Source organism: Pseudomonas sp. H3_E04, from assembly GCF_054668915.1.
Genome location: NZ_CP162797.1, coordinates 5,245,172 through 5,360,514, shown reverse-complemented (window position 1 = coordinate 5,360,514; position 115,343 = coordinate 5,245,172). Strand labels below are relative to the sequence as shown.

Sequence of the window (115,343 nt, the reverse complement as noted above, 5' to 3'; positions counted from 1 at the left end):
TTTTTTCTCCGGGGTCACGCTGAGCCACGCCCAACCGCTGCCGAAACGGGTCAGCGCGGCTTTGGTGAACGCTTCCTTGAAACTGTCGAGTCCGCCCAGTTGCTCGTCGATAGCCTTGGCCAGCGCGCCGTCGGGCTTGCCGCCACCGTTGGGCACCATCACTTCCCAGAACAGCGAATGATTGGCGTGCCCGCCGCCCTGATTGATCACCGCCGCGCGAAGTTTTTCCGGCAGTTGCTGGACGCTGGCAACGAGTTTTTCCACCGGCCATTCGGCAAACTCGGTGCCTTCTACGGCGGCGTTGAGGTTATTGATGTAGGTCTGGTGATGCTTGGTGTAATGGATCTCCATGGTCTGCGCATCGATGTGCGGCTCGAGGGCATCGTAGGCGTAAGGCAAGGCAGGCAAGGTAAAAGCCATTTCAGTGGACTCCATACTGATGAGAAGTTGAGGCGCGGCGGGCATTGCCGGTGTCCGGATGCAGCAGGCGCTGGGTGCGCGGGTACTCGCCGTGCTCGCTGATGAAATTCAACAGTTCGACATAGGTCTTGCTGCTCTGGCGCAACGCCGCTTCACGCAGGGCCGGACGCAAGCGCTCGTCCTGCATGGTCTGCAACAAGCGCTGGTGGATGGCGCAGAGATACTCGGCGCTCTCCTCCGGTTGATTCAGGCGCAGATGCAGGTCGGCGAGGTTGTGATGAGAGACGACGCAGGCCGCCACCGCTTCGTCGGCATCCGCCCAGCGTTCGAACAACACTTGCGCCAGGGCCAGCGCTTGCAGGTACGCCTCGCGGGCGTCGATCAATTCGCCCAGCATGAAGCAGCGATTGGCCCGTTCGATCGTGCGTTTCCAGTGCTCCATGGTGAGCCTCCAAAGCGGTTGCGGGGTTTACACGCCGCCGGCGGTGAGTTTCTCGGGGTTGAGCAACTCTTCCAGCTGGCTACGCGACAGATCGGTGTGTTCCAGGGCGACGTCGATCACCGGGCGGCCTTCCTTGTAAGCCTGCTTGGCGATTTCGGCGGCTTTCTGGTAACCGATGATGGGGTTGAGCGCGGTGACCAGAATCGGGTTGCGCGACAACGCTTCTTGCAAGCGCGATTCGTTGACCTTGAAAGTAGCGATTGCCTTGTCACCGAGCAGGCGACTGGAGTTGGCCAGCAGTTCGATGCTGCTCAGCAGGTTATGCGCGATGATCGGCAACATCACGTTCAGTTCGAAATTGCCGGATTGCCCGGCGACGGTGATCACCGAGTCGTTGCCGATCACTTGCGCAGCGACCATGGCGGTGGCTTCCGGAATCACCGGGTTGACCTTGCCGGGCATGATCGATGAACCCGGTTGCAGCGCTTGCAGTTCAATTTCGCCGAGGCCGGCCAGGGGACCTGAGTTCATCCAGCGCAGGTCATTGGCGATTTTCATCAGCGACACCGCAGTAGCTTTGAGCTGGCCGGAGACGGCGACGGCGGTGTCCTGCGAGCCGATCAGCGCAAACAAGTCCTTGCCCGGGGCGAATTGCACATCGGTCAGTTGGCTCAGGTGCCGACTGAATCGCGCGGCGAACTCCGGATGCGCATTGATCCCGGTACCGACCGCGGTGCCGCCCTGCGCCAGCGCTTGCAGGCTTGGCAGCAAATCCTGCAGATGCGCGATGTTGGCCTTGAGTTGCTGCGCCCAGCCGTTAAGCACTTGGCTCATGCGCACCGGCATCGCGTCCATCAGATGGGTGCGGCCGGTTTTGACGTGATGATGCACTTGCTCGGCCTTGCGCTCGATGACCTGGACCAGATGCAACAGCGCCGGCAGCAGTTGTTCATGCAGCACCAGCGCGGCACTGACGTGGATGGTGGTCGGGATGATGTCGTTGCTGCTTTGCCCGCAATTGACGTGATCGTTGGCGTTGACCGGCTCGCCGAGCATTCGGCTGGCCAGCGTGGCGATCACTTCGTTGGCGTTCATGTTCGAGCTGGTGCCGGACCCGGTCTGGAAGATATCTACCGGAAAATGCTGCATGAAGTCGCCTTCGAGTAGGCCTTGGGCGGCATCGCTGATGGCTTTGCCCTGAGCCGCGCTGATCTGGTTCAACTCGACGTTGGCCCGGGCAGCGGCGGCTTTGGCGAGGATCAGCGCGCGGATGAACTGCGTCGGCATCGGTTTGCCGCTGATCGGGAAGTTATCCACTGCGCGCTGGGTTTGCGCGCCGTAGAGAGCGTCCACCGGCACCTGCAGTTCGCCCATGCCGTCGCGCTCAATACGTGTCTTGGTCATTGGGGTGTCCTTGCAGCAAATCAGTGAGGGGAATAGAGGGTTGCAACTCGCAGGTGGCGAGCTGCCAGGTGTAGCGTTGCCAGCGCTGCAAGCGGCACTGACACAGCGACAGGCGCTCCATTTCACGCAAGGGCCGCCAGGCTTGATCGACACAGAGGCTGCGCCAGTGCCACGGCAACGCCACATCGGTGGCAGTGTCGAGCAGCAGACGGAAAGACGTTTCGGCGACGGTCCAGGGCGAAGTGGCTGTGCAACAGGACAGGTAGCGCCCTTCTGCAAGGTAATGTTCGATCAGGCGCGGTTCGTCGGGATTCAGCGCGCAACGGATCTGGCGACTCATCCAGCGCCAGCTTCCGAGGTAGGGCTGCTCGTGCAAGGCAGAACTCATGATCCGGGACTCGTTCGGAGATGAGATTTATTATTAGATGACAATGAGAACCAACACAAGCACTCGGGTTTGCTCTGTTCACTTGTGGGAGCGAGCCTGCTCGCGAATGCGCGGTGTCAGTCAGCACATTCACAACTGATCCACCGCTTTCGCGAGCAGGCTCGCTCCCACAGGGAAATCGCAGTGAAACCAACAAAAAAGGCGCGCCATCCAGAACGGATGGCGCGCCTTTTCGGCTTTACGAAATCGGAAGCTTAGCTGCCGGCGACAGTCATCCGCTCAATCAATACAGAACCGGTGCGGATGTTGCTGCGCAGTTCCAGGTCGTTACCCACCGCGACAATCTGCTTGAACATGTCGCGCATGTTGCCGGCGATGGTCACTTCCTGCACAGCGAACTGGATCTCGCCGTTCTCGACCCAGAAACCCGCCGCGCCGCGCGAATAGTCGCCGGTGACCATGTTCAGGCCGTGCCCCATCAACTCGGTGACCAGCAGACCTCGGCCCATGCGCTTCAACAGCGCTGCCTGATCCTCGTCGCCATGGGTGACGAACAGGTTGTGCACCCCGCCCGCGTTGGCGGTGCTCGGCATGCCCAGCTTGCGCCCGGAGTAGGTGCCGAGGATGTAGGAGACCAGTTCGCCATTTTCGACGAACGGTTTGGCGTAAGTGGCCAGGCCATCACCGTCGTAGGAAGCACTGCCCATGGCACGCATCAGATGCGGACGCTCATCGATGGTCAGCCATTCCGGGAACAGCTTCTGCCCCAGGGTGCCTTCGAGAAATGACGATTTGCGATACAGGCTGCCGCCCGACACGGCCGAGAGGAAGCTGCCGAACAGGCCACCCGCCAGCTCAGCGGAAAACAGCACCGGCACCTCGCATGTCGGCACCGGACGCGCGCCCAGACGGCTGGCTGCTCGTTGCGCAGCACGCTGGCCGATGCTCACCGGATCGGCGAGCAGACTGCCCTGACGATTGACGTCGTACCAGTAATCGCGCTGCATCTGGCCATCGGCTTCGGCGATCATTACGCAACTCAGGCTGTGCCGGGTCGACGCGTAACCGCCGATGAAACCATGGCTATTGCCATAAACCCGGCAGCCCTGATGGGTGCTGAGGGTGGTGCCGTCGGCGTTCTTGATCCGCGCATCGGCGTCGAATGCCGCTGCCTCGCAGAGCAAAGCCTTCTCGATGGCCTGCTCCGGGGTAATGTCCCACTCGTGGAACAGGTCGAAATCCTGCACATCCCTGGCCATCAGAGCCGCATCGGCGAGGCCTGAGGCTTCGTCCTCGGAAGTGTGTTTGGCGATAGCCAGCGCCGCTGCGACCGTTTCACGAATCGCCTCTGGCCCGGTGGCCGAGGTGCTGGCCGAGCCCTTGCGCTGGCCAACATACAAGGTGATGCCAAAACCCTGATCACGGTTGAATTCAACGGTTTCGACCTCGCGCTGACGCACCGAGGTCGACAGGCCCTGCTCCAGCGACACCGCGACTTCACAGGCGCTGGCGCCCTGGCGCTTGGCTTCGGCGATGATCTGCTCGACCTGTTCTTGCAGTGCCGGCAATGCCTGCGGGCCGACGCTTTGAACTGCACTCATGCTCATCTCCACTCAAATTCTGCTTTCGGCTGGGGTCATCGAGCGACCGGGCCGGACAAGCGGCCCCCGACTGGTTATCATGGCGGCGTTTCTTTGCGGACTGCCACCATGGTTGATTCTTACGACGACTCCCTCGATACGGGAGAAAAAAGCAAATCTCAGGTCAAACGCGAGTTGCATGCGCTGGTTGACCTCGGCGAGCGCCTGACCACACTCAAGCCTGATCTGGTCGCCAAACTGCCATTGACCGACGCTTTGCGCCGGGCACTGGCCGATGCGCCCAAGCACACCGCGAACATCGCGCGTAAACGGCATTTGCAGTTCATCGGCAAACTGATGCGCGACCAGGACACGGACGCGATTCTGACTCTGCTCGATCAACTCGATGCCTCCACTCGCCAGTACAACGAGCGCTTCCATAATCTGGAACGCTGGCGTGACCGCCTGATCGCGGGCGATGACGCCGTACTGGAGAAATTCGTCATCGAGTACCCGGACGCCGATCGCCAGCAATTGCGTTCCCTGATCCGTCAGGCCCAGCACGAGGTTGCGCAAAACAAACCTCCGGCTTCGAGCCGCAAGATCTTCAAATACATTCGGGAGCTGGACGAGACTCAACGCGGCCTGCGTTGAAAATCGTCACCGGGTGGCCGTCCTGCGCGCCACCCGAAAGCCCCACCTTTCTTATGCGCCCGTGCCACCCACGGTAATCGCATCGATTTTCAGCGTTGGCTGGCCGACACCTACCGGCACCGACTGCCCATCCTTGCCGCACGTACCCACACCGCTGTCCAGCGCCAGATCGTTACCGACCATCGACACCCGGCTCATCGCCTCGGGACCGTTGCCGATCAACGTCGCGCCTTTGACCGGCGCGGTGATCTTGCCATCCTCGATCAGATAGGCCTCGCTGGTGGAAAACACGAACTTGCCGCTGGTGATGTCGACCTGACCGCCGCCGAGGTTGGCGCAGTAGATACCTTTCTTTACCGAGGCGATGATTTCCGCCGGATCGCTTTCGCCGCCGAGCATGTAGGTGTTGGTCATCCGTGGCATCGGCAGATGCGCGTAGGATTCGCGGCGACCGTTACCGGTGCGTGCCACGCCCATCAGGCGCGCATTGAGCTTGTCTTGCATGTAGCCCTTGAGTACGCCGTTTTCGATCAGCGTGGTGCACTCGGTCGGTGTGCCTTCATCATCGACGCTGAGCGAACCGCGACGGCCGCTCAAGGTGCCGTCATCGACGATGGTACAAAGCTTGGAGGCAACCATTTCGCCCATACGCCCGCTATAGGCCGAGCTGCCCTTGCGGTTGAAATCGCCTTCCAGACCGTGGCCGACCGCTTCGTGCAACAAAACGCCGGACCAGCCGGAACCGAGCACTACCGGCAAAGTACCGGCCGGCGCCGGAATCGCTTCAAGATTGACCAGTGCCTGGCGCAACGCTTCACGGGCGTAACCCATGGCGCGGTCCTCAGCAAGGAAGTAGCGGTAATCGGTACGCCCGCCGCCGCCATGCCCGCCGCGTTCGCGCCGGCCATTCTGTTCGACGATGACGCTGACATTGAAGCGCACCAGTGGGCGCACGTCGGCGGCCAGGCCACCATCAGTGGACGCGACCAGAATTCGCTCCCAGACCCCGGCCATGCTCACGCTGACCTGCTGAATGCGTGGATCGAGTGCGCGGGTGGCGACGTCGATGCGTTTGAGTAACTCGACTTTTTCCGCGCGGCTGAGCACTTCCAGCGGGTTATCCGGCGCGTAAAGTTGCGCGACGTCCTGGCTGGTGAAAGCCTGCACGGTGCCGTTCTGCCCGGCGCGGGAGATCGAGCGCGCGGCACGGGCCGCTGCGCCGAGGGCTTCGAGGGTAATCGCGTTGCTGTAGGCAAAACCGGTTTTTTCACCGGACTGCGCCCGCACGCCGACACCCTGATCGAGGTTGAAGCTGCCTTCCTTGACGATGCCGTCTTCCAGCGCCCATGACTCGGAAATCTGGCCCTGGAAATACAGGTCGGCGGCATCGATGCCCGGCCCGGCCAGATCGCCGAGCACGCCTTGCAGGCTCTCGATCGTGACACCGCCGGGTGCCAACAGGTGATCACTGACTGAGGACAACAACTCGCTCATAGGTTTACGCCTTAAATTCGTGTTCTGAAGCAGGCCGCTGGGCGCCCTGCGAGAAAAACCGCCGATGACGCGTCACCGGCATGCGCGCCCGGATGGACGCTTGTTCATCGCTGTCGCGGGCGGCCAGCAACACCGCCTCGCCTTGATCCTGCTGGGCCAGCACACGCCCCCACGGGTCGACAATCGCCGCATGCCCGAAGGTCTCGCGTGGCCCCGGATGGCTGCCGCCCTGTGCGGCTGCCAGCATATAACACTGTGTTTCGATGGCCCGCGCGCGGATCAGGACATCCCAATGCGCGGCGCCAGTCACGGCAGTAAAGGCCGACGGTGCGGTAATCAACTCGGCGCCGGCGGCGCGCAATTCGCTGTACAGCTCCGGGAAGCGCAAGTCGTAACACACGCTCAAACCGACGCGACCCACCGGCGTGTCCGCCACCACTACATTACCGCCATAAGCATAGTCATCTGATTCACGGTACCGGCCGCGATTGTCGGCGACATCGACATCGAACAGATGCAGCTTGTCATAGCGCGCGACGATCTCGCCGTGTTCGTTGATCAGCAGCGAGCAGGCATTGGCTTTGCCCGTGGGTTGATCCAACGGTGGCAACGGCAATGTACCGGCAACTATCCATAAGGTGAGGTCGCGGGCGGTCTGTTTCAACCAGGGCAGGATAGGGCCTTCGCCCAAGGCCTCGGCGCGGCCGATATCAGCAACGTCGCGACGGCCCATGGCGGCGAAATTTTCCGGCAGCACCGCGAGCTTCGCCCCGCCAGCGGCTGCCTGTTCAAGCAGGCGTCGGGCCTGGGCCAGATTGGCCAGCACGTCGCTCTGGCTGACCATTTGAATCACCGCTAGAGACATGGCCGCTCCTCGGAATTTACGCAGAACTGTGTAGGAGCTGCCGAAGGCTGCGATCTCTTGATCTTGATCTTGATCTTCAAAAACAAGATCAAAAGATCGCAGCCTTCGGCAGCTCCTACGGGGCTAGTGTCTGCTAGTTAAAAAGGCTTGTCGAAGGTGATTTTCGGCTCTTTCCATGGGCCTTTGACGGTGTACTTGACGCTGGCGAAGCGCGCGACGCGGTCGCCGATCAGCTTGTCGATGAGGAACAGCGCGCCACCGACCGCCGGTGCGCCGACAAGCAGCGCGGCGATCGGCAGGTTGTTGGTGACCGGCAGGGTCACCAACAATTTCGCATCGACCTTGTCGTCGACCAGATCCAGCGTGCCGTCCAGCTCAAGATTGCTCGAAGGCCCGGTCAGGCGAATCGGCTCGCGGGTAACGTAGACACCATTGTTCGCCACCAGCAGGCCTTTGACCCGATCGTAGCTCAAGCCCTTGCCGAACAGGTCGGAGAAGTCCAGACGCAGGCGCCGGCCGATCGAGTTGAAATTGAGCAGGCCGAACACCCGCAGCGCCTGAGCGCCGCCCTCCACTTCGACAAACTGCCCCTTGTTCAGCGAGGCATCAAGGGTGCCGGAAAAGCGCTTGGTCGCCAGCCACGCCGGCGAGCCCGGCCAGCGGCCATCGACATCCATGTGGAATTCTTCACTGGTGACGCTTGGTGCGAAGCCCCAACCCTTGAGTACGTCAGCCAGATTCTTGCCACCGATCCGCCCCTTGTACCAACTGCTGGTCGCACCCGGCGTGCCTTCCCAGCCGCCGTTGCCTTGCAGGAGGATGCCCTTGAGGCCCATGTCGAGATTGTTCAGGGCAATGCCTTTGGGGGTCGGTCGCACTTTCAGCGACCAGCCACCGACCAGATCGGGACCAAGGAACAACTGGTTGAGGGTGATATCCAGCGCCGGGATTTTCGTCGGGTCGACCGACGCCAATGGATCCGGCGCATTCTCGTCGGCCTGCACCGCCGGGTCCGGTGCCGGCAGCTTCACGTATTGCAGATTCACCGCGATCGGCACGCCCTTGGCGTCCGGCAGGCTGGCGCTGCCCTTGGCCTGCTGGCTGTCGAGAGCGAGATTCCACGCGCCTGGCTTGCGATTGATCTGCACCGAGGCCTGATCCAGGGTGGTGCCGAGCGCGGTCAGTTTGCCGACCTTGATGTCCGCGCTGCTGAGCAATTGTTTGGCGCTGCCACCCGGGTCCTGCCCGGCGTATTTATTCGCCAGATCCTGCCACGGCGCGACGTCCAGTTCCGACAACACCCCGCGAATGCGCAGGCCTTTGGCACCCGGCAGCACCGCTTCGCCAGTGCCGAGAAACAGCTCGCCACGCCCATCGGCAAAATTGCTCGGCGGCGCGGCAAAGGTGAAATTGGCCAGTTGATCGTAGTTGACCCAATAACGCCGCTCCTGCCCTTGCAAGGTCATGCGGAACACCGTGTCCCGCCCGACATCGGCGGCCATGCCGAATGGCGCCGGCAGATCAACTGCCACGCCTTTGAGGCTGGAGCTGACCATCAACTGGCTGTCGGCCCCGGAAAGATTCAGCTGCAACTGATACGGAATCGTCCCGGTCACCGGCAACGGTTGCGTCACGCCCAGCCAGTCAGTGAGTTTTTTCACTTCGACCTGCCCCGACGCCGCAACCCGGGTCTTGATCTGGTTGGGGCTGCCATCCGCGAAGATCTGCGCAGTCACCGGTTTGTCGAAGGCCCGTGCAGAGATGTTCTGACCGCTGAGGCCTTTGTTACTGTCGAAGCGAAAATCGCCCTTGAGCTGGCTCAGTTCCAGTTTCGGTTCGGCCAGTTTCAATCGCGCATTGGCGGTCTTGAAATCGACGAGGATTTTCGGCTGTTCGCCTTTGGCCAGCGGAATATCCAGCTTGAGCTTGCCGTTGAGATCACCCGCGCCCTCCCAACCGGCAAAGGTCTCGCCGGTGCCGATCGGCGCGTCCTGAAGAATCTTCAAGCCGTCGCCCAGGCCACCAGCAAATGCGCCATCAAGTAACAAATGCGAGTTCTGCCCGGCCGGTACGTGAGGAATATTGACGAAGACATCGCTGACTTGCGTATCGAGCAACTGGCCTTTGCTGGCCCAGATGCGCACGCCGCTGTCTTCGATGAACACGTCACCGCTGACCTTGCTCACGTGCGGCCAGCCCGGCTGAAACGCCAGTTCGGCATCATGGACCTTGAAGAACAGGCTGATGCTGCGATCGGCCTCGCCGGCGTTTTTGCTCAGCGAGCCCTGATACTGGAAGAAACCCTGATCCACCGCGCCTTTTAGAATCGCCGTGCGCAGCCACTCATCGAGCGCCGGGCTCAACACGGCCGGCAGGTATTTCGCAGTGTAGCGACCGTCGCCGTCGACCAGACCGACGCGCAGGTCCATGTAGTCTTCCTGGCTATGGTCGAAGTGCAGGCGGATGAGGAAGTCGCCGGCAATCTTGCCCTCCTCGCCCAGCACCTTCAGGTACGGCGCAATGAGCGTGAAGCCATCCTTGTCGAGTTTCCAGGTCAGCCGCGCATTGGCCTGCAGGTACTGCCATGGCTTGGCGAAGATCGGATCGAGGTGCAGGACGAAGTCCTTGCTGTCGAGGCGCAACTCACCGCCGTCCAGATTGCCACTGAGGCTGCCACTGACATTTCGCGCCGCCGGAGCGCCGTGATAGGCATCGAAACCGACGTTGTCGAGGTTGGCGGCAAAGCCGAATTTGTTGCCATCGGTGGCGGTTGGACGGAAGTCCAGCAGGACATTGCGCAGGCCGCCGGTCACCTTCAAACGCTCGACCACCGTGGCGAAACTCTGCGGCAGCGGCCCCAGCGCATTGAGCAGCGGCGTGATCGGGGTCAGATCGAGGCGATCGGCCTGCAAATGCCAGAGCTCTTCAGCCTCGGCGCTGGCGCGCGTCTGCTGTATCTGCAGGCGGGATTCCCAGCGGGTTTCGCCAAAGCTCATGGCCAGCGAATCGAGGGTGACGTTAACTCCCTCGGCTGTGTTGCGGTAATAGGCGTTGAGCGCCAGATTGTTGATCTGGATCGGCTTGCGCTCGGCGTAGGCGCCCGTGACGTGCGGTGCATTCAGGCGCAACGCGGCACTCTGCAACGCGCCTTCGGCCCAATCGACCCAGAGTTCGCCGCCGGCCTTGATCTCGGAAAAATTCCATTGCTGGGTCAGTCGCTCGGGCAGCCATTTCGACCAGTCGCTCTGCGGCAGGCTGGCATAACCCTCGATGGTACTGTTCTGCCACTGATCAGGACGCAATTGGGTACGCAGGCTCAGCGCCACAGGCTGGCCGTCGGGCAGCGTCAGCCGCGCGTCGAGCCGCTGACGACTGGCGCCGGTGCGCAGATTGAGGCCGACATAGGTGAGTGTCATGGGCGGGTGATCGAGCGGTTGCAGCGTCACCTGGCTGTCGAGCACCGACAATTGCTTGATCATCTGCGAGCGCTGGAACAGTTGCGCCGCATCGAACGGCTGATCCTTCTGCACCGGCAGGCCTTCCAGCGCCCAGGTACCGTCTTGGGCTTCCTTGAGGCTGATCTTCAAACCGTTGAGTTCGATATGCGCGAGGCGCACTTCGCGGGCGAGCACGCTGCCCCACATATCCGGCACCACCCGCACGCGGTCGAGGCGCAGAGCGTTGGCGCCGTCGCCGACCATCACGTCATGGGCCAGCAGGATCGGCGCGAAACCGCTCCAGTTGCCTTCCAGCTCCCCAATCTGCAAAGGCATGCCAAGGGCGGCACTGGCCTTGTCTTCGATGTCGGCGCGGTATTCGGCCACCAGCGGCGTCAGCTCGCGGCCGAGGCTGACGTACAACGCCATCAACACCAGAACCAACGCGCACAGGCCCAGCCCCCAACGGGTGAGTGCGGCCAAAATGCGTGTCAGACGCTCCATGTCAGTTGGCTCCCATGGCAAAAATACTGCGAAAAGCTGAGGCCAGCCGCTTTGAATGAGTGGTGATGCAGGGCTTCAGAGCAGCACCACGTCATATTGTTCCTGGGAATACATGGTTTCCACCTGGAAGCGTATGGTGCGGCCGATAAAGCCTTCAAGCTCGGCGACGTTACCGGATTCTTCGTCAAGCAGGCGATCGACCACTTTCTGGTTGGCCAGTACACGGTAGCCCTCGGCCTGGTAGGCCCGGGCCTCGCGCAGAATCTCGCGGAAGATCTCGTAACAGATGGTTTCGGCGGTCTTCAGTTTGCCGCGTCCCTGGCAACTGCTGCACGGTTCGCACAGCACCTGCTCAAGGCTTTCGCGGGTGCGCTTGCGGGTCATCTGCACCAGGCCCAACTCGGTGATGCCGATGATGTTGGTCTTGGCGTGATCGCGCTCCAGCTGTTTCTCCAAAGTGCGCAGGACCTGACGCTGGTGCTCTTCATCTTCCATGTCGATGAAGTCGATGATGATGATCCCGCCGAGATTGCGCAGGCGCATCTGCCGGGCAATCGCCGTGGCCGCTTCGAGATTGGTCTTGAAAATGGTTTCTTCGAGATTGCGGTGACCGACGAACGCCCCGGTGTTGACGTCAATGGTGGTCATGGCTTCAGCCGGATCGATCACCAGATAACCACCGGACTTCAGCGGCACCTTACGCTCCAGCGCGCGCTGAATTTCGTCTTCAACACCATACAGGTCGAAGATCGGCCGCTCGCCCGGATAGTGTTCCAGACGATCGGCGATTTCCGGCATCAGTTCGGCGACGAACTGTGTGGTTTTCTGAAAGGTTTCCCGCGAGTCGATGCGGATCTTCTCGATCTTCGGATTGACCAGATCACGCAGGGTGCGCAGGGCCAGTCCGAGGTCCTCGTAGATCACACTCGGCGCGGCGATAGTCTTGATCTGTTCGTTGATCTGGTCCCACAGGCGGCGCAGGTAACGGATGTCCATGAGGATTTCATCAGCGCCCGCGCCTTCAGCAGCCGTGCGCAGGATGAAGCCGCCGGCCTCCTTGATACCTTCCTTGGCTACGCAATCGCTGACCACCTGCTTGAGACGCTCGCGCTCGGCTTCGTCTTCGATCTTCAGGGAAATCCCGACGTGGGCGGTGCGCGGCATGTACACCAGATAACGCGAAGGGATCGACAGTTGCGTGGTCAGGCGTGCGCCTTTGGAGCCGATCGGATCTTTGGTGACTTGTACCACCAGGCTCTGGCCCTCGTGTACCAGCGAACTGATGCTTTCCACGGCCGGGCCTTCTCGCAGAGAGATTTCGGCGGCGTGAATGAAAGCCGCGCGATCGAGGCCGATGTCGACGAATGCCGCCTGCATGCCCGGCAGGACGCGAACGATCTTGCCTTTATAGATGTTGCCGACGATCCCGCGTTTCTGCGTGCGCTCGACGTGGACTTCTTGCAGCACACCGTTTTCGACCACCGCCACGCGCGACTCCATCGGCGTGATGTTGATCAGAATCTCTTCACTCATGGCAGGATCTCGTTCAGGCATGTTCACGATAGTGGCCGCATCTGGATTCGTACGACGCTCAGGGCGTGTTCAGGTTTTGCCAACAGGGTATGCCGAAATGGCCCAACACCTCGCAGGTTTCGCAAAGCGGCAGGCCAACCACCGCCGAATAGCTGCCTTCGAGCCCGGCGACAAACACCGCGCCCAGGCCCTGAATGCCGTAGCCGCCGGCCTTGTCGCGCGGTTCGCCACTGGCCCAGTAAGCGCTGGCCTCTTCGCGGCTGATCGTGCGGAAACGCACGCGACTGCGCACCACCCGCGACTCGCAGCGCTCGCCTTCAAGCACGGCGATGGCGGTCAGCACTTCGTGTTCGTTGCCGGACAACATCATCAGCATGGCGCATGCGTCGGCTTCGTCCACCGGTTTGCCAAGAATTTTGCCGTCGAGCACCACTGCGGTGTCGGCGCCAAGCACGCAGAACGGCTGGTCAGAGACGACCGAGCGGCGCCCGGCCTCAGCCTTGCCACGCGCGAGGCGTTCGACATAGGCCGAAGGGGATTCATCAGAAAGCGGGGTTTCGTCGATATCCGCGCTGATGGCGGCGAAGTGCACGCCGATCTGCGTGAGCAATTCACGGCGACGCGGTGAGCCGGAGGCGAGGTAAAGCAGTTTCATCAAAACATCTCCCTGTTCAGTGCCCTGCTTCACCGGCTCAATAGATTCTGTAGCGTCGGCACATCCCGCGAAGGGCGAAGCTGACCCACGGCCAGAGCAAGGCACTGACCAGCGCCGGCAAGACCAACGCCAGGGTTGGCTGGCGGTTGCCGGTCAGAGCGCTGAGCCACAGTTGCGCCAATTGTGCGAGGCCGAAGATCACCAGGATCACCAGGCATTGCTGCCACATCGGGAACATGCGCAGGCGCTGCTGCAACGACAACACGAGGAAAGTAATCAGAGTCAGGATCAGCGCGTTCTGCCCGAGCAGGTCGCCCTGCAGAACATCTTCGGCCAGCCCCAGACAGAACGCCGTGACCATGCCGACCGTGTGCGGCATGTACAGCGCCCAAAACGTCACGAGCAAGGCCAGCCACAGCGGGCGAAGGATTTCCATGAAGATCGGCAACGGTGAAACGCTGAGCAGGATGCCGACGAAGAACGTCAGCCAGATCATCCAGCCGTTTGCGGATTTTTTCGCGCCGACCATTATTCTCGTCCCCCGGTAGTCGCTGGCGGTTTCGCCGGTGGTTTGCTCGCGGCCGGCGGTTTGGCAGCGGCCGGAGCGGCAGCGGGCGGTTTGCTCGCGGCGGGCTTGGCAGGCGTGGCGGCAGGCGCTGATGCTTCAGCGGCCGGCGCTGCGGTAGCGGTCGACGGCGTGGCAGGCATGATCAACGGTTTCGGCACGCTGGCCGGCAACATCGGGCCACCGCCGTGGGCGTCGAGCTGTTCCTGCGCCTGGGCCGCGTCATTGGCGCGTTCCTCGGCGGTGCGGCTGTCGCTGAACACCAGCAGCAGATAGCGACTGCGGTTCAGGGCGGCGGTGGGCACGGCGCGGACGATAGCGAACGGTTGGCCGGAATCGTGGATGACTTCCTTGACCGTCGCCACCGGATAACCGGCCGGGAAACGCTGGCCAAGGCCGGAACTGACCAGCAGATCGCCTTCCTTGATGTCCGCCGTGTCGGCGACATGACGCAACTCCAGGCGCTCCGGGTTGCCGGTGCCACTGGCAATCGCGCGCAGACCGTTACGGTTCACCTGTACGGGAATGCTGTGGGTGGTGTCGGTCAGCAGCAGGACACGCGAGGTGTACGGCATCAATTCAACCACCTGGCCCATCAGCCCGCGTGCATCGAGCACCGGTTGGCCGAGCACCACGCCGTCGCGCTCACCTTTGTTGATGATGATGCGATGGGTGAAGGGGTTGGGATCCATGCCGATCAACTCGGCGACTTCGACCTTTTCATTGACCAGTGCGGAGGAATTGAGCAACTCGCGCAGCCGCACGTTCTGCTCGGTCAGGGCCGCGAGCTTTTGCATGCGCCCCTGCAACAGCAGGTTTTCGGTCTTGAGTTTTTCGTTTTCGGCGACGAGCTCGGTGCGGCTGCCGAACTGACTGGCGACCCCTTCCCACAAGCGGCCGGGCAGGTCCGTGATCCAGTAGGCATCCATGAGCACCAGCGACGCTTGCTTGCGCGCGGGCTTGAGCAGGTCGAAACGTGCATCGACCACCATCAGTGCGACCGCGAGCACGGCCAGCACCAACAGGCGCACGCCCAACGAAGGGCCTTTGGTGAAAAGCGGTTTAATAAGCCGCTCCTCCCAGGCAAATGTTCTGTTTATTCATACGGCATCAAACCGGCCTGGATGAAGACTGACAGAAGATAAACGCCAACAGGCAGCACTGCAAAGTGCTGCCTGTGCGTTCACCCACGTATTGCATACGAAGCTTATTCGCTCGAAAGCAGATCCATGGTGTGCTTATCCATCATTTCCAGCGCACGGCCACCGCCGCGAGCAACGCAAGTCAGCGGATCTTCGGCAACGATCACCGGCAGACCGGTTTCCTGGGCCAGCAACTTGTCGAGGTCACGCAGCAGCGCGCCACCACCGGTCAGTACCAGGCCACGCTCGGCGATGTCGGAAGCCAGTTCCGGCGGCGATTGCTCCAGCGCGCTTTTCACGGCCTGAACGATGGTTGCCAGCGACTCTTGCAGAGCCTCGAGCACTTCGTTGGAGTTCAGGGTGAATGCGCGTGGAACGCCTTCGGCCAGGTTGCGACCGCGAACATCGACTTCGCGTACTTCGCCGCCCGGGTAGGCGGTACCGATTTCCTGCTTGATGCGCTCGGCGGTGGATTCACCGATCAGGCTGCCGTAGTTGCGGCGCACGTAGGTGATGATCGCTTCGTCGAAACGGTCGCCGCCGACACGTACGGATTCGGCGTAAACCACACCGTTCAGGGAGATCAGGGCGATTTCAGTGGTACCACCACCGATATCCACGACCATCGAACCGCGCGCTTCTTCAACCGGCAGACCGGCGCCGATCGCAGCAGCCATCGGCTCTTCGATCAGGAACACTTCACGGGCACCGGCACCAAGGGCCGATTCACGGATGGCGCGACGCTCAACCTGGGTGGACTTGCATGGAACGCAGATCAGCACACGAGGGCTGGGCTGCAGGAAACTGTTTTCGTGAACCTTGTTGATAAAGTACTGCAGCATCTTTTCGCAGACGCTGAAGTCGGCGATCACGCCGTCCTTCATCGGACGAATGGCAGCAATGTTGCCCGGCGTACGGCCGAGCATGCGCTTGGCCTCGGTGCCGACAGCGACGACACTTTTCTGGTTACCGTGTGTCCGAATGGCCACAACCGATGGCTCATTCAGGACGATACCGCGCTCGCGCACGTAAATAAGGGTGTTGGCAGTGCCCAGGTCAATGGAAAGATCGCTGGAAAACATGCCACGCAGTTTCTTGAACATGGGAAAGGGACCCTAGGCAACGCGTGGGTAAAAAAGTGCGGCAAACTCTAACAACGACAGGGATTTTGGGCAAGGCGCCAATATGTTAAATTGGCCGCTTTTCTGTGCACCAAGCCCCACAATCGCGGCCTTATGACCGTAGAAGTGCGGTAGTGTTCCGACAATCTAACACACGGACGCCGTCCGTTCTGTTTTCCACTGGAGAATCCCGATGGCGCTAGAACGCTCCGACGTGGAAAAAATCGCGCATCTGGCCTGCCTTGGCCTCAACGATGCCGATCTTCCGCACATTACTTCCGCCCTCAACAGCATTCTCGGGCTGGTCGACGAAATGCAGGCCGTTGATACCGACGGTATCGAGCCGCTGGCCCACCCTTTGGAAGCCAGTCAGCGCCTGCGCGCCGACGTGGTGACCGAGACGAATAATCGCGAGGCCTACCAGTCCATCGCACCAGCGGTCGAAAACGGCCTGTATCTGGTTCCGAAAGTCATCGACTAAAGGGAAAGAGCCTGCAATGCATCAAATGACTCTGGCCGAGATCGCCCGCGGTCTCGCCGATAAAAAGTTTTCCTCCGAAGAGCTGACCAAAGTCCTGCTGGCGCGTATTACCCAGCTCGATCCGCAGCTCAACAGTTTCATCAGCCTCACCGAGGATCTGGCCATCGAGCAGGCGAAAGCCGCCGATGCACGCCGGGCCAATGGTGAGAGCGGCGCCCTGCTCGGCGCGCCGATCGCTCACAAGGATCTGTTCTGCACCCAGGGCATCCGCACCAGCTGCGGCTCGAAGATGCTCGACAACTTCAAGGCTCCGTACGACGCCACCGTAGTCGCGAAACTGGCAGCTGCCGGCGCCGTGACTCTGGGCAAGACCAACATGGACGAATTCGCCATGGGTTCGGCCAACGAGTCGAGCTGGTACGGCGCAGTGAAAAACCCTTGGAACCTGGAACACGTGCCGGGCGGTTCGTCCGGTGGCTCGGCGGCGGCAGTTGCCGCTCGTTTGTTGCCAGCCGCCACGGCCACTGACACCGGCGGTTCGATTCGTCAGCCGGCGGCGTTCACCAACCTCACTGGCCTGAAGCCGACCTACGGTCGCGTTTCGCGGTGGGGCATGATTGCCTATGCTTCCAGCCTCGATCAGGGTGGCCCGTTGGCGCGCACCGCCGAAGACTGCGCGATTCTGCTGCAAGGCATGGCCGGCTTCGACCCGAACGACTCCACCAGCATTGATGAGCCAGTGCCGGATTACTCCGCCAGCCTCGGCGAGTCGCTGCAAGGCCTGCGCATCGGCGTGCCGAAGGAATACTTCAGCGCCGGTCTCGACCCGCGCATTGCCGAGCTGATCCAGAACAGCATCCAGCAGTTGCAGAAGCTCGGTGCCGTGATCAAGGAAATCAGCCTGCCGAACATGCAGCACGCAATCCCGGCTTATTACGTGATCGCCCCGGCAGAGGCCTCCTCGAACCTGTCGCGTTTCGACGGCGTGCGTTTCGGCCATCGCTGCGAGAACCCGGAAAACCTCATCGACCTGTACAAGCGCTCCCGTGGCGAAGGCTTCGGCGCGGAAGTGCAGCGCCGGATCATGGTCGGTGCCTACGCGCTGTCCGCCGGTTACTACGACGCCTACTACCTGAAAGCACAGAAGATCCGGCGTCTGGTGAAGAACGATTTCATGGCTGCGTTCAATGAAGTCGACATCATCCTCGGCCCGACCACGCCGAATCCGGCCTGGAAGCTTGGCGCGAAGAACAGCGACCCGGTCGCGGCCTATCTGGAAGACGTCTACACCATCACCGCCAACCTCGCCGGCCTGCCGGGCCTGTCGATGCCGGCCGGTTTTGTCGACGGTCTGCCGGTGGGCGTGCAGTTGCTCGCGCCGTACTTCCAGGAAGGCCGCCTGTTGAACGTTGCCCACCAGTATCAGCTCAACACTGACTGGCACACCCGCACCCCAACCGGCTTCTGAGGAGACACACATGCAATGGGAAGTCGTGATCGGGCTGGAGATTCACACTCAGCTCACCACCCGGTCGAAAATCTTTTCCGGTAGTTCCACCACGTTTGGTTCCGAGCCAAATACCCAGGCCAGTCTGATCGACCTGGGCATGCCCGGCGTGCTGCCGGTGCTCAACCAGGAAGCGGTGCGCATGGCGGTGATGTTCGGTCTGGCGATTGACGCCGAGATCGGTCAGCACAACGTGTTCGCCCGCAAGAACTACTTCTATCCGGACCTGCCCAAGGGCTACCAGATCAGCCAGATGGAACTGCCCATCGTTGGCAAAGGCCACCTGGACATCGCCCTGGAAGACGGCACGGTCAAACGCGTCGGCATCACCCGCGCGCATCTGGAAGAAGATGCCGGCAAGAGCCTGCACGAAGAATTCAACGGTGCCACCGGCATCGACCTGAACCGTGCCGGCACGCCGCTGCTGGAAATCGTTTCCGAGCCGGACATGCGCAGCGCCAAGGAAGCCGTGGCTTACGTCAAGGCGATCCATGCGCTGGTGCGCTACCTGGGCATCTGCGACGGCAACATGGCCGAAGGCTCGCTGCGTTGCGACTGCAACGTCTCGGTACGCCCGAAAGGCCAGGTCGAGTTCGGCACTCGCTGCGAGATCAAGAACGTCAACTCGTTCCGTTTCATCGAGAAGGCGATCAACTCGGAAATCCAGCGTCAGATCGAGCTGATCGAAGACGGCGGCAAGGTCATCCAGCAGACCCGTCTGTACGATCCGAACAAGGACGAGACCCGTCCGATGCGTTCGAAAGAGGAAGCCAACGACTACCGTTACTTCCCCGATCCGGACCTGCTGCCGGTGGTCATCGAAGAGTCGTTCCTCGGTGAAGTGCGGGCGACCCTGCCGGAACTGCCACCGCAAAAGCGCGAACGCTTCCAGAGCCAGTTCGGTCTGTCGGCTTATGACGCCAACGTGCTGGCTACCAGCCGTGAACAAGCAGACTACTTCGAGAAAGTCGCGGCCATCGGTGGCGACGCGAAACTGGCGGCGAACTGGGTGATGGTCGAGTTGGGCAGCCTGCTCAACAAGCAGGGCCTGGACATCGAGGATTCGCCGGTGTCCGCCGAGCAACTGGGCGGCATGCTGCAGCGCATCAAGGACAACACCATCTCCGGCAAGATCGCCAAGGTGGTGTTCGAAGCGATGGCCAACGGCGAAGGCAGTGCTGACGAGATCATCGAGAAGCGCGGCCTCAAGCAAGTCACCGACACCGGCGCGATCTCGGCCGTGCTCGACGAAATGCTCGCGGCCAACGCCGAACAGGTCGAACAGTACCGCGCGGCAGACGAAGCCAAACGCGGCAAGATGTTCGGCTTCTTCGTCGGCCAGGCCATGAAAGCCTCGAAAGGCAAGGCCAACCCGCAGCAGGTGAACGAACTGCTGAAAAGCAAGCTCGAAGGCTGACCACGGTGGAGCCAGATCCAAAGCCTGGCTCCATCCCCTGTGGGAGCGAGCCTGCTCGCGAAAGCGCCATGACATCCGACACGGATGTTGCGACTGACGGCCTCTTCGCGAGCAGGCTCGCTCCCACATTTGTATCCGGGAAACCTTGAATGAAGCGTCTGTTGCTGAGCAGCGCCCTGCTCTCCCTGCTGGCCGGTTGCGCCAGTACCGACACCATCGACCCGCACGGTTACGACCAGACCGGCGTCGCCTCCTACTATGGAGCCAAACATCACGGTAAGCGCACCGCCAGCGGCGAAGCGTTCAACCAGCATTCCCTGACCGCCGCCCACCGCCAGTTGCCGTTCGGCACGCGGGTGAAAGTCACCAATCTGAAAAACGATGAATCAGTCGTGGTCCGCATCAATGACCGTGGCCCGCACACCCGTGGCCGACTGATCGATCTGTCACGCGAGGCCGCCGATGAAATCGGCATGCTGCGCAGTGGCACCGCACGGGTTCGCGTGCAGGCCCTCGACTGATGGAGCGCCGACCATTTTCGGACTAGCCGATCTGCCGCTGATCAACGTCATCGAACTGTTCAGTGGCCTGTGTCTTCTGATCATCGGCGCTGAGCTGATGGTGCGCGCCGCCGTACGTCTGGCCGAGCGTCTGCATGTGCGCCCGCTGATCATCGGCCTGACCATCGTCGCCCTCGGCAGCAGCGCGCCGCAGATGACCGTCAGCCTGCAAGCGGCGCTGACCGATAACCCCGACATCGCCGTCGGCAGCGTGGTCGGCAGCGGCATCTTCAACATCCTCGTAACCCTTGGCCTCTCGGCACTGATCATCCCGCTGCGCGTGTCGCGGCAACTGGTGCGTCTGGATATACCGCTGATGATCGGCGCCAGTCTGCTGGTGTTCATCCTCGCCTGGAACAAGGACCTCGGGCGTTTCGACGGCATCCTGCTGCTCGGCGCTCTGGCGTTGTACCTCGGCTTGCTGTTTCGCCAGTCGCGCCACTCGACGCGACCTCATACAGAACGCCCAACCGAGACGCAGCAATCCTGGCTGATCAGCGGGCTGATGATTCTCGCTGGCCTGACCATGCTGGTGTTCGCCGGCCGTTTGCTGCTCGGCGCCGCCGTGGTCGTGGCCACCGATCTTGGCCTGTCGGAACGGGTCATCGGCCTGACAGTCGTCGCGGTCGGCACCTCGCTGCCGGAACTGGCGACTTCGCTGATCGCGGCGTTGCGCGGGCAGCGCGACATTGCCGTGGGCAACGTGATCGGCGCCAATCTGTTCAACCTGCTCGGGGTGCTCGGCCTGACCGCGCTGCTCGCACCGACGCCGCTTTCGGTATCGCCCAATGCGCTGGATTTCGACTTGCCGGTAATGCTCGGCGTCGCTGCGCTGTGCCTGCCGGTGTTCTATTCCGGCTACCGCGTGACCCGGGCCGAAGGCTTGCTGCTGCTCGGTTTGTATCTGGTTTACGGGCTGCATGTGGTGTCGTTCACCACCGGCATGCCGCTGGCCGGCAGACTCGAGCGCTTGATGCTGTTTTATGTCCTGCCGGCGCTGCTGACGTTTCTGCTGTTCACGTCGATCCGCGCCTGGCGTCGCCAACACCACAAGAGAGATGTGCCATGAGCGAGTCGAAGCAGTCCGGGGTTGAAATCCGTCGTCAGGTCATGGGCGATGCGTTCGTTGATCGCGTCTTGGGCAATGCCACCGAGTTCACCCAGCCGTTGCAGGATTTCGTCAATGAACACGCGTGGGGCGGGGTGTGGAATCGCGAAGGTCTGTCGCTGAAAACCCGCAGCCTGATTACCCTCGCCGCGCTGACCGCGTTGAAGTGTCCGCAGGAGTTGAAGGGCCACGTACGCGGCGCGTTGAACAACGGCTGCACGGTGGAGGAGATTCGCGAGGCGCTGCTGCATTGCGCGGTGTATGCCGGCGTACCGGCGGCGATTGATGCGTTTCGCGCGGCGCAGGAAGTGATCGATACCTACCAGAAACCTGAGTGATTCAGTGCTGCTGAACTAGCTTTCGCGAGCAGGCTCGCTCCCACATTTGGAATGCATTTCAAATGCGGGAGCGAGCCTGCTCGCGAAGAGGCCCTGCCAGACACCGCACATCCTTGATCAGATCCACCCACCCCACTGCAACACAAAGATCCCGACATTGGTGGTAATCGCCGCCATCAACGTGGTCAGCACAATGATCGCCGCCGCCAGCTCATGATTGCCCTGCGCCGCCCGGGCCATGACGAAACTTGCCGCCGCCGTCGGGCTGCCAAAGTAGAGAAACAGAATCCCCAGCTCTGCCCCGCGAAAGCCCCACAGCCACGCGCCGAACGTTGCCAATAACGGCAGACCGACCATCTTCACCAGGCTGGAGCTGAGCGCCATGTTGCCACTCTTGCGCAACGCCGCCAGTGACAGCGTGCCGCCGATACAGATCAGCGCCAGCGGCAGCGTGGTCTGCGCCAGATACTGACCGGAGGTTTCCAGCCAGCCCGGCAAACCGATCTTGAAATAAGCGAACGGCGCCGCCGAAATCACGCTGATGATCAGCGGGTTGCTGAACACGCTTTTGCAGATGCTCCACGGATCGGACTTGATCACCGGGCTGTACACCGCCAGCACGATGGTCGACAGCGTGTTGTAGAACAGGATCACCAGCGCCGCGAGAATCGCCCCGAGGGAAATACCGTAATCACCGTACATGCTCGCGGCGAGCGCCAGACCGATCACGCCGTTGTTGCCGCGAAACGCGCCCTGGGTGTAGATGCCGCGATCTTCACGCGGACACTTGAAAATCGCCCAGCCCCAGGCCACCGCGAAACTCACCAGCGTTGCGAGGGAAAAGTAAATGAGCAGCGAAGGTTGCAGCGCGGCGTGCAGGTCAGCGTGGAGAATGCCGAGAAACAGCAGAGCCGGCATCGTGACGTTGAACACCAGCGATGAGGCGGTGTGGATGAAGTTGTCGTTGATCCAGTCGATGCGCTTGAGCAGCACACCGAGAAACAGCATGGCAAACACCGGCGCGGTGATGTTCAGGGTTTCAAGAAAGATTGCCAGCATGCCGGATAGCCTTGGATGAGCGTCGATAGGGGGCTAATGATAAGCCACAAGTCCTTCGGCGTCTGGCAGATCGCTTTCGCGAGCAGGCTCGCTCCCACATTTGCAATGCATTTCCCTGTGGGAGCGAGCCTGCTCGCGAAGAACGATGACGCGGTCTCAGGTAATCGGCGCCGGGTTGAACAAGGTAATGTCGTTATGCAGCTTGTGCTTCTCCGCCCAGGTCTGTTGCTTGCCACTGGCAACGTCCAGGTAATAGTGAAACAGCTCCCAGCCGAGCTCTTCGATGGTCGCACGCCCGGTGGCGATGCGTCCGGCATCGATATCGATCAGGTCCGGCCAGCGCTGCGCCAGTTCAGTCCGCGTCGAAACCTTGACCACCGGCGCCATGGCCAGCCCATAAGGCGTGCCGCGACCGGTGGTGAACACGTGCAGGTTCATACCCGCCGCCAGTTGCAACGTACCGCAAACAAAATCGCTCGCCGGCGTCGCGCAGAAAATCAGGCCCTTGTGCTTGAAGCGCTCGCCCGGGCCGAGCACGCCGTTGATCGCGCTGCTGCCAGACTTGACGATCGAGCCCAGCGACTTCTCGACAATGTTCGACAACCCGCCCTTCTTGTTGCCCGGCGTGGTGTTGGCGCTGCGATCAGCCTCGCCCTTGGCCAGATAACGGTCGTACCAGTCCATCTCGCGCACCAGCTCTTCGGCGACGGTTTGCGTCTGCGCCCGTGAGGTCAGCAGATAGATCGCATCGCGCACTTCGGTGACTTCGGAAAACATCACCGTAGCCCCCGCACGCAATAGCAAGTCCGAGGCATAACCCAGCGCCGGGTTGGCGGTGATGCCGGAGAACGCATCGCTGCCGCCGCACTGCATACCGAGAATCAGCTCGGAGGCCGGCACGGTTTCGCGGCGGCGCTGGTCGAGTTTCTTCAAACGAACTTCAGCCAGCTCCATGATCTGCTCGATCATTTCGGTGAAGCCGTGACTGGAATCCTGCAAGCGGTACAACCACGGATCGCTGAGATCCACCGAGGCATCGTCCTCGTGCATCACCTGCCCGGCCTGCAATTTCTCGCAGCCCAGACCGATCACCAGCGCTTCGCCACCCAGGTTCGGGTTGCGCGCCAGATTGCGCACGGTACGAATCGGGATGTAGGCGTCGGTGGCGGTAATCGCCACACCGCAGCCATAACTGTGGGTCAGTGCCACCACGTCATCGACGTGCGGGTACTTCGGCAGTAGCTCTTCCTTGATGCGCTTGACCGCGTGATCGAGCACGCCGGTGACGCACTGCACGGTGGTAGTGATGCCGAGAATGTTGCGCGTGCCGACGGTGCCGTCGGCATTGCGATAACCCTCGAACGTGAAGCCTTCCAGCGGTGCCTGGGCATCCGGCACATCGGTGGACAGCGGCAAGCTGTCCAGCGGCGGCGCGGTCGGCATGCGCAGTTGATCTTCCTTGACCCAACTGCCACGGCGGATTGGCTGCAACGCGTAGCCGATGATCTGCCCGTAACGAATCACCGGGCCGCCTTCGGGAATATCCTCCAGGGTGACCTTGTGGCTCTGCGGCACGAAATCCAGCGTGACGAGGCCATCGGCGAACTCGGTACCGGCCGGTACGCCCTGATCATTGACCACCACTACAACGTTGTCCCGCTCGTGCAGGCGGATGTAGCGCGGCGAGTCGGAATGTTCAATCAACTGCATGACGCCGCTCCTCAGGAATGCGCTTGAGACAAATTGCCGGTGGCTTCATTGCCGCCCTTGGCTGGCGGCTCTTTCAAGACCACACGCTTGATCGGGCCGACGATCACCAGATAGCTGAACACCGCGACCAGTGCGTTGGCACCGACAAACACCAGCGCCCACTTGAACGAACCGGTGGAGCTGATGATGTAGCCGATGACGATCGGCGTGGTGATCGAAGCGATGTTGCCGAAGGTGTTGAACAGGCCACCGCTCAGACCGGCGATCTGTTTCGGCGAAGTGTCGGAAACCACCGCCCAGCCCAGTGCGCCAACGCCTTTGCCGAAGAATGCCAGAGCCATGAAGCCGACGACCATCCATTCCACTTCAACATAGTTGCACGCGACGATGCTGCTCGATACCAGCAGACCGGCGATGATCGGCGCCTTGCGGGCGAAGGTCAGCGAATGGCCCTTGCGCAGCAGGTAGTCGGAAATCACCCCGCCGAGCACGCCGCCGATAAAGCCGCAGATCGCCGGCAACGAAGCGATGAAACCGGCCTTGAGAATGGTCATGCCACGCTCTTGCACCAGATACACCGGGAACCAGGTCAGGAAGAAATAGGTGATGCCGTTGATGCAGTACTGGCCCAGATACACGCCAAGCATCATGCGATTGGTCAGCAGCTGACGGATGTAATCCCACTTCGGACCGTCGGACTTCTTGCCCTTCTGATCCATATCGACCATGCCGCCGTTGTCAGCGATGTGCTTGAACTCGGCCTCGTTGACGCGTGGGTGTTCGCGCGGGCTGTAGATGACTTTCAGCCACACCAGCGAGAACACGATACCGAGGATACCCATGACGATGAACACGTGCTCCCAGCCGAAGCTGTAGACGATCCAGCCCATCAACGGCGCGAACAGCACGGTGGCAAAGTATTGCGCCGAGTTGAAGATCGCCGAAGCGGTGCCGCGTTCAGCAGTCGGGAACCACGCCGCCACGATGCGCGCGTTGCCAGGGAACGATGGCGCTTCCGCCAGGCCCACCAGGAAACGCAGCATGAACAGCGCAACCACCGCCGTGGACATACCGAATTCACCGACGAAGCCTTGCAGCACGGTGAACAGCGACCAGGTGAAAATGCTCAGGGCATAGACTTTTTTCGAGCCGAAGCGATCGAGCAGCCAGCCACCGGGAATTTGCCCGGCGACGTAGGCCCAACCGAATGCGGAGAAGATGTAGCCGAGGGTGACGGCGTCAATGCCAAGGTCCTTTTGCAGGCTGGAGCCGGCAATGGCGATCGTGGCACGGTCGGCGTAGTTGATCGTGGTCACCAGAAACAGCATGAGCAGGATCAAATAGCGGACGTGAGTCGGCTTGGAGGATTGCATGCAGATGTACTCCCACTGATTATTTTTATGCGGGGTGAAGCTTCTTTGGTCTTGCATTTATTCCCTGTAGGAGCTGCCGAAGGCTGCGATCTTTTGATCTTGATCTTGAAAAAAAAGATCAAAAGATCGCAGCCTTCGGCAGCTCCTACAGGGGTATTGCGTGTATCAGGAGCCTACATAGGCGGTTTTCACCACGGTGTAGAACTCTTGCGCATAGCGGCCCTGCTCGCGGGAGCCGTAGGACGAGCCTTTACGCCCGCCGAACGGTACGTGGTAATCCACGCCGGCAGTCGGCAGGTTGACCATCACCATCCCGGCCTGGGAGTGGCGCTTGAAGTGGTTGGCGTACTTCAGCGATGTGGTGGCGATGCCGGCCGAGAGGCCGAATTCGGTGTCGTTGGCCATTGCCAGCGCGGCCTCGTAATCGGCCACGCGAACGATGTTGGCCACCGGGCCGAAAATTTCTTCGCGGCTGATGCGCATCGACGCTTCGCTATCGGCGAACAGCGTTGGCGCGAGGAAGTAGCCCTCGGTGTCGCAAGTCACCACACCGCCGCCGCTGACCAGACGTGCGCCTTCGGACTGGCCGATGTCGATGTACTTCATGTCCTGTTCAAGCTGCGCCTGGGAAACCACCGGACCGATGTCGGTGCCGGCCTTCAGCGCGTGGCCGACCTTGATCGACTTCATGCGCTCGGCCATCGCTTCAACGAACTTGTCGTGAATGCCGGCGGTTACGATCAGACGGCTCGACGCCGTGCAACGCTGGCCGGTGGAGTAGAACGCGCTCTGTACCGACAGCTCGACCGCTTGCTTGAGGTCGGCGTCGTCGAGAATGATCTGCGGGTTCTTGCCGCCCATTTCCAGTTGCACTTTGGCCTGGCGCGAAACGCAGTTGACGGCGATCTGACGACCAACACCCACCGAACCAGTGAAGCTGATGCCGTCGACTTTCGGGCTGTTGACCAACGCCTCGCCAACCACGCGACCGCTGCCCATCACCAGGTTGAACACACCGACCGGGAAGCCCGCGCGGGAGATGATTTCCGCCAGCGCCCAGGCGCAGCCCGGCACCAGATCGGCAGGCTTGAGCACGACGCAGTTGCCGTAGGCCAGGGCCGGAGCGATTTTCCACGCCGGGATGGCGATCGGGAAGTTCCACGGAGTGATCAGACCGACCACGCCCAGCGCTTCGCGAGTGACTTCTACGTTGACGCCCGGGCGTACCGACGGCACGTAGTCACCGGACAGGCGCAGGCATTCACCGGCGAAGAACTTGAAAATGTTGCCGGCGCGGGTCACTTCACCGATCGCCTCCGGCAGGGTCTTGCCTTCTTCACGGGCCAGCAGCGTGCCGAGCTCTTCGCGACGGGCGAGGATTTCGGCGCCGACTTTATCCAGCGAATCGTGACGAGCCTGGATGCCCGAAGTGGAGTACGCCGGGAACGCAGCGCGGGCAGCGTCGATGGCGGCGTTGACCTGAGTCAGGTCAGCCTTGGCGTAATCGCCGATGGTGTCGCTGAGTTCGGACGGGTTGATGTTGGCCGAGTAATCGGCACCGGCGACCCATTCGCCATTGATGTAGTTGTCGTAGCGTTTTGCAGTTGTCACAGGGCAGCCCTCAACTCTGAAGCCTTCACGCAAAAAGCCGCTGATTGCTCAGCGGCCTCGCTTTTTCTCGTTTATTGCGCGCCTTGCTTGTCGATCAGCGCGGCGAGCATTTCGTACTCTTCGCCGGTCAGGTCGGTCAGCGGCGCACGCACCGGACCTGCGTCATAGCCGGCGATTTTTGCACCTGCCTTGACGATGCTCACGGCATAACCGGCCTTGCGGTTGCGGATGTCCAGGTACGGCAGGAAGAAGTCGTCGATGATCTTGCCGACGGTGGCGTGATCTTCGCGAGCGATCGCGTGGTAGAAGTCCATCGCGGTTTTCGGGATGAAGTTGAACACCGCCGAGGAGTAGACCGGCACGCCCAAAGCCTTATAGGCAGCGGCGTAGACTTCAGCGGTCGGCAGACCACCCAGGTAGCTGAAGCGATCACCGAGGCGGCGACGGATCGACACCATCAACTCGATATCGCCCAGGCCATCCTTGTAGCCGATCAGGTTCGGGCAGCGCTCGGCCAGACGTTCCAGCAGCGGCGCGGTGAGGCGGCAAACGTTGCGGTTGTAGACGACCACGCCGATCTTCACCGATTTGCACACGGCTTCAACGTGGGCGGCAACACCGTCCTGGCTCGCTTCGGTCAGGTAGTGCGGCAGCAGCAGCAGGCCTTTGGCGCCCAGACGCTCGGCTTCCTGAGCGTATTCGATGGCCTGGCGGGTCGAACCACCGACGCCGGCGAGGATCGGCACGCTGGTTGCGCAGGTGTCGACGGCAGTCTTGATGATTTCCGAATATTCGCTGGCGGCGAGGGAGAAGAACTCACCGGTGCCGCCGGCAGCGAACAGAGCCGAAGCGCCATACGGAGCCAGCCATTCCAGACGCTTGATGTAGCCCGCGCGGTTGAAATCGCCTTGCGCGTTGAAATCGGTCACCGGGAAAGACAGCAGGCCGGCAGAGAGGATGGACTTCAGTTCTTGTGGATTCATTATTCGAACACCCTGGTAGCAACGTTTTATTGTGAGTGGACCGTTCAGCCTTCGCCGAAGTTGTAGGTCATCGTACAACTTAAAAAATAACCGTCAACTGCATTTCATCGTTGGCAGCGCTTTTTTGTCGGACAAGATTGGCTTTCGCACTTCCTGAAATCGCTGGGAGGCCCATTTCAGAAGCATTTGTCGGCTGAAATATCTGGTCCGGATTCGTTTAATTGCGAAGGGACGAGCGGCTCGTAAAGTACGTCGACTGCCACGAAGGATCGTGGCGGACCACTCAAAGGAAGCCGTTATGTCGATGCATTTTGCCGCCCCCACCCTCACCCACACCGCTCCTGCGCAGGACGACCGCGTCACTGTTCAGCTCTCGCAAATGCCGGAGATCCTCACCGTGCAGGTTCCGGATTCCAGCGATTTCGCGGCGAACTGGAGCGTTTACGCGATCCTCGGCAGCGATGCTGAAGAACCTGAATGGGAAGGTGATGAAGTCGACACCGGCGCTTGGGACGACGCCGAGGATGAAATGGAAAAGCTGTTCGACATCGAGGTGCAGTTGCCCAAAGAGGCGCTGCAACCGTACCTGGGCCGCGAGGTGGAGCTGCGCTACAAGTTTCGCGATGAGTCGAGTATGGAGCCGTATTCGCAGGCGCTGAGGATGCGCATAGAGGCGTAAGAGTCAGCTTCGCTGCGCCTGTGCCTCTTCATGGGCCTGGCGCAGTCTTTCGCGGCTGTTGGTCAGGTGCAGACGCATCGCAGCACGCGCAGCATCGGAATCCTGGCGGGCGATCGCGTCGTAGATTTCTTCGTGCTCACGGCTCAGACGGCCCATGTAATGTTGCTGATCATCATGGGCCAGTCGCGCCGAGTTCAGCCGGGTACGTGGAATGATGCTGGTGCCCAGGTGCGTCATGATGTCGGTGAAGTAGCGGTTGCCGGTGGACAGGGCAATTTCCAGGTGGAAAGCGAAGTCTGACGACACCGCATCGCTGGCATGGGAGGCGCTTTCGTTCAAGGCGTCGAGGGCGGCGCGCATGGTCGCCAGTTGCTCGGGACTGCGGCGTTGCGCGGCAAGGCCAGCGGACTCGACTTCGAGGCTGATGCGCAATTCGAGAATCGCCAGCACGTCACGCAGGGTGACGACGGTGGCCGGATCAATGCGGAAACCGCTCGGGCTCGGCGTATCGAGAACAAAGGTCCCGATGCCGTGGCGGGTTTCTACCTGGCCGGCGGCCTGCAGGCGGGAAATCGCCTCGCGGACCACGGTGCGGCTGACGCCATGGGCTTCCATGATCGCCGACTCGGTGGGCAACTTGTCGCCACGCTTGAGCAGGCCATCGCGGATCTGCTCGCTCAACACCGTCACCAGTTCCTGGGCGAGGCTGCGGCGCTTGCGGGGGAGGCGCGGGGTGTCGATCAGCTTTTCCATGATTTGTATCTTGTCTCGAAAGTTCGGCTTGGCGCCATCATAGCTCAAGCGAGTTGTACGATCACCGGGCAGATCACATTACCCCACTGTGGGAGCGAGCCTGCTCGCGAAAGCGGTGGTTCAGACGACAGATTCGTCGACCGATATGGCCCCTTCGCGAGCAGGCTCGCTCCCACAGGTGAGTGTTCAGACAGTTATGGCCTGTTCGACCAGACGACCGCTGTCGATCCGCACATGCCGTGGATGGAATCGTTTCAAACTGCTTCGGTGACCGACGCTGACAATGCTCAAGCCCGGAATCTCATCGATCAACGCCTGATACAACGTTGCCTCGTCTTCTTCATCCATTGCCGAAGTGGCTTCGTCCATGTAAAGCCATTGCGGTGCATAGAGAAGCGCACGGGCGAAGGCCAAGCGTTGCTGCTCGCCCGGAGAGAGCATGCGCTGCCAGTGATTGGCCTCATCCAGCCGCCCAACCAAGTGAGGCAAACGGCAGGTTTCCAAGACCTGTGCATAACGCTCCGGCGCGTAGGTGTCACCCGGCTGTGGATAACTCAGCGCTTCACGCAATGTACCGATGGGCAGATAAGGCTTCTGCGGCAGGAACAGATAGCGCGCCGCCGGCAAACGAATATTGCCGTGACCCGCCGGCCACAAATGCCCCATCGCCCGCAGCAATGTCGACTTGCCGCTGCCGGAACGGCCGCTGAGCATCACGCGCTCACCCGGCTCCACGGTCATATCAGCGTTGGTCAGCAAATGACGTCCATCGGCCAGATCCAGGCCAAGGTCGTGCACCTGCAATTCGCTGCCCCGATTCTGCACATCGATGGCGGGCACCCGCTCCTCGTTGTTGCTCATGGCATTGCGGAAACTCAGCAGACGATCGCAAGTGGCGCGCCACTCCGCCAGATCCTGGTAAGCACTGATGAACCAACTGAAATTCTCCTGCACATTGCCGAACGCCGAGTTGATTTGCATCAGCTCACCCAGCTCGATCTTGCCGCTGAAATACCGTGGCGCCGCAACAATGAACGGGAAAATGATCGCGATCTGCCCATAGCCCGAAGTGAAGAACGTCAGGCGCTTGGACACGCGCATGATGTCCCAGAAGTTATGCCAGACCAGCCCGAAACGATTGCTCAAGCGCCGGTTTTCATTCGGCTCGCCGTTGTACAAAGCGATGCTTTCAGCGTTCTCGCGCACCCGCACCATCGAAAAACGCAAGTCGGCTTCGAAACGCTGCTGGTTGTTGTTCAAGCCGATCAGGCGTCGGCCGATCAAATGCGTCAGCCAACTACCGACCGCCGCGTAGACCAGTGCACACCAGAACATGTAGCCGGGAATGGTAAAACCGAACACTTCAATGCTGCCGGAGACGCCCCACAGGATGATCGAGAACGACACCAGACTGACGACCGTGCGGATCAGGCCCAAGCCAAGCGCCAGCGTGTTCGCCGTGAATTTATTAAGGTCTTCGGAGATTCGCTGGTCCGGGTTATCGGTATAACCGCCCTGCTCCAGTTGGTAGTAATTCTTGTGTTCAAGCCAACGGGTGAAATGCTTTTCGGTCAGCCACGCCCGCCAGCGAATGGTCAGCATCTGCGTCAGATACTGGCGATACACCGCCGCGAGAATCGCCACAGCGGCAATACCGCAGAAGTACAGGATCAACTGCCAGAACGCTGCTTCATCCTTTTTCTGCAGGGCGTTATAGAAATCCTTGTACCAACTGTTCAACCACACCGCGATCCATACGCTGAACAGCGTCAGCGCGATCACGGCAATCAGCAACGTCCAGGCCTTGCCCTTCTCTTCGCTGCGCCAGTAAGGCGTGGTCATCGCCCAGACTTTGCGAAAAAACTGCCCGCGCACAGCATCGTTGACCGCGGAATATTCAGCGTTCTGATTCATGGATAAGGCTCGATAGTAAAAAGAACGGACACGCGCCGATCATAGATGATCGGCGCGATTTATCGCGAGGGCTGGCGATAGTCGTTCAGCGCAGGTTCAGCGACGAACCGGACGCTTCTGCAGTTTGCGTTGCAGGGTGCGGCGGTGCATGCCCAGCGCGCGGGCCGTGGCGGAAATGTTGCCTTCGTGCTCGGTGAGCACACGCTGGATGTGCTCCCATTGCAGGCGATCGACCGACATCGGGTTTTCCGGCACGAGACTGTCGAGGTCGGCGTGCTCGGACAGCAGCGCAGCCAGCACGTCGTCGGCATCGGCAGGTTTGCACAGGTAGTTGCAGGCGCCACGCTTGATCGCCTCCACCGCTGTGGCAATGCTCGAATAACCGGTGAGAATCACCACGCGCATTTCCGGATCGAGTTCCAGCAGCTTGGGCAGCAGGACCAGACCGGAGTCGCCGTCCATTTTCAGATCCAGCGCGGCGTAATCCGGCAGATCGGCCTGGGCGATGGTCAGGCCTTCTTCAGCGGACCCGGCGGTGCTGACGCGAAAGCCACGGCGCGCCATGGCGCGGGCCATGACGCGGGTGAAGGTCGCGTCGTCGTCGACCAGCAGCAGATGCGGCAGTTCTTCGCCTTCGACTTGAATTTCGTCACTCATGTTGGTCTCCTCGGGCGCCGTGGGGCAGGCGCAGCTCGGTGAGCGTGCCGCCTTCCTCATGACTATAGAGTTTCACTGAGCCGCCGGCGCGTGTCACGCTGGCCTTGCTCAAAAACAGGCCCAGGCCGAAACCTTTGCCCTTGGTGGTAAAAAACGGTTTGCCGATCTGCTCGGCGATGGCCAGCGGCACACCGGCGCCGTGATCGCGAATGCTGATCGTCAAAGTCTCTGCGTCCCAATCGAGCGTGACCTGGAGGTTTTCAGGGCAGGCGTCAGCGGCATTGTTCAGCAAATTAAGCAGCGCCTGAGTCAGATCCGGCGGCGGCGCCATGCGCGGCACCGTGCCCTGGCCGAGACGCTGGAAGCGATAACTGGCCTCCGGCCGCATCAGGTGCCAACGGTTCAACGCCTCGTCGAGCCAATCGGTAACGTCCTGCATCTCCACCGCCAGACGCCGGTTGGCCTCGGCGGCGCGGACCAATTGCTGCAAGGTTTCCTTGCACAATTTGACTTGGTCCTGCAGCACCTTCAGATCGTCCTGCAACATTGGGTCGGGGTGGTCCTGCTGCATTTCCTTGAGCAACACACTCATGGTCGCCAGTGGCGTACCCAACTCATGCGCCGCCCCGGCGGCCTGGGTCGCAACGGCGAGCAACTGCTGATCGCGCAGACCTTCTTCGCGGCGGATCGCGCGCAACTCTTCCTGCCTGCGCAGCTCTTCAGCCATGCGCGCAGCGAAGAAGGTGATCACCGCAGCAGCCAGGGCGAAGCTCAGCCACATGCCGTAGATCTGCAGATTCTCACGGGCGACCGGCAAGGTTTCCAGCGGATAGAAACGCGTCAACATCAGCGTATACAGCGCCAGCGCGATGCCCGACAGAATCACCGAATAACGCCACGGCAACGTCACCGCCGCGATGGTCAGCGGCACCAGATAATAGGAAACAAAAGGGTTCGTCGAGCCGCCGGAGAAATACAGCAGCGCACTGTGAATCACCAGATCGCAGGCCAGTTGCAGCGCGTATTCGAGCTCGGTCACCGGCCACGATGTGCGCAGGCGCACGGCAGTGAACACGCAGAGCAGAATCGAGCAGCCCAAGGTCATCGCCAATTGCACCCACGGCAACGGCAACAATTGCAGCCAGTACGCCAGGCCCACGGACCCGGCCTGCGCGGCGAGCACCAGGGTGCGGATGAAAGTCAGCCGCCAGAGGTTCTGGCGAGTGGCGGAAGTCAGTTGTACGGGGGCGAGCATGAGCTCTCCTGATGAGCGCTCCAGGCGGATCGCACGGAGTATAACCAAGGCGCGGGGTTCAGAGGCGAAAGTGCGGCAAACGACCACACCGCAAAAGCTGCAAGTTTCGAGCTGCAAGCTGCAAGTAAAAGCTTTTGGCTTGCGGCTTGCGGCTTGCGGCTTGCAACTTGCCGCTGCTTTCTGGAGTCTGATGGTTCACGCAGGCCGCGACCCATCACCTGCGCCTCATTCAAGGAGCCTTCATGCACACATTTCGCCGCAGCGCCGCCCTCCTCGCCCTGATCGTCGGCAGCGTCGCCAGCCTCCCGGCACTGGCCGCCGATGAGCTGCACTACAACCAGATTTCCCTGCGCGCCGAAGTCAGCCAGGAAGTGGCCCGCGACCAGATGATCGTGACGCTCTACACCGAAGAGCAGAACACCGACCCGGCCAAACTCGCCGCCGCCATCAGCACCACCATGAACAAGGCCACCGCCCAGGCCAAGCAAGTCAAAGACATCACCCTGCGCACGGGCAGCCGCAACAGCTATCCGATCTACGACACCAAAGGCCAGAAGATCACCGGCTGGCGCGAACGCGCCGAACTGCGCCTGGAAAGCACCGACTTCGCTGCCCTGTCGAAACTCACCGGCGAACTGCTGACCGAGCTGAAAATGGGTGGCATGGACTTCGCCATCGCTGACCCGACCCGCAAGGCCAGCGAAGACCAGTTGCTCAAAGAAGCCGTCACCGCCTTCAAGACCCGCGCACAACTGGCCACCGATGCACTGGGCGGCAAGGGCTACAAAATCGTCAACCTGAACCTCAACAGCAACGGTTACCCACAACCGTACCTGCGCGCACCGATGATGATGAAAGCTGCAGCCATGGATTCCGCGCCGGTGACGCCCGAAGTCGAAGCCGGCACCAGCCAGGTCAGCATGACCGCTGATGGCTCGATTGAAGTGTTGATGCAGTGATTTGAGCTTGGCGGAATGAAGAACCGGCAATCACTAAATGGTTGCCGGTTTTTTTGCGTCCGGGTTTTGTAGTGAATGATCCACCGCTTCGCGAGCAGGCTCGCTCCCACAGGTTGAACGCATTTGAATGTGGGAGCGAGCCTGCTCGCGAAGAACGATGACGCGATCTCAAGCGTGCGGATCAACCCGATCCAGCGCCCGATTCACCGCCAGCTCCGCCAGCATGATGATCTGCTGAATCGCCAGCGCCGTATTGCGCTGCGGCCTACCAAGCTGATCGGCGAAATCGCCGGCCAGGGTGTTGGCTGAGGCGAGGGATTCGCAGGCATGGGCGAGCAGGCTTTCGGTGTCGATGTCGGGCTGGACCAGAAACATCGTGCTGGGTAGATGCGGTTTGCTGGGTGGAGGGCAGAGATAGAAATCGAGGGCACGCTTGATGGCTTCGCGGTTTTTTGCGAGATCGTCAGCACGCAGCGCGGCTTCGAGGGGGGTTGGGGTTTCTTCGGGTGGGTCGGGGACTGGTTTAGACATTGGAGCGATCTCTTGGTTGAAGCCAACACTTGTCGTTTCTCACGCGACGAAGAGGTGGCAGCTGTATGCGGAGTGAGAAACCGGTGAGATCAACCCGGCCGAACCGAAGTCCGCCCGCACACAGCCGCCATAAAACTACGCAGCAGCAAATTAACTGGCGCGGATTATGGTTGTACTCGTGTTGGATTAAAACATCTCAACGGATTCTCACATCCGATCGCTGAACCTTCAGCGACAGATTAAGCCTAGTGATCACACGTCCGACGGACAACCTGAAAACCTTGTGGGAAGGTTCGGGTTATTGAAAATCTGAATTAAACAAACTCAAGCCCTCGGGGACCTTGAGGTGCCTCATCGCGAGCAGGCTCGCTCCCATAGAAAAGCAAAAGCAAAAGATCGCAGCCTTCGGCAGCTCCTACACAATGAGCGTTAGCTCGAGTGATCTTGATCTTGATCCACCGGCGACGTCGGAAGGCTGAGTGGAGGGATTGATCCGGGCGTGGGAGCGCAGCGACCGTACGACGCAGTCGTACACAGCGCAAGGAGGTGCAGCGAAGCAAACCGTAGCCGCTGCGCCCGGATCAGTCCCGCAGCGAAGGAACCCGAGCCTGCGAGGGCCGAACGCAGGAGCAAGCCTTTTCGGTTACCTTTTTGCTGGGCCGGCACTCCGGCGTTTGAAAAAGGTGACCCGCCGTAAGGGCGGAACCGCAATCCGCAACACCCGCAGAAACGGATATTCACCCAAACCAACCAACACCCTGGTCGGCCCAAAGGCCGCCAAGGTGCCACCAATCGAAACACCCAGTTGCACCAAGTAAAACTCCCCAATCCCCGCCCCAATCCACCCCACCCAACCCCACCCCCAAAACCCCCTCAACCCCGCCCATCCCCAAGGGTATAAATAAGTAACACCAAGCCCCACCCAAGCGCACACAACATGACTGACGCACCATTTCAGTGCCCCGAATGCACCTTAAAAACCACTCGCAAACGGTCAAATGCGTCAAAAGTTATACGGATGCGACATTAAGGTACGTTCGTGCCACCGTTTAACGCCGCCGACCGCTCTGGATCTTGCATTGGGTATGGGGCCTGCATAAGTATCCGCAGGCACGACTCACGAGGTCGTACCTCACAACTAAAAAATGACAACAAATCATGAGGCCAACATGCTTAAACACGCGGTCATTCCGTTTCTAGTCGGCGCAGGCTTGTTAGCCTCCGCACCTTTCGCCACCGCTGCGACTAACCTGGTGTTCTGCTCCGAAGGGAGCCCGGCCGGTTTTGATCCAGGCCAGTACACCACCGGAACCGACTTCGACGCCTCAGCCGAAACCATGTTCAACCGCCTGACCCAGTTCGAGCGCGGCGGTACCGCCGTGATTCCTGGTCTGGCGACCAAATGGGACATTTCCGACGATGGCCTGACTTACACCTTCCACCTGCGTGAAGGCGTCAAGTTCCACACCACCCCGTATTTCAAGCCGACTCGTGAATTCAACGCCGACGACGTGCTGTTTACTTTCAACCGCATGATCAACAAGGACGATCCGTTCCGTAAGGCGTACCCGACCGAATTCCCGTACTTCACCGACATGGGGATGGACACCAACATCACCAAGATCGATAAAGTCGACGACCACACCGTCAAGTTCACCCTGAAAGAAGTCGACGCCGCGTTCATCCAGAACATGGCCATGAGCTTCGCTTCCGTGCAATCCGCCGAATACGCGGCCCAATTGCTCAAGGATGGCAAACCCGCCGACATCAACCAGAAGCCGATCGGCACTGGCCCGTTCGTGTTCAAGAGCTACCAGAAAGACTCGAACATCCGTTACACCGGCAACAAGGATTACTGGAAGCCTGAAGACGTGAAGATCGACAACCTGATCTTCGCCATCACCACCGACCCGTCGGTGCGTATCCAGAAGCTGAAAAAGAACGAGTGCCAGGTCACCCTGTTCCCGCGTCCGGCCGATCTGAAAGCGCTGAAAGAAGACAAGTCGCTGAAGATGCCGGATCAGGCCGGCTTCAACCTGGGCTACATCGCCTACAACGTGATGGACAAGGTCAAGGGCAGCAACGAGGCCAACCCGCTGGCTGACCTGCGCGTGCGTCAGGCGCTGGACATGGCCGTGAACAAGCCGCAGATCATCGATTCGGTTTACCAGGGCGCGGGCCAACTGGCCGTTAACGCCATGCCGCCGACCCAGTGGTCCTACGACACCACCATCAAGGATGCCAAGTACGACCCTGAGAAAGCCAAACAGCTGCTCAAGGAAGCCGGCGTCAAGGAAGGTACCGAGATCGTCCTGTGGGCGATGCCGGTGCAGCGTCCGTACAACCCGAATGCCAAACTGATGGCGGAAATGCTCCAGTCCGACTGGGCCAAGATCGGCTTGAAAGTGAAGATCACCAGCTACGAGTGGGGCGAGTACATCAAGCGCTCCAAAGGTGGCGAGAACCAGGCCATGATCATTGGCTGGAGCGGTGACAATGGTGATCCGGACAACTGGCTCAACGTTCTGTTCGGCTGCGACTCGCTGAGCGGCAACAACTTCTCCAAGTGGTGCGACAAGAAGTTCGACGGCCTGGTGAAAGAAGCCAAACGCACTACCGACCAGGGCAAGCGCACCGAGCTGTACAAACAGGCGCAACACGTCCTCAAAGATGCAGTTCCAATGACACCTATCGCTCACTCGACGGTGTATCAACCCATGCGCGCCAACGTGCAGGATTTCAAGATCAGCCCATTTGGCCTGAATTCCTTCTACGGCGTCAGCGTCAGCAAGTAAGACATTGCAACGGCGGCGTTTCTGACGTCGCCGTTGCTTTATCTACCGGGAAAAAAGGAAAAGGCCTACACCCAAATCCGCCGCAGATGATTGCTTCGGTATAGGCGCGTCGACTTTTCCTACGAGCATTAAGGCAATTACGTATTTACTGCCAGAGGCACGGTGCCTACCGTCGCGTACTGACCAGTGTCTGCGTGGGCCACCGGTTTTGCTTTACGTATTGGATTGAGCTCAATGCGCCCCATAAGCCCCGGGATAGGGGCTCAGGCGCATTGCACAACACTAAAAAAGAGGGAGCGTCATGCGCCATACCTTGGTTTTTTCCGCACTGTTGGGCGCCGGCCTGTTGGCCGCCACGTCTGCAAGCTATGCCGCCAGCGACAGCCTGGTGTTTTGCTCGGAAGGCAGCCCGGCGGGTTTCGATACCGCGCAATACACAACGGCCACCGATAACGACGCCGCCGAGCCGCTGTACAACCGCCTGGTCGAGTTCGAAAAAGGCGCGACCAATGTCGTACCGGGCCTGGCGACCAAATGGGACATTTCCGAAGATGGCCTGAAATACACCTTTCACCTGCGTGAAGGCGTGAAATTTCACACAACCTCTTACTTCAAGCCGAGCCGCGATTTCAACGCGGACGACGTGTTGTTCACGTTCAATCGCATGCTCGATGCACAACAGCCGTTCCGCAAGGCCTACCCCACCGAGTTTCCGTACTTCAACGGGATGAGCCTGAACAAGAACATCGCCAAGGTCGAGAAGACCGGGCCGCTGACCGTGGAGTTCACGCTCAACAGCGTCGACGCCGCGTTCATCCAGAACATCGCCATGAGCTTCGCTTCGATTCTGTCGGCCGAATACGCCGACAAGCTGCTGGCCGACGGCAAGCCGAGCGACATCAACCAGAAGCCGATCGGCACTGGGCCGTTCGTATTCAAGAGCTATCAGAAAGACTCGAACATCCGCTATACCGGCAACCCGCAGTACTGGGATCCGAGCCGGGTCAAGCTGAAGAACCTGATTTTTGCGATCAATACCGACGCTTCGGTACGCGTGCAGAAGCTCAAGGCTGGCGAATGTCAGATCACCCTGCACCCGCGTCCTGCCGATGTTGAAGCGCTGAAGGCCGACCCGAAACTGCAACTGATTTCCAAGCCGGGCTTCAACCTCGGCTACATCGCCTACAACGTGCGCCACAAGCCGTTCGATCAACTGGAAGTGCGTCAGGCGCTGGACATGGCGGTGAATAAACAGGGGATTCTGAACGCTGTTTATCAAGGCGCCGGCCAACTGGCCGTCAACGCCATGCCACCGACCCAGTGGTCCTACGACGACACCATCAAGGACGCCGCCTACAACCCGGAAAAAGCCAAGGAACTGCTCAAGGCTGCCGGCGTGAAAGAAGGCACCGAGATCACCCTGTGGGCAATGCCGGTGCAGCGTCCTTACAACCCGAACGCCAAACTGATGGCCGAAATGCTCCAGTCCGACTGGGCCAAGATCGGCCTGAAAGTGAAGATCGTCAGCTACGAATGGGGCGAGTACATCAAGCGCACCAAGAACGGCGAGCACGACGTCAGCCTGATCGGCTGGACCGGCGACAATGGGGACCCGGACAACTGGCTGGGCACGCTGTACAGCTGCGACGCCATCGGCGGCAACAACTACTCCATGTGGTGCGACCCGGCTTACGACAAGCTGATCAAACAGGCCAAGGTCGTCACCGACCGCGACCAGCGCACCGTGCTTTATAAACAGGCCCAGCAATTGCTTAAACAGCAAGTGCCGATCACGCCTGTCGCCCACTCGACGGTCAACCAGCCGTTAAGCACCCGGGTCGAAGGGTTCAAAGTCAGCCCGTTCGGCCGCAACGTGTTCTCGGGTGTCAGTATCGATTAAACCAACCGATTAGCCGCAATGCTGAGGGGAGTCGTCTACTCCCCTCACGCAAGCGCTTTGCCGAAATTCGCCAATCCGGCTTTTTGCAAACGTTTGCGATGTGTGAACGAGTTCTAAACCAATAACCGGCATACCAAAAAAAGCCGGGATAAAAAGAAAGTAAAGGAGCTTCACCCATGAAACTGAGCAGCACCGCGATACTGGCCCTGGCCATCAGCAGCATCACCGCCACGGCTTATGCGGAAACCCAAAGCCAGGCGTTCACTCCGGTGACCGTCAACACCAAAAGCGCCCAGGCTGAGGCCACCGGCTTTCTGGAAGGTCAATCGATTACTGGATCGACGCGTAACTGGTACGCCAACGAAGAACTCAAGCGTGGCGCCAAATTCCGCTATAAACACAACGACACGCTGCAAACCACTGACCGCCGCATCAACTGGGTACAGGGGACCATCGTCAAGTACAACTCCGGGTTCACCGAAGGTACTGTCGGTATCAGCACCGAAGTTGCGCTGTACAACGCCATTGCGCTGGAGCGTGATCGCAAAAACCTTGCATCCGGCAACGGCGGCGCTCCGGAAGCCGGTCTCGAGCGCCCAGGCAACAACCGTACACTGACCCGTAACGGCGGTGACGCTGAAGGCCAATGGAGCAAACTGGGCCTGGCTAACGTCAAAGCTCGGGTTTCCAATACCACCCTGACCGCTGGCCGCCAGAACTTCAGCAGCCCGATGGTTGACGTGATCGGCAACCGTCCCCTGCCTTCGAGCTTTCAAGGCGTCAGCCTGCACAGTGAAGAGCTGGAAAACCTGACCTTCGACATCGCGACGTTCGATCAGAACTCGCCGCGTACAGAAGAAAGCCAGCGCAAGTTCCGTTCCGAATACGCTGATTCGATCATTGAAATTGATCACGTCAACACCGCTGGTATTTCGTATCAGCCGTTTGCCAGCCTGAAAACCAGCTTGTGGGCCACTCAAGCTGAAGACATGTGGAAACAGTACTACTTCGGCGCCACCCACGAACTGGGCGACAGCCAGATTCTGAGCCTGACCACCGGCCTGAACTACTACAAGACCGTGGATGAAGGTAAAGCCAAGCTGGGTGACATCGACAACGATACGTACTCGCTGTCCCTGGGTCTGACTCACCAGGCCCATAGCCTGACGTTCTCGTACCAGGAAATTAACGGTAACGAGTACTTCGACTACCTGCACGAAACCAACGGTATTTACCTGGCCAACTCCCTGCTCTCGGACTTCAACGGCCCGAACGAGAAATCCTTCCAGGTCGCTTACGGTCTGAACATGGCTGAATATGGCGTGCCTGGCTTGAAGTTCAACGTCTACAGCGCTCGTGGCTGGGGCATCGACGGTACCCACTATAAAGGCGGCGCTTATGACAGCGTGCTGGCGATGGACGGCGAACACCACTACGAATACGGAATCGGTGCTGCTTACGCGGTTCAAAGTGGTCCGCTCAAAGCCACGGCCATCCGCGCCACCTACACTGCGCACCGTGCCAGTGATAATCAGCTGGACGGCAGCATCAACGAGTTCCGTCTCGTAACCACCATCCCGTTCAACATTCTGTAAAAACGCCAACCGACGGCTGACTCATGATGAGTCGGCCGTTCGGTTTTCTGTCTTCAACCGATTGCAGAGGGTTATCGATGAAAATGCTTCCCCTACGTGCAGCCATCGCGGCTGCGTTGCTGAGTGTCGCTGTCGGCGCCTCGGCCAAACCCTTGGTGGTCTGCACCGAAGCCAGCCCGGAAGGCTTCGATATGGTCCAGTACACAACTGCAGTCACGGCGGACGCTGTGGCCGAAACCATCTTCAACCGCCTGGCCGATTTCAAGCCCGGCACCACCGAAGTGATCCCGGCACTCGCCGAGTCCTGGGACATCAGCGAAGACGGCCTGACCTACACGTTCCACCTGCGCAAAGGCGTCAAGTTCCACACCACCGAATACTTCAAGCCGACCCGCGACATGAACGCCGACGACGTGGTCTGGAGTTTCCAGCGCCAGCTGGACCCGAATCACCCGTGGCACAAACTGTCGAGCGTGGGCTTCCCGTACTTTGAAAGTATGGGCTTCAAGGAACTGCTCAAAAGCGTCGAGAAAGTCGACGACAACACGGTCAAGTTCACCCTGACCCGCCGCGAAGCACCGTTCCTCGCCGACCTCGCCATGGCCTTCTCGTCGATCTACCCGGCCGAATACGCCGACCAGTTGCTCAAGGCCAACAAGGCCGGCGATCTGAACAACAAGCCGATCGGCACCGGCCCGTTCATCTTCCAGCGCTACGCCAAGGATGCGCAGGTGCGCTTCAAGGCCAACCCGGATTATTTCCGTGGCAAGCCGCCGGCCGACGCGTTGATTCTGGCGATCGCCACCGACAACAACGTGCGTCTGCAAAAGCTCAAGGCCAACGAGTGCCAGGTCGCGCTGTATCCAAAACCGGATGACATCCCGAGCATCAAGAAAGACAGCAAGCTGAAAGTCGACGAGCTGGACGCGATGACCGTCTCGTACGTCGCGATGAACACCCAGCACAAGTACATGAGCGATGTGCGTGTGCGCAAAGCCATCGACATCGCGTTCGACAAGGAAGCCTACGTCAACGCGCTGTTCGGCAAGGGCAACGCCTCAGTGGCGGTCAACCCGTACCCGCCAACCCTGCTCGGCTACAACCATGATCTGAAAAACCCGCCACGGGACCTCGACAAGGCACGCGCCCTGCTCAAGGAAGCCGGGGTGCCGGAAGGCACCACGTTCACCCTGTTCACCCGTAACGGCGGCGGTCCGACCAACCCCAACCCGATGCTCGGCGCGCAAATGATGCAGGCTGACCTGGCGAAAGTCGGGATCAAGATCGACATCCGCGTGATGGAATGGGGCGAGATGCTCAAGCGCGCCAAGGCCGGCGAGCACGATATGGTTTCGGCCGGATGGGCGGGCGACAACGGCGACCCGGATAACTTCCTGACGCCTATGCTCAGTTGCGAGGCCGCCAAGAACGGCGAAAACTACGCACGCTGGTGCAACGAGAAATTCCAGGCACTGCTGGATGAAGCGCGGGCTAAAGTAGATCCGGCCGAACGCGCCGCGCTCTACGAACAGGCCCAAGTGCTGTTTAATCAGGACCAGCCATGGATCAGCATGGCCCATACTCGGATGTTCACTGCAATGCGCAACAATGTAGAGGGCTACCACATCAGCCCTCTCACCACTAATAACTTCGCCACCACCCAGGTGAAGTAGATAAGAAACGCCCGGCGTCCCTGACCTGAGGGACGCCGGACACGCCTAACCGGCTGATGAGGTACCACACAAGATGTTTAGTTTTATTGCCCGCCGACTGGGGTTGTTGATCCCCACGTTTTTCGGCATCACCTTGCTGACTTTCGCGTTGATTCGCATGATTCCGGGCGACCCCGTGGAAGTGATGATGGGCGAACGTCGGGTCGACCCCGAAATGCACGCTCAGGCAATGGAACGCCTGGGGCTGAACAAGCCGCTGTATGCCCAGTATCTGGACTACATCGGCAAACTGGCCCAGGGCGATCTCGGTGAGTCGTTGCGTACCCGTGAAAGCGTGTGGACCGAGTTCACCTCTCTTTTCCCGGCGACCCTGGAACTGTCCATGGCCGCCCTGCTGTTCGCTGGCATCCTCGGGCTTCTGGCCGGGGTGATCGCGGCACTCAAACGAGGATCGCTGTTCGACCACGGGGTGATGGGCATCTCCCTCGCGGGCTACTCGATGCCGATCTTCTGGTGGGGCCTGATCCTGATCATGTTCTTCTCGGTGAGCCTGGGCTGGACTCCGGTTTCCGGGCGCATCGACCTGTTGTATGACATCGAGCCGAAGACCGGTTTCATGCTGATCGACACGCTGCTGGCCGATGACGTCGGCGCGTTCTTCGACGCCCTGCATCACCTGATCCTGCCGGCCATCGTGCTCGGCACCATTCCGCTGGCGGTGATCGCGCGGATGACCCGTTCGTCGATGCTCGAAGTGCTGCGCGAAGACTACATCCGCACCGCCAAGGCCAAAGGCCTGTCGCCGTCGCGCGTGGTGTTCGTGCACGGTCTGCGCAACGCACTGATTCCGGTGCTGACCGTGGTCGGCCTGCAGGTCGGCACGCTGCTGGCCGGTGCGGTCCTGACCGAAACCATCTTCTCCTGGCCCGGCATCGGTAAATGGCTGATCGAAGCCATCGGCGCCCGGGACTATCCGGTGGTGCAAAACGGCATCCTGTTAATCGCCTGCCTGGTGATTCTGGTCAACTTCGTGGTGGACATCCTCTACGGCTTTGCCAACCCACGCATCCGTCATCAGCGCTGAGGTCAATACCCATGAGCACTCCAACATCCTCAGTAGCCACCGCCACGTCCGCCGTGGATCAAAGCCTGCTGTACCCGTCGCCGTACAAAGAATTCTGGCAAGCGTTCTCCAAGAACAAGGGCGCCGTTGCCGGCCTGCTGTTCATGCTGCTGATCATCTTCTGCGCGATTTTCGCGCCGTGGGTCGCGCCGCATAACCCGAGCGAGCAATACCGTGACTTCCTGCTGACGCCGCCGGCGTGGCTCGAAGGCGGGCAGATGCAGTTCCTGCTCGGCACCGATGAACTTGGCCGTGACCTGCTGTCGCGTCTGATCCAGGGTTCGCGCCTGTCGCTGCTGATCGGCTTGTCGTCGGTGGTGATGTCGTTGATTCCGGGGATCCTGCTGGGTCTGTTCGCCGGTTTCTTCCCGAAAGTGGTCGGCCCGACCATCATGCGTCTGATGGACATCATGCTGGCCCTGCCGTCGCTGCTGCTGGCCGTGGCGATCGTCGCCATCCTCGGCCCTGGCCTGATCAACACCGTGATCGCCATTGCTGTGGTTTCCCTGCCGTCCTACGTGCGTCTGACCCGTGCTGCCGTGATGGGCGAACTGAACCGCGACTACGTCACCGCCGCGCGTCTGGCCGGTGCCGGTCTGCCGCGCCTGATGTTCATCACCGTGCTGCCCAACTGCATGGCGCCGCTGATCGTACAGGCGACCCTGAGCTTTTCCTCGGCGATTCTCGATGCCGCCGCACTGGGCTTCCTCGGCCTCGGCGTACAACCGCCAACCCCTGAGTGGGGCACCATGCTGGCCTCGGCCCGCGACTACATCGAACGCGCCTGGTGGGTGGTAAGCCTGCCTGGTCTGACCATTTTGCTCAGCGTGCTGGCAATCAACTTGATGGGCGACGGCCTGCGCGATGCGCTGGACCCGAAACTCAAGAACGCCGCCTGAGGAGATTCAAATGTCACTGCTAGAAATCAAGAATCTCAACGTCCGCTTCGGCGACAAGACCGCGACCCCGGTGGTCGACGGCCTCGACCTGAAAGTCGACAAAGGCGAAGTGCTGGCCATCGTTGGCGAGTCGGGTTCGGGTAAATCCGTGACCATGATGGCGCTGATGGGCCTGATCGAGCATCCCGGCATCGTCACCGCTGACTCGCTCAGCTTCGACGGCAAGGACATGCTCAAGCTGAGCAATCGTCAGCGTCGGCAGATCGTCGGCAAAGACCTGTCGATGGTCTTCCAGGACCCGATGACCGCACTGAACCCGAGCTACACCGTCGGTTTCCAGATCGAAGAAGTGCTGCGCCTGCACCTGAAAATGTCCGGCAAGCAAGCGCGCAAGCGTGCCATCGAACTGCTGGAAAAAGTCGAAATTCCGGGCGCCGCCAGTCGCATGGATGCCTACCCGCATCAACTGTCTGGCGGTATGAGCCAGCGTGTCGCGATCGCCATGGCGATTGCCGGCGAGCCGAAACTGCTGATCGCTGACGAGCCGACCACCGCACTCGACGTAACCATTCAGGCGCAGATCATGGATCTGCTGCTGGCGTTGCAGAAAGAACAGAACATGGGCCTGGTGCTGATCACCCACGACCTCGCCGTCGTGGCGGAAACCGCCCAGCGCGTCTGCGTGATGTACGCCGGCCAGGCCGTGGAAGTCGGCCAGGTGCCGCAGCTGTTCGACATCCCGGCGCACCCGTACAGTGAAGCGCTGCTCAAGGCGATTCCCGAGCACAGCCTCGGCGCCTCACGCCTGTCGACCTTGCCGGGCATCGTCCCGGGCCGCTACGACCGTCCGCAGGGTTGCCTGCTGTCGCCGCGCTGCCCGTACGTGCAGGACAACTGCCGCACCCAGCGTCCGGGCCTTGATCCGAAAGCCAACAGCCTCGCCCGCTGCTTCTACCCGCTGAACCAGGAGGTGGCGTAATGGCCGTCGTACTTACCGCCCGCGACCTGACCCGTCACTACGAAGTCTCCCGTGGCCTGTTCAAGGGCCACGCCACCGTGCGCGCGCTCAACGGCGTGTCGTTCGAACTGGAAGCCGGCAAGACCCTCGCCGTGGTGGGTGAGTCGGGCTGTGGCAAATCCACCCTCGCCCGCGCCCTGACGCTGATCGAAGAACCGTCATCGGGCTCGCTGCAGATCGCCGGCCAGGAAGTTGCCGGCGCCGACAAGGCCGAGCGCAAGCAACTGCGCAAAGACGTGCAGATGGTGTTTCAGAGCCCGTACGCATCGTTGAATCCACGGCAGAAAATCGGTGACCAACTGGCCGAGCCGCTGCTGATCAACACCAAGCTGTCGGCCAGCGAACGTCGCGAGAAAGTCCAGGCGATGATGAAGCAGGTCGGCTTGCGTCCCGAGCATTACCAGCGCTATCCGCACATGTTCTCCGGTGGTCAGCGCCAGCGTATCGCCCTGGCGCGGGCGATGATGCTGCAACCGAAAGTGCTGGTGGCGGACGAACCGACTTCGGCGCTGGACGTGTCGATTCAGGCCCAGGTGCTCAACCTGTTCATGGATCTGCAGCAGGAGTTCAATACCGCCTACGTGTTCATCTCGCACAACCTCGCGGTGGTGCAGCACGTAGCCGATGACGTGATGGTGATGTACCTCGGTCGCCCGGTGGAACTGGGTCCGAAGAACGACATCTACGAACGCCCGCTGCATCCGTACACCCAAGCGCTGCTGTCGGCGACCCCGACGATTCACCCGGACCCGAACAAGCCGAAAATCAAGATCGTCGGCGAACTGCCCAACCCGCTCAACCCGCCACCGGGCTGTGCTTTCCACAAACGCTGCCCGTACGCGACCGAGCGTTGCACCACGGAAGAGCCGCTGTTGCGTGAACTGGATAATCGGCAGGTGGCCTGCCACTACGCTGAGCAGTTTCTCGACGGCGCGGCATAAGGCCAATGCTGAGACCTGCATAAAACCTGCAGGAGCTGACGAGTGCAACGAGGCGGCGATCTTTTGATTTTCAGAAGCAAGATCAAAAGATCGCAGCGTTCCGCAGCTCCTACAGGGGATTTGCGGTGAACCAGAGCTAACCAAACCCCTTTCACCTCGATTGCGCATCAGTCGAGGCCGAAGGGGTTTTTCTTTGATCGACTATCTACGTCTGGCTGTCGCCCTCGTCATCCGGATCATCGGTGTCCGGCTCGTCTGTGGTCGAGTCGTCATCATCGGCGCTGCCGCCCTGATTCATATCCCCCGGCTCCGACTCGGACTTGGCCAGCATCAGCCCGCTATGCCCGACCTGTCCGTTGAACGCCTGCGAATCATGATCCTCACACTCGGCCCACGCCGTCGCCGCGCCGAGGGACAGCATCACCATCACTTTCAACAACATCAAAATACGTAGCAATCTGCTTTTCATGGCCGACTCCATCCTGTTGCGCTAAGACATACTTGCCGGACTGGCTCCGTGTGAAATCTAGTTGCGATCCGACCGGTTCACCACTTAGGACGCAGCCGAGCGGGCAGAAATGCCCTCGGTGCACAGATTGCTTTCGAATAACAGCAATAACAGAAACAGCTAAGGCCCGCGCCTGGACTGGATGGGTTTCAAGCGACGTATAGCTTTCACCCGGCGCACACTCACCTCACTGGAATCGCATGCAGTCTGCTAGATGTCGACCGGCTGTCAGCCGCCTTCGCGAGCAGGCTCGCTCCCACAGAACAGCAAAAGCAAAAGCAAAAGATCGCAGCCTCCGGCAGCTCCTACACCCGATGAGCGTTAGCTCGAGTAAAGCTTTTGATCTTGATCCACCGGCGACGTCGGAAGGCTGAGTGGAGGGATTGATCCGGACGTAGGAGCAAGCCTTTTTGGGTACTTTTTCGGCGTTTGGAAAAAGTGCCTCGCCGTACGGGCGAAACCGTAATCAGCAACACCCGCAGAAACGGATATACCCCCAAAACAAAAAGCAAAAAACCCCCAAGGCCTACACCTTGGGGGCTTCGAACAAACCAGCTCAGCGCTTAATGATGCTCACGCGTCGCGCGGAATTTCACATCCGGCCAACGCTCCTCCATCAACGCCAGGTTAACCCGCGTCGGCGCCAGATAGGTCAGATGCCCACCGCCATCCAGCGCGAGGTTCTCCACCGCTTTGTTGGAGAATTCCTCAAGCTTCTTCTTGTCGTCACATTCGATCCAGCGCGCCGAATACACAGTAATCGGCTCATACGAGCACTCGACCTTGTATTCCTCTTTCAAACGGCTGGCGACCACATCGAACTGCAGCACCCCGACGGCGCCGAGAATGATGTCGTTGCTGCGCTCCGGGAAGAACACCTGGGTCGCGCCCTCTTCGGCCAATTGCTGCAAGCCCTGACGCAATTGCTTGGACTTCAGCGGATCACGCAGACGCACACGACGGAACAGTTCCGGGGCGAAGTGCGGGATACCGGTGAAACCCAGCACTTCGCCTTCGCTGAAGGTGTCGCCGATCTGGATCGTGCCGTGGTTGTGCAGACCGATGATGTCGCCGGCGTAGGCTTCTTCGAGCTGTTCCCGCTCGGAGGAGAAGAACGTCAGGGCGTCGCCGATGCGGACGTCCTTGCCGGTGCGTACGTGGCGCATCTTCATGCCTTTCTCGTACTTGCCGGAGCAGATACGCATGAAGGCGATGCGGTCGCGGTGCTTCGGGTCCATGTTCGCCTGGATCTTGAAAATGAAGCCCGAGAACTTCTCTTCCACCGGCTCGACGGTGCGCTCATTGGCCACGCGCGCCAGCGGACGCGGCGCCCAATCGACGACAGCATCGAGCACGTGGTCGACACCGAAATTGCCCAGCGCCGTACCGAAGAACACCGGGGTCAGTTGGCCGTCGAGGAATTCCTGCTGGTTGAATTCGTGACAGGCGCCCTGCACCAGTTCCAGCTGTTCGATGAAGCGCTCGTACTCATCGCCCAAGTGCGCGCGCGCCTCGTCGGAGTCGAGTTTTTCGATGATCTTGGTATCGGTGCGCTCGTGACCGTGACCGGCGGTGTAGACGATGATGTAGTCGTCGGCCAGGTGATACACGCCCTTGAAATCACGGTAGCAACCGATCGGCCAGGTGATCGGCGCAGCCTTGATCTTCAGGACCGCTTCGATTTCGTCGAGCAGTTCGATCGGGTCGCGAATGTCACGGTCGAGTTTGTTGATGAAGCTGACGATCGGCGTGTCACGCAGACGGCAGACGTCCATCAGCGCAATGGTCCGTGGCTCTACACCCTTACCGCCGTCGAGCACCATCAGTGCCGAGTCCACCGCTGTCAGGGTGCGGTAGGTGTCTTCGGAGAAGTCTTCGTGGCCCGGGGTGTCGAGCAGGTTGATCATGTGTTCGCGATAGGGAAACTGCATGACCGACGTGGTAATGGAAATACCCCGCTGCTTCTCCATCTCCATCCAGTCGGATGTCGCATGGCGATCGGATTTACGGGATTTCACCGTACCGGCCACTGCAATCGCCTTGCCCATCAACAGGAGCTTTTCGGTGATCGTGGTTTTACCGGCATCGGGGTGGGAAATAATGGCGAAAGTGCGGCGTTTCGCGACTTCGGCGGCCTGTTGGGTCATGGGAAATCGCCTGGCGGTGATTCAAAAAAGGGCGGCGAGTATAGCTTAAAAAGTGGTCGCCAAACCACCGTCCCTCGGCCGCGCAAAACCCCGTAGGAGCTGCCGCAGGCTGCGATCTTTTGACCTGTTTTCTAGAAGCCAGATCAAAAGATCGCAGCCTGCGGCAGCTCCTACAGGTGGCCAGATGGCATCCAATGTGGGAACCTTTTAAAGCACGGAGACGTCCATCCCCTGTTACGAACTTTCGTCAGGGGCTGAAAAATCAGCAAGTTAGCCTGACGAGGCTGCGCTCATGGCTCGCTTTCGCACCGCTTGGCCGGTGCTGGAAAACGGCTACTTTTCGCGAACGCTGACTCCGGCAGCCAGGAATGGCTTGCCACGCGGAGCAGCGCTCGCCGACTACAAAAAAAGGAGTCCGCCTGTGGCTATCCGCTATGGCAAAGGGCTGATGGGAGGTGCGGTGGTGATCGCACTCCTGGCCCTGCTGGTCCACTGGATCGGCATCAACACGATCGAACACTACCGTGACGATTTGTTGTTTTACTTGCAAGCTCATCTGATTCTCGTCCTCGCTTCCATGCTGGCCGCCCTTGTCGTGGGCATCCCCGCCGGTATCTTCCTCAGCCGCCCGAGCATGGTCGGCCGCGCCGAACGCTTCATGCAGATTTTCAATATCGGCAACACCGTGCCACCGCTGGCCGTGCTCGCGATTGCGCTGGGCATCCTCGGCATCGGCAGTGGCCCGGCGATCTTCGCGCTGTTCCTCGCCTCGCTGTTGCCGATTGTGCGCAACACCTATGAAGGCCTGAAAAATGTGCAGGGCTCGCTGAAGGAAGCCGCTGTCGGCATCGGCATGACGCCGCGCCAAGTGTTGTGGAAAGTCGAATTGCCGAACGCCGTGCCAATCATCGTCGGTGGCGTGCGTGTCGCCCTGGCCATCAACGTCGGCACCGCGCCGCTGGCGTTCCTGATCGGCGCCAACAGCCTCGGCAGCCTGATCTTCCCCGGCATCGCCCTGAACAATCAGCCGCAACTGCTGCTCGGCGCCGCGTGCACCGCGCTGTTGGCGCTGCTGCTCGATGGCGTGGTCACCCTCGCCAGCCGTCTCTGGCTGGAACGCGGTTTGCGCCCGTCTTAAGGCTTTGCGAAGGAATACCTATGAAACGATTGAGCTTGATTCTGGGCTGTATCCTGCTGTTCGCAGGCGTCGCCCAAGCCGCCGAAAAACCGGTTATCCGCCTCGGCGCACGAGTATTTACCGAGCAGACTCTGCTCGCGGAAATCACCGCGCAATACCTGCGCAGCAAAGGCTACGACGCGCAGATCACCGGTGGTCTAGGCAGCAACCTGGCCCGCAGCGCCCACGAAAGTGGCCAGTTGGACCTGCTCTGGGAATACACCGGCGTGTCGCTGGTGGCCTATAACCATGTCACCGAGAAACTCGACAGCGCGCAGTCCTACGCACGGGTCAAAGAGCTCGACGCGAAAAAAGGCCTGGTCTGGCTGACGCCGTCGAAGTTCAGCAACACCTACGCCCTCGCCCTGCCGAAAAAGGTCGCCGAGCAATACCCGCAGATCGGCAATATCAGCCAGCTCAACGAAGTGCTGCGCGCCGAGGCCAAGACCAATCATCTGGTGGCGCTGGACACCGAGTTCGCCAACCGCTCCGACGGTCTCAACGGCATGGTCAAGCTCTACGACATGAACCTGACCCGCAAGAACATCCGGCAGATGGATGCCGGCCTGGTCTACACCGCACTGCGTAACGGTCAGGTGTTTGCCGGTCTGGTCTACACCACCGACGGCCGGCTCAATGCCTTCGGCCTGAAATTGCTGGAAGACGACAAGCATTACTTCCCCGACTACACCGCCGCTCCCGTGGTGCGTCAGGCCACGCTGGACGCCAACCCGAAACTGGCCGAACAACTCAAGCCGCTGGCCGAACTGTTCGACGATGAAACCATGCGCCAGCTCAACGCGCGGGTCGACGTCGACCACGAAAGCCCATCGTCCGTTGCCGCCGATTTCCTGCGCCAGCACCCACTGAATTAAGAGAGGAGAAGTCATGGAATTTCTGAACGCCTTTTCCCATCTCGACTGGCAGCAGGTGATGCACCTGACCTGGCAGCACATCACTCTGGTCGGCATCGCCGTGACCCTGGCGATCGTCATCGGCGTGCCGCTGGGCATCCTGATGACGCGCTTCCCCACCCTCGCTGGCCCATTACAAGCCAGCGCCACGGTGCTGCTGACCGTGCCGTCGATTGCCCTGTTCGGCCTGCTGCTGCCGTTCTACTCCAAGTTCGGCCAAGGCCTGGGGCCACTGCCAGCGATCACCGCCGTGTTCCTCTACTCGTTGCTGCCGATCATGCGCAACACCTACCTCGCCCTCACCGGTGTCGAGCCGGGCATCCGTGAAGCCGCGCGCGGCATCGGCATGACCTTCGGCCAGCGCCTGCGCATGGTCGAGTTGCCGATTGCGGTACCGGTGATCCTCGCCGGCGTACGCACCGCCGTGGTGATGAACATCGGCGTGATGACCATCGCCGCGACCATCGGTGCTGGCGGCCTCGGTGTGTTGATCCTCGCCTCCATCAGCCGCAGTGACATGTCGATGCTGATCGTCGGCGCGCTGCTGGTCAGTCTTCTGGCGATTTTCGCCGACCTCGTTTTGCAGTGGCTGCAACGCTCGCTGACTCCAAAAGGACTCCTCAAATGATCGAACTTCAAAACCTCAGCAAAAGTTTCCAAAGCAACGGCAAAGACGTCAAAGCCGTGGACTCGGTGAGCCTGACCGTCAATGAAGGCGAGATCTGCGTGTTCCTCGGGCCATCGGGTTGCGGCAAAAGCACCACGCTGAAAATGATCAACCGCCTGATCAAACCGACCTCGGGCAAGATCCTCATCAACGGCGAAGACACCACCGATCTCGACGAAGTGACCCTGCGCCGCAACATCGGCTACGTGATCCAGCAGATCGGTCTGTTCCCGAACATGACCATCGAAGAGAACATCGTCGTCGTACCGAAACTGCTCGGCTGGGACAAACAGAAATGCCACGACCGCGCCCGCGAACTGATGAGCATGATCAAGCTCGAGCCCAAGCAGTATCTGCATCGGTATCCGCGTGAATTGTCCGGTGGCCAGCAACAGCGTATCGGCGTGATCCGCGCCTTGGCCGCTGATGCGCCGCTGCTGTTGATGGACGAGCCATTCGGCGCGGTCGATCCGATCAACCGCGAGATGATCCAGAACGAGTTCTTCGAGATGCAACGCGCGCTGAACAAGACCGTGATCATGGTCAGCCACGACATCGACGAAGCGATCAAACTCGGCGACAAGATCGCCATTTTCCGCGCCGGCAAACTGCTGCAGATCGATCACCCGGACACGCTGCTCGCACACCCTGCAGACGACTTTGTGAGCAACTTCGTCGGCCAGGACAGCACCCTCAAGCGCCTGTTGTTGGTGAAGGCAGAAGACGCGGCGGACAACGCGCCGTCGGTCAGCCCGGAAACCCCGGTGGCCGATGCGCTGGAATTGATGGACGAGCACGACCGCCGTTATGTCGTGGTGACTTGCGCCGAGAACAAGGCACTGGGTTACGTGCGCCGTCGCGACCTGCATCGCCAGACCGGCACCTGCGCGCAATTCCTTCGTGAGTTCAACGCCACCGCAGCGTATGACGAGCACCTGCGCATCCTGTTGTCACGCATGTACGAGTTCAACCGCGCCTGGCTGCCGGTGATGGATGCCGAACGAGTGTTTCTCGGTGAGGTAACGCAGGAATCGATCGCGGCGTACCTGAGCTCGGGTCGTTCGCGGGGGATGAAGACCAGTATCGTCTCGCCGGCTGAGACGGTGGTCGCATAATCCGTCCGCGTGGTTGAAACCCGATCCCTGTGGGAGCGAGCCTGCTCGCGAAGCGTAATATCAGTCGACGCTAAATGGCGGCTGTGAAAATGCCTTCGCGAGCAGGCTCGCTCCCACAGGATCTACGTAATTTTGTTGATCTTCACAAGGTGACAAAGAATCTCAACAGCCTCTCCTGCAAGCGCGTCGTCAATTCAGCTTCTTCGAGGTCCAAATCCCCCTTCAAAACCCTCTCTCGCCGCTAACGTCGCCGATGTTGTCGCCATCACACTTACCTGCGATCTAGCTGACAAAAGCCACGAACGTGCAGATATGTTTAACACTCGAAAATTCGCCGGGAACATCTCCCCGTCATCTCGGTCGGGTAGAAGGAGTGATGAACGCGACGCACGTCAGAAGCGTGCAAAAACGCGACATTTTTAGTTGATCTCGCGCCCCTCACGCCCTAAAGTTCGCGCCGAACGTCCATGCTGGAAACGATCCATCCGGCTCAAGTACTGACGACGAGACAGCAAGGCCAAGGGATAGCTGCACATCTCTGGGCCTTTTTGCTTTCGGCGACATGCCTTGGGAAGTAGGCGAACCAAAGTGGGGATACGGAGGGCGTTCATGCACCCATTGATTAACTTAGTTTGCCAGCAGGAGTTCCCAGCATGTCGATCCAGGTCGAAGACTATTTCGCGCGCGCTACATTCGACAAAATGAAGGCGTTCGCCGACAAACAGGAAACCCCGTTCGTGGTGATCGACACCGCGATGATCGCCCAGGCCTACGATGACCTGCGCGCCGGTTTCGAATTCGCCAAGGTCTACTACGCGGTCAAGGCCAACCCGGCCGTCGAGATCATCGACCTGCTCAAAGAAAAAGGTTCGAGCTTCGACATCGCCTCGATCTACGAGCTGGACAAGGTGATGGATCGCGGCGTCAGCGCCGACCGTATCAGCTACGGCAACACCATCAAGAAATCCAAGGACATTCGCTACTTCTACGACAAGGGCGTGCGTCTGTTCTCCACCGACTCCGAGGCCGACCTGCGCAACATCGCCAAGGCTGCACCGGGCTCGAAAGTCTATGTGCGCATCCTAACTGAAGGCTCGACCACCGCTGACTGGCCGCTGTCGCGCAAGTTCGGCTGCCAGACCGACATGGCCATGGACCTGCTGATCCTCGCCCGCGACCTCGGTCTGGTGCCATACGGCATTTCGTTCCACGTCGGTTCGCAACAGCGCGACATCAGCGTCTGGGACGCGGCGATCGCCAAGGTCAAAGTGATCTTCGAACGCCTGAAAGAAGAAGACGGCATCCACCTCAAGCTGATCAACATGGGCGGCGGCTTCCCGGCCAACTACATCACCCGCACCAACAGCCTGGAAACCTACGCCGAAGAAATCATTCGCTTCCTGAAAGAAGACTTCGGTGATGACCTGCCGGAAATCATCCTCGAGCCGGGCCGTTCGCTGATTGCCAACGCCGGTATTCTGGTCAGCGAAGTGGTACTGGTTGCACGCAAGTCGCGCACTGCCGTCGAGCGTTGGGTGTATACCGATGTGGGCAAGTTCTCCGGCCTGATCGAAACCATGGACGAAGCGATCAAGTTCCCGATCTGGACCGAGAAGAAAGGCGAGATGGAAGAAGTCGTGATCGCCGGCCCGACCTGCGACAGCGCCGACATCATGTACGAGAACTACAAGTATGGCTTGCCGCTGAACCTGGCAATTGGTGATCGTCTGTACTGGTTGTCGACCGGTGCGTACACCACCAGCTACAGCGCGGTCGAGTTCAATGGCTTCCCGCCGCTGAAGTCGTTTTACGTTTAAGGAGCAGCTGCAAGAGAAAAGCCCATGACGTGTCATGGGCTTTTTTGTGTCCGCAAATCCCATGTAGGAGCTGCCGCAGGCTGCGATCTTTTGATCTGGCTTTTAAAAAATCAAAGGCAAAAGATCGCAGCCTGCGGCAGCTCCTACAGGGATTGCGCGTAGCGTTGGGAATATTGATTGGCCATGGCCTGGATTCTGGGATCCGTAGCGCTCGCCAGCGTCTGGCTCGCTACCCGCAGGAAATTCAGATTGCCGGCGGCCAAGGCCTTCTCAAGCCATATGACTGCATCATCGATCCGCCCTTCACCCGCCAACACCGCCGCATAACTGAACTGCCCACGAAAATCCCCTGCCTCGGCAGAACGCCGATACCAGTCACGCGCCGCCAGCGGATCCGCCGGACACACCTGCCCTTCCTCCAGATAACGCCCAAGCAGGTTCATCGATTTCGCATGGCCCAACTCAGCCGCGCGCCGATACAGCGCCAGCGCCTGCTGATGATCAACCGTCACCCCGCGCCCGGTCGCCAGCAGGTTGGCGAGGTTGTACATCGCCCAGTCCAGCCCCGCCTCGGCGGCGATCCGATAATGCTGCGCCGCCACCGAGGCATCCGCCGCACAACCCCAACCATGCTCATGACAACGCCCGAGCATGTTGCGCGCCATCAGATGCCCGCGCCCGGCGGCAATAGCGAACCAGCGCAGCGCAAGCGGTTGATCCTGCGCGATGCCCTGCCCGTCCAGCAGGATCTGCCCCAGCAGCGCCTGCGCTTCAACCTCGCCCTCGCCCGCCGCGAGCAAGATCGCCTGCGCAGCGCGGGCAGGACTTTCGGCGAGCATTGCGCGCAACTGTTCACCGTCCAGGGCTTCCTCGCGACGCAACTGGAAACTCATACCTCGACCCAACGCCGCAGCAAGTTGTGATAAGTGCCGGTGAGGCGGATCAGCGAAGGGTGATCGGGAACATCGTGCGTCAGTTGCTGAATCGCCCCGTCCATTTCGAACAGCAAGGCGCGCTGACTGTCTTCGCGCACCAGGCTCTGTGTCCAGAAAAATGACGCATAACGCGCGCCACGGGTGACCGCGTTGACCTTGTGCAAACTGGTGCCCGGATACAACACCATGTCGCCAGCCGGCAGCTTCACTCGCTGGGTGCCGTAGGTGTCCTGAATCTCCAGTTCGCCGCCGTCGTAATCTTCCGGCTCGCTGAAAAACAGCGTCGCCGACAAATCGGTGCGCACCCGCTCGATGCTGCCCTTGGGCTGGCGCACGGCGTTGTCGATGTGAAAATCGAAACTGCCGCCGGCCGTGTAACAGTTCACCAACGGTGGGAAGACCTTGTGCGGCAATGCAGCAGACATGAACAGCGGATTCTTCCACAGCCGCTCGAGCATCGCCGCGCCGATTTCCTTGGCCAGCGGATGGCCTTCGGGCAGTTGCAGATTGTGCTTGGCCTTGGCCGACTGGAAGCCGGCGGTGATCTTGCCGTCGGCCCAATCCGCCTGCTCCAGGGCTTGGCGGATGCGCTGCACTTCGTCTTTTGCGAACAGCCCGGGAATGTGCAGCAGCATGGCGATGTCACCTGATGGCAAGAAGGCGGCAATGGTATTGATTCTTATTGACCGTGTAAAACCCGTAAGACGAATGAACGGGCAGAAACCGTAAGGGCAAATTGTAAAGAATGTAAATTCAATGCGAATAACAATGTTTCGCAATTGATACGAATACCTGTTTACCCTATATTCCGCCGCCTCAAATCCTTGGGGAGGGGAATAAAAATGGCACGTCAACACGCACAATTACCGGTCAGTTCACCACGTCTGCTCGCCTCGGCAATCGGTGTCGCAATCACCGCCGGCTCCGCTGGGCAGATGGTCTTCGCGGCGGAAAAAACCGACAGCAAAGCGTCCGGCAACGCCATCGCCCTGGACGCCACCGCCATCACCGGCGAAGCCCAGGACTCGACTTCCTATCAGGTCGAAAAAGCCTCCTCGCCCAAGTACACCGCGCCGCTGGTCGACACGCCGCGCTCGGTCACCGTCATCCCGCAACAAGTGCTCAAGGACACCGGCGCGCTGAACATGCAGGACGCCTTGCGTACTGTGCCGGGCATCACCTTCGGCGCCGGTGAAGGCGGCAACCCGCAGGGCGATCGTCCGTTCATTCGCGGCTTCGACGCCCAGGGCGACACCTATCTGGACGGCGTGCGCGACACCGGTTCGCAGAGCCGCGAAATCTTCGCCGTTGAAAACATCGAAGTCAGCAAAGGCCCGAACTCGGCGATCGGCGGTCGTGGCGCCGCCGGCGGCAGCATCAATCTGGTGAGCAAGAAAGCCCATCTGGGCAATTCGTTCGACGGCGGCTTCACCTACGGCTCCGACCAGACCCAGCGCTACACCCTCGACGGCAACTACCAGTTCAGCGACAGCGCTGCCGGCCGTCTCAACCTGATGAGTCACGAGAGCAACGTCGCCGGTCGCGACAAGGTCGATTACGACCGTTGGGGCATCGCACCGTCGCTGGCCTTCGGCCTGGGCACCGATACCCGCGTCAACCTCGACTACTACCACCTGGAAAGCAACGACACCCCGGACTCGGGCATCCCGTACACCATTCCCACCGGTGGTTCGGCCGCGCGCACCAAGTCCAATCCGGACAAGCCGTATGCCGGTGGCGATCACGACAATTTCTATGGTCTGGATCGTGACTTCCGCAAGGGCCGCACCGACACCGCGACCTTCGCCATCGAGCATGACCTCAATGATGCGCTGACCATCAAGAACACCCTGCGCCACGGCACCAGCATGCAGGATTACATCCTCACCCAGCCGGACGACAGCAAGGGCAACGTCAACAACGGCAGCGTCTGGCGTCGAGCCAACACGCGGGTGAGCAACACCGAAACCACCACCAACCAGACCGACCTGTTCGGCACCTTCTACGTGGCCGGGTTCAAGAACAGCTTCTCCACTGGTGTCGAATACACCCGTGAGCAGAGCGAGAAATCCTCGTATAACGTCAACACCGACACTACGCCGCGCACCAGCGCCGTCACCACCAACTGCAACCCGGGCCTGATCGGCGCGGCCAGCGGTTATAACTGCACCTCACTGTCGAACCCGAATCCGAACGATCCGTGGAACGGCGCAATCTCGCGCAACTACGCCGGCACCGACACCCAGGCCGACACCTACGCGCTGTACGTGTTCGACACGCTGGAGTTGTCCGAGCAGTGGCTGGTGAACATGGGCCTGCGCTACGACCACTTCGACACCGACTACAAAACCTACAACGCCGCAGGCCGCACCACCTCCAAGGGCGATGACACCAGCGAATTCGTCACCGGCCAGTTCGGCGTGGTCTACAAGCCGGCGGAAAACGGCAGCATCTACGCCTCTTATGCAACCTCGGCGACGCCGCCGGGCAACACCCTGGGCGAAGGCCAGGAAGGCAACCCGCTGGGCGGCACACCGGATCGCAGCGGCAACCTGCTGAGCAGCGACATGGAGCCGGAAACCACCAAGAATTACGAAATCGGCACCAAGTGGGATCTGCTCAACGATCGCCTGTCGCTGACCGCCGACATCTTCCGCACCGAGAAGGAAAACGCTCGCGTGCAGGTCGACACCAGTTCCTACGAGAACGCCGGCAAGACCCGCGTGCAAGGCTTCGAACTGTCGGCCAGCGGCAAGATCACCGACAAGTGGCAGGTGTTCGCCGGTTACGCCTTCATGGACAGCGAACAGGTCGACGGTGGTCCGCTGGGTCGCGCCAACGACGGCAACGATCTGCCGAACACACCGAAAAACAGCGCCAGCCTGTGGACCACGTATCAGGTCACGCCGAAGCTGACGATCGGTGGTGGCGCGTTCTACGTCGACGACGTCTACGGCAGTGTTGCCAACACAACGATGGTCGATTCGTACGTGCGTTACGACGCGATGGCGGCCTACAAGCTGACCAAGAACGTCGACCTGCAACTCAACGTGCAGAACCTGACCGACGAAACCTATTACGACAAAGCCTTCTCGACCCACTTCGCCAATCAGGCGGCGGGACGCACGGCGCTGTTGAGCACCAACTTCCACTTTTGACCGATGTGAAAACCTGTGGGAGCGAGCCTGCTCGCGAAGGCAATCTTTCAGCAACATCGATGCTGACTGACACACCGCTTTCGCGAGCAGGCTCGCTCCCACAGGGAATGCGCCGCGAGGCTCGGCCCCGTTCATTCAGTTGAACGGGGCTTTTGTGTGTAACGCAAAACGCTTCTTGATAACCCACGGCATAATGCGCGCCGTGATGACAATTTCCGAACGGACGGCGAGTGACGTGTTGAAGAAAACCCTGTTCCAGTTGCACTGGTTTTTTGGCATCACCGCAGGGCTGGTGCTGGCCCTGATGGGCATCACCGGCGCGGCCTATTCGTTTCAGGACGAGATCCTGCGCGCGCTGAATCCGTCCGTTCTGCAGGTGGAAAAACAGGTCGCCGGCGTGCTGCCGCCAGTGGAACTGGTGGAGCGCATCGAAGCCGCGTCCGGCAAGAAAGTCTCGATGCTCTGGGTCGAGACCGACAGCGGTCACGCCGCACGGGTGTTCTTCACCCCGCCCAAGGGCGAACGACGTGGCGAAATGCGCTACTTCGACCCGTACACCGCCGAGTTCAAGGGCGATGCCACCGGCCAGGACTTCTTCGGCCTGATGCTGCAACTGCACCGTTTTCTCGCCATGGGTGACACCGGGCGCAATATCACCGGCGCCTGCACCTTAATGTTGTTGTTCTTCTGTTTCTCTGGCCTCTATCTGCGTTGGCCGCGTCAGTGGAACAGTTGGCGCGTGTGGTTGACCCTGGACTGGAAGAAAAAGGGCCGCGCGTTCAATTGGGATCTGCACTCGGTGGCCGGCACCTGGTGCCTTTTGGTCTATCTGCTGCTGGCGTTGACCGGCTTGTCATGGTCATACGAGTGGTACAACAAGGGCCTGACCCGACTGCTTTCCGACGCGCCGCAAAATGAACGCGTACGCGGTGGTCGCGGCCCGGCGCCGGAAGGTCCGGCACCGACCGCCGACTACGCGGCGATGTGGAGCAGCATCTACAGCGCCGCCGGCCCGGGCCTGGCCGCGTACAACATCCGCATGCCGGCGGTGGCCGGCCAGCCAGCGACGGTGTTCTACCTGCTCGACAGCTCACCGCATGACCGCGCGCTGAACCAGATCACCCTCGACCCGGCCACCGGCGTGGTCAAACGCGTCGACCGCTATGCCGACAAAAGCTTCAAGGCACAACTGCTGACCAGCATTTATGCGCTGCACGTCGGCAGTTATTTCGGCCTCGTCGGGCGCATTATCGTGACGATTGCGGCGGTGTGCATGCCGCTGTTTTTCATCACTGGCTGGCTGCTATATCTGGATCGCCGGCGCAAGAAAAAGCAGATCAAGGATGCCCGCCAAGGTCTCGCGCAACCGTCCGCCGATGCTTCGGCGTGGCTGATCGGTTTCGCCAGCCAGAGCGGTTTCGCCGAACAGCTGGCGTGGCAGACGGCTGGCCAATTGCAGGCCGCCGGGCTACCGGTCAATGTGCAGCCGCTGGCCAATCTCAGCGAACAGGACCTGCGTGATTCGCACAATGCCCTGTTCGTGGTCAGCACCTTCGGCGACGGCGAAGCACCGGATAGCGCCCGTGGTTTCGAGCGCAAAGTGCTGGCCAAAGCCTCGACACTCGACAGCCTCAACTACGCCGTGCTCGGCCTCGGCGATCGGCAGTACGCGCACTTCTGCGGCTTCGCCAAGCGCCTGCACCAATGGCTCGGCGAACACGGCGGCAAGACCTTGTTCGCCCCGGTGGAAGTGGACAGCGGCGATCCTTACGCGCTGCGTCACTGGCAAACCCAACTCGGCCAGCTCACCGGACAGGCGCCGAGCGACACCTGGCAAGCACCCAGCTACGACAACTGGACGCTGGTCCGCCGCGACCTGATGAACCCCGACAGCAGCGGCGCGCCGGTCTACCTGCTCGGCCTCAAAGCCCCGGACACCCGCAGCTGGCTCGCCGGTGATCTGGTCGAAGTACTGCCGCGCAATTGCCCGTGGGCGATCGAGCATTTCCTCGACGGCCTCGGCATTCGTGGCGAGACCCCGGTCAAGGTCAATGGCATCGACGAACCACTGGAAGTGGCCCTTGCCTCACGCCAACTGCCCGAGCACCGCGCGCATCTGGTCGGCCTGCATGCGCAGTCGCTGGTCGACGCGATGGTGCCACTGGCGATGCGCGAATACTCCATCGCCTCGATTGCCGCTGACGGCGTGCTGGAGCTGATCGTGCGTCAGGAACAGCACAACGACGGCAGCCTCGGCATCGGCTCCGGCTGGCTCACCGAACACGCGCCTGTGGGCGGCAGCATCAGCCTGCGCGTGCGGCGCAACAGTGGTTTCCACCTGCCGAACGAGCCGGTGCCGATGATCCTGCTGGGCAACGGCACCGGTCTCGCGGGCCTGCGCAGCTTGCTCAAGGCACGGATTGCCGACGGTCAGCAGCGGCACTGGCTGTTGTTCGGCGAGCGCAACCGCGAACACGATTTCCTCTGCCGCGCCGAGCTGGAGGAATGGCTGGTGAATGGTGATCTGGCGCGGCTGGATCTGGCGTTTTCGCGGGATCAGGCTGAAAAGATTTATGTGCAGGATCGCTTGCGTGAGTCGGCGGATGAACTGAAGAGGTGGTTGGCTGATGGTGCCGTTATCTATATCTGCGGCAGCCTTCACGGGATGGCCTCAGGCGTAGACCAGGCGCTCAACGATATCCTCGGCCGCGCCGAAGTCGAACGCCTGATCGAACAGGGCCGCTATCGCCGGGATGTTTACTGAAAAACCCGTTGCTTTGTAGGAGCTGCCGAAGGCTGCGATCTGTTGATCTTGTATTCAAAAAATCAAAGTCAAAAGATCGCGGCCTTCGGCAGCTCCTACAGAGATCAAACAGGCTGCAATTTCTGCTCAAACACCGCCACCCCATCCAGATCCCGCAACACCACACTCATCTCGCCGCTCTGCCCTTCGATATTCACCTCGCCAAAAAACTGAAACCCGGCAAACGGCGAGGTGTTCTGTGCGGGCGGTGCTTTCTCGAACACCACCTCTGGCCCAAACGTCTTGTCCAGTGGATTCGGCCCGAAACTGCCGGCATTCAACGGCCCGGCGACGAACTCCCAGAACGGTTCGAAATCCTGAAACGCGGCGCGGTCCGGGTGGTAGTGATGCGCCGCGCAGTAGTGCACGTCGGCCGTCAGAAACACGAAATTGCGCACCTGCTGCGCGCGCAGAAAGCCGAGCAGTTCGGCGATTTCCACTTCACGTCCCTGCGCTGGGCCGGGGTCGCCGTTGGCCACGGCTTCCCAACGCGCAACGCCTGGGCTGACCTCGCCGTCCGGGACGCCAAGGCCGATGGGCATGTCGGCGGCAATGACTTTCCACTGCGCCGTCGACGCCTTCAATTCGCGCTTGAGCCAGTCCAGTTGCTCGCGGCCGAGAAACGGTTTTGCCGCGCCAAGGTTGTCGTCATTGGCTTCGCGATAGCTGCGCATATCCAGCACAAACACGTCGAGCATCGGCCCGTAACTGAGCTTGCGATAAATACGCCCGCCGCCGTCCGCCGCTTGCAGACGCATCGGCGCATATTCGAGCCACGCCTGCCGCGCGCGGCCGACCAGTTTGTGGATATCTTTCTCCTGATAACGCTCATCCAGTTGCTTGCCCGGTGACCAGTTGTTGACCACTTCGTGATCGTCCCACTGCCAGATCTGCGGCACTTCGGCGTTGAAGCGGCGGATGTTTTCGTCCATCAGGTTGTAGCGATAGTTGCCGCGATAATCGTCGAGGGTCTGCGCGACTCGGCTCTTGGCTTCTGTGGTGATGTTGCGCCAGATGCGCCCGCTTTCGGTGTTCAGTTGCGCGGGCACCGGGCCGTCGGCGTAGATGGTGTCGCCGCTGTGGATAAAGAAGTCCGGCAGGCGCAGGCGCATGGCTTCGTAGATACGCATGCCGCCGATGTCCGGGTTGATCCCGAAGCCCTGGCCGACGGTGTCACCGCTCCAGACAAAACGAATGTCGCGTTTTGTCGTTGGCACGCTGCGCAGATGGCCGAACCACGGTTCGCTGGCGACGCCGCTCTGGGCATCTTCGAAGTGCACACGATAGAAAATCGCCTGGTTGGCCGGCAGGCCGGTGAGTTCGACGCGGGCGGTGAAGTCGCTGCGCGCATCAGCCAGTGGCGAGACGAATTTGCGCGGGTTGCCGAACAGGCTGCCGGTGTCCCACTCCACCACCATGCGCGCCGGGCGATCGCTGCGGCTCCAGATCATCGCGCGGTCGCCGAGCAGGTCGCCGGACTGCACGCCGTCGGTGAGCTGCGGACGATCCTTGACCGAGGCAATCACCGCCGGCGCCAGCCCCGGCAGCAACAGCCCGGCACCGACCGCTTGCATGACGCGACGCCGGCCGAGGTTGAAATCGCTCATGGTGTTCTCCCTGCAAAAGGGAAAACTTAAGCACGGGTGTATGAACCCGCTATGACAATGCAGACTCCTGTGGGAGCGAGCCCGCTCGCGAAAGCGTCCTGCCAGTTACCACATCTTCAGCTGGCACTCCGCTTTCGCGAGCAGGCTCGCTCCCACAGGGATTTGGTGTTGTCGGTCAGGCCTTGGCAGGTTCCAGCGCCAACTCGACAGCCTCAGGCCGTTTGAGCAGCGCATACACCACCGCCGTGACCAGGCTCCCCGCAACAATCGCCAGCAGATACAGCAGCGCATGGTTGATCGCATTGGGGATCGCCAGCACGAACAAGCCGCCGTGCGGCGCCATCAGTTTGCAGCCGAAGTACATCGACAAGGCACCGGTCAGCGCGCCGCCAGCGATGCTCGCCGGGATCACCCGCAGCGGGTCTTTCGCGGCAAACGGAATCGCTCCTTCGGAGATAAAGCACAGGCCCAGCACGAAAGCCGCTTTGCCGGCCTCGCGTTCAGTCTGGGCGAACTTGCGCCGGGCAATGAAGGTGGCGATGCCCAGACCAATCGGCGGCACCATGCCGGCGGCCATGGTCGCGGCCATCGGTGCGTAACTCTGCGAGGCCAGCAGCCCTACCGAAAACGCATAGGCAGCCTTGTTGATCGGCCCGCCGAGGTCGACGCACATCATGCCGCCGAGCAACACACCCAGCAGAATCGCGTTGGTGGTGCCCATGCTGTCGAGGAACTGCGTGAGCGCGGCGAGCATGCCGGCGACCGGTTTGCCGACCACGTAAATCATCACCAGGCCGGTGACCAGACTGGCCAGTAGCGGAATGATCAGAATCGGCTTCAGCGCTTCCAGGCTCTGCGGCAATTTCACATAGCGGGCGATGGCTTTGGCGGCGTAACCGGCGATGAAACCGGCAATGATCCCGCCGATGAATCCAGCGCCCAAGGTGCCTGCGAGCAAGCCGCCGATCATCCCCGGCGCGAGGCCCGGGCGGTCGGCGATCGAGTAGGCGATGTAACCGGCGAGCAGCGGCACCATCAGCTTGAACGCGGTTTCACCGCCGATCTGCATCAGCGCCGCCGCCAGCGTGCCCTCTTCCTTGTACGCGGTGATGCCGAACACGAAGGACAGCGCAATCAGCAAACCACCGGCCACTACCATCGGCAGCATGTACGACACACCCGTGAGCAGGTGCTTGTAGACGCCGGTTTTCTCGGACTTGGCCGGAGCCTTGCCGTCGCTTGCGGCGCTTTCTACAGCGCCTTCAGCCAGGGCTTTTTTCAAAGTCGCTTCGGATTGCTTCAGCGCAACGCCCGTGCCGCAGCGATAGATTTTCTTGCCAGCAAAACGCTCGGTGGCGACGTCGATATCTGCCGCCAGCAGCACTACGTCTGCCTCGGCAATCGCCGTTGCGCTGAGTGGTGTTTTCGCGCCGACCGAGCCTTGGGTTTCGACCTGCAATTCATAGCCCAGGCGCTTGGCAGTCTGCTGCAACGCTTCGGCGGCCATGAAGGTGTGGGCGACGCCGGTCGGGCACGCGGTGATAGCAACGATGCGCGGCGCACGGGGCGTATCGATCGCCGGTTCGACTTCACTCGCCACGTAGACTTCGGCTTCTTCAGCACCGCGACGCAGCACCGCTTCAACATCCTGCAGCGCTTGCGCCGGAGCAATCTGGAACACGCGTTTGCCGACGAAGCGACTCATGTCCACCGCGCCAGTGGTGACCAGCAAGACCCACTCGGCGGCTTCGATGGTCGCCGCCGACAATTCGCGTTCCGGGTGCGCCGGATCGACCACTTCAACGCTGGTGCTCCAGCCCTGACGCTGCGCCGCTGCATCGAGCAGACGCGCGCACAGCACACTGGTGACCATGCCGTTCGGGCAAGCCGTAACAATGGCTAACTTCATGACAAACCCTCTTATTGTTCTGTCAGGGGGCGCACGCGCACGCCCTGTTCGAGCTGCGCCAGTTGCGCAGCGTCGTTGATGCCAAAACCGATCTGCGTCACCGCCATCGCCGCAATCGCAGTGGCGGTGCGCAGGGTTTGCTCGGGGGTGTCGGCGCTGAGCAGACCGTGGAGCATGCCGGCCAGCAAGGAATCGCCGGCACCGACCGTGCTGGCTACGCTGACCTTCGGCGGCGAGGCATGCAGAGCCGAGCCGACACTGAACCAGTTCACACCGTCGGCGCCGTGGGAAATCACCACGTGCTCGATGCCTTGCCCGTGCAAACGTGCGGCGGCTTGTGCTTCGGCGATCGGCGAGACCACTTCGCAGCCGAGGGCGTGGGCCAGTTCTTCGGTGTTCGGTTTGATCAACCAGGGGCTGGCCTGCAACGCCGCGCGCAAGGCCTCACCACTGGAATCGAGGGCGACTTTCAAGCCGAGCGCGTTCAACCTTTCAATCAGCTCGCGCAACCACTGCGCCGTGACGCCGCGCGGCAGACTGCCGGCGACCACCACTGCATCGTGCCCCGGTGCGATCTGCAGCAAGCGATCAAGCAAGGCTTGCTGCGCCGTTGCATCGACCACCGGCCCCGGGCCATTGATGTCGGTGATGCGCCCATCCTGTTCGGCGACCTTGATGTTGCTGCGCGTCTCGCCCGGCACGCGGATGAACGCGTCGACAAAACCACGCTTGGCGAACAGGGTTTCGAACGCTTGTTGATTGTCTTCGCCGAGAAAACCGCTGACGGTGACCTGATGGCCGAGGTCCGCCAGCACTTGGGCAACGTTGACGCCTTTGCCCGCAGCGTGGGTGTGCATTTCCTCGCTGCGATTGACCTGACCGGCATCCAGCCGTGACAGCTCGACGGTGAGGTCGAGTGCCGGGTTGAGGGTCAGGGTGAGAATCTTGGCCATTACAGGGCCTCCACTAATGCGCGCACTTCATTCGCGCTGCCCACGGCCAGGGCCTGTTGAGCAAGGGTTTGCGCCTGGGTCAGGCTGAGTTCACGGATGCGCGCCTTGACTTCGGCAATGCTGCGCCCGGACACGCTGAGTTCGTCGACACCGAGGCCGACCAGCACCGGCACCGCCAGCGGGTCGGCCGCCAGTTCGCCGCAGACGCCCACCCATTTGCCGTGGGCATGGGCGGCGCGCACGGTGATGTCGATCAGTTGCAGGACCGCCGGGTGCAAGCCGTCAGCTTGCGCCGACAGCGTCGGATGACCACGGTCGATGGCCAGGGTGTACTGCGTGAGGTCGTTGGTGCCGACGCTGAAGAAATCGACTTCCTTGGCCAGCACTGGCGCGAGCAACGCGGCCGACGGCACCTCGATCATGATCCCCAATTGCAGATCAGCGACCGGAATTTCCTCACGCAGACGCTCGGTCATGTCGCGGGCCTGGCGCCACTCTTCGACGCTGCCGACCATCGGGAACATGATCCGCAGCGGACGGTTGTCGGCCGAGCGCAGCAAGGCACGCAGTTGCGCTTCCATGATCTGCGGCCGCTGCAGGGTCAGGCGAATGCCGCGCACACCGAGGAACGGGTTTTCTTCCTTGGCGATCGGCCAATACGGCAGCGGTTTGTCGCCGCCGACGTCGAGCGTGCGTACCACCAGCGGTCGCCCGGCCAGACCATCAAGGACGCGACGGTATTCGGCCTCTTGGGTCGCCTCGTCCGGCGCCTGCGGGTGGGCCATGAAAATCAGTTCGGTGCGCAGCAGACCAATGCCTTCGGCGCCCTGCTCCACCGCGCTGGTCACCCCAGCGCTTTCGCCGATGTTGGCGAACACTTCAACGGCGTGGCCATCGGTGGTGTGCGCCGGTTGATGGCGCTGTTCGGCGGCAATCTTCAGGCGTTGCTCGCGGCTGTCGCGTTCTTCGGCGGCACGCTTGAGTGTCGCAGCATCGGCGTCGACATGCAGACGCCCGCGCTGGCCGTCGAGCAGCAATGGCGTGCCCGGTTCGAGCAGCAGCACCGCCGCACCCGCACCGACCAACGCCGGAATCCCGAGCGCGCGGGCAACGATGGCGCTGTGCGCGGTAGCGCCGCCGCGCGCGGTGAGAATCCCCGCCACTCGCGCAGGGTCCAGACGCGCGACATCGGACGGGCCGACTTCGTCCATCACCAGAATGTACGGTTGCTCAGGTTCGTTCGCGGTCTGCACGCCACACAACTGCGCCAGCACGCGACGGCCGATGTCGCGCAGATCGGCGGCACGCTCGGCGAGCAAAGCGTCCTGCAGCGATTCCTGCTGTTTGGCCGCAGCTTCGATCACCGCCATCCACGCCGCTTCGGCGCTCTCGCCTTGCTTGAGGCGGGTGTCGACTTCGTCGGTCAGATCCGGGTCGTCGAGCATTTCCTGGTGAGTGATGAAAATCTCGCGGATCGCCTTGGCCTTGCTGCGTTCGATCAAGCCCTGAATGTCGCGGCGCACGTCGCTCAGCGCTTGCTTGAGGCGCTCGCGCTCGATGGCCGCCGACTCGCCGCGCAACGGGTAATCGATGGCTTGCAGCACCTGAATGTGCGCCGGGCCAATAGCGATGCCCGGTGCGGCGGGAATCGCTTGCACCAGGCTGCCGGACGCCGGAGCGACCAGCACTTCAGCGATGTCGGCGATCACTTCGCGCTGCTGACTCACGGCCGGCAGCGGCTCGACCTCTTCACCTAGGCCTTCTTCAATCGCCGCGAGCAACGCCGGCAAGGCATCGGCGGCGATGCTCGGTTCGGCGATCAGCTCCAGCACCTGACCGCGCCGGGCGCCGAGGCTGAGCAGTTTGCTCAGGCTTTTCACCGATACGGCGCTGTCCTGGCTGTCGACGATGCGCACGCGAATTTCGCCGTCAAAACTCTTCGCCAACTGCGCAAGAATCTTCGCTGGGCGTGCGTGCAGACCGTGGGCATTGGCCAAGGCGATGCGCGCACTCGGCCAATCGGCAGGCAGTTCGCCGCCAAGTACTTCAAGGACTTTACGGCTGCTGGTGGCGCGGCCCAGTTCGTGGCCGCGACCTTCGATCAGCAACGCGCACAAACGCTCGAGCAGCGCCTGATGCGCTTCGCCCAGACTCGCCAGGCAGAACAGTCCGCTGAGCGGCTGGCCGAGGTAGCGCATCGGTTTGTCCGGGGTGACGAATGCCAGCCCCGGACGCTTCACGGTCTGCTCGCTGTGCAACCACCACAGGCCGTCGCCCAGTGGCAGCGCTTCAACCTGCTGCAACACGCCGGCAAAGCCGTTGCTCACACATTCCGCCTGACGCAGCAGACGTGCGCCGCGCCAGACCAGTTCTTCGAAATCATCGGCCGACACGCCGAGGCCGATCATCTGCGCGTCCAGCGCCAGTTCCTGCGGCGCGCCTTGCAACAGTTTCAGCAGCGCTTCGGGGGAGCTGGCGCGACGCAGGGCCTGGCCCAGATCGGTCTCGCCGAGGGCGCGGGTCAGCAGTTGCAGCAGGCGCAGGTGTTCATCGGATTTCGCCGCGATGCCGATCGCCAGATAAACGATCTGGCCATCGCCCCAGTCGACACCATCGGGAAACTGCATCAGGCGCACGCCGGTGGCGAATACCTGATCGCGGGTTTCTGGAGTGCCGTGGGGAATGGCGATGCCTTGACCGAGAAAGGTCGAGCCCTGGGCTTCCCGGGCCTGCAGGCCGGCGAGGTAACCGTCGGCCACCAGACCGTCGGCGACCAGATGACTGGCCAGCAATTGCAGGGCAGCGGGTTTATCCACGGCCGACTGGCCCATGGATATCTGCTCTATAGTGAGCTCGAGCATGCGATCTCCTTTTTGGCGCAGTTCAACGCCAGGTATTGTTTTGAATGGTTCACAGCTTAGGCGCTCTGCCGCGCTTTTCAGCGGCAGTTTTGGCGGTTTCACGGCAGGACCGGCCAAAGGCGCCCAAAACGTAGAAAATACGCTTGCTGAAACGTTTAATCTAGATTGATCGGCACGTTACTCGATAATGTCTCATCCTTGAAGTCCAACTGGTCGGATCTGCCTAGGCAATAAGTCGGCTGCCCTTATCGGGTAGGATTGGCGAAAATGTCGCGGCATGCTCGAAAAAACAAGGAAATACCGGGTTGAAACTCAGTGATATCGCGCGGTTGGCCGGCGTCTCCGTCACCACCGCCAGCTACGTCATCAACGGCAAGGCCGAACAGCAACGCATCAGCAACGCGACCGTCGAGCGCGTGCGCGCGGTGGTCGATCTGCACGGCTTCACGCCCAATCCGCAAGCGGCCGGCCTGCGCAGTCGGCACACGCGCACCCTGGGCTTTATCCTGCCGGACCTGGAAAACCCCAGTTACGCGCGGATCGCCAAGTTACTCGAACAAGGCGCGCGGGCTCGCGGCTATCAATTGCTGATCGCCAGTTCTGACGATGCGCCGGACAGCGAGCGCCAGTTGCTGCAACTGTTCCGCGCGCGCCGATGCGATGCGCTGATCGTTGCCAGTTGCCTGCCCGCCAGCGACGACAGCTACCGCCAGTTGCAGGCCAAGGGTCTGCCGATCATCGCCATCGACCGGGTCATGGAGCCGGAGCATTTCTGCTCGGTGATCAGCGACGACCGCGAGGCCAGCCTGCACCTGACCCAGAGCCTGCTCGATCCGCAGCCCAAGCAGATCGTGCTGCTCGGCGCACGGCCGGAGCTGAGCATCAGCCAGGAGCGTGCCGCCGGTTTCCGCGCAGCACTCAACGATTTCAAAGGCGAGGTGCTGGTCGAGCACGCCGAGTCGTTCAGCCGTGAGTGCGGCAAGCAATTGATGGAAGAACTCCTGCAGCGTCTGGGGCATTTGCCTGACGCACTGGTGACCACTTCCTACGTGCTGCTGCAAGGCGTGTTCGATGCGCTGCATGATTTCCCGCTGAAATCGCGGCCGCTGCGCCTCGGCACCTTCGGCGACACGCAGTTGCTGGATTTCCTGCCGCTGCCGGTCAATGCCATGTCCCAGCAACACCAGTTGATCGCCGACAAGGCCCTGGAACTGGCGCTGGCCGCCGTCGAGCAGGACGACTACCAACCGGGCGTGCAAGCCATTGCGCGGACCTTCAAGCAGCGTATTCATCGGGACTGAATCGTGGAGCTGATCGACAGCCACACTCACCTCGACTTCCCCGACTTCGACGCCGATCGCGCCGAGTTGCTGGCCAAAAGCCGCGCCCTCGGCGTGCGGCGCATCGTCGTGCTGGGGGTGCATCAGGGCAACTGGCAACGGGTCTGGGACCTGGTGCAGAGCGATGCCGACTTGTACGCGGCGTTCGGTCTGCACCCGGTGTTTCTCGATCAGCATCGGTCCGAGGATTTGCATGCGCTGGGGGACTGGCTGACGCGATTGCGCGGGCATCGGCAGCTGTGCGCAGTGGGCGAGATCGGCCTCGATTATTTCATTGAAACCCTGGATCGCGAGCGCCAGCAATCGTTGTTCGAGGCGCAGCTGCAACTGGCGGCGGACTTCGAGTTGCCGGCGCTGATCCACGTACGCCGCAGCCACGCGGCAGTGATCGCCACGCTCAAACGCTTCAAGCTCAAACGCGCCGGCATCATCCACGCCTTCGCCGGCAGTCGTGAGGAAGCGCGAGAATACCTCAAGCTCGGTTTCAAACTGGGTCTTGGCGGTGCACCGACCTGGCCGCAGGCATTGCGCATGCATCGGGTCCTGCCGGAACTGCCGCTGCAATCGGTGGTACTGGAAACCGACTCACCAGACATGGCCCCCGCGATGTTCCCCGGCCAGCGCAACAGCCCGGCGCATTTGCCGGCGATTTGTGCGGCGCTGGCCGAGCTGATGAATATCACGCCTGAACAACTCGCCGCCGCCAGCACCGCCAACTGCTGCGAAGTCTTCGGCTGGTAACACGTACCCGTGTAGGAGCTGACGAGTGCAACGAGGCTGCGATCTTTTGACTTTGCATTTGAAGATCAAAAGATCGCAGCCTCGTTGCACTCGTCAGCTCCTACGGGGGGGGACGGTGTCAGGTTCAGACGCGGAAGGCGCTGATCAGTTGTTTCAGTTCCACGACCTGGGCAGACAGCGCGCGGCTGGCATCTTCGGTCTGGTGTGCGCCTTGTGCTGTGCGTTCGCCGGCACGGTTGATCTCGACGATGTTCTGATCGATGTCGTGGGCCACCGCCGTTTGCTGTTCGACGGCAGCGGCGATCTGCTGGTTCTGGTCGACGATCATGCCCACTGCGCCAAGAATATTTTCCAGGGCCTGCTGGACCTTCTCCGACTGGCCCACCGTGCCGTTGGCCATCTGATGACTGACGCCCATGGCCTTCACCGCCGCGCCGACGCCACCGTGCAGCTTGGCGATCATCTGCTCGATCTCCTCGGTCGATTGCTGGGTGCGCTTGGCCAAGGTGCGCACTTCGTCGGCGACCACGGCAAAACCGCGCCCCTGCTCGCCGGCCCGGGCCGCCTCGATCGCGGCGTTGAGCGCCAGCAGGTTGGTTTGTTCGGCGATGCTCTTGATCACCTCAAGCACACGGCTGATCGACTGGCTGTCGCTGGCCAGTTGATTGATCACCAGCACCGACTGATCGATTTCGCTGGCCAGCGCGGCAATGCTGCCCTGCTGCGATTCCACCAGCCCGCGACCGCTCAGGGTTTCGTCGTTGACGCTATGGGCGCTGCTCACCGCAGCGGCGGCACTGCGCGCGACTTCCATTGAAGTTGCCGACATCTGGTTCATCGCCGTCGCTACTTGTTCGATTTGCGAACGCTGCCCGGCGACGGCCTGATTGCTCTGCGCCGACACGCTTTCCACTTGCCCGGCCTGACGCTCGACTTCGCCAACCGTGTGGCCGACGCGTTCGATCAAGTCGTGAATCTTCTTCACCGTGCCGTTGAACACCTCGCCCAACTCGCCCAGTTCATCACGGCTGCTGGCCTTGAAGTTGACGGTCATGTCACCGGCCGCGACCTTGTCCATCATCGCCCCCAGGCTTTTCAGAGTGGTGCGGGTCGAGGCGTAGAAACCGCCATAAAGATAGAAAATCAGCACGAACACCACCGACAGCGCAGAGGCTTGCAGAATCATGTGCGTACGGTTCTGCGCCAGGCGCTGCTGCAACTGGTTGTCGAGAAATTTCAGCGTGGCCTGATTGAGCTGATAGGTGTGTTCCATCAACCCGGTGACCTGATCGTAGAATGCCTGCCACGGCGCATCGAGGGTGTCAGCCATCACCACTTGTTCTTCGAACAGCTCGCTGGCCTGCTTGAGCGAGGCCTTGCTGCTGTCAGCCTGAGCACTGAGCGATTCGCGTGCAGCGTGGCTGGAACCGAGGGCGTCCTGCAGTTTCAGAGCGTACTCGGCCTGAAGTTTTTCGATCTGCACCAGCAACTCGTCGAAACGCGTGCTGGAGGAACTGTTGAGAAAGCCCTGGCCCAGTGAATACGAACCCATTGCCCGGCCTTCGCCGAGGGTCTGCGTGACGCTGGGGGTAATCAGCGTCACCAGTTCGCTGAGCTGGCGAATATCGCTTTGATTATCGCGACTGAGGCCGGCCTGACTGGTGATGATCTGGCTGAAAATCTGCGCACTGGCCAGCAACTTGCCGATCAACGCGCTTTTGCTTTGCAGCGAGCTCTCCACTTGCTGGGCCTTGAACGCGGCGATCATTTCATCGCGTTTGGCCTCGAACTGCTTGATCTGCTCCGGGTCCTCGGTCATCGCCGCCAGCCCTTCCAGGCGCGCGAGCACGGCTTGCTCGAGCGTCTGGATCTGCGCTTCGACATTGCCGGCCTTGCCGGACTGGCCGAGGGTGACGTCGATCTGCACCAGATTGTTCAGGGTCTCCAGATCGCGACGCAGGGTCAGGCTGCTGCCGAGCAGGTCAAGGCTCTGCAGTTCGACGCGGGTGCCCTGAAATTCGCGATAGGAGTCGCGCACCAGATAGAAATTGGTCACCAGCATCGGCACCAGGAACAGCACGCTGATCAGGCTGAACTTCATGCCGAAGCTCAGACGGTTCATCAGCGAGACGGCGGGATAGAGCAAGCTCTTCACTGGAAGTCTCCCTTGGTTTTTCTTGTTTTTATTGGCAGGCGCGGGACGAGAGCAGATAGCCACTATCGGGCGCTATCTCTGTATAGCGTAAATCGGCGGGAGGTTTTGTAACTTAAGGTTAATGGCAATGCAGTGATCGCCATATCAAAAGCAAAAAGATCGTCCGAAGGCTCGGGCCGCGATCGGACGATCTTTTGATCTTGCTGTAATCAGTGAACCAGAACCGTCCACAAGGCAAACCCGGCATACCACAGCACCGCCGCGCGCAGCAGCAGTTCCCACAGGCAGTCGAGGGTGTTGATGCCGTCCGGGCCGACCACTGGCGGTGGAACTTCCCCGGCTGCCAGGCCGACCTTGTTGATCAACTGCGCAGCGCTGATGTTCCAGTTCAGCAGCTCATGCAGCATCACCCGGCTGACCGCGACGAAGTTGCCGACCAGCGCCAGGCTCGCCGCCAGCAAACGCACCGGCACCCAATCGAAAGCATGGCGCAACTGCGCAGCACGCTCGACCAGCGCCGGATTGCTGGCGTGCTCTTCGGCCAGCGCCAACAGGCGATACGCCAGTGCCGCCACGGGACCAAGCAGGAAGTACCAGAAGATCACCGCAAAGAAACTCTGATACGCCTGCCACAGCAGATGCCCCTGCACTTGCTCAAGCAATTGCTCACCGCTGTCGGCGCAGATATTCAGGTCGCGCTTGGCCACGTGCGCCGCCGCTTGCAGATCCTCACGGCGCCAGGCATCGCGGAACGGCCCGAGGCCGCCGAGCAGATCGCCACGCCCGAGGCTGTAAATCACCACCAGCAAATGCACCGGCAGCGCCAGCAGACCGTAAGCCACCGGTTCCAGTACCAGCAGCAACAGCGCCAGCAACGCCACCGGGAACAGCACCAGAATCGTCAGCACCAGCCACGGTCGCTTGGCCAGCCGATTGCTGTTTTCGAGTTTGTGCAGCTCGCGGATCCATCCGCCGTCGCGTTGAAGCCGATGGCGCAGGGCCGAAAACTTCTCGATCCACACCGCCAGCAGTAACACCAGAAAACTCATTGTCCTTCCTCTTTTGCCAGGGCTGCGCGGTAGCGTGCCCAGTCGAATGCCGGTCCCGGATCGGTCTTGCGCCCCGGAGCGATATCGCTGTGGCCACAGATACGCTGATCGGTGATCGCCGGAAAGCGTTTCTGCAACTGCCGGGTCAGCGCAGTCAACGTGCGATATTGTTCGTCGGTGAACGGCAGATCATCGGTGCCTTCCAGCTCGATGCCCACGGAAAAATCGTTGCAGGTTTCACGGCCTTCGAACACCGAAACACCGGCATGCCACGCCCGCGCAAGACAGGAGACAAACTGGGTGACCTTGCCGTCACGTTCGATCAGAAAATGCGCCGAGACGCGCAGGTCAGCGATGCCTGCAAAATAGGGGTGTTCGGTGACATCCAGACAATTCTGGAAAAATTCCTGCACCTTGCCCGTGGCGAATTGCGCCGGCGGCAGGCTGATGTTGTGAATGACCAACAGGGACACTTCGCCCGCCGGGCGCTCATTGAAGTTGGGCGACGGGCAGATCTGCACGCCATGACACCACCCGCTCGCGGGATCCAACTGCATACCGATTCCTTCAACGCCGACCATGTGGGCGCCCAGTATGCCGCGATCCGCCCCCGACGCGCGATCACTTGCCGCGATTGAGTCGCCGCAGGTCGCCGAGCACCGATTCCAATGCGCGGTCGAACAGCAAGGTGTCATCCAGCGCACGCGCGGCGCCTCGGCTGAAAGCCAAGGCGAGGTCGGTGCGGCTGTGCTCCAGCACTTTCGTCCCGGTGCGGTCGACGAAGACATATTTGCCGGTCTCTTCGATGATCGCGGCGAGTTTGCAACGCAAGCTCTGTTCGTCGTCGGCGTCGAACACCACCCAGTGGCCCACACGCAACTGCTCGACCTGAGACAGGCCGGCTGCGTCTTGCGCCAGGCGCGGCGCCGGGGTGGCTGCTGTCTGCTCGGCGCTGTGCTGCAAGACCTCGGGCGTAACTTCGATCAGCGGCGTAACGCTGTGCTCGGCGTCGTCGGAACGCTCCAGCACGCGTACGTGCAGAGCCTCCAGTTCACTGAAAAATTCGCTGGTGGCAAACGGGTCGAACGCGGTACTGCTCAGGCCATCGCGCAACGACTTGAGCAAACCCGGGACCAACGCCAGCAGGCGCAGGCTGGATTCGCCGTCGTCATGGCGCTGCACGCTCCAGACCAACTGTTCCATGGTCTGCACGTCGGCGTGCCATTCGGCGGACTGATCGCCATGCTTGAGGCAGGTCAGCAACAGCACTTTGCTCCAGGCCTGCTGGACGAAACCGACCACCGTCGCCGGCAGCACTTTGCCCAGTAGCGCCTGTTGTAACGCCTGCGCGACGCGCAGCTGAGCCAGCTCGGCCTTCGCCCGGCCTTCCTCGGCGTCCCGCAAGCGTTGTTCGAGCAGTTCAGTGCGACGGCGTTCTTCCTGGGTGAAGGCGAGGAAGTCGGCGAGCAGTTCGGAGAAGATCGCCGGGTCGTCGACAAATTCGCTGAGCAAGCGCTGCACCACTTGCTCGATGCGCACGTAGAGGCTGTCGCGCTCAGCGCCGTCGCAATCGCTCCAGCCCATTGCGGCCTCGGCGATTTCGTTGAGCAAGCGCCGCGCCGGGTGCGTGCTGCGGCTGAAGAAACTCTTGTCCAGCACCGCAACCTTGAGCATCGGAATCTGCAATCGGGCGATCAGCGCCTTGAGCGCATCGGGCACATTGCGATCGTCGAGGATGCAGTCGAAAACCATGGCGATCAGGTTGATCACATCTTCGTCGGCGGTCGCGACGACGCGGGAGCGGCCACTCCTGACGCTGACCCGGGTCAGCAGTTGCTCGAGCTGATGGCGCAGATCGAAATCTTCCTGAGCCTCGAGCGCAGGTACGTATTGCTGCAAGTGCGACAACAAACGCAGCAGGTCGCGGGTGTTGATCGGATGCGCCGGGGCGCCGGGCTCCAGGGTCGGCGTGACGCGGCCGCGTACCTGGGCGAGCAATTGCTGCATCGCGGCGAACACCTCCTCGATGCCTTCGTCCGCTGGCGGCTCGTCGAGATCTTCAATCAATGTGTCGCTGTCCGCAGGCTCGACCATGCGACGGGGTATGGCGGGTTTCAGATGTGGCAATACGCCGGTGGCGAGCAACAACTGATTGGCCTCGGCATACAGCTGCTCGGTGTCGGCCAGCACATAGCGTTCGAAAAGCTTGAGCAGGATCAGCTTGACCTTGATCTCGACGCCAAGGTTACGCCCGGCCTGCAGGAAATATTCGCAGAGCATCGCCGGGCTGAGGGGATTGTGCTGATCGTCGAGACGCTTACCGAGCATCGAGCTGAACCGTGCGGTCAGTTGATCGAGGGCAAAGCCGTCGCGCTTGAGCACGCGGCTGACCATGGTCTGCACGGCCACGGTCCGCTCCATGGCATCGGTGCGCGGCGCCGACTCTTCGACCACCGGGGTGCGTGGCAGGGTATTGGCGGCGGGGTCGTATTGGGTAAGGCCGGCGAAGGCTTCGAAGAACAGTTCAAGAAAGCCGCGCTCGATATTCTTGCGCTTGAGGCGCAGGTCGCGCATGGCTTCGAAAAAGATGTTCTGATCGACGTCGTTGCGCGCCCGGTCGGCCATTTCGAACAGCGTGTCGTCAGCGTTATCGAACAGCTCCTGCAAATCGTGGCGCAGCTGCTGCGCAGCCTTGTCGCGAACCTGCAGCAGAATCACCGGCAAGCGGGCAAGCGGCGAGTGGTCCGCCAGATCGGCAGTCGCCCGGTGCAAAGGCACCACTTTCCCGTCGTTGCGCATCCTGGCCTCCTGGAACGGTGATTCGGTTCGTCGCTTTGACACTGCCCCAGCGGAGTCGTTCGTCAAAGCCATGACGTCAAATACAAGGCGGATTATCTGGCAAAAGAGGCCGGCGATGCTATAGGTCTCAGGGTTTCCCCTATACGCCATGCGCCTCGAACTCAGCGCAGGAAAATCGACCAGATGCGTCAGGCATGCGCGTTCTCGCCTTGGGTTGGCTCGCGCCCTGCCCCTATAATCGAACCACTTTGTTTGTGGAGTCCGTTATGCCGAATCTACGTCTCGCCGATCTGACCGCCGAAATCGAAAACAACGTGCGTCGTGCGTTGCTCGAAGACGTCGGCAGCGGCGACATCACCGCGCAACTGATCCCGGCCGAACGCCTGGCCAAAGCCACCATCATCACCCGCGACGACGCCGTCATCTGCGGCACCGCGTGGGTCGATGCGGTGTTCCGCCAGCTCGATCCGCGCGTGGCGGTGCATTGGCAAGTGGTCGACGGCCAGCGGGTCAAGGCCAATCAGCCGCTGTTCCACCTCGAAGGCCCGGCTCGCTCGTTGCTGACGGGTGAACGCAGCGCGTTGAACTTCCTGCAGTTGTTGTCCGGCGTAGCGACGCGCGCGCAATACCTGGCGGACTTCGTAGGCGAAACGCAGGTCAAGTTGCTCGACACCCGCAAGACTCTGCCCGGCCTGCGTATGGCGCAGAAATATGCGGTGACCTGCGGCGGCTGCCACAACCATCGCATCGGCCTCTACGATGCCTTCCTGATCAAGGAAAACCATATCGCCGCCAGCGGTGGCATCGCCGAAGCCGTGGCCGCCGCGCATAAAATCGCCCCGGGCAAACCGGTGGAGATCGAAGTGGAAAGTCTTGAGGAGTTGCAGCAGGCGCTGGAAGCCGGCGCCGACATCATCATGCTCGACGAACTGAGCCTGGACGACATGCGTGAAGCCGTACGCCTGACCGCCGGCAAAGCGAAACTGGAAGCCAGCGGCGGCATCAACGAAAGCACGCTGCTGCCGATCGCCGAAACGGGCGTGGATTACATTTCGATCGGTGCGATGACCAAGGATGTCAAAGCGGTGGACCTGTCGATGCGACTAAGCCTCTAAACGCAGCGGCAAGCTACAAGCTACAAGCCAAGCGAATCTGCTTTGACTTGCAGCTTGTAGCTAGAAACTCGCAGCTGCTCTTATACGACGAGATTATTCATCTCGCAGTACTCTTCCCACTCGACACCCAATACTTCCGCCGCTTCCTTGTGCAGCACGAGGCGCTGCGCCTCGAACTCCTCCGGCGTGCTCGTGTACTTGAGGGTCAGCTCCCACGGCTGCAAGCCCTGCGCTTCGGCTTCGTCTTCGAAGGCCCACTGGATCTGGTCTTTCTGATCATCGGGACTCAGGTCCTTGATCTCATCCTTCAGGTCCGGCACATCCAGAAGGTATTTTTCCAGCGCTTGTTCGTGGCGTTGTTCTTGGGTCAATTCAGTCATGGGGTTCTCGCTGATCTTAGGAATGGAGGATGGATCTGGATCATCAAGGATCTCTCTGACGCGGACTGGCCGGCCTTCGGAACCATTCGGGATCATCTGAAAACTGCTAAGCGATGCTCTTGCAGGCACCGAATATAGGACGTTTGCATGACGAATTACACGGCTCTTTACATCTCTTGCACAAAAAGCTGACCTGCGGAACATGAATCGACGTGTCGCGCTGAGGAGCTGGTGCCCGAGACAGGAATCGAACCTGCGACCTTCGCGTTACGAGTGCGCTGCTCTACCGGCTGAGCTACACGGGCGGTGGGCTAAACCTAGCACCGGTTTTCACAAAAGCAAAGATCGCAGCCTGCGGCAGCTCCAACATGAACGGGTTATCACACCGCTTCTGTAGGCACTGCCGAAGGCTGCGATCTTTTGACTTTTACTTCACGCAAAAAAATGCCCCCGCCGTTTGCACGGCGGGGGCATCTTCATTGCGCTAAAGCGTTGGGGTGATTAAACGCCCGAAGCCTTGGCAGCTGCCACGTCTTTGATGGACAGCTTGATACGGCCGCGGTTGTCCACGTCCAGTACCAGCACTTCCACTTCCTGGCCTTCTTTGAGGATGTCGGTGACTTTCTCTACGCGAGCGTCGCTCAGCATCGAGATGTGTACCAGACCGTCCTTGCCCGGCAGGATGTTGACGAACGCGCCGAAGTCGACGATGCGCTCAACCTTGCCGACGTAGATCTTGCCGATCTCGGCTTCTGCAGTGATGCTCAGAACGCGCTGACGAGCAGCTTCTGCGGCATCCTTGGTTTCGCCGAAGATCTTGATCGAACCGTCGTCTTCGATGTCGATCGAAGCCTTGGTTTCTTCGCAGATCGCACGGATGGTCGCGCCACCTTTACCGATAACGTCACGGATTTTGTCGGTATCGATCTTCATCGCGATCATGGTCGGAGCGTTGGCCGACAGTTCGGTACGCGACTGGCCAATGATCTGGTTCATCTGGCCGAGGATGTTCAGGCGCGCTTCAAGGGCCTGGCCCAGAGCGATTTCCATGATCTCTTCGGTGATGCCCTTGATCTTGATGTCCATCTGCAGCGCGGTAACGCCTTTGGCGGTACCGGCTACCTTGAAGTCCATGTCGCCCAGGTGATCTTCGTCGCCGAGGATGTCGGTCAGGACGGCGAACTTCTCGCCTTCTTTAACCAGACCCATCGCGATACCGGCCACCGGCGCCTTCATCGGTACACCAGCGTCCATCAGCGCGAGGGAAGCACCGCATACGGAAGCCATCGAGCTCGAACCGTTGGATTCGGTGATTTCCGACACTACGCGGATGGTGTACGGGAACACGTCAGCGGCTGGCAGCATGGCCGAAACCGAACGACGGGCCAGACGGCCGTGACCGATTTCGCGACGACCGGCGCCACCCATGCGACCACACTCGCCTACCGAGAACGGCGGGAAGTTGTAGTGCAGCATGAACGGGTCTTTCTTTTCGCCTTCCAGGGTGTCCAGCAGTTGCGCATCACGGGCGGTGCCCAGTGTTGCAACAACCAGTGCCTGAGTTTCGCCACGGGTGAACAGTGCCGAACCGTGAGTCTTCGGCAGAACGCCGACTTCGATGTTCAGCGGACGTACGGTGCGGGTGTCGCGACCGTCGATACGTGGCTTGCCGTTGACGATGTTTTCGCGAACGGTGCGGTATTCGATTTCGCCGAAAGCTGCTTTGACTTCAGCAGCGCTAGGCTGGCCTTCTTCACCGGACAGCTTGGCAACCACTTGATCCTTCAGCTCACCCAGGCGAGCGTAACGGTCGGCCTTGATGGTGATGGTGTAAGCCTGGGAGATCGCTTCGCCGAACTCGGCGCGGATAGCGCCCAGCAGTGCGGTGGCTTCTGGCGCAGGAGCCCAGTTCCAGGTTGGCTTGGCGGCTTCGGCAGCCAGTTCTTTAACAGCGTTGATCACAACCTGGAATTCGTCGTGAGCGAACAGTACCGCACCCAGCATCTGGTCTTCGGTCAGCTCTTTGGCTTCCGATTCAACCATCAGCACGGCGTCGGAAGTACCGGCAACGACCATGTCCAGGCTCGAAGCGGCCTGCTGCTCGTAAGTCGGGTTCAGCAGGTAGCCGGTGCTTTCGTGGAAAGCCACGCGAGCGGCGCCGATCGGGCCGTCGAATGGAATGCCGGAAATGGCCAGGGCAGCCGAGGTACCGATCATCGCAGCGATGTCCGGATCGGTCTTCTTGCTGGTGGAAACGACGGTGCAGACAACCTGCACTTCGTTCATGAAGCCTTCTGGGAACAGCGGACGGATCGGACGGTCGATCAGTCGGGAAGTCAGGGTTTCTTTCTCGGAAGGACGGCCTTCACGCTTGAAGAAACCGCCAGGGATCTTACCGGCAGCGTAAGTCTTTTCCTGGTAGTGCACGGACAGAGGGAAGAAGCCCTTGCCCGGATCGGCTTGCTTTGCACCGACAACAGTCACCAACACGCTGACGTCGTCGTCAACGGTGACCAATACTGCGCCGGAGGCCTGACGGGCGATACGGCCTGTCTCGAGGGTAACGGTCGATTGACCGAACTGGAATTTTTTGATTACCGGGTTCACGGTGTCCTACCTTCTTTGTGGCTCTTGGGGGAAACGGTTTCTTGCGAATTCTTGGGCAATCTCGGGAATCGGCCCGATGGCAATTGTCCGGGTGCTACAGGTAAAGCCATGCTGCAGATAAAACTTGAGGCTGGGAGCCTGCAAGGCGCCAGCGGAGAACCGCTGACGCCCGACAGACCACCAACCTCATAGCGCAATCGCTGATTAGCGACGCAGACCCAGGCGAGCGATCAGCGCGGCGTACCGGCTTACGTCCTTGCCTTTCAGGTAGTCCAGCAGCTTGCGACGCTGGTTAACCATGCGGATCAGACCACGACGGGAGTGGTGATCTTTACCGTTGGCCTTGAAGTGACCTTGCAGTTTGTTGATGTTGGCGGTCAGCAGTGCAACCTGCACTTCTGGCGAACCAGTGTCACCAACAGCTTGCTGGTAGTCAGCAACGATTTGAGCTTTTTCTTGAACGTCGAGAGCCATGAGGCAATCCTTCCTTATCAGGAAACTGTTTCAGGGAAACAGCTTCAACAGGCCAGGGACAAATCCCTGTATCTATAAATGAGTAGTGACCATGCCTGTTAACAGCCACACTCGCCGGCCCGCTTGCGCAGACCGGTTCCGGTCATTCTGACCGAATCAAGCGACGCGGCGCGATGCGCCCGTCTTCGCTCACTTCACCGATACCGATGAAGCGACCATTGTGATCCTGTACCCGCACCATGCCGAATTTCGGCGCATCCGGGGCACGCACCGGCTGGCCGTTGAGCCAGTAGAACGCGCTCGCTTCGGAAAAATGCAGCAGCGGCCAATCCTGCAGCCCGCTGTCCGATGGCATCAGGAAACGGTCAACCGCTTCGTTGCCGCCTTCGGCATGTACCGCTTCCAGCTCTTCGAGGGTCACGGTCTGTGCCAGGGTGAAAGGCCCGGCCTGGGTCCGACGCAATTCTGCGACGTACGCACCACAACCGAGTTGCTCACCGATATCCTCCACCAGGGTTCGAATATAGGTGCCCTTGCTGCAGTCCACCGCAAGCCGCGCAGTATCGCCTTCGAAGGCCAGCAATTCCAAGCGCGCAATAGTAACAGAACGCGGTTCGCGCTCCACTACTTCGCCTGCACGTGCCAGTTTGTACAGCGGCTGGCCATCACGCTTGAGTGCCGAGTACATCGGCGGTATCTGACTGATTTGCCCACGAAATTTCGGCAGAACCGCTTCGACATCGGCGCGACCAACGGTCACCGGACGCTCCTGCAAAACCTCACCTTCGGCATCGGCCGTGGTGGTGGTCTTGCCCAGTTGCGCCAGGGTTTCATAGCCCTTGTCGGAATCGAGCAGGTACTGCGAGAATTTGGTCGCCTCGCCAAAGCACAGCGGCAACACGCCGGTGGCCAGCGGGTCAAGGCTGCCGGTGTGCCCGGCCTTCTCGGCATTGAGCAGCCAGCGCACCTTCTGCAAGGCAGCGTTGGAGGTGAACCCCAACGGCTTGTCGAGCAGGATGATGCCGCTGACGTTACGACGGATACGTTTGACCTGAGCCACCGAATTACTCCTTGGTGTCTTCAGGGGCTGGAGCGGCAACGTGCTGATTGTCTTCAGCGACGGCGCGCTCGATCAGCGCCGACAGGTGCGCACCACGCACGACGGATTCGTCGTAGTGGAAGTGCAGTTGCGGCACGCTGCGCAGCTTCATTTCGCGGGCCAACTGCATGCGCAGGAAGCCTGCGGCGGCATTGAGCACCTTGATGCTTTGCGCGATGTCTTCAGCGTTGTCCTGGCCCATCACGGTGATGAAAATCTTCGCGTGACCGACGTCACGGGACACTTCCACAGCGGTGATGGTGACCAGGCCGACGCGCGGGTCTTTGACTTCGCGACGGATCAGTTGCGCCAGCTCGCGCTGCATCTGATCGCCGATACGTTGGGTACGGCTGTATTCTTTTGCCATGATTTGTTACCTGTTACTGCCCAGCGGTGAAACCCGCAAGGTCTGAAAGCGGCAAACGCCCGGCCTGACAAAAGCCAGACCGGGCGTTGCGTTTAGAGTCCGGACGCTGTGCCGCGCATTTGCATGCTACGGCCCATCGTGGCCCTTGAAGTGCGCGAGTCAGAGGCTGCGAGCAACCTGAACCTTCTCGAAGACTTCGATCTTGTCGCCGACTTTGACGTCGTTGTAGCTCTTCACGCCGATACCGCATTCCATGCCGGCACGTACTTCGGAAGCGTCATCCTTGAAGCGGCGCAGGGATTCCAGCTCGCCTTCGAAGATAACGATGTCTTCACGCAGTACACGGATCGGACGGTTACGGTGCACGACACCTTCGATCACCATGCAACCGGCGATCGCGCCAAACTTCGGCGAACGGAACACGTCACGCACTTCGGCCACACCCAGGATGTTCTCGCGAACATCGCTGCCGAGCATACCGGTCAGGGCTTTCTTGACGTCTTCGATGATGTCGTAGATCACGTTGTAGTAACGCATATCCAGACCTTCCTGCTCGACGATCTTGCGAGCGCCGGCATCGGCACGCACGTTGAAGCCGAACAGTACAGCGTTGGAAGCCAGTGCCAGGTTGGCGTCGGACTCGGTGATACCACCGACACCGCCACCCACGACGCGCACTTGAACTTCGTCGTTGCCCAGGCCATTCAAGGCACCGTTCAACGCTTCCAGCGAACCACGGACGTCGGATTTGAGGACGATGTTGAGCGTCTTCTTCTCGGCCTGACCCATGTTTTCGAAGATGTTTTCCAGCTTGCCGGCGTGAGCGCGAGCCAGTTTGACCTCGCGGAACTTGCCTTGACGGAACAGAGCCACTTCACGGGCTTTCTTCTCGTCGGCAACCACGCTCATCTCGTCGCCAGCGTCCGGGGTACCGTCCAGGCCGAGGATCTCGACAGGGATGGAAGGACCGGCTTCCTTGATTGGCTTGCCGTTCTCGTCGAGCATGGCACGTACACGGCCGTAGTTCGAACCGACCAGAACCATGTCGCCTTGACGCAGCGTACCGTCCTGAACAAGCACGGTTGCCACCGGGCCACGACCCTTGTCGAGACGCGATTCAACCACCACACCACGGCCAGGAGCCGATGGAGTAGCTTTCAGCTCGAGAACTTCGGCCTGCAGCAGAACGGCTTCAAGCAGCTCGTCCACGCCAGTACCCATCTTCGCCGAAACCGGAACGAATGGTGTGTCGCCACCCCAGTCTTCGGAAGTCACGCCGTGCACCGACAGCTCGCTGCGGATGCGATCGAGATCGGCGCCCGGCTTGTCGATCTTGTTCACTGCAACCACCAGCGGCACGCCAGCTGCCTGAGCATGCTGAACCGCTTCGATGGTTTGCGGCATCACGCCGTCGTCCGCTGCAACCACGAGGATCACGATGTCGGTCGCCTTGGCACCACGGGCACGCATTGCGGTAAACGCGGCGTGACCCGGGGTATCGAGGAAAGTGACCATGCCGCGATCAGTCTCAACGTGGTATGCACCGATGTGCTGGGTGATACCGCCGGCTTCGCCAGCAGCTACCTTGGCACGACGGATGTAGTCGAGCAGGGAAGTCTTACCGTGGTCAACGTGGCCCATTACGGTCACGACTGGTGCACGGGAGAACGACTCACCTTCAAACTTCAGGGACTCGGCCAGGGAATCTTCCAGAGCGGTGTCGCTGACCAGGGTCACTTTGTGGCCCAGTTCTTCGGCTACCAGTTGAGCAGTTTCCTGATCAAGCACCTGGTTGATGGTCGCTGGGGTACCCAGTTTGAACATGAACTTGATGATTTCAGCCGCTTTGACCGACATCTGGTTGGCCAGATCGCCAACCGTGATGGTCTCGCCGATCTGCACATCACGCACGACAGGGCCGGTCGGGCTCTGGAAACCGTGGGCGTTGCGCTTCTTCAGCTTGGCCTTGCCGCGACCACCACGACGGAAGCCATCGCTTTCTTCGTCGGTAGTGCGTGGCGCCACACGTGGCGCCGGGGCTTTTTCTTTGACCGATGCGCGATGCGGAGCGTTTTTGCGCTCGCCATCACCGCCACCGCTGCGACGATTGTTATCGTCGGCACGTGGCTTGTCCGGACGGCGCTGTTCGTTCTGCTTGTTGCGAACGTCAGCCGATGGAGCAGGAGCAGCAGCCACCGGTGCGCTTTCGCGAACAGGTTCGGCAGCAGCCGGCGCCGCAACGGCATCGCTGGCAGCGGTTTGCGCAGCAGCAGGCTGGCGACGCGCTTCTTCTTCGGCGCGTTGCTTGGCTTCTTCTTCAGCCTTCTGACGGGCAGCATTTTCTACTGCGCGACGCTCATCCAGTTCACGCTTGCGCTCGGCTTCGATTTCTTCCGGGCTACGCTGTACGAAAACTTTCTTCTTGCGAACTTCAACGCTGATGCTCTTGCTACCAGCCACACGCAGGGTGCTGGTGGTTTTACGCTGCAGCGTGATCTTGCGTGGTTCTTCCACTTTCGCCTTGTGACTGCTCTTCAAGTGAGTCAGCAGGGATTGCTTCTCACTGTCAGTCACATTTTCGTCGGCGGCGGTGTGCGGCAGACCTGCCTCACGCATCTGCTGCAACAGGCGCTCTACCGGTGTTTTGACCTCATCGGCCAGTTGTTTCACCGTGACTTGCGTCATGCACTTCTCTCCTCAGGCCGCGCCTAATTACTCGAACCAGTGGGCTCGGGCGGCCATGATCAACTTGCCGGCACGATCATCGTCAATGCCGTCGATGTCGAGCAGGTCGTCAATAGACTGCTCGGCCAGGTCTTCGCGGGTAATTACGCCGCGCACCGCCAGTTCCATCGCCAAATCCTTGTCCATACCCTCAAGCGAGAGCAGGTCTTCGGCCGGATGGGCGTCTGCCAGCTTTTCCTCAGTAGCGATGGCTTTGGTCAACAAGCGATCCTTGGCGCGAGCACGAAGCTCGTTGACGATGTCCTCGTCAAAGCCGTCGATGTTGAGCATCTCCTCCACCGGTACGTAGGCAATCTCTTCCAGGCTGGTGAAGCCTTCATCTACCAGCACCTGAGCCAGTTCTTCGTCGACTTCCAGCTCGTCGATGAAGTTGCGCAGGATGTCGCCGGTTTCTGCTTGCTGCTTAGCCTGGATGTCCGATTCGGTCATCACGTTCAGGGTCCAGCCAGTCAACTGGCTGGCCAGACGCACGTTCTGACCACCGCGACCAATGGCCTGAGCCAGATTGTCTGCGCCAACGGCGATGTCCATGGCATGGGCATCTTCGTCAACGATAATTGCCGCAACCTCGGCCGGGGACATGGCGTTGATCACGAACTGGGCCGGGTTGTCGTCCCACAGTACGATATCAACACGCTCACCGCCCAACTCACCCGATACCGCCTGGACGCGCGAACCGCGCATACCGATGCAGGCACCTTGTGGGTCGATGCGCTTGTCCTTGGAGCGGACGGCGATCTTGGCGCGCGAACCCGGATCACGGGAGGCGGCCATGACCTCGATGAGGCCTTCAGCAATTTCCGGCACTTCGATACGGAACAGCTCGATCAGCATTTCCGGCGCGGTTCGCGACAGGATCAGCTGCGGGCCGCGGTTCTCGGTGCGGATTTCCTTGAGCAGCGCGCGCAGACGCACGCCGACACGGAAGGTTTCGCGAGAAATAATGTCTTCACGGGCCAGCAACGCTTCAGCGTTGTTGCCCAGATCGACGATCACGTTGTCGCGGGTAACTTTTTTCACGGTGCCGGAGATGATTTCTCCCAGGCGCTCGCGATAGGCGTCGACCACTTGAGCGCGCTCGGCTTCGCGAACTTTCTGCACGATGACCTGCTTGGCAGTCTGTGCAGCGATGCGGCCGAACTCGATGGACTCGATTTTCTCTTCGACGACGTCACCGACCTTGGCGCCAGGATGCGTTTCGGCAACCTTGCTTGGCCAGGTCTCGATGGCCGGATCGTCGAGATCATTCTCTTCGACGACCGTCCAGCGACGGAATGTTTCGTAGGAACCGGTGTGGCGGTTGATTTCCACACGCAGGTCCACTTCGTCTTCGAACCGCTTTTTGGTAGCAGTGGCCAGAGCCAGCTCCAGCGCTTCAAAAATTACGCTTGCCGGTACACCCTTTTCATTGGATACCGACTCAACAACCAGCAGTACTTCTTTGCTCATCGTACGCCTCGCCTTTCGCAAGCCATTGGATCCGCGGGATCCGCGTCTCAGTCAAAACTGGGAATAATGTTGGCCTTGTCGATCATATCGATCGGCAACAGGAACTCGTGATCTTCTACCTGCACCACGACGTCCTGCTCTTCTACACCGCGCAGAAGGCCCTGAAAGTTGCGTCGACCTTCGAAAGGCGATCGCAGCTTGATCTTCACTTGTTCACCGGCAAATTTGGCAAACTGCTCAAGAGTGAACAGCGGGCGCTCCATGCCAGGCGAGGAAACTTCAAGGGTGTATTCAACGGAGATCGGATCTTCAACATCCAGAACACCGCTGATCTGACGGCTGACAATGGCGCAATCGTCCACCAGCACGCCACCCTCTTTATCGATATAAACGCGCAACATCGAGTGCCGACCCTGAGCCGAAAACTCGATACCCCAGCATTCATAGCCCAGGGCCACGACCACCGGGGCCAGCAAGGCCTGCAACTCTTCTAGCTTGCTCGACACCTGAACCCCCTAGTGCATGATATGTGCATGCTTTGCAAAATAAAAAAATGGGCATAACGCCCATCCTTGAAACGCCGTCGAACAGCGGCGTTGAAAGTATCCAGCTAACAAAAAGCCCCTTAAAAGGGGCTCCTTAAACTGGTTGCGGGGGCCGGATTTGAACCGACGACCTTCGGGTTATGAGCCCGACGAGCTACCAGACTGCTCCACCCCGCGACAAAGCTGGGGCGGAAGTATACGACCGATCCCTTTTAGGGTCAATGTAACCTTCCACCTGCAAGAAAGCCCGCAACAGCGGGCTCTCCTGACTAATTGGTACCGAGAAGGGGACTCGAACCCCTACACCCTATGGGCACAACCACCTCAAGGTTGCGTGTCTACCAATTCCACCACCTCGGCAATACTACGTTTGAAACTCTTCTTACTTCTGCTCTTGAGCTGGAGGCACGTCAGTCGCTGGAGTAGCCGACTTTTGCTCTTGAAGCACCGGGACATCATCAGAAGCCGGTTGTTGCTTAGGTACTTCCAACACTGCTGGATCTGGCAGACCTGCTTGAGTCAGCTGATGAGCTTTCTCTTTAGCAAAGTAACCTAACCCCAAGCTGGTTATGAAGAAACCGGCGGCAAGTATAGCAGTAAACTTACTAAGAAAGGTAGAGGAACCTTGGCTTCCGAACACAGTATTTGAAGCACCTGCTCCGAAAGACGCACCAGCATCCGCACCCTTACCCTGCTGCAGCAAAACCAGAGCAACTACGCCCAATGCACCCAGCAGATGAAAAACGACTACGACTGTTTCCAGCATTTTTTCAGTTTCCCGCGGCGCGACAGATCGCACCGAACTCATCTGCATTCAGGGAAGCTCCACCAATGAGCCCCCCATCGATATCCGGCATGCCGAACAGTTCGACCGCATTGGCCGCCTTCACGCTGCCGCCGTATAGAAGCCGCACACCTCGTGCGACTTCAGAATTCTCTGCCGCCAACTGCTCGCGAATGGCCTTATGCACATCCTGAGCCTGTTGCGGCGTTGCAGTCAGCCCGGTACCAATGGCCCAGACCGGCTCGTAAGCAATAACTGCCTTGGCAAAGGCACCGACACCCAGCTCCTCGATGATGCTGCCCAGCTGACGCCCGACAACTTCAAGAGTTTTTCCGGCTTCGCGCTGCTCGAGGGTCTCCCCTACACACAACACCGGAATCAAGCCACATGCCTGTGCCGCTGCGAACTTGCGATTCAGCATCCCGTCTCGCTCGCCGAGAATCTGGCGGCGTTCGGAGTGCCCGACAAGCACCAGGGAACAACCTGCATCCACCAGTTGGCTGGGAGCAATCTCACCAGTCAACGCACCTTGCATGGCTTCCACCGCAGAATTCTGCGCGCCGACCGAAATCGACTTGCCTTTCAAGCCATCAATCACTTGATTGATATACAAGCAAGGCGGGAACACCGCGACATCAACACCGCTAGGCAAGGCCAGATGACGAAGGCCGTTGATCAGCTCAGCGACGCTGGCGCGGGTACCGTGCATCTTCCAGTTACCAGCTACCATAGGGCGACGCATGCTGTACCTCGTCGGTCAAAGTGGGCGCAGATGTTACCCAACACAATCATGGCTTGCAAGCCGTATCAGGCAGAAACTTCGGTTACCAGTTTTGCCAGCTCTTCGGCATAGCCGCGAACCTGGTTTTCGTCCTCGCCTTCGACCATTACGCGCACCAGAGGCTCTGTGCCGGACTTGCGCAGAAGCACGCGACCGCGCCCCGCCATCGCCTGAGTTACACGGGCACTGGCCTCCTTGACAGCCGGATGTTCCAGCGGGCTGTCACCGCCACCGAAGCGGACGTTGATCAGCACCTGAGGGCACTTGCGCAAGGCCTGTCGGGTTTGGGCGAGACCTTCATTGCGGGATTTCAGAGCCATCAACACCTGTAGGGCAGCGATGATCGCGTCGCCCGTGGTGGTGTGATTGAAGCAGACCACATGCCCGGAGTTTTCCCCGCCAACGAGCCAGTTGCGCTCTTGCAGTTCGGCAATCACGTAGCGGTCACCGACATTGGCGCGAACGAACGGGATCGACAGATCCGCCAAGGCCAGCTCGAGACCAAGATTGCTCATCAATGTACCGACGACGCCACCCTGCAACTTGCCACGCTCATGCAGATCGCGGGCAATGATAAACAGCAGATCGTCACCATCAACGATGGTGCCGGTGTGATCAACCATCAACACCCGATCGCCATCACCATCAAAGGCGATACCGAGGTCAGCATGCTCGGCCAGCACCGCAGCCTGCAACGGCCCCATGTGGGTGGAGCCGCAGTTATCGTTGATGTTCAGCCCGTTCGGCTGCGCAGAAAGCACGACGACTTCGGCACCCAATTCACGGAAGACGCTCGGCGCTACCTTATAGGTCGCACCATGCGCGCAGTCGATAACGATCTTCAGGCCGGCGAAATTGGTCCCGGTAGGCACGCTGCTCTTGCAGAACTCGATGTAGCGACCCGATGCATCATTGATTCGCGATACCTTGCCGATCTTGCTCGACTCGACGACAGTCATCGGCGTATCGAGCAACTCCTCGATCATCAACTCCAATTCATCCGGCAGCTTGGTGCCTTTGCCAGAGAAGAACTTGATGCCGTTGTCGTCATGCGGATTGTGCGAGGCACTGATCACGATACCGGCTTCAGCCTGGAAGGTGCGCGACAGATAAGCGATGGCAGGCGTCGGCATCGGGCCGAGCAGCATCACATCGGCACCTGCCGAGGTCAGCCCGGCCTCGAGCGCAGACTCGAACATATAGCCGGAGATCCGCGTGTCCTTGCCGACCAGCACCTTGCAGGCACCCATCTTGCGGAAGGCCATGCCGGCCGCCCAGCCGAGCTTGAGCATGAAGTCAGGCGTGATCGGGTATTCACCAACACGACCGCGAATGCCGTCGGTACCAAAATATTTCTTGCTCATAAGTGCTCCATCATTCTTATTCGGCTGATTCTACGACCGCGATCATTCGCACTACATCGACAGTTTCCGCCACGTCGTGGACGCGCAATATCCGCGCCCCCTTGACCGACGCCAGCGCAGCCAGCGCCAGGCCACCATAGAGACGCTCGCCCACGGGACGGTTCAAGGCATGGCCAATCATACTCTTGCGCGAAACACCTACCAGCAATGGCCGCCCCAGCGCATGCAAGGCCTCCATGTGCTTGAACAAGCTTAGATTGTGCTGCAGGGTCTTGGCGAAGCCGAAGCCGGGATCAAGAATGATCCGCTCGGCGGGAATGCCCGCTTGGGCGCATTGATCCATACGCTCGGCAAGAAACCCACCAACCTCGCGAGTAACGTCCTGATACTGCGGATTATCCTGCATATCGCCCGGCTCGCCGAGCATGTGCATGAGGCAGACCGGCAATCCGGTCGCCGCCGCCGCATCCAGCGCGCCATCGCGACGCAGCGAACGCACATCATTGATCAATCCGGCGCCGAGTCGTGCGGTTTCACGCATGACTGCTGGCGTGGAAGTATCGACCGAGATGATGACATCCAGCTCGCGGTTGATCAGCTCGACAATCGGCGCGACGCGTTCGAGCTCCTCCAACGGAGAAACCGCTCGCGCACCTGGCCGGGTCGATTCGCCGCCGACATCGATCAGCGTCGCACCGGCAAGCACCATGGCTTCCGCGTGGCGCAGAGCCGCGTCAAGCTGACTATAGCGGCCGCCATCGGAGAAAGAATCAGGAGTGACATTGAGAATGCCCATGACATGCGTCTGGGCCAAATCAAGAACCCGGTTGCCGCAAGGCAACCGGGTCAGGGACTGAACAGAAGTCATTTCAAACCTTAAACGTCAGCAGCCGGACCACCAATCGGTTTTTCCGGACGCTCATCCTGCACCACAGGCGGCGGAGGCGTACCAGTGCCACCCGACCAGTCGCGAGGCTCGCGAGGTGTGCGGCCGGCCATGATGTCGTCGATCTGCTCGGCATCGATGGTTTCGTACTTCATCAGCGCATCAGCCATGGCATCGAGCTTGTCACGGTTATCCGTGAGGATCTGCTTGGCGGTGCCGTAGCACTGATCGATGATGCTGCGTACTTCGGAGTCGATCAGCTTGGCGGTCTCACCGGAGAAGCTGGCAGCCTGGCCGCCACCGCCGCGACCGAGGAACACTTCGCCCTCTTCTTCGGCATACATCAGCGGACCAAGTTTTTCCGACAGACCCCACTTGGTCACCATGTTCCGGGCAATCTGACTCGCGCGCATGATGTCGTTGGAGGCACCGGTGGTCACACCATCGAAACCCAGAGTCATTTCTTCAGCGATACGGCCACCGTACAACGAGCAGATCTGGCTGATCAGCGCACGTTTGGACAGGCTGTAGCGATCTTCTTCCGGCAGGAACATGGTCACACCCAGCGCACGACCGCGCGGGATGATCGACACCTTGTACACCGGATCATGTTCAGGCACGACGCGACCAACGATGGCGTGGCCAGCTTCGTGGTAAGCAGTGTTCTGTTTTTCTTTCTCGGACATGACCATGGATTTGCGCTCGGCGCCCATCATGATCTTGTCTTTTGCCAGTTCGAACTCTTTCATCTCGACGATACGCTTGCCGCTACGGGCGGCGAACAGCGAAGCTTCGTTGACCAGGTTCGCCAGGTCAGCACCGGAGAAGCCTGGGGTACCACGTGCGATCACTGCCGGAGCAACGTCGTCGCCCATTGGCACTTTGCGCATGTGCACCTTCAGAATCTGCTCACGACCACGAATGTCTGGCAAGCCAACCACCACCTGACGGTCGAAACGGCCCGGACGCAGCAGCGCAGGGTCGAGTACGTCCGGACGGTTGGTTGCAGCAATCACGATGATGCCGTCGTTCATTTCGAAGCCGTCCATCTCCACCAGCAACTGGTTGAGAGTCTGCTCACGCTCGTCGTGACCACCACCCATGCCGGCGCCACGATGGCGACCTACGGCATCGATTTCGTCGATGAAGATGATGCAAGGGGCGTGCTTCTTGGCCTGCTCGAACATGTCGCGGACGCGGCTGGCGCCGACACCGACGAACATTTCGACGAAGTCAGAACCGGAAATGGTGAAGAACGGCACTTTCGCTTCGCCGGCAATTGCCTTGGCCAGCAAGGTTTTACCGGTACCCGGTGGGCCGACCATCAGCACACCGCGCGGGATTCGGCCGCCCAGACGCTGGAACTTGCCCGGATCACGCAGGAACTCAACCAGCTCGCCGACTTCTTCCTTGGCTTCGTCGCAACCGGCAACGTCAGCCAAAGTGGTTTTCACCTGATCTTCGGAGAGCAGACGTGCCTTGCTCTTGCCAAAGCTCATCGGCCCGCCCTTGCCCCCCGCACCGCCCTGCATCTGGCGCATGAAGAACATGAACACCGCGATGATCACCAGGATCGGGAAGCTGGCCACCAGCAGCTGGGTCCAGATGCTTTGCTGTTCAGGCTGCTTGCCTTCAACCACAACGTGATTGTCGACCAGATCGCCGATCAGGCCATTGTCCTGAATCGCCGGACGAATGGTCTTGAAGCTGTCGCCATCGGTGCGCTTGCCGGTAATCACATAGCCATCAACGGCTACGCGCTCGACCTTGCCATCCTTGACCTGCTGGATGAAGTCGGAATAGTTGAGGGTCTGCGGCTCGTTAGGGCTGGAGAAGTTGTTCATCACCGTCACCAGGACTGCCGCGATGATCAACCACAGGATCAGATTCTTTGCCATATCGTTCAATTAACTACCCTCTGAAGCAAGCTCCGCTACTGGCGCGCGCTTCGCATGATATTCACCGGCCTAACTTACTACATTACCTACAACTCTGGCAGGCGCCGTCTGTAACCCTTTGTGAAACACTTTCTACACAATATTCGCTTATGCACGCAGAGCGAAATATGAAAAACCTATCGCCCCGCCGAAAAACCTCGTTTTACGCATCACCGCCGCGATAACCCCAAGCCAGCATGTACTGCTCGCGGGAGCTGCCACGGGAAGAGTCTGGCTTGATCATCTGGATCTTGTCGAATTTCTTCCGAGCATCCTTCAGATAAACGTCGAAGCCTTCGCCCTGAAAAATCTTGATGACGAAATTGCCACCGGGCTTGAGGATCCGTTCCGCCAGGTCCAGAGCCAGTTCACATAGGAACATGGCCTTGGGCATATCCACTTCGGGCGTACCACTCATATTGGGGGCCATATCGGAAATCACAAGGTCCACCTGCGAATTACCCACGGCCGCCAGGATTTCAGCGAGGACCGCGTCCTCAGTGAAGTCGCCCTGGATAAAATGCACGTCCGGAATGCTGTCCATTTCCAGGATGTCCGAAGCGATCAGGCGACCCTGACCGCCGATCAACCGACTGGTCACCTGGGACCAGCCACCTGGCGCCGCGCCGAGGTCGACCACGCTCATGCCCGGACGGATGAGTTTGTATTTTTCCTGGATTTCCAGAAGCTTGTAACTTGCACGCGAGCGGTAGCCATCCTTCTGCGCCTGCTTCACATAAGGATCGTTGACATGTCTTTTCAGCCAACCAAGGCTTGTCTTGGAACGCGCCATTGGGCACCTCGATGATTAGGGTCGTGATTAGTTGGGCGGATCCACGAACCCTCGGGTAAAATGGCCGCCATTTTACAGAATCCAGACGAAAGGGTCAGATTATGCCGCTCACTCCAGAGCAGAAGAAACAGTACAAATCCATCGGCCACCACCTCAAACCAGTGTTGACGGTGGCGGACAACGGTTTGACTGAAGGTGTTTTAGCCGAACTTGAACGCGCCCTGGCGGATCACGAGCTGATCAAGATCAAGCTCAACATTCTTGATCGCGAGTCGCGCCTGGCGCACATCGCCGAGCTGTGCAAGGTCGGTAAAGCGGACCTGGTTCAGGTCATCGGCAAGATGGCTCTGGTCTACCGCAAGAACTTCAGCGCCAACAAGCAGCTGTCGAACGTTCATCGCTTCAAGTGATGCGCAGGGTCAAGGGTGTGCTTCGCGCACCCTGCCACCCCATCCCGGCACCGGCTGCATCACCAGCACCAAGCCGGAAAACCCCAGCACCAGATAACTGAATACCTGCCAGCGCTGCGCATCCGGCCAGCCGACACGCACGGCGACATACATCGCGCACGCGTACAACGCCATCAACAGCACCTGCCCGCGAAAATCCCGCCATAGACTGCCGAGGCCCTCGGCCTGTACCAGCACCAAAGCCTGAAAGATCACGCACAGAGCGGCGAACCCCACCACCAGCACTTCGAATGCACTGGCGACTTCGTCGATCAACAGCGGCGCGAGACCGATCTGGCCCAACGCCGGCTGCAAACCGATATGAATCAACCATAGACCACCGACCCAAAGCATCTGGGTCAGTTGCCAAAGCATGGCGCCCGCATGCAGCGGGCGCCTTCTTTCAGATGTGACGAACTTCGACAATCTCATACTCGATATCGCCGCCCGGCGTTTTTACGACGACGGTGTCGCCCTCTTCCTTGGCAATCAAGGCGCGGGCGATCGGCGAACCGACCGAAATCTTGCCGAGTTTGATGTCCGCCTCATCCTCACCCACGATCTGGTAAGTAACGCTCTCATCGGTTTCGACATTGGCGATCTCAACGGTGGTGCCGAATATCACTTTGCCGGTGTGCGGAATGGTCGTGACATCGATGACCACCGCGTTCTGCATACGGCCTTCGATATCACGAACCCGCGCTTCGACCATGCCCTGCTCTTCGCGAGCGGCATGGTATTCAGCGTTTTCCTTGAGATCGCCGAGCTCGCGTGCCTCGCCAATAGCCTGACTCAAGCGCGGGCGCTCGACCTTGGTGAGAAACGCGTGCTCTTCTTCCAAGGCTTTGGCGCCCTGAACAGTCATTGGGTATTTGGTTATGCTCATGCCTTCAATCCTGCGTGTAGATCCTGCAAGCGGCGCACGGTCTTTTCCGGACCGAACTTCAGCGCTTCGCAGATCGCTTCGCCCGCAGCAATAGTGGTGGTGCAGTAGATCTTGTGCTGCAGGGCGTTGCGACGAATGGAGTACGAATCGGCGATCGACTGACGACCTTCGGTGGTGTTGATGATCAGCGTGACTTCGTCATTCTTGATCATGTCGACCACGTGCGGACGACCCTCGGTCACCTTGTTCACGCGGCGCACTTTCAGACCTGCGGCTTCGATCAGCTTGGCAGTGCCGGCAGTGGCGACCACTTCGAAGCCCAAGTTGATCAGATCACGGGCCACGCCTGCAACCAGTGGCTTGTCGTCATCGCGCACGCTGATGAACGCGGTACCGCCGGTCGGCAGTACTTCGCTGGCACCCATCTGCGCCTTGGCGAATGCTTCGCCGAAGGTGTCGCCGACGCCCATCACTTCACCTGTCGACTTCATCTCTGGGCCGAGGATCGGGTCAACGCCAGGGAACTTGGCGAACGGGAACACGGCCTCTTTCACACTGTAGAAGTTCGGGATGATTTCCTTGGTGAAGCCAATTTCCTTCAGGGTTTTACCGGCCATGACGCGGGCAGCGATCATCGCCAGGGAAACACCGATGCACTTGGAAACGAACGGCACGGTACGCGAGGCACGCGGGTTGACTTCGATGACGTAGATGTCTTCGCCCTGCAAAGCCAACTGCACGTTCATCAGGCCGACAACGCCCAGTTCCAGGGCCATTTTCTTGACCTGTTCGCGCATCTCGTCCTGGATGTGCGCGGGCAGCGAGTACGGCGGCAGCGAGCAGGCGGAGTCACCGGAGTGAACGCCCGCCTGTTCGATGTGCTGCATGATCGCGCCGATCACTACGTCTTTACCGTCGCAAACCGCGTCCACGTCCATTTCGATGGCGCAGTTGAGGAAGTGGTCGAGCAGCACCGGGCTATCGTTGGACACTTGCACCGCGTCACGCAGGTAACGCTTGAGCTCGTCTTCCTTGTAAACGATTTCCATCGCACGGCCGCCCAGCACGTAGGACGGGCGCACCACCAGCGGATAACCGATCTTCGCGGCAGCACGAACCGCTTCGTCTTCGCTGCGCACGGTGGCGTTTGGCGGCTGACGCAGGTTCAGGCGCTCAACCATTTGCTGGAAGCGCTCGCGGTCTTCGGCGCGGTCGATGGCGTCAGGGCTGGTACCGATGATCGGCACGCCAGCAGCTTCCAGAGCGCGAGCCAGCTTCAGCGGAGTCTGGCCGCCGTACTGGACGATCACGCCTTTCGGCTTCTCGACGCGGCAGATTTCCAGTACGTCTTCCAGGGTTACCGGCTCGAAGTACAGACGGTCGGAAGTGTCGTAGTCGGTGGAAACGGTTTCCGGGTTGCAGTTGACCATGATGGTTTCGTAGCCGTCTTCGCGCAGGGCGAGAGCAGCGTGAACGCAGCAGTAGTCGAACTCGATACCCTGACCGATACGGTTCGGACCGCCACCCAGAATCATGATCTTGTCGCGACCCGATGGCGCTGCTTCGCACTCTTCCTCGTAGGTCGAGTACAGGTAAGCGGTGTCGGTGGCGAATTCGGCTGCGCAGGTGTCAACGCGCTTGTAGACCGGGAATACTTCCAGCTTCTGACGGTGCGTGCGCAGGTTTTTCTCGGTCACGCCCAGCAGCTTGGCCAGACGCTGATCGGAGAAGCCTTTGCGCTTGAGCTTGAACATCAGGTCGCGGTCGATCGAGGACAGACCGAGGGTCTTGACCTTCTCTTCGTCCTTGATCAGGTCTTCGATCTGCACCAGGAACCAAGGGTCGATCATGTTCATGCCGAAGATGTCTTCGACCGACAGACCGGCGCGGAAGGCGTCCGCCACGTACCAGATACGCTCGGCGCCCGGCACGGTCAGTTCACGCTTGAGCACGCTCATGCTGTCCGGGTTGCTCAGATCGAGCTTCTCGTCCAGACCGCAAACGCCGACTTCCAGACCGCGCAGAGCTTTCTGCAGGGATTCCTGGAAGGTCCGGCCGATGGCCATGACTTCACCGACCGACTTCATTTGCGTGGTCAGGCGCGCGTCAGCCTTGGCGAATTTCTCGAAGGCGAAGCGTGGCAGCTTGGTAACGACGTAGTCGATCGACGGTTCGAAGGACGCCGGGGTCTTGCCGCCGGTGATGTCGTTCGACAGCTCATCAAGGGTGTAACCCACAGCCAGTTTTGCCGCGACCTTGGCGATCGGGAAACCGGTGGCTTTCGAAGCCAGGGCCGAGGAACGCGATACACGCGGGTTCATTTCGATCACGACCATACGGCCAGTGTTCGGGCAGATACCGAATTGAACGTTGGAACCACCGGTCTCGACGCCGATCTCGCGCAGTACCGCCAGCGAGGCGTTACGCAGGATCTGGTATTCCTTGTCGGTCAGCGTCTGGGCTGGAGCTACGGTGATCGAGTCACCGGTGTGCACGCCCATTGGGTCGAAGTTTTCGATCGAGCAGACGATGATGCAGTTGTCCTTTTTGTCGCGGACAACTTCCATTTCATATTCTTTCCAGCCGATCAGCGATTCGTCGATCAACAGCTCTTTGGTCGGCGACAGGTCCAGACCACGGGCGCAGATTTCTTCGAACTCTTCACGGTTGTAGGCGATACCGCCACCGGTGCCGCCCATGGTGAAGGACGGACGAATGATGCATGGGAAACCGAGGGTTTCGAGAACCGCGTTGGCCTCTTCCATGCTGTGCGCGATCCCGGAACGCGGGCACGCCAGGCCGATGGATTTCATCGCTTTGTCGAAACGCGAACGGTCTTCAGCCTTGTCGATGGTGTCGGCGTTGGCACCGATCATCTCTACGCCGAACTTCTCCAGAACGCCTTCGCGCTCCAGGTCCAGAGCGCAGTTCAATGCAGTCTGGCCGCCCATGGTCGGCAGAACGGCGTCCGGACGCTCCTTCTCGATGATCTTGGCAACGGTCTGCCACTTGATCGGCTCGATGTAGGTGGCGTCGGCCATGTCCGGGTCGGTCATGATGGTGGCCGGGTTGGAGTTCACCAGGATGACGCGGTAACCCTCTTCGCGCAGGGCCTTGCAGGCCTGGGCGCCGGAGTAGTCGAATTCGCAGGCCTGGCCGATTACGATCGGGCCAGCGCCGAGAATCAGGATGCTTTTAATGTCTGTACGTTTTGGCATGGTTTGTCACTCAAATCCGCAGGTCAGTCGGCAAGCCGTCTTGATCGATTTCTGAAGTCCCGAAGGGGCCGCCGGAGCCGGGGCCGCCCTCGAGGGCTTCTCTCTACAGTCTCAAGGCGAACGCTTAGCGTCGCTTGGCCATCTCGTTGATGAAGCGGTCGAACAGTGGCGCAACATCGTTCGGGCCCGGGCTCGCTTCAGGGTGACCCTGGAAGCTGAACGCGCTCTTGTCGGTGCGCTCGATGCCTTGCAGCGTGCCGTCGAACAGCGATTTGTGGATCGCACGCACGTTCGCTGGCAGGGTGGCTTCGTCTACCGCGAAACCGTGGTTCTGGCTGGTGATCATCACCACGCCTGTGTCCAGATCCTGCACCGGGTGGTTGGCACCGTGGTGGCCGTGACCCATTTTCAAGGTCTTGGCGCCGGAGGCCAGGGCCAGCAACTGGTGGCCGAGGCAGATGCCGAACACCGGAGTCTCGGTTTCCAGCACTTCCTTGATCGCCTGGATCGCGTAGTCGCATGGCTCCGGGTCACCAGGGCCGTTGGACAGGAACACGCCGTCCGGCTTCAGCGCCAGCACATCGGCGGCTGGAGTCTGTGCAGGCACTACGGTGACGCGGCAGCCGCGCTCGACCAGCATGCGCAGGATGTTGACCTTGACGCCGTAGTCGTAAGCGACCACGTGATATGGCAGTTCAGAAGCTTCGATGGTCGCGTGGCTGTCGGTTTTCAGATCCCAGACAGTCGAGCGCCATTCGTATTGCTTCTGGGTGCTGACGACTTTCGCCAGATCCATGCCCTTCAGGCCGGGGAAGCCTTGCGCAGCGGCGATGGCCGCTTCTTCGGAGATGTTGTCGCCGGCCATGATGCAGCCGTTCTGAGCGCCTTTTTCACGCAGGATGCGGGTCAGGCGACGGGTGTCGATACCGGCGATTGCCACTACATTGTTGGCTTTCAGGTAATCGGACAGGGACATCGTGTTACGCCAGTTGCTCGCTACCAGCGGCAGGTCACGGATGACCAGGCCAGCGGACCAGACGCGGTCGGACTCGGCATCTTCCGGCGTGGTGCCGGTGTTACCGATGTGCGGGTAAGTCAGGGTCACGATCTGTTGGGCGTAGGAAGGATCGGTAAGGATTTCCTGATAGCCGGTCATTGCGGTGTTGAACACCACCTCACCAACGGTCTGACCGTCGGCTCCAATGGCTTCGCCGCGAAAAATGCTGCCATCAGCAAGGGCGAGTATGGCTGGCTTAGTCAAGAAGACCTCCCGTAAATAACGCATGAAAGGGCAATCGCAGGTTGTAAAAAAGCGGAGTGACGTATGGACACGTCACCCCGCTTCTTCACTGAAATTATTCTGCGCGCTTTTAGTGGACACACTAAAGCTGTAGCTTACAGAAAAGGGCGTTTTTGGTCCACCGCTAAAGAGCCCTAAAGGCCGGAGAATGCGACAGGTCGTCGCCAAGCGGTAAAAACCGGCGCAAAACGGGACGTTTGCGCCGGGTTCAGCAACGACTCAACGCAGGTCGAGCACGTCTTGCATGTCGTACAGGCCAGGCTCGCGACCATCCAGCCAGAGCGCCGCACGCACCGCACCCTTGGCGAATGTCATGCGGCTCGAAGCCTTGTGGGTGATCTCGACGCGCTCGCCATCGGCAGCAAACAGGACGGTGTGATCACCAACGATATCGCCTGCACGTACGGTGGCGAAACCAATGGTTTCACGCTCACGCGCCCCGGTCTGGCCTTCACGACCGTAGACCGCGACCTTCTTCAGATCACGCCCCAGCGCATCGGCAATCACTTCACCCATGCGCACGGCCGTACCAGACGGCGCATCGACCTTGTGCCGGTGATGGGCTTCCATGATTTCGATATCGACATCGTCGCCCAGCACGCGCGCAGCGGTGTCGAGCAACTTCAGGCAGAGGTTGACGCCGACGCTGAAGTTGGCGGCGAAGACGATCGGAATGTCCTTGCCCGCCTCGGCCAGCAACTGCTTCTCTTCAACACTGAAACCGGTGGTGCCGATGATCATCGCTTTGCCGTGTTTGCGGCAGAACGCGAGGTTTTTCAGGGTCACGGTCGGGTGAGTGAAGTCGATCAACACATCAAACTCTTCAACCACACGATCCAGATCACCGGACAGCGGCACGCCGATACGGCCCAGCGCTGCCAGCTCACCGGCATCCGCGCCAACCAGCGTGCTGTCCGGGCGATCGACCGCCGCCGTCAGACCGGCGCCCGGCGTCTGCTGCACCGCTTCAATCAGGGTCTTGCCCATGCGCCCGGCGGCGCCCATCACTGCAATACGTCGCATGCCGACTCCTTACAAATCGCCGAAGAAACGCTTCACACCGTCAAACCAACCGGTGGTTTTCGGCGAGTGGCTGTTGTCGTCGGCCAGGGAGCTACGGAATTCTTCCAGCAGCTCACGCTGACGACGGTTGAGATTGACCGGCGTTTCCACAGCGACACGGCACATCAGGTCGCCGGCACCGCCGCCACGCACAGGCGCAACGCCTTTGCCGCGAACACGGAACTGCTTGCCGGTCTGCGTGCCTTCAGGGATTTTCAGTTTGACGCGACCGTCGAGGGTTGGAATCTCCAGCTCGCCGCCCAGCGCAGCGTCGACGAAGCTGATCGGCACTTCGCAGAACAGATGCTTGCCGTCACGCTGGAAGATGTCGTGTTCGCGCACGTTGATCACAACGTACAAGTCGCCAGTCGGCCCGCCCTGGGTACCCGCCTCGCCTTCGCCAGACAGACGAATGCGGTCGCCCGTATCGACACCGGCCGGTACTTTGACCGACAGGGTTTTGTACTCTTCGACGCGACCGTCGCCGTGGCAGGAGTCGCACGGATCGGAAATGATCTTGCCCTGGCCATGGCAGCGCGGGCAGGTCTGCTGCACCGAGAAGAAGCCCTGTTGCATGCGTACCTGGCCGATGCCGCCGCAGGTCGGGCACGTCGTCGGCGAAGAGCCCTTCTTGGCGCCGGAACCATCGCACGGCTTGCAGTTGACCAGTGTCGGAACGCGGATATTCACCGACGTACCGCGCACCGCTTCTTCCAGATTCAGCTCCAGGGTGTAGCGCAGATCGCTGCCACGCTGAGCACCGCCACGGGCACCGCCGCGACCGCCGCCGAAGAAGTCACTGAAGACATCGCCGAAGATGTCCGAGAAGTTCTGGCCACCGAAACCGGCACCGCCGCCACCCATGCTCGGATCGACGCCGGCATGACCGTACTGGTCGTATGCCGCGCGCTTGCTGGCGTCGGACAACACTTCATAGGCCTCGTTGGCCTCTTTGAATGCTTCTTCCGAAGCTTTGTCGCCGGGATTACGGTCGGGGTGGTGCTTCATGGCCAGGCGGCGATAGGCCTTCTTCAGGTCCGCTTCGCTCGTGCCCCGCTCGACACCCAATACTTCGTAATAGTCACGCTTTGCCATAAGTTCTTTGCACTCTTAAGGACGTTCGGCAAACCCCTCCTGAGCCTCGCCAAACTCGTTGAGCCCCCATTAAGGCCCGGACCCAACTCACGTCAATTCAACGATCCTGGTCTTGATTGATGCGGTATCTGCGGCGCGAAAAGCAGGAGCATTCCCGGCCATACCACCAACACGCGAGCGTTGTCGCATGCTGTAAAAATTCGCGTATTCCAGATACGCCAACGCGGGAGGCAAGCTCCCGCGCGGCGACATCCTACCAGTCACCGCCGCAAGGCAGTCAACCGGGCGACCAACAACTTACTTGTGGTCTTTGACTTCTTCGAACTCGGCATCGACAACGTCGTCAGCCTTCTCAGCCGATTCGCCTTGCGGGGCCGCGCCATCAGCTGGCTGAGCCTGTTCGGCGTACATTTTCTGAGCAACCGGAGCGGAGACTTTCGACAGCTCTTCAACCTTGGCTTCGATGGCAGCCTTGTCGTCGCCTTTGACGGCGGCTTCCAGAGCAACCACTGCGGCTTCGATTGCAGTCTTCTCTTCAGCGGTGACCTTGTCGCCCGCATCAGCGACCATCTTGCGAGTCGAGTGCACCAGTGCATCACCCTGGTTACGGGCAGCGGCCAGCTCTTCGAACTTGCGGTCTTCCTCGGCATTCGCCTCGGCGTCACGCACCATGCGCTCGATTTCTTCGTCGGACAGACCGGAGTTGGCCTTGATCACGATCGACTGGGTCTTGCCGGTAGCCTTGTCTTTCGCGCCGACGTGCAGGATGCCGTTGGCGTCGATGTCGAAGGTCACTTCGATCTGCGGCACGCCACGTGGAGCTGGTGGAATGTCGGCCAGGTCGAACTTGCCCAGCGATTTGTTCTGTGCGGCTTGCTTGCGCTCACCCTGCAGAACGTGAATGGTCACAGCGCCCTGGTTGTCGTCGGCAGTCGAGAACACTTGCGATTTCTTGGTAGGAATCGTGGTGTTTTTCTCGATCAGCGCGGTCATCACGCCACCCATGGTTTCGATACCCAGGGTCAGCGGGCTGACGTCGAGCAGCAGAACGTCTTTCACGTCACCGGCCAGAACAGCGCCCTGAATCGCAGCACCCATGGCGACAGCTTCGTCCGGGTTGACGTCTTTACGGGCTTCTTTACCGAAGAAATCGGTAACCAGCTTCTGTACCAGCGGCATACGAGTCTGACCACCGACCAGAATCACGTCGTTGATCGCGCTGACGTCGATACCGGCGTCTTTCATGGCAATGCGGCAAGGTTCGATGGTGCGCTGAACCAGGTCTTCAACCAGTGCTTCGAGCTTGGCACGGGAGATTTTCACGTTCAGGTGCTTAGGACCGGTCGCGTCTGCAGTGATGTACGGCAGGTTGACGTCGGTCGACTGAGCGGACGACAGCTCGATCTTGGCTTTCTCAGCGGCTTCTTTCAGGCGCTGCATGGCCAGCGGGTCACCTTTGAGGTTCATGCCGCTTTCTTTCTTGAATTCGTCAACGAGGTAGTCGATCAGACGAATGTCGAAGTCTTCACCGCCGAGGAAGGTGTCACCGTTGGTGGCCAACACTTCGAACTGGTGCTCGCCATCAACTTCAGCGATCTCGATCACGGAAACGTCGAAAGTACCGCCACCCAGGTCATAAACGATCACGGTGTGATCGCCCTTGGCCTTGTCCATACCGTAAGCCAGAGCAGCTGCGGTTGGTTCGTTGATGATACGTTTCACGTCCAGACCAGCGATGCGGCCGGCGTCTTTGGTGGCCTGACGCTGGCTGTCGTTGAAGTAGGCCGGAACGGTGATCACTGCTTCGGTCACTGCCTCGCCGAGGTAGTCTTCGGCGGTCTTCTTCATTTTCTTCAGAATTTCAGCCGAGATTTGTGGCGGTGCCATTTTCTGGCCGTTCACTTCTACCCAGGCGTCATTGTTGTCAGCCTTGACGATCTTGTAAGGGACCATCTGGATGTCTTTCTGCACAACTTCTTCGTCGAAACGACGACCGATCAGACGCTTTACCGCGTACAGGGTGTTGTGCGGGTTGGTTACAGCCTGACGCTTGGCCGACTGACCTACCAGGATTTCGCCATCGTTGGCGTAAGCGATGATCGACGGCGTGGTACGCGCGCCTTCAGCGTTTTCAATAACTTTGGCTTTGCCGTTTTCCAGCACGGAGACGCAGGAGTTGGTAGTCCCCAGGTCGATACCGATAATTTTGCCCATGTTCACTCTCCCGAAACTTTGGATTTTGTTGCCGCAGCAGTGGTGGCTGACTGCGGTAGCACTTAAACGCTTGACTTCTAAATGGGGGCCTTGCGGCTAATTTCAAGCCTGCTCGTCAATCGAAGGCGAAACTGGCGCCGGCGCCTTGCTGACCACGACCATCGCCGGGCGCAGCAGGCGACCATTGAGCTGGTAGCCCTTCTGGAAAACCTTCAACACGCTGTTCGGCTCGACGTCGGCGCTTTCCTGCATGGCCATCGCCTGATGGTGAACGGCGTTGAACGGTTCGCCATGCGGATCGATCGCTTCAAGCTGGTAACGCTTGAGGGTGTCGTGGAACATTTTCAGGGTCAGCTCAATGCCTTCGCGCATCGGACGGATGCTTTCGTCGTCCGGGCTCGACAGCTCGAGGCCGCGCTCCAGGCTGTCGACGATCGGCAGCAGGTCGCTGGCAAATTTCTCAAGGGCAAACTTGTGCGCCTTCTCGACGTCCTGCTCGGCACGGCGGCGAACGTTCTGCAGATCGGCAGCAACACGCAGAGACTGATCCTGCGCGGCGGCCAATTGCTCTTCGAGCACTTGCACACGGGTCGCCAGGTCGTCACCCGAACCTTCGGGCGCCTGATTGGCATCTGGGTTTTGCGTATCTACTGTCTGTTCGTCAGCCATAGAATTCTCCTTTCAATTTCGTCCGCGAGCCTGACTCGCGCTTCTGCCCCGATATATGGGGCCGCAAAATCAGGCTTCAAGGGCTGCAATCGATTGTCCTTACAAAAAAGTGCTGAATAGTCATTCTTGAATGCGCTAAGAAAACTTTGCGATCAAGCAAATCGAGCTAAGCGAGGGCATTGTCAGGCCTGAACAAAACACTGTATAAATAACCAGACCTCAAGCCTGGGAGCTGCCTTTATGCTGGTGCACCTGTCCGTACACAACTACGCCATCGTTGAACATCTCGATCTTGAACTCGATCGCGGGATGAGCGTGATCACAGGGGAAACCGGCGCCGGCAAGTCGATCATGCTCGATGCCCTGGGCCTCACCCTGGGTGATCGCGCCGACAGCGGCGTGGTGCGCCCGGGCGCCGACAAGGCCGACATTCTCGCCACCTTCGACCTGGCTGATATTCCTGAAGCCAGCGCCTGGCTGGCCGAGCGCGATCTGGAAAACGACGGGCCGTGCATCCTGCGCCGGGTCATCACCTCGGAAGGTCGCTCACGCGGCTATATCAATGGCACGCCCTGCCCGCTTGGCGACCTCAAAGCCCTCGGCGAGCTGCTGATCGATATCCACAGCCAGCACGAACACCAATCGCTACTGAAAACCGACACCCATCGTCGCCTACTGGACGAGTACGCCGGCGCCACTGACTTGGCGCGTCAGGTGCAACTTGCGGCGCAGCGCTGGCGTCAGACTCGCCAGGAACTGGAGCGTCTCTCCAACTCCGGCGATGAACAGCGCGCACGTCATCAACTGCTCAGCTACCAGCTCGAAGAACTGGAAAACCTCGGCCTCGGCGAAAACGAACTCGAGCAACTGGAGCAGGAACACAAGAACCTGACCAACGCCGAAACCTTGCTGGGCATTTGCCGGCAAGTGGTCGAGCAGTGCAGTGAAAGTGATTCGGGGAATGTCCTGAATGCACTGACCGCCAGCCTCAATCGTCTGTCCAGTGTGAACAGCTCGGTGGGGGCGCTGGGTGAAGCCAGCAGCCTGCTGACCAGCGCACAGATTCAGGTAGAAGAAGCGGTCGGCGAGCTCAACCGCTTCCTCGACAACTTCGATGCCGACCCGGCTCGCCTGCAGTACCTCGAAGAACGTCTCGACGCAATCTACACCTTGGCGCGCAAGCACCGGATTCAGCCGACTGAAGTCGGCGAGATGCAGCAGAAGCTGCTCGATGAAATCGAAACCCTCAACGCCAACGATGAATCCATCGAGCGCCTGGGTGAAGAACTGGCGTCCTACGCCCGCCACTATCAAGAGAAAGCCCGCGAGCTGAGCGACCTCCGTCACCAAGCCGCCGGCAGCCTCGCCAGTGCAGTGGAGCAGGAAATCCAGCGCTTGGGCATGCCCGGCGGCCGCTTCACCATCGAGCTGAAAGCCAACAGCAGCGACGAGTTGCTGCCAAACGGGCTGGAACAGGTCGAACTGCTGGTTAGCGCCAACCCCGGCCAACCGCTCAAAGCACTGGCCAAAGTCGCCTCCGGCGGTGAGCTGTCGCGGATCAGTCTGGCGATTCAGGTAATCACCGCCCAGACCTCCCGCGTGCCGACGCTGGTATTCGACGAAGTGGACGTAGGTATTGGCGGCCCGACTGCCGAGATTGTCGGCCAGTTACTGCGCCGTCTCGGTGATCGCGGCCAGGTCTTGACGGTGACGCACTTGCCGCAAGTGGCGGCGCAAGGGCATCAGCACCTGTTCGTGCACAAGGTCCGCGACGAGAAGGCGACTCACACAGCTGTCGCCAAGTTGAGCAAAAACGAACGCATCGAAGAAGTCGCGCGCATGCTCGGCGGCATCGATCTGACCAAGGAATCCCTGGCTCACGCGAAAAAAATGGTGGTGACCGCCAAGGCTTAACAAATAGTAGAAAGCACGAAGGCGACCCGTGGGTCGCCTTCGTTCGTTTCGCGAATGTGCAATTCGCGCGACATGCTTACTTTTTCTTGCGTACGTACAGCACCAGATTGTGATCAACCATCTCGAAGCCATGCTTCTCGACGATCGACTTCTGAAGTTTTTCGATTTCTTCGTCGAAGAATTCGATCACTTCACCGGATTCCACGTTGACCATATGGTCGTGGTGGCCACCGTCAGCCAGTTCGAAGACCGCGTGGCCGCCGTCGAAGTTGTGGCGGACCACGAGGCCGGCCGCTTCGAACTGGGTCAGAACACGGTAAACCGTGGCCAGACCGACGTCCTCACCAGCTTCCATTAACGCCTTGTAGACGTCCTCGGCACTCATGTGGCGCTGCTCGGTAGAGTCGAGCATTTGCAGGATCTTGACCCGTGGCAGGGTCACTTTGAGGCCGGCTTTGCGTAGTTCGCTATTTTCAACCATGGTCAGCTTTCTCGCGATGCTGCTTCGCAGCTTCTCTTAATGCGGGTATGATCGGCGTTTACGTTGTCCCAGCCAAGATAGTGGAAGTCGCCCACCGATGCAAAACACCAAGCTCTTGCTAACCAGTTTCACCTTTGTGGGACTGCTCGCACTCGCCGGTTGTTCATTCCCCGGGGTTTACAAAATCGACATCCAGCAGGGCAATGTCGTCACGCAGGACATGATAGACCAGTTACGCCCGGGAATGACCCGGCCGCAAGTACGGTTTATCATGGGCAACCCTCTGCTTGCCGACACGTTCCATGCCGATCGCTGGGATTATCTGTACAGCCTGCAACCGGGTGGCGGTGAACGCCAGCAGGAACGAATCAGCGTTATCTTCAATTCCAACGACCAGCTTGTCAGCCTGTCCGGTGACTTCATGCCCGGCGTGAGCCGTGACGAAGCCATTCTCGGCAAGGACAGCGGCACGAACGTTACCGCGCCTGCTGAAAACGCCGACAATCCAGAAGCTGAGAAGCCAGCCAAACCAGGCTCCTTGCTGGATCAGATCCAGAAGGACGTCGATGGTGTGGAAACCGTACCGGTTCCGACACCAGAGCCGCTGGACACCTCGCCGCAGTAATAGGCGAGGCAATAAAAAACCCGGACATTCCGGGTTTTTTATTGCCTGCCGTTTGGCCAGATCAAATATTCCGCGCTTTCGCCTCAGCAGCCTTGGCCGCACGCAAGCGTCGAACTTCTTTGGGATCCGCCAGCAGCGGTCGATAAATTTCGATGCGATCCCCCGCCTGAACCGCGCGAGAATCGGCGTCAGTCACGACCTTGCCAAAAATACCCAGCGGGCACTCCGCGAGATCCAGCTCAGGAAACTCGGCCGCGATGCCCGATGCGTGCACCGCCGCCCGAACGCTGACGCCTTCAGCCACGCTGATCGCACGCAAAACCTGGCGATCAACCGCCGCGTACACGACTTCTATCTCGATCACCGGCTCAACCATGCATCTGCTTGGCGCGCTGGCAGAAAGCATCCACCAGCTGGTTAGCCGCCTGATTGAACAGCGGGCCCAACGTAGCGCGCACCAACGGTCCGGCATAATCGAACGACAGGTCCAGACTGATCTTGCAGGCCTTCTCGTTCAGCGCCTTGAAGACCCAGACGCCGTGCAACTGATTGAACGGACCTTCCTCAAGATTCATCTCGATCGACTGCCCCGGCACCAGCGTATTGCGCGTGACGAAATGCTGACTGAGGCCGCCCTTGGCTACACCGACACTGGCGCGCATGTGTTCCGGGGAGCTTTCCAGCACTTCAGCCTCCGAACACCACGGCAGAAACTCCGGGTACCGCGCGACGTCATTGACCAGGTCGTAGAGAAATTGCGCCGGGTACGGCAGAAGCGCGGATCGTTGGATATGTGTCGTCATGTAAGCGTTACTTCCAGAGCTGAGCGGCAAAGACTACAAGAATGCCGATAGGCGCCACGTAGCGCATCAAGAACAGGGACAGGGCAAACAGAACCGGGTTACGGATGGACAATTCATCCCGCACCGCTTCACGCCCCATCACCCATCCCGCGAACAGCACGAAACACAAGCCACCGAGGGGCAACATGATCCGCGAGGTGAAGAAATCGATCACGCCGAAGAAGTCGAGACCGCTCTGCGCACCCCATTGGTAGAGGCTGAACGTCCCGCCTTCGTTCACGAAAAACTTGGCTTCCTTCCAGATATTGAACGAAAACACCGTGCCCAAACCGACAAACCAGCAGGTGAACGCCAGCCAGAACGTTACCCAGATGCGGCTGATTTTAGTGCGCTCTACCAGGTAAGCCACCATCGGCTCGAGCAGCGAAATAGCAGAACTCCAGGCAGCCACTGCGACCAGCACAAAGAACACCACGCCCATCAGCTGGCCGAAAAATACGTTACCAAACGCAAATGGCAGGCTGACGAACATCAGTCCCGGACCTTCGCTTGGGTTCAGGCCAGCAGCGAACACAATCGGAAACAAAGCCAGACCGGCGACCAGCGATACAAACGTATCCAGCAGCGCAACACCGACCACGGTGCCGGACAGCGAGGTGTTCTTCGGCATGTAGGCGCCGTAGATCATGATCGAACCGACGCCGACGCTCAGCGAGAAGAACGCGTGCCCCATCGCTGGCAGCAGGCCGTCGAGGACTTTTTCCGGGTGGAAGTCGAACATGAAATGCACGCCTTCCATGAAATGCCCGGTGGTCATGCTGTAACCCAGCAGCACCAGAATCATCACGAACAGCAGCGGCATCATGATCCGCAGGCTGCGTTCAAGCCCGGCGACCACGCCTTTGGCGATTACGAAGGCCGACAGCAGCATGAAAATCGTGTGCCAAAGTGTCAGGCGCCATGGATTGGAGATGACATTGCCGAAATAGGCGCCGACCTGATCGGCCGTCGCGCCCTGGAAATCGCCACGGCCCATGTCGACGATGTAATCCAGCGACCAGCCGCCGACCACACTGTAGAAAGAAAGAATCAGCAGGGCCGTGATCATCCCGGCAAACGCGCCCCACGACCATTTGGCCGAGTGACCCGCTTCCAGCGCCAGAACCTTCAGGGCGTTGGCTGGACTTTGCCGGGCACGCCGGCCGATCAGGGTTTCCGCGAGCATGACCGGCACACCGATGAGCGCGATGCACGCCAGAAACATCAGCACAAAGGCGCCGCCACCGTAGACCCCGACCATGTAGGGGAACTTCCAGATACTACCCAGTCCCACGGCCGAACCGGTCGCGGCGAGTATGAATACCCAGCGGCTAGCCCAACTGCCGTGGACAGAAACCTTGTCTGTCGACATCGTTTATCACGCCCAAGCGTTAGAAAAAGAGGCCGCATTGTCCGGGATTCACTCAACCTGCTCAAGCACGCAGCAACACCGTAGCCGACAGCCGAACAACTCCATATAATGCCGCCCCTATGGCTAAACAGAAGAAACACCCAACAGGGACCATCGCGCAGAACAAAAAGGCGCGACACGATTACTTCATCGAGCACAAGTTCGAGGCTGGTCTGGTCCTGGCCGGCTGGGAAGTAAAAAGTCTGCGGGCGAGCAAGCTGCAACTGGTCGACAGCTACGTGCTGCTCAAGGACGGCGAAGCATGGTTGCTTGGCAGCCACATCACGCCGTTGATGACCGCAAGCACCCACGTCATCGCCGACCCGGTGCGCACACGCAAATTGCTGCTCAACCGCCGCGAGCTCGACAAGCTCGCCGCCGCCGTGCAGCAAAAGGGTTATGCCTGCGTCTGCCTGTCCTGGTACTGGAGCAAGCACATGGTCAAGTGCGAAATCGCTCTGGGCAAGGGCAAGAAGGAATACGACAAGCGTGACACCGAGCGCGAGCGCGATGCCGGTCGTGAATTGCAGCGTGCGGTGCGCAACAAGGGCAAGGAAGACTGATCTTTCCCCTTTAGCGCCAATTCGCGAGCAGGCTCGCTCCCACCCTGGAATGCATTTCAAAGGTGGGGGCGAGCCTGCTCGCGAAAGCTATTACAGCATCAACCCAACTTCAACTGATCACATCCCCTTGCGCCGCTCCGCCCGAGCCATGCGCTGTACCTCCTGACGCACCTCTTCCAGCACCTCCTGCACATACAGAATATGTCGGCTGGACACTTCCCGCGCCTGCTCGGCACGCCCTTCGATAATCGCCAGATACAATTCCCGATGCTGCGAGATCAGCATGTCGCGGGTTTCCGTGCGCTGTTTGTACATGCCGCCAATGTTGGTCACGACATTGCGCTTGAGCAGATCGAACAAGCCGCGAATCGTGTGCAGCAACACCGCGTTATGGCTGGCCTCGGCAATCGCCAGATGAAATTTCGCATCTGCCGCGCCCTCTTCCGCCCGGCTGACTTCTTCGTGACGCGAGTAGCAATCCTGCAACTCTTCGAAGGCAGCAGTCAGGCGTTCACGATCGACATCGGTCGCGCGCAATGCGGCGTAGTAGGCGCACGATGCCTCCAGGGTGTGCCGGAATTCGAGCAAATCACGCTGCGCTTCAGGGTTGCTTTCAAGCAGTTGCAGTAGTGGATCGCTGAACGTTGAACCAAGGCCTTCCACCACATAATTACCGCCGCCCTGGCGACTGACCAGCAAGCCTTTGGCCGCGAGTTTCTGAATCGCCTCGCGCAACGACGGGCGTGATACGCCAAATTGTTCGGCCAGCGTGCGCTCGGCCGGCAGCCGCTCGCCCGACTTCAGCGTGCCCTCAAGGATCATCCCTTCAAGGCGCTCGACAATATCGTCAGACAAACGGCGCTGACGTATCTGATCAAAGCCCATAACTCATTTCTCCACGATCCCGACCGCTCGCCGGGGTGTCTATTCTGGCCTATCCGCGCGCCGCCGACACCTGCCAGACAGCACTTCGCCAAAGCGGATCAGTTGCGCTCTGCACCGCATCTTCGACGAAAGTTTCAGAGCGGCAAATTGACACACCGCCACCAAGGCTTTTACCCTAGCCGACAGCGCTTGTAAATTGGTATTACCAATTATCCAAGATTGCTCACAGTGCCTGACCAACAACAATTAGGGGCCACCCCACCATGCAAACCTGGCAACAGCTCTACAGTCCGCTCGGCAGTCTTGGCGTCTCCGCTCTCGCGGCCGTCATTCCCATCGTGTTCTTCTTTCTCGCCCTGGCAGTGTTCCGCCTCAAAGGCCATGTGGCCGGCAGCATCACCCTCGCGCTTTCGATTGCCGTGGCGATTTTCGCCTTCCAGATGCCAGTGGACATGGCCTTCGCCGCCGCTGGTTATGGTTTCGCTTATGGTCTGTGGCCGATTGCCTGGATCATTGTCGCGGCGGTGTTCCTCTACAAGCTGACGGTGAAGAGCGGTCAGTTCGAGGTCATCCGCAGCTCAGTCCTGTCGATCACCGATGACCAACGCTTGCAGGTGTTGCTGATCGGTTTCTGCTTCGGCGCATTTCTGGAAGGTGCTGCCGGTTTCGGCGCGCCGGTCGCGATTACTGCCGCACTGCTGGTAGGACTGGGCTTCAACCCGCTGTACGCCGCCGGCCTGTGCCTGATCGCCAACACCGCGCCGGTGGCGTTCGGCGCGCTGGGGATTCCGATCATCGTTGCAGGCCAGGTCACTGGCATCGACGCCTTCAAGATCGGCGCGATGACCGGTCGCCAGCTGCCACTGCTGTCGCTGTTCGTGCCGTTCTGGCTGGTGTTCATGATGGACGGCCTGCGCGGTGTACGGGAAACCTGGCCGGCCGCGCTGGTGGCAGGCTTGAGTTTCGCCATCACCCAATACTTCACCTCCAACTTCATCGGCCCGGAACTGCCGGACATCACCTCGGCACTGGCCAGCCTGATTTCCCTGACCCTGTTCCTCAAGGTCTGGCAACCACGTCGCGCCGCCGGCCAGCACATCGTTGGCGCCGTGTCCGCTTCGGTGGTGAGCGCCAGCGTGGGAGGTTTCGGCCAGAAGCGCACCACCGTCGCTTCGCCCTACAGCCTCGGGGAAATTTTCAAGGCGTGGTCGCCGTTCCTGATCCTCACTGTGCTGGTGACGATCTGGACGCTGAAGCCTTTCAAAGCGATGTTCGCCGCCGGCGGTTCGATGTACAGCTGGGTGTTCAACTTCGCGATTCCGCACCTTGATCAACTGGTGATCAAGACTGCGCCAATTGTGGCCAACCCGACCGCGATTCCAGCGGTGTTCAAGCTCGATCCGATTTCCGCCACCGGCACGGCGATTTTCTTCTCCGCGCTGATTTCGATGCTGGTGCTCAAGATCAATTTCAAAACTGGTCTGACCACTTTGAAAGAGACCTTCTACGAACTGCGCTGGCCAATCCTGTCGATCGGCATGGTGCTGGCGTTCGCCTTCGTTACCAACTACTCCGGCATGTCCTCGACCATGGCTCTGGTATTGGCAGGTACCGGCGCGGCGTTCCCGTTCTTCTCGCCGTTCCTCGGTTGGCTGGGCGTGTTCCTCACCGGTTCGGATACCTCGTCGAACGCGCTGTTCAGTTCGTTGCAAGCGACTACCGCACACCAGATCGGCGTCAACGACACCTTGCTGGTGGCGGCCAATACCAGCGGCGGCGTGACCGGTAAAATGATCTCGCCGCAATCGATCGCCGTGGCCTGCGCCGCGACCGGTCTGGTCGGCAAGGAATCGGATCTGTTCCGCTTCACCCTCAAGCACAGCCTATTCTTTGCAACGATCGTCGGTTTGATCACCCTGGCTCAGGCCTACTGGTTCACCGGCATGCTGGTGCACTAAACCTACAAGACGCCTACAAGAAAGACGGAAATAACCGACGCCGGCCCGTGATCCGGCGTCAGCAATTCACCACCGGGTCTGTAAGGCTGCTGAAAGCAATGCGCTTTATATTCGGCAGCCGCAGCAGACGGATAACCGGGCCCACCCGGAGACACGCCTGATGAGCGAGCTTTTTTACAACGCCGTGCCGAACGCGACCCGCGTGGCACCGCCACTGCCCGAACCTCGGCAATACCCCAGCGAGAAACCGTCGCGGGTCTACCTGTTCGGCACGTGTGTGGTCGACCTGTTCTACCCCGAAGCCGGGATGGACGCGATCCATCTGCTGGAGCGTGAAGGGATCCGGGTCGAGTATCCGCAAGGGCAGAGTTGCTGCGGCCAACCGGCCTACACCTCGGGTTACACCGAGCAGGCGCGGACGGTAGCGCGCTCGCAACTGGCGCTGTTTGCCGGGGAGTATCCGGTGGTGGTGCCATCGGGTTCCTGCGCCGGCATGCTGCGCGAGCATTACGCCGACTTGTTCAAGGACGAGCCGGAAACGTTGAAACAGGTGCAGGCTCTGGCAGCGCGCACTTATGAACTGGCCGAGTTTCTGCTGTTCGTCTGCAAGGTGCAGCTCAAGGACAGCGGAAAACCGGTGAAAGTCGCGCTGCACACCTCGTGTTCGGCACGCCGCGAAATGAACACCCACCTGCACGGCCGCGAGTTGTTGGCGCAGTTGAGCAACGTGGAGCGGGTCAATCACGA

Annotated in this window: 95 protein-coding genes and 3 tRNA genes (2 of these 98 running past the window's edge); 33 read left to right on the top strand and 65 right to left on the bottom strand. The window is 60.3% G+C overall.

The window, feature by feature from the left end:
* From AB4N53_RS24050 to pmbA, 5 genes are all read right to left on the bottom strand, one after another.
* Nucleotides 1-420: the 5' portion of a superoxide dismutase gene (locus AB4N53_RS24050; RefSeq protein ID WP_133334726.1), read on the bottom strand. The gene continues 192 nt to the left of window position 1, outside the view; 420 of the gene's 612 nt are visible here — the first part of the coding sequence; the start codon lies at nt 418-420; the stop codon falls past the left edge of the window.
* Between the two features lies 1 nt (nt 421).
* Nucleotides 422-862, bottom strand: a complete 441-nt coding sequence (locus tag AB4N53_RS24045; RefSeq protein WP_042608764.1) for a hypothetical protein — start codon at nt 860-862, stop codon at nt 422-424.
* Nucleotides 863-889: 27 nt separating this feature from the next.
* The gene (locus tag AB4N53_RS24040) at nt 890-2,266 is read right to left on the bottom strand and encodes a class II fumarate hydratase (protein WP_460123997.1); all 1,377 of its coding nucleotides are present in this window, start codon (nt 2,264-2,266) and stop codon (nt 890-892) included.
* The gene (locus AB4N53_RS24035) at nt 2,247-2,654 is read right to left on the bottom strand and encodes a FagA protein (protein ID WP_460123994.1); all 408 of its coding nucleotides are present in this window, start codon (nt 2,652-2,654) and stop codon (nt 2,247-2,249) included. Before AB4N53_RS24035 ends, AB4N53_RS24040 begins: the two co-directional genes overlap by 20 nt.
* Before the next feature lie 254 nt (nt 2,655-2,908).
* Nucleotides 2,909-4,255 (bottom strand): metalloprotease PmbA, encoded by a 1,347-nt coding sequence (pmbA, locus tag AB4N53_RS24030; protein ID WP_460123991.1) that lies wholly within the window; start codon nt 4,253-4,255, stop codon nt 2,909-2,911.
* 108 nt (nt 4,256-4,363) lie between these two features.
* Between pmbA and yjgA the strand changes: the two genes are divergently transcribed.
* Entirely contained in the window at nt 4,364-4,888 is a 525-nt protein-coding gene (gene yjgA, locus AB4N53_RS24025; RefSeq protein WP_016771692.1) for a ribosome biogenesis factor YjgA, read from the top strand.
* Nucleotides 4,889-4,939: 51 nt separating this feature from the next.
* On the opposite strand, the gene tldD is transcribed toward yjgA, so the two are convergent.
* From tldD to mreB, 8 genes are all read right to left on the bottom strand, one after another.
* Nucleotides 4,940-6,382, bottom strand: a complete 1,443-nt coding sequence (gene tldD, locus AB4N53_RS24020) for a metalloprotease TldD (RefSeq protein WP_016771693.1) — start codon at nt 6,380-6,382, stop codon at nt 4,940-4,942.
* 4 nt (nt 6,383-6,386) lie between these two features.
* Entirely contained in the window at nt 6,387-7,247 is an 861-nt protein-coding gene (locus AB4N53_RS24015) for a carbon-nitrogen hydrolase family protein (RefSeq protein ID WP_460123988.1), read from the bottom strand.
* 137 nt (nt 7,248-7,384) lie between these two features.
* Nucleotides 7,385-11,188: a YhdP family protein gene (locus AB4N53_RS24010; RefSeq protein WP_460123985.1), complete on the bottom strand. Its 3,804-nt coding sequence runs from the start codon at nt 11,186-11,188 to the stop codon at nt 7,385-7,387.
* A 75-nt stretch (nt 11,189-11,263) separates the two neighbouring features.
* Nucleotides 11,264-12,721: a ribonuclease G gene (gene rng / locus AB4N53_RS24005; RefSeq protein ID WP_016771696.1), complete on the bottom strand. Its 1,458-nt coding sequence runs from the start codon at nt 12,719-12,721 to the stop codon at nt 11,264-11,266.
* A 58-nt stretch (nt 12,722-12,779) separates the two neighbouring features.
* Nucleotides 12,780-13,376 (bottom strand): Maf family protein, encoded by a 597-nt coding sequence (locus AB4N53_RS24000; protein ID WP_460123982.1) that lies wholly within the window; start codon nt 13,374-13,376, stop codon nt 12,780-12,782.
* A 37-nt stretch (nt 13,377-13,413) separates the two neighbouring features.
* On the bottom strand, nt 13,414-13,905 hold the full coding sequence (gene mreD, locus AB4N53_RS23995; RefSeq protein ID WP_042608773.1) for a rod shape-determining protein MreD: 492 nt from the start codon (nt 13,903-13,905) through the stop codon (nt 13,414-13,416).
* The gene (mreC, locus tag AB4N53_RS23990; RefSeq protein ID WP_460145075.1) at nt 13,905-14,972 is read right to left on the bottom strand and encodes a rod shape-determining protein MreC; all 1,068 of its coding nucleotides are present in this window, start codon (nt 14,970-14,972) and stop codon (nt 13,905-13,907) included. The genes mreD and mreC overlap by 1 nt, the downstream gene beginning before the upstream one ends.
* Before the next feature lie 176 nt (nt 14,973-15,148).
* On the bottom strand, nt 15,149-16,186 hold the full coding sequence (gene mreB, locus AB4N53_RS23985) for a rod shape-determining protein MreB (RefSeq protein WP_002555108.1): 1,038 nt from the start codon (nt 16,184-16,186) through the stop codon (nt 15,149-15,151).
* A gap of 211 nt (nt 16,187-16,397) precedes the next feature.
* Between mreB and gatC the strand changes: the two genes are divergently transcribed.
* The 6 genes from gatC to AB4N53_RS23955 all read left to right on the top strand — a co-directional run bounded on the left by gatC (nt 16,398) and on the right by AB4N53_RS23955 (nt 21,615).
* Entirely contained in the window at nt 16,398-16,685 is a 288-nt protein-coding gene (gatC, locus tag AB4N53_RS23980) for an Asp-tRNA(Asn)/Glu-tRNA(Gln) amidotransferase subunit GatC (protein WP_024011606.1), read from the top strand.
* 16 nt (nt 16,686-16,701) lie between these two features.
* Entirely contained in the window at nt 16,702-18,153 is a 1,452-nt protein-coding gene (gene gatA, locus AB4N53_RS23975) for an Asp-tRNA(Asn)/Glu-tRNA(Gln) amidotransferase subunit GatA (RefSeq protein ID WP_024011605.1), read from the top strand.
* Nucleotides 18,154-18,163: 10 nt separating this feature from the next.
* A complete protein-coding gene (gatB, locus tag AB4N53_RS23970) occupies nt 18,164-19,609 on the top strand; it encodes an Asp-tRNA(Asn)/Glu-tRNA(Gln) amidotransferase subunit GatB (RefSeq protein WP_016771702.1) in 1,446 nt (481 codons plus the stop codon).
* 149 nt (nt 19,610-19,758) lie between these two features.
* On the top strand, nt 19,759-20,130 hold the full coding sequence (locus AB4N53_RS23965; RefSeq protein WP_024011604.1) for a septal ring lytic transglycosylase RlpA family protein: 372 nt from the start codon (nt 19,759-19,761) through the stop codon (nt 20,128-20,130).
* A gap of 97 nt (nt 20,131-20,227) precedes the next feature.
* Nucleotides 20,228-21,238, top strand: coding sequence for a calcium/sodium antiporter (locus AB4N53_RS23960; RefSeq protein ID WP_460125247.1), 1,011 nt, complete (start codon nt 20,228-20,230; stop codon nt 21,236-21,238).
* A complete protein-coding gene (locus tag AB4N53_RS23955; RefSeq protein WP_460123978.1) occupies nt 21,235-21,615 on the top strand; it encodes a carboxymuconolactone decarboxylase family protein in 381 nt (126 codons plus the stop codon). The genes AB4N53_RS23960 and AB4N53_RS23955 overlap by 4 nt, the downstream gene beginning before the upstream one ends.
* A gap of 117 nt (nt 21,616-21,732) precedes the next feature.
* On the opposite strand, the gene AB4N53_RS23950 is transcribed toward AB4N53_RS23955, so the two are convergent.
* The 5 genes from AB4N53_RS23950 to kdgD form a co-directional block, all read right to left on the bottom strand.
* Nucleotides 21,733-22,674 (bottom strand): AEC family transporter, encoded by a 942-nt coding sequence (locus tag AB4N53_RS23950; RefSeq protein ID WP_460123975.1) that lies wholly within the window; start codon nt 22,672-22,674, stop codon nt 21,733-21,735.
* 156 nt (nt 22,675-22,830) lie between these two features.
* Nucleotides 22,831-24,384: a galactarate dehydratase gene (garD, locus tag AB4N53_RS23945; protein ID WP_016771706.1), complete on the bottom strand. Its 1,554-nt coding sequence runs from the start codon at nt 24,382-24,384 to the stop codon at nt 22,831-22,833.
* An 11-nt stretch (nt 24,385-24,395) separates the two neighbouring features.
* On the bottom strand, nt 24,396-25,757 hold the full coding sequence (locus AB4N53_RS23940) for an MFS transporter (protein WP_051600602.1): 1,362 nt from the start codon (nt 25,755-25,757) through the stop codon (nt 24,396-24,398).
* 165 nt (nt 25,758-25,922) lie between these two features.
* Nucleotides 25,923-27,368: an aldehyde dehydrogenase family protein gene (locus tag AB4N53_RS23935; RefSeq protein WP_460123971.1), complete on the bottom strand. Its 1,446-nt coding sequence runs from the start codon at nt 27,366-27,368 to the stop codon at nt 25,923-25,925.
* Between the two features lie 71 nt (nt 27,369-27,439).
* Complete coding sequence (gene kdgD / locus AB4N53_RS23930) at nt 27,440-28,351, bottom strand: 5-dehydro-4-deoxyglucarate dehydratase (protein ID WP_039759443.1); 912 nt, start codon at nt 28,349-28,351, stop codon at nt 27,440-27,442.
* A 298-nt stretch (nt 28,352-28,649) separates the two neighbouring features.
* Between kdgD and AB4N53_RS23925 the strand changes: the two genes are divergently transcribed.
* Nucleotides 28,650-29,030: a hypothetical protein gene (locus tag AB4N53_RS23925; RefSeq protein WP_460123968.1), complete on the top strand. Its 381-nt coding sequence runs from the start codon at nt 28,650-28,652 to the stop codon at nt 29,028-29,030.
* 3 nt (nt 29,031-29,033) lie between these two features.
* On the opposite strand, the gene AB4N53_RS23920 is transcribed toward AB4N53_RS23925, so the two are convergent.
* The 4 genes from AB4N53_RS23920 to AB4N53_RS23905 all read right to left on the bottom strand — a co-directional run bounded on the left by AB4N53_RS23920 (nt 29,034) and on the right by AB4N53_RS23905 (nt 33,609).
* Nucleotides 29,034-29,783: a FadR/GntR family transcriptional regulator gene (locus AB4N53_RS23920; protein ID WP_281120382.1), complete on the bottom strand. Its 750-nt coding sequence runs from the start codon at nt 29,781-29,783 to the stop codon at nt 29,034-29,036.
* A gap of 186 nt (nt 29,784-29,969) precedes the next feature.
* Nucleotides 29,970-31,697: an ABC transporter ATP-binding protein/permease gene (locus tag AB4N53_RS23915; RefSeq protein WP_460123964.1), complete on the bottom strand. Its 1,728-nt coding sequence runs from the start codon at nt 31,695-31,697 to the stop codon at nt 29,970-29,972.
* 96 nt (nt 31,698-31,793) lie between these two features.
* Nucleotides 31,794-32,354 (bottom strand): response regulator transcription factor, encoded by a 561-nt coding sequence (locus tag AB4N53_RS23910; RefSeq protein ID WP_003221630.1) that lies wholly within the window; start codon nt 32,352-32,354, stop codon nt 31,794-31,796.
* A complete protein-coding gene (locus AB4N53_RS23905) occupies nt 32,347-33,609 on the bottom strand; it encodes an ATP-binding protein (protein WP_460123961.1) in 1,263 nt (420 codons plus the stop codon). The genes AB4N53_RS23910 and AB4N53_RS23905 overlap by 8 nt, the downstream gene beginning before the upstream one ends.
* Before the next feature lie 242 nt (nt 33,610-33,851).
* On the opposite strand from AB4N53_RS23905, the gene AB4N53_RS23900 reads away from it, so the two are divergent.
* A complete protein-coding gene (locus AB4N53_RS23900; RefSeq protein ID WP_460123958.1) occupies nt 33,852-34,568 on the top strand; it encodes an SIMPL domain-containing protein in 717 nt (238 codons plus the stop codon).
* Nucleotides 34,569-34,736: 168 nt separating this feature from the next.
* On the opposite strand, the gene AB4N53_RS23895 is transcribed toward AB4N53_RS23900, so the two are convergent.
* A complete protein-coding gene (locus tag AB4N53_RS23895; protein ID WP_460123955.1) occupies nt 34,737-35,099 on the bottom strand; it encodes a DUF6124 family protein in 363 nt (120 codons plus the stop codon).
* 1,169 nt (nt 35,100-36,268) lie between these two features.
* On the opposite strand from AB4N53_RS23895, the gene AB4N53_RS23890 reads away from it, so the two are divergent.
* The 8 genes from AB4N53_RS23890 (at nt 36,269) to AB4N53_RS23855 (ending at nt 47,043) form a co-directional block, all read left to right on the top strand.
* On the top strand, nt 36,269-37,894 hold the full coding sequence (locus AB4N53_RS23890) for an ABC transporter substrate-binding protein (protein WP_076565826.1): 1,626 nt from the start codon (nt 36,269-36,271) through the stop codon (nt 37,892-37,894).
* A 301-nt stretch (nt 37,895-38,195) separates the two neighbouring features.
* On the top strand, nt 38,196-39,794 hold the full coding sequence (locus tag AB4N53_RS23885) for an ABC transporter substrate-binding protein (protein WP_460123952.1): 1,599 nt from the start codon (nt 38,196-38,198) through the stop codon (nt 39,792-39,794).
* Nucleotides 39,795-39,970: 176 nt separating this feature from the next.
* Nucleotides 39,971-41,389: an OprD family porin gene (locus AB4N53_RS23880; protein ID WP_460123949.1), complete on the top strand. Its 1,419-nt coding sequence runs from the start codon at nt 39,971-39,973 to the stop codon at nt 41,387-41,389.
* Nucleotides 41,390-41,466: 77 nt separating this feature from the next.
* Nucleotides 41,467-43,062: an ABC transporter substrate-binding protein gene (locus tag AB4N53_RS23875; RefSeq protein WP_460123945.1), complete on the top strand. Its 1,596-nt coding sequence runs from the start codon at nt 41,467-41,469 to the stop codon at nt 43,060-43,062.
* Between the two features lie 73 nt (nt 43,063-43,135).
* Nucleotides 43,136-44,146 (top strand): ABC transporter permease subunit, encoded by a 1,011-nt coding sequence (locus AB4N53_RS23870; protein ID WP_016771720.1) that lies wholly within the window; start codon nt 43,136-43,138, stop codon nt 44,144-44,146.
* 11 nt (nt 44,147-44,157) lie between these two features.
* Nucleotides 44,158-45,084: an ABC transporter permease subunit gene (locus tag AB4N53_RS23865; protein ID WP_016771721.1), complete on the top strand. Its 927-nt coding sequence runs from the start codon at nt 44,158-44,160 to the stop codon at nt 45,082-45,084.
* Nucleotides 45,085-45,094: 10 nt separating this feature from the next.
* Complete coding sequence (locus tag AB4N53_RS23860; protein ID WP_016771722.1) at nt 45,095-46,063, top strand: ABC transporter ATP-binding protein; 969 nt, start codon at nt 45,095-45,097, stop codon at nt 46,061-46,063.
* A complete protein-coding gene (locus tag AB4N53_RS23855) occupies nt 46,063-47,043 on the top strand; it encodes a peptide ABC transporter ATP-binding protein (RefSeq protein WP_095180366.1) in 981 nt (326 codons plus the stop codon). The genes AB4N53_RS23860 and AB4N53_RS23855 overlap by 1 nt, the downstream gene beginning before the upstream one ends.
* A gap of 205 nt (nt 47,044-47,248) precedes the next feature.
* Here the strand turns inward: AB4N53_RS23855 and AB4N53_RS23850 are convergent, their stop codons facing one another.
* Entirely contained in the window at nt 47,249-47,512 is a 264-nt protein-coding gene (locus AB4N53_RS23850) for a hypothetical protein (protein ID WP_460123942.1), read from the bottom strand.
* A 602-nt stretch (nt 47,513-48,114) separates the two neighbouring features.
* A complete protein-coding gene (locus AB4N53_RS23845) occupies nt 48,115-49,698 on the bottom strand; it encodes a peptide chain release factor 3 (protein ID WP_460123939.1) in 1,584 nt (527 codons plus the stop codon).
* A 448-nt stretch (nt 49,699-50,146) separates the two neighbouring features.
* Between AB4N53_RS23845 and AB4N53_RS23840 the strand changes: the two genes are divergently transcribed.
* The 5 genes from AB4N53_RS23840 (at nt 50,147) to AB4N53_RS23820 (ending at nt 55,388) form a co-directional block, all read left to right on the top strand.
* Nucleotides 50,147-50,836 carry an ABC transporter permease gene (locus tag AB4N53_RS23840; RefSeq protein WP_166554532.1) on the top strand — a complete coding sequence of 230 codons (690 nt, stop codon included), beginning with the start codon at nt 50,147-50,149 and terminating at the stop codon, nt 50,834-50,836.
* 20 nt (nt 50,837-50,856) lie between these two features.
* Nucleotides 50,857-51,750, top strand: coding sequence for a glycine betaine ABC transporter substrate-binding protein (locus AB4N53_RS23835; protein ID WP_460123936.1), 894 nt, complete (start codon nt 50,857-50,859; stop codon nt 51,748-51,750).
* A gap of 13 nt (nt 51,751-51,763) precedes the next feature.
* Nucleotides 51,764-52,417: an ABC transporter permease gene (locus AB4N53_RS23830; RefSeq protein WP_024011588.1), complete on the top strand. Its 654-nt coding sequence runs from the start codon at nt 51,764-51,766 to the stop codon at nt 52,415-52,417.
* Nucleotides 52,414-53,571, top strand: a complete 1,158-nt coding sequence (locus AB4N53_RS23825) for an osmoprotectant ABC transporter ATP-binding protein OsmV (RefSeq protein WP_460123932.1) — start codon at nt 52,414-52,416, stop codon at nt 53,569-53,571. The genes AB4N53_RS23830 and AB4N53_RS23825 overlap by 4 nt, the downstream gene beginning before the upstream one ends.
* 653 nt (nt 53,572-54,224) lie before the next feature.
* The gene (locus AB4N53_RS23820; RefSeq protein ID WP_460123929.1) at nt 54,225-55,388 is read left to right on the top strand and encodes a type III PLP-dependent enzyme; all 1,164 of its coding nucleotides are present in this window, start codon (nt 54,225-54,227) and stop codon (nt 55,386-55,388) included.
* A 143-nt stretch (nt 55,389-55,531) separates the two neighbouring features.
* Here AB4N53_RS23820 and AB4N53_RS23815 read toward each other — a convergent pair whose 3' ends face one another.
* Both AB4N53_RS23815 and AB4N53_RS23810 read right to left on the bottom strand, forming a co-directional pair.
* The gene (locus AB4N53_RS23815) at nt 55,532-56,281 is read right to left on the bottom strand and encodes a tetratricopeptide repeat protein (RefSeq protein ID WP_460123926.1); all 750 of its coding nucleotides are present in this window, start codon (nt 56,279-56,281) and stop codon (nt 55,532-55,534) included.
* Nucleotides 56,278-56,958, bottom strand: a complete 681-nt coding sequence (locus tag AB4N53_RS23810; protein ID WP_460123923.1) for a Fe2+-dependent dioxygenase — start codon at nt 56,956-56,958, stop codon at nt 56,278-56,280. The genes AB4N53_RS23815 and AB4N53_RS23810 overlap by 4 nt, the downstream gene beginning before the upstream one ends.
* A gap of 207 nt (nt 56,959-57,165) precedes the next feature.
* Here AB4N53_RS23810 and AB4N53_RS23805 point away from each other — a divergent pair, with 207 nt between their 5' ends.
* Nucleotides 57,166-59,481, top strand: coding sequence for a TonB-dependent receptor (locus AB4N53_RS23805; protein WP_460123920.1), 2,316 nt, complete (start codon nt 57,166-57,168; stop codon nt 59,479-59,481).
* A gap of 235 nt (nt 59,482-59,716) precedes the next feature.
* Entirely contained in the window at nt 59,717-62,245 is a 2,529-nt protein-coding gene (locus AB4N53_RS23800) for a PepSY domain-containing protein (RefSeq protein WP_460125244.1), read from the top strand.
* Between the two features lie 104 nt (nt 62,246-62,349).
* On the opposite strand, the gene AB4N53_RS23795 is transcribed toward AB4N53_RS23800, so the two are convergent.
* From AB4N53_RS23795 to ptsP, 4 genes are all read right to left on the bottom strand, one after another.
* A complete protein-coding gene (locus AB4N53_RS23795; protein WP_460123917.1) occupies nt 62,350-63,891 on the bottom strand; it encodes an alkaline phosphatase D family protein in 1,542 nt (513 codons plus the stop codon).
* 175 nt (nt 63,892-64,066) lie between these two features.
* The gene (locus AB4N53_RS23790) at nt 64,067-65,800 is read right to left on the bottom strand and encodes a PTS fructose-like transporter subunit IIB (RefSeq protein WP_460123913.1); all 1,734 of its coding nucleotides are present in this window, start codon (nt 65,798-65,800) and stop codon (nt 64,067-64,069) included.
* A gap of 11 nt (nt 65,801-65,811) precedes the next feature.
* The gene (gene pfkB, locus AB4N53_RS23785) at nt 65,812-66,753 is read right to left on the bottom strand and encodes a 1-phosphofructokinase (RefSeq protein ID WP_460123910.1); all 942 of its coding nucleotides are present in this window, start codon (nt 66,751-66,753) and stop codon (nt 65,812-65,814) included.
* Nucleotides 66,753-69,614, bottom strand: a complete 2,862-nt coding sequence (gene ptsP, locus AB4N53_RS23780) for a phosphoenolpyruvate--protein phosphotransferase (RefSeq protein ID WP_460123907.1) — start codon at nt 69,612-69,614, stop codon at nt 66,753-66,755. Before ptsP ends, pfkB begins: the two co-directional genes overlap by 1 nt.
* Nucleotides 69,615-69,919: 305 nt before the next feature.
* Between ptsP and cra the strand changes: the two genes are divergently transcribed.
* Nucleotides 69,920-70,915, top strand: coding sequence for a catabolite repressor/activator (gene cra, locus AB4N53_RS23775; RefSeq protein ID WP_310408073.1), 996 nt, complete (start codon nt 69,920-69,922; stop codon nt 70,913-70,915).
* A 3-nt stretch (nt 70,916-70,918) separates the two neighbouring features.
* Nucleotides 70,919-71,695: a TatD family hydrolase gene (locus tag AB4N53_RS23770; protein WP_460123902.1), complete on the top strand. Its 777-nt coding sequence runs from the start codon at nt 70,919-70,921 to the stop codon at nt 71,693-71,695.
* Between the two features lie 124 nt (nt 71,696-71,819).
* Here AB4N53_RS23770 and AB4N53_RS23765 read toward each other — a convergent pair whose 3' ends face one another.
* From AB4N53_RS23765 to AB4N53_RS23750, 4 genes are all read right to left on the bottom strand, one after another.
* Nucleotides 71,820-72,509, bottom strand: a complete 690-nt coding sequence (locus AB4N53_RS23765; protein WP_370695133.1) for a methyl-accepting chemotaxis protein — start codon at nt 72,507-72,509, stop codon at nt 71,820-71,822.
* Between the two features lie 1,550 nt (nt 72,510-74,059).
* Nucleotides 74,060-74,899 (bottom strand): regulatory signaling modulator protein AmpE, encoded by an 840-nt coding sequence (gene ampE / locus AB4N53_RS23760; RefSeq protein WP_460123899.1) that lies wholly within the window; start codon nt 74,897-74,899, stop codon nt 74,060-74,062.
* Nucleotides 74,896-75,456, bottom strand: a complete 561-nt coding sequence (gene ampD, locus AB4N53_RS23755; protein ID WP_460123896.1) for a 1,6-anhydro-N-acetylmuramyl-L-alanine amidase AmpD — start codon at nt 75,454-75,456, stop codon at nt 74,896-74,898. Before ampD ends, ampE begins: the two co-directional genes overlap by 4 nt.
* 64 nt (nt 75,457-75,520) lie before the next feature.
* Complete coding sequence (locus AB4N53_RS23750; RefSeq protein WP_460123893.1) at nt 75,521-77,698, bottom strand: DUF1631 domain-containing protein; 2,178 nt, start codon at nt 77,696-77,698, stop codon at nt 75,521-75,523.
* Between the two features lie 266 nt (nt 77,699-77,964).
* Here AB4N53_RS23750 and nadC point away from each other — a divergent pair, with 266 nt between their 5' ends.
* Nucleotides 77,965-78,813 carry a carboxylating nicotinate-nucleotide diphosphorylase gene (gene nadC / locus AB4N53_RS23745; RefSeq protein ID WP_056782879.1) on the top strand — a complete coding sequence of 283 codons (849 nt, stop codon included), beginning with the start codon at nt 77,965-77,967 and terminating at the stop codon, nt 78,811-78,813.
* A gap of 80 nt (nt 78,814-78,893) precedes the next feature.
* Here nadC and AB4N53_RS23740 read toward each other — a convergent pair whose 3' ends face one another.
* The 17 genes from AB4N53_RS23740 to rlmE all read right to left on the bottom strand — a co-directional run bounded on the left by AB4N53_RS23740 (nt 78,894) and on the right by rlmE (nt 95,024).
* Nucleotides 78,894-79,193, bottom strand: a complete 300-nt coding sequence (locus AB4N53_RS23740; RefSeq protein ID WP_076565788.1) for a DUF6388 family protein — start codon at nt 79,191-79,193, stop codon at nt 78,894-78,896.
* A gap of 229 nt (nt 79,194-79,422) precedes the next feature.
* Nucleotides 79,423-79,498, bottom strand: a tRNA-Thr gene (locus AB4N53_RS23735).
* A 196-nt stretch (nt 79,499-79,694) separates the two neighbouring features.
* The gene (gene pnp, locus AB4N53_RS23730; protein WP_460123889.1) at nt 79,695-81,800 is read right to left on the bottom strand and encodes a polyribonucleotide nucleotidyltransferase; all 2,106 of its coding nucleotides are present in this window, start codon (nt 81,798-81,800) and stop codon (nt 79,695-79,697) included.
* 204 nt (nt 81,801-82,004) lie between these two features.
* A complete protein-coding gene (rpsO, locus tag AB4N53_RS23725) occupies nt 82,005-82,274 on the bottom strand; it encodes a 30S ribosomal protein S15 (RefSeq protein WP_016771751.1) in 270 nt (89 codons plus the stop codon).
* 142 nt (nt 82,275-82,416) lie between these two features.
* Nucleotides 82,417-83,334: a tRNA pseudouridine(55) synthase TruB gene (gene truB, locus AB4N53_RS23720; RefSeq protein WP_024011571.1), complete on the bottom strand. Its 918-nt coding sequence runs from the start codon at nt 83,332-83,334 to the stop codon at nt 82,417-82,419.
* A 4-nt stretch (nt 83,335-83,338) separates the two neighbouring features.
* A complete protein-coding gene (gene rbfA, locus AB4N53_RS23715) occupies nt 83,339-83,740 on the bottom strand; it encodes a 30S ribosome-binding factor RbfA (protein WP_016771753.1) in 402 nt (133 codons plus the stop codon).
* A gap of 159 nt (nt 83,741-83,899) precedes the next feature.
* Complete coding sequence (gene infB, locus AB4N53_RS23710; RefSeq protein WP_041477933.1) at nt 83,900-86,425, bottom strand: translation initiation factor IF-2; 2,526 nt, start codon at nt 86,423-86,425, stop codon at nt 83,900-83,902.
* A 27-nt stretch (nt 86,426-86,452) separates the two neighbouring features.
* Nucleotides 86,453-87,934 carry a transcription termination factor NusA gene (gene nusA, locus AB4N53_RS23705; protein WP_024011569.1) on the bottom strand — a complete coding sequence of 494 codons (1,482 nt, stop codon included), beginning with the start codon at nt 87,932-87,934 and terminating at the stop codon, nt 86,453-86,455.
* Nucleotides 87,935-87,981: 47 nt separating this feature from the next.
* Nucleotides 87,982-88,440 (bottom strand): ribosome maturation factor RimP, encoded by a 459-nt coding sequence (gene rimP, locus AB4N53_RS23700; RefSeq protein ID WP_007973115.1) that lies wholly within the window; start codon nt 88,438-88,440, stop codon nt 87,982-87,984.
* A gap of 139 nt (nt 88,441-88,579) precedes the next feature.
* Nucleotides 88,580-88,656: transfer RNA gene (locus AB4N53_RS23695), tRNA-Met, on the bottom strand.
* A gap of 97 nt (nt 88,657-88,753) precedes the next feature.
* Nucleotides 88,754-88,839 (bottom strand) — tRNA-Leu (locus AB4N53_RS23690).
* A gap of 22 nt (nt 88,840-88,861) precedes the next feature.
* Entirely contained in the window at nt 88,862-89,245 is a 384-nt protein-coding gene (secG, locus tag AB4N53_RS23685) for a preprotein translocase subunit SecG (RefSeq protein WP_016771756.1), read from the bottom strand.
* Nucleotides 89,246-89,249: 4 nt separating this feature from the next.
* Complete coding sequence (gene tpiA / locus AB4N53_RS23680; RefSeq protein ID WP_041477932.1) at nt 89,250-90,005, bottom strand: triose-phosphate isomerase; 756 nt, start codon at nt 90,003-90,005, stop codon at nt 89,250-89,252.
* 65 nt (nt 90,006-90,070) lie between these two features.
* Entirely contained in the window at nt 90,071-91,408 is a 1,338-nt protein-coding gene (gene glmM, locus AB4N53_RS23675) for a phosphoglucosamine mutase (RefSeq protein WP_460123884.1), read from the bottom strand.
* Nucleotides 91,409-91,424: 16 nt separating this feature from the next.
* A complete protein-coding gene (gene folP / locus AB4N53_RS23670; protein WP_460123881.1) occupies nt 91,425-92,276 on the bottom strand; it encodes a dihydropteroate synthase in 852 nt (283 codons plus the stop codon).
* Nucleotides 92,277-92,284: 8 nt separating this feature from the next.
* Nucleotides 92,285-94,192, bottom strand: a complete 1,908-nt coding sequence (gene ftsH, locus AB4N53_RS23665; protein WP_016771759.1) for an ATP-dependent zinc metalloprotease FtsH — start codon at nt 94,190-94,192, stop codon at nt 92,285-92,287.
* Nucleotides 94,193-94,394: 202 nt separating this feature from the next.
* Nucleotides 94,395-95,024: a 23S rRNA (uridine(2552)-2'-O)-methyltransferase RlmE gene (gene rlmE / locus AB4N53_RS23660; protein WP_460123878.1), complete on the bottom strand. Its 630-nt coding sequence runs from the start codon at nt 95,022-95,024 to the stop codon at nt 94,395-94,397.
* Between the two features lie 101 nt (nt 95,025-95,125).
* Between rlmE and AB4N53_RS23655 the strand changes: the two genes are divergently transcribed.
* The gene (locus AB4N53_RS23655) at nt 95,126-95,434 is read left to right on the top strand and encodes a YhbY family RNA-binding protein (protein ID WP_016771761.1); all 309 of its coding nucleotides are present in this window, start codon (nt 95,126-95,128) and stop codon (nt 95,432-95,434) included.
* Between the two features lie 9 nt (nt 95,435-95,443).
* On the opposite strand, the gene AB4N53_RS23650 is transcribed toward AB4N53_RS23655, so the two are convergent.
* The 8 genes from AB4N53_RS23650 to grpE all read right to left on the bottom strand — a co-directional run bounded on the left by AB4N53_RS23650 (nt 95,444) and on the right by grpE (nt 105,917).
* A complete protein-coding gene (locus AB4N53_RS23650) occupies nt 95,444-95,848 on the bottom strand; it encodes an MFS transporter (RefSeq protein ID WP_460123873.1) in 405 nt (134 codons plus the stop codon).
* Nucleotides 95,849-95,876: 28 nt separating this feature from the next.
* The gene (gene greA / locus AB4N53_RS23645) at nt 95,877-96,353 is read right to left on the bottom strand and encodes a transcription elongation factor GreA (RefSeq protein ID WP_460125241.1); all 477 of its coding nucleotides are present in this window, start codon (nt 96,351-96,353) and stop codon (nt 95,877-95,879) included.
* 2 nt (nt 96,354-96,355) lie between these two features.
* Complete coding sequence (gene carB / locus AB4N53_RS23640) at nt 96,356-99,577, bottom strand: carbamoyl-phosphate synthase large subunit (RefSeq protein WP_016771764.1); 3,222 nt, start codon at nt 99,575-99,577, stop codon at nt 96,356-96,358.
* Nucleotides 99,578-99,701: 124 nt separating this feature from the next.
* Complete coding sequence (gene carA / locus AB4N53_RS23635; protein WP_325719641.1) at nt 99,702-100,838, bottom strand: glutamine-hydrolyzing carbamoyl-phosphate synthase small subunit; 1,137 nt, start codon at nt 100,836-100,838, stop codon at nt 99,702-99,704.
* Between the two features lie 258 nt (nt 100,839-101,096).
* Nucleotides 101,097-101,900, bottom strand: coding sequence for a 4-hydroxy-tetrahydrodipicolinate reductase (dapB, locus tag AB4N53_RS23630; protein ID WP_016771766.1), 804 nt, complete (start codon nt 101,898-101,900; stop codon nt 101,097-101,099).
* A 9-nt stretch (nt 101,901-101,909) separates the two neighbouring features.
* On the bottom strand, nt 101,910-103,034 hold the full coding sequence (gene dnaJ / locus AB4N53_RS23625; protein WP_016771767.1) for a molecular chaperone DnaJ: 1,125 nt from the start codon (nt 103,032-103,034) through the stop codon (nt 101,910-101,912).
* Nucleotides 103,035-103,331: 297 nt separating this feature from the next.
* Nucleotides 103,332-105,248 carry a molecular chaperone DnaK gene (gene dnaK, locus AB4N53_RS23620; protein ID WP_024011565.1) on the bottom strand — a complete coding sequence of 639 codons (1,917 nt, stop codon included), beginning with the start codon at nt 105,246-105,248 and terminating at the stop codon, nt 103,332-103,334.
* Between the two features lie 102 nt (nt 105,249-105,350).
* Entirely contained in the window at nt 105,351-105,917 is a 567-nt protein-coding gene (grpE, locus tag AB4N53_RS23615) for a nucleotide exchange factor GrpE (protein ID WP_039759570.1), read from the bottom strand.
* A gap of 240 nt (nt 105,918-106,157) precedes the next feature.
* Here grpE and recN point away from each other — a divergent pair, with 240 nt between their 5' ends.
* Nucleotides 106,158-107,831 carry a DNA repair protein RecN gene (recN, locus tag AB4N53_RS23610; RefSeq protein ID WP_137215533.1) on the top strand — a complete coding sequence of 558 codons (1,674 nt, stop codon included), beginning with the start codon at nt 106,158-106,160 and terminating at the stop codon, nt 107,829-107,831.
* Nucleotides 107,832-107,907: 76 nt separating this feature from the next.
* On the opposite strand, the gene fur is transcribed toward recN, so the two are convergent.
* Nucleotides 107,908-108,312 carry a ferric iron uptake transcriptional regulator gene (fur, locus tag AB4N53_RS23605; protein WP_016771770.1) on the bottom strand — a complete coding sequence of 135 codons (405 nt, stop codon included), beginning with the start codon at nt 108,310-108,312 and terminating at the stop codon, nt 107,908-107,910.
* A gap of 97 nt (nt 108,313-108,409) precedes the next feature.
* Between fur and AB4N53_RS23600 the strand changes: the two genes are divergently transcribed.
* On the top strand, nt 108,410-108,937 hold the full coding sequence (locus tag AB4N53_RS23600; RefSeq protein ID WP_460123867.1) for an outer membrane protein assembly factor BamE: 528 nt from the start codon (nt 108,410-108,412) through the stop codon (nt 108,935-108,937).
* A 61-nt stretch (nt 108,938-108,998) separates the two neighbouring features.
* Here AB4N53_RS23600 and AB4N53_RS23595 read toward each other — a convergent pair whose 3' ends face one another.
* The 3 genes from AB4N53_RS23595 to AB4N53_RS23585 are packed head-to-tail and all read right to left on the bottom strand — an operon-like array spanning nt 108,999 to nt 111,151.
* The gene (locus AB4N53_RS23595; protein WP_415763666.1) at nt 108,999-109,313 is read right to left on the bottom strand and encodes an RnfH family protein; all 315 of its coding nucleotides are present in this window, start codon (nt 109,311-109,313) and stop codon (nt 108,999-109,001) included.
* Nucleotides 109,306-109,740 carry a type II toxin-antitoxin system RatA family toxin gene (locus AB4N53_RS23590; RefSeq protein ID WP_186547355.1) on the bottom strand — a complete coding sequence of 145 codons (435 nt, stop codon included), beginning with the start codon at nt 109,738-109,740 and terminating at the stop codon, nt 109,306-109,308. The genes AB4N53_RS23595 and AB4N53_RS23590 overlap by 8 nt, the downstream gene beginning before the upstream one ends.
* A 7-nt stretch (nt 109,741-109,747) precedes the next feature.
* Nucleotides 109,748-111,151: a sodium-dependent transporter gene (locus AB4N53_RS23585; protein ID WP_305382194.1), complete on the bottom strand. Its 1,404-nt coding sequence runs from the start codon at nt 111,149-111,151 to the stop codon at nt 109,748-109,750.
* Nucleotides 111,152-111,270: 119 nt separating this feature from the next.
* Here AB4N53_RS23585 and smpB point away from each other — a divergent pair, with 119 nt between their 5' ends.
* Nucleotides 111,271-111,753, top strand: coding sequence for an SsrA-binding protein SmpB (smpB, locus tag AB4N53_RS23580; protein WP_007953781.1), 483 nt, complete (start codon nt 111,271-111,273; stop codon nt 111,751-111,753).
* Nucleotides 111,754-111,870: 117 nt separating this feature from the next.
* Here smpB and AB4N53_RS23575 read toward each other — a convergent pair whose 3' ends face one another.
* On the bottom strand, nt 111,871-112,638 hold the full coding sequence (locus AB4N53_RS23575; protein ID WP_016771775.1) for an FCD domain-containing protein: 768 nt from the start codon (nt 112,636-112,638) through the stop codon (nt 111,871-111,873).
* A 263-nt stretch (nt 112,639-112,901) separates the two neighbouring features.
* On the opposite strand from AB4N53_RS23575, the gene AB4N53_RS23570 reads away from it, so the two are divergent.
* A complete protein-coding gene (locus AB4N53_RS23570; RefSeq protein WP_016771776.1) occupies nt 112,902-114,596 on the top strand; it encodes a lactate permease LctP family transporter in 1,695 nt (564 codons plus the stop codon).
* 160 nt (nt 114,597-114,756) lie between these two features.
* On the top strand, nt 114,757-115,343 hold the 5' portion of the coding sequence (locus tag AB4N53_RS23565; RefSeq protein ID WP_460123861.1) for a (Fe-S)-binding protein. Its footprint extends 238 nt past the window's final position; only the first 587 of its 825 coding nucleotides appear in the window; the start codon lies at nt 114,757-114,759; its stop codon lies beyond the right edge, outside the window.

What these genes read in the sequence shown, in the direction of transcription:
- AB4N53_RS24045 (WP_042608764.1), bottom strand. Translation starts at nt 862, where the DNA reads ATGGAGCACTGGAAACGCACGATCGAACGGGCCAATCGCTGCTTCATG.
- AB4N53_RS24040 (WP_460123997.1), bottom strand. Translation starts at nt 2,266, where the DNA reads ATGACCAAGACACGTATTGAGCGCGACGGCATGGGCGAACTGCAGGTG.
- AB4N53_RS24035 (WP_460123994.1), bottom strand. Translation starts at nt 2,654, where the DNA reads ATGAGTTCTGCCTTGCACGAGCAGCCCTACCTCGGAAGCTGGCGCTGG.
- pmbA (WP_460123991.1), bottom strand. Translation starts at nt 4,255, where the DNA reads ATGAGTGCAGTTCAAAGCGTCGGCCCGCAGGCATTGCCGGCACTGCAA.
- yjgA (WP_016771692.1), top strand. Translation starts at nt 4,364, where the DNA reads ATGGTTGATTCTTACGACGACTCCCTCGATACGGGAGAAAAAAGCAAA.
- tldD (WP_016771693.1), bottom strand. Translation starts at nt 6,382, where the DNA reads ATGAGCGAGTTGTTGTCCTCAGTCAGTGATCACCTGTTGGCACCCGGC.
- AB4N53_RS24015 (WP_460123988.1), bottom strand. Translation starts at nt 7,247, where the DNA reads ATGTCTCTAGCGGTGATTCAAATGGTCAGCCAGAGCGACGTGCTGGCC.
- AB4N53_RS24010 (WP_460123985.1), bottom strand. Translation starts at nt 11,188, where the DNA reads ATGGAGCGTCTGACACGCATTTTGGCCGCACTCACCCGTTGGGGGCTG.
- rng (WP_016771696.1), bottom strand. Translation starts at nt 12,721, where the DNA reads ATGAGTGAAGAGATTCTGATCAACATCACGCCGATGGAGTCGCGCGTG.
- AB4N53_RS24000 (WP_460123982.1), bottom strand. Translation starts at nt 13,376, where the DNA reads ATGAAACTGCTTTACCTCGCCTCCGGCTCACCGCGTCGCCGTGAATTG.
- mreD (WP_042608773.1), bottom strand. Translation starts at nt 13,905, where the DNA reads ATGGTCGGCGCGAAAAAATCCGCAAACGGCTGGATGATCTGGCTGACG.
- mreB (WP_002555108.1), bottom strand. Translation starts at nt 16,186, where the DNA reads ATGTTCAAGAAACTGCGTGGCATGTTTTCCAGCGATCTTTCCATTGAC.
- gatC (WP_024011606.1), top strand. Translation starts at nt 16,398, where the DNA reads ATGGCGCTAGAACGCTCCGACGTGGAAAAAATCGCGCATCTGGCCTGC.
- gatA (WP_024011605.1), top strand. Translation starts at nt 16,702, where the DNA reads ATGCATCAAATGACTCTGGCCGAGATCGCCCGCGGTCTCGCCGATAAA.
- gatB (WP_016771702.1), top strand. Translation starts at nt 18,164, where the DNA reads ATGCAATGGGAAGTCGTGATCGGGCTGGAGATTCACACTCAGCTCACC.
- AB4N53_RS23965 (WP_024011604.1), top strand. Translation starts at nt 19,759, where the DNA reads ATGAAGCGTCTGTTGCTGAGCAGCGCCCTGCTCTCCCTGCTGGCCGGT.
- AB4N53_RS23960 (WP_460125247.1), top strand. Translation starts at nt 20,228, where the DNA reads ATGGTGCGCGCCGCCGTACGTCTGGCCGAGCGTCTGCATGTGCGCCCG.
- AB4N53_RS23955 (WP_460123978.1), top strand. Translation starts at nt 21,235, where the DNA reads ATGAGCGAGTCGAAGCAGTCCGGGGTTGAAATCCGTCGTCAGGTCATG.
- AB4N53_RS23950 (WP_460123975.1), bottom strand. Translation starts at nt 22,674, where the DNA reads ATGCTGGCAATCTTTCTTGAAACCCTGAACATCACCGCGCCGGTGTTT.
- garD (WP_016771706.1), bottom strand. Translation starts at nt 24,384, where the DNA reads ATGCAGTTGATTGAACATTCCGACTCGCCGCGCTACATCCGCCTGCAC.
- AB4N53_RS23940 (WP_051600602.1), bottom strand. Translation starts at nt 25,757, where the DNA reads ATGCAATCCTCCAAGCCGACTCACGTCCGCTATTTGATCCTGCTCATG.
- kdgD (WP_039759443.1), bottom strand. Translation starts at nt 28,351, where the DNA reads ATGAATCCACAAGAACTGAAGTCCATCCTCTCTGCCGGCCTGCTGTCT.
- AB4N53_RS23925 (WP_460123968.1), top strand. Translation starts at nt 28,650, where the DNA reads ATGTCGATGCATTTTGCCGCCCCCACCCTCACCCACACCGCTCCTGCG.
- AB4N53_RS23920 (WP_281120382.1), bottom strand. Translation starts at nt 29,783, where the DNA reads ATGGAAAAGCTGATCGACACCCCGCGCCTCCCCCGCAAGCGCCGCAGC.
- AB4N53_RS23915 (WP_460123964.1), bottom strand. Translation starts at nt 31,697, where the DNA reads ATGAATCAGAACGCTGAATATTCCGCGGTCAACGATGCTGTGCGCGGG.
- AB4N53_RS23910 (WP_003221630.1), bottom strand. Translation starts at nt 32,354, where the DNA reads ATGAGTGACGAAATTCAAGTCGAAGGCGAAGAACTGCCGCATCTGCTG.
- AB4N53_RS23905 (WP_460123961.1), bottom strand. Translation starts at nt 33,609, where the DNA reads ATGCTCGCCCCCGTACAACTGACTTCCGCCACTCGCCAGAACCTCTGG.
- AB4N53_RS23900 (WP_460123958.1), top strand. Translation starts at nt 33,852, where the DNA reads ATGCACACATTTCGCCGCAGCGCCGCCCTCCTCGCCCTGATCGTCGGC.
- AB4N53_RS23895 (WP_460123955.1), bottom strand. Translation starts at nt 35,099, where the DNA reads ATGTCTAAACCAGTCCCCGACCCACCCGAAGAAACCCCAACCCCCCTC.
- AB4N53_RS23890 (WP_076565826.1), top strand. Translation starts at nt 36,269, where the DNA reads ATGCTTAAACACGCGGTCATTCCGTTTCTAGTCGGCGCAGGCTTGTTA.
- AB4N53_RS23885 (WP_460123952.1), top strand. Translation starts at nt 38,196, where the DNA reads ATGCGCCATACCTTGGTTTTTTCCGCACTGTTGGGCGCCGGCCTGTTG.
- AB4N53_RS23880 (WP_460123949.1), top strand. Translation starts at nt 39,971, where the DNA reads ATGAAACTGAGCAGCACCGCGATACTGGCCCTGGCCATCAGCAGCATC.
- AB4N53_RS23875 (WP_460123945.1), top strand. Translation starts at nt 41,467, where the DNA reads ATGAAAATGCTTCCCCTACGTGCAGCCATCGCGGCTGCGTTGCTGAGT.
- AB4N53_RS23870 (WP_016771720.1), top strand. Translation starts at nt 43,136, where the DNA reads ATGTTTAGTTTTATTGCCCGCCGACTGGGGTTGTTGATCCCCACGTTT.
- AB4N53_RS23865 (WP_016771721.1), top strand. Translation starts at nt 44,158, where the DNA reads ATGAGCACTCCAACATCCTCAGTAGCCACCGCCACGTCCGCCGTGGAT.
- AB4N53_RS23860 (WP_016771722.1), top strand. Translation starts at nt 45,095, where the DNA reads ATGTCACTGCTAGAAATCAAGAATCTCAACGTCCGCTTCGGCGACAAG.
- AB4N53_RS23855 (WP_095180366.1), top strand. Translation starts at nt 46,063, where the DNA reads ATGGCCGTCGTACTTACCGCCCGCGACCTGACCCGTCACTACGAAGTC.
- AB4N53_RS23850 (WP_460123942.1), bottom strand. Translation starts at nt 47,512, where the DNA reads ATGAAAAGCAGATTGCTACGTATTTTGATGTTGTTGAAAGTGATGGTG.
- AB4N53_RS23845 (WP_460123939.1), bottom strand. Translation starts at nt 49,698, where the DNA reads ATGACCCAACAGGCCGCCGAAGTCGCGAAACGCCGCACTTTCGCCATT.
- AB4N53_RS23840 (WP_166554532.1), top strand. Translation starts at nt 50,147, where the DNA reads ATGGGAGGTGCGGTGGTGATCGCACTCCTGGCCCTGCTGGTCCACTGG.
- AB4N53_RS23835 (WP_460123936.1), top strand. Translation starts at nt 50,857, where the DNA reads ATGAAACGATTGAGCTTGATTCTGGGCTGTATCCTGCTGTTCGCAGGC.
- AB4N53_RS23830 (WP_024011588.1), top strand. Translation starts at nt 51,764, where the DNA reads ATGGAATTTCTGAACGCCTTTTCCCATCTCGACTGGCAGCAGGTGATG.
- AB4N53_RS23825 (WP_460123932.1), top strand. Translation starts at nt 52,414, where the DNA reads ATGATCGAACTTCAAAACCTCAGCAAAAGTTTCCAAAGCAACGGCAAA.
- AB4N53_RS23820 (WP_460123929.1), top strand. Translation starts at nt 54,225, where the DNA reads ATGTCGATCCAGGTCGAAGACTATTTCGCGCGCGCTACATTCGACAAA.
- AB4N53_RS23815 (WP_460123926.1), bottom strand. Translation starts at nt 56,281, where the DNA reads ATGAGTTTCCAGTTGCGTCGCGAGGAAGCCCTGGACGGTGAACAGTTG.
- AB4N53_RS23810 (WP_460123923.1), bottom strand. Translation starts at nt 56,958, where the DNA reads ATGCTGCTGCACATTCCCGGGCTGTTCGCAAAAGACGAAGTGCAGCGC.
- AB4N53_RS23805 (WP_460123920.1), top strand. Translation starts at nt 57,166, where the DNA reads ATGGCACGTCAACACGCACAATTACCGGTCAGTTCACCACGTCTGCTC.
- AB4N53_RS23795 (WP_460123917.1), bottom strand. Translation starts at nt 63,891, where the DNA reads ATGAGCGATTTCAACCTCGGCCGGCGTCGCGTCATGCAAGCGGTCGGT.
- AB4N53_RS23790 (WP_460123913.1), bottom strand. Translation starts at nt 65,800, where the DNA reads ATGAAGTTAGCCATTGTTACGGCTTGCCCGAACGGCATGGTCACCAGT.
- pfkB (WP_460123910.1), bottom strand. Translation starts at nt 66,753, where the DNA reads ATGGCCAAGATTCTCACCCTGACCCTCAACCCGGCACTCGACCTCACC.
- ptsP (WP_460123907.1), bottom strand. Translation starts at nt 69,614, where the DNA reads ATGCTCGAGCTCACTATAGAGCAGATATCCATGGGCCAGTCGGCCGTG.
- AB4N53_RS23765 (WP_370695133.1), bottom strand. Translation starts at nt 72,509, where the DNA reads ATGGAAGTCGCGCGCAGTGCCGCCGCTGCGGTGAGCAGCGCCCATAGC.
- ampE (WP_460123899.1), bottom strand. Translation starts at nt 74,899, where the DNA reads ATGAGTTTTCTGGTGTTACTGCTGGCGGTGTGGATCGAGAAGTTTTCG.
- ampD (WP_460123896.1), bottom strand. Translation starts at nt 75,456, where the DNA reads ATGCAGTTGGATCCCGCGAGCGGGTGGTGTCATGGCGTGCAGATCTGC.
- AB4N53_RS23750 (WP_460123893.1), bottom strand. Translation starts at nt 77,698, where the DNA reads ATGCGCAACGACGGGAAAGTGGTGCCTTTGCACCGGGCGACTGCCGAT.
- nadC (WP_056782879.1), top strand. Translation starts at nt 77,965, where the DNA reads ATGCCGAATCTACGTCTCGCCGATCTGACCGCCGAAATCGAAAACAAC.
- AB4N53_RS23740 (WP_076565788.1), bottom strand. Translation starts at nt 79,193, where the DNA reads ATGACTGAATTGACCCAAGAACAACGCCACGAACAAGCGCTGGAAAAA.
- rpsO (WP_016771751.1), bottom strand. Translation starts at nt 82,274, where the DNA reads ATGGCTCTCGACGTTCAAGAAAAAGCTCAAATCGTTGCTGACTACCAG.
- rbfA (WP_016771753.1), bottom strand. Translation starts at nt 83,740, where the DNA reads ATGGCAAAAGAATACAGCCGTACCCAACGTATCGGCGATCAGATGCAG.
- infB (WP_041477933.1), bottom strand. Translation starts at nt 86,425, where the DNA reads ATGACGCAAGTCACGGTGAAACAACTGGCCGATGAGGTCAAAACACCG.
- nusA (WP_024011569.1), bottom strand. Translation starts at nt 87,934, where the DNA reads ATGAGCAAAGAAGTACTGCTGGTTGTTGAGTCGGTATCCAATGAAAAG.
- secG (WP_016771756.1), bottom strand. Translation starts at nt 89,245, where the DNA reads ATGCTGGAAACAGTCGTAGTCGTTTTTCATCTGCTGGGTGCATTGGGC.
- tpiA (WP_041477932.1), bottom strand. Translation starts at nt 90,005, where the DNA reads ATGCGTCGCCCTATGGTAGCTGGTAACTGGAAGATGCACGGTACCCGC.
- glmM (WP_460123884.1), bottom strand. Translation starts at nt 91,408, where the DNA reads ATGAGCAAGAAATATTTTGGTACCGACGGCATTCGCGGTCGTGTTGGT.
- folP (WP_460123881.1), bottom strand. Translation starts at nt 92,276, where the DNA reads ATGACTTCTGTTCAGTCCCTGACCCGGTTGCCTTGCGGCAACCGGGTT.
- ftsH (WP_016771759.1), bottom strand. Translation starts at nt 94,192, where the DNA reads ATGGCAAAGAATCTGATCCTGTGGTTGATCATCGCGGCAGTCCTGGTG.
- rlmE (WP_460123878.1), bottom strand. Translation starts at nt 95,024, where the DNA reads ATGGCGCGTTCCAAGACAAGCCTTGGTTGGCTGAAAAGACATGTCAAC.
- AB4N53_RS23655 (WP_016771761.1), top strand. Translation starts at nt 95,126, where the DNA reads ATGCCGCTCACTCCAGAGCAGAAGAAACAGTACAAATCCATCGGCCAC.
- AB4N53_RS23650 (WP_460123873.1), bottom strand. Translation starts at nt 95,848, where the DNA reads ATGCTTTGGCAACTGACCCAGATGCTTTGGGTCGGTGGTCTATGGTTG.
- carB (WP_016771764.1), bottom strand. Translation starts at nt 99,577, where the DNA reads ATGCCAAAACGTACAGACATTAAAAGCATCCTGATTCTCGGCGCTGGC.
- dapB (WP_016771766.1), bottom strand. Translation starts at nt 101,900, where the DNA reads ATGCGACGTATTGCAGTGATGGGCGCCGCCGGGCGCATGGGCAAGACC.
- dnaJ (WP_016771767.1), bottom strand. Translation starts at nt 103,034, where the DNA reads ATGGCAAAGCGTGACTATTACGAAGTATTGGGTGTCGAGCGGGGCACG.
- dnaK (WP_024011565.1), bottom strand. Translation starts at nt 105,248, where the DNA reads ATGGGCAAAATTATCGGTATCGACCTGGGGACTACCAACTCCTGCGTC.
- grpE (WP_039759570.1), bottom strand. Translation starts at nt 105,917, where the DNA reads ATGGCTGACGAACAGACAGTAGATACGCAAAACCCAGATGCCAATCAG.
- recN (WP_137215533.1), top strand. Translation starts at nt 106,158, where the DNA reads ATGCTGGTGCACCTGTCCGTACACAACTACGCCATCGTTGAACATCTC.
- fur (WP_016771770.1), bottom strand. Translation starts at nt 108,312, where the DNA reads ATGGTTGAAAATAGCGAACTACGCAAAGCCGGCCTCAAAGTGACCCTG.
- AB4N53_RS23600 (WP_460123867.1), top strand. Translation starts at nt 108,410, where the DNA reads ATGCAAAACACCAAGCTCTTGCTAACCAGTTTCACCTTTGTGGGACTG.
- AB4N53_RS23595 (WP_415763666.1), bottom strand. Translation starts at nt 109,313, where the DNA reads ATGGTTGAGCCGGTGATCGAGATAGAAGTCGTGTACGCGGCGGTTGAT.
- AB4N53_RS23590 (WP_186547355.1), bottom strand. Translation starts at nt 109,740, where the DNA reads ATGACGACACATATCCAACGATCCGCGCTTCTGCCGTACCCGGCGCAA.
- AB4N53_RS23585 (WP_305382194.1), bottom strand. Translation starts at nt 111,151, where the DNA reads ATGTCGACAGACAAGGTTTCTGTCCACGGCAGTTGGGCTAGCCGCTGG.
- smpB (WP_007953781.1), top strand. Translation starts at nt 111,271, where the DNA reads ATGGCTAAACAGAAGAAACACCCAACAGGGACCATCGCGCAGAACAAA.
- AB4N53_RS23575 (WP_016771775.1), bottom strand. Translation starts at nt 112,638, where the DNA reads ATGGGCTTTGATCAGATACGTCAGCGCCGTTTGTCTGACGATATTGTC.
- AB4N53_RS23570 (WP_016771776.1), top strand. Translation starts at nt 112,902, where the DNA reads ATGCAAACCTGGCAACAGCTCTACAGTCCGCTCGGCAGTCTTGGCGTC.